The sequence below is a fragment of the Spirosoma fluviale genome (assembly GCF_900230225.1).
Taxonomy (GTDB): domain Bacteria; phylum Bacteroidota; class Bacteroidia; order Cytophagales; family Spirosomataceae; genus Spirosoma; species Spirosoma fluviale.
In genome coordinates this window covers 1,038,087-1,153,429 of sequence record NZ_OCNH01000001.1, presented here as the reverse complement: position 1 = coordinate 1,153,429, position 115,343 = coordinate 1,038,087, and the positions used below count along the sequence as shown (strand labels likewise).

Annotated in this window: 88 protein-coding genes (2 of these 88 cut by a window edge); 46 read left to right on the top strand and 42 right to left on the bottom strand. The window is 52.0% G+C overall.

All coding sequences use genetic code 11. The features are described 5' to 3' along the window. The 14 genes from CRO74_RS04775 to CRO74_RS04710 form a co-directional block, all read left to right on the top strand. A protein-coding gene (locus CRO74_RS04775) for a tagaturonate reductase (RefSeq protein ID WP_097124855.1) crosses the window boundary here: on the top strand, positions 1 to 794 show its 3' portion. Its footprint begins 754 nt before the window's first position; only the last 794 of its 1,548 coding nucleotides appear in the window; its start codon lies beyond the left edge, outside the window; the stop codon is at positions 792 to 794. 294 nt (positions 795 to 1,088) lie between these two features. Continuing rightward, a complete protein-coding gene (locus CRO74_RS04770) occupies positions 1,089 to 2,117 on the top strand; it encodes a sugar kinase (protein WP_097124854.1) in 1,029 nt (342 codons plus the stop codon). A gap of 6 nt (positions 2,118 to 2,123) precedes the next feature. Beyond that, positions 2,124 to 2,792, top strand: a complete 669-nt coding sequence (locus tag CRO74_RS04765) for a beta/alpha barrel domain-containing protein (protein ID WP_097124853.1) — start codon at positions 2,124 to 2,126, stop codon at positions 2,790 to 2,792. Then, a complete protein-coding gene (locus CRO74_RS04760) occupies positions 2,789 to 4,108 on the top strand; it encodes an MFS transporter (RefSeq protein ID WP_097124852.1) in 1,320 nt (439 codons plus the stop codon). The genes CRO74_RS04765 and CRO74_RS04760 overlap by 4 nt, the downstream gene beginning before the upstream one ends. 124 nt (positions 4,109 to 4,232) lie before the next feature. Further along, complete coding sequence (gene fbp / locus CRO74_RS04755; protein ID WP_097124851.1) at positions 4,233 to 5,234, top strand: class 1 fructose-bisphosphatase; 1,002 nt, start codon at positions 4,233 to 4,235, stop codon at positions 5,232 to 5,234. Between the two features lie 61 nt (positions 5,235 to 5,295). Then, positions 5,296 to 6,051 carry a rhamnogalacturonan acetylesterase gene (locus CRO74_RS04750; protein ID WP_097124850.1) on the top strand — a complete coding sequence of 252 codons (756 nt, stop codon included), beginning with the start codon at positions 5,296 to 5,298 and terminating at the stop codon, positions 6,049 to 6,051. Positions 6,052 to 6,161: 110 nt separating this feature from the next. Further along, on the top strand, positions 6,162 to 7,148 hold the full coding sequence (locus CRO74_RS04745) for an alpha/beta hydrolase (RefSeq protein ID WP_179830119.1): 987 nt from the start codon (positions 6,162 to 6,164) through the stop codon (positions 7,146 to 7,148). A gap of 177 nt (positions 7,149 to 7,325) precedes the next feature. Beyond that, positions 7,326 to 8,027 carry an NUDIX hydrolase gene (locus tag CRO74_RS04740; RefSeq protein ID WP_097126013.1) on the top strand — a complete coding sequence of 234 codons (702 nt, stop codon included), beginning with the start codon at positions 7,326 to 7,328 and terminating at the stop codon, positions 8,025 to 8,027. A 200-nt stretch (positions 8,028 to 8,227) separates the two neighbouring features. Beyond that, complete coding sequence (locus tag CRO74_RS04735; protein WP_097124849.1) at positions 8,228 to 9,862, top strand: ribulokinase; 1,635 nt, start codon at positions 8,228 to 8,230, stop codon at positions 9,860 to 9,862. 178 nt (positions 9,863 to 10,040) lie between these two features. Further along, positions 10,041 to 11,531, top strand: coding sequence for an L-arabinose isomerase (araA, locus tag CRO74_RS04730; RefSeq protein WP_097124848.1), 1,491 nt, complete (start codon positions 10,041 to 10,043; stop codon positions 11,529 to 11,531). A 210-nt stretch (positions 11,532 to 11,741) separates the two neighbouring features. Then, on the top strand, positions 11,742 to 13,283 hold the full coding sequence (locus CRO74_RS04725) for an alpha-N-arabinofuranosidase (RefSeq protein WP_097124847.1): 1,542 nt from the start codon (positions 11,742 to 11,744) through the stop codon (positions 13,281 to 13,283). Between the two features lie 89 nt (positions 13,284 to 13,372). After that, a complete protein-coding gene (locus tag CRO74_RS04720; RefSeq protein ID WP_097124846.1) occupies positions 13,373 to 14,071 on the top strand; it encodes an L-ribulose-5-phosphate 4-epimerase in 699 nt (232 codons plus the stop codon). A 145-nt stretch (positions 14,072 to 14,216) separates the two neighbouring features. Continuing rightward, the gene (locus CRO74_RS04715) at positions 14,217 to 15,380 is read left to right on the top strand and encodes an aldose epimerase family protein (protein ID WP_097124845.1); all 1,164 of its coding nucleotides are present in this window, start codon (positions 14,217 to 14,219) and stop codon (positions 15,378 to 15,380) included. A 139-nt stretch (positions 15,381 to 15,519) separates the two neighbouring features. Continuing rightward, positions 15,520 to 16,329, top strand: a complete 810-nt coding sequence (locus CRO74_RS04710; protein ID WP_097124844.1) for a methyltransferase domain-containing protein — start codon at positions 15,520 to 15,522, stop codon at positions 16,327 to 16,329. A 47-nt stretch (positions 16,330 to 16,376) separates the two neighbouring features. On the opposite strand, the gene CRO74_RS04705 is transcribed toward CRO74_RS04710, so the two are convergent. After that, entirely contained in the window at positions 16,377 to 17,492 is a 1,116-nt protein-coding gene (locus CRO74_RS04705; RefSeq protein WP_097124843.1) for a D-TA family PLP-dependent enzyme, read from the bottom strand. Then, the gene (locus CRO74_RS04700) at positions 17,492 to 17,968 is read right to left on the bottom strand and encodes a RidA family protein (protein ID WP_097126012.1); all 477 of its coding nucleotides are present in this window, start codon (positions 17,966 to 17,968) and stop codon (positions 17,492 to 17,494) included. The genes CRO74_RS04705 and CRO74_RS04700 overlap by 1 nt, the downstream gene beginning before the upstream one ends. Before the next feature lie 243 nt (positions 17,969 to 18,211). On the opposite strand from CRO74_RS04700, the gene CRO74_RS04695 reads away from it, so the two are divergent. Both CRO74_RS04695 and CRO74_RS04690 read left to right on the top strand, forming a co-directional pair. Continuing rightward, complete coding sequence (locus CRO74_RS04695) at positions 18,212 to 19,009, top strand: rhamnogalacturonan acetylesterase (protein ID WP_097124842.1); 798 nt, start codon at positions 18,212 to 18,214, stop codon at positions 19,007 to 19,009. Between the two features lie 125 nt (positions 19,010 to 19,134). Continuing rightward, the gene (locus tag CRO74_RS04690; protein WP_097124841.1) at positions 19,135 to 20,436 is read left to right on the top strand and encodes a sensor histidine kinase; all 1,302 of its coding nucleotides are present in this window, start codon (positions 19,135 to 19,137) and stop codon (positions 20,434 to 20,436) included. Here the strand turns inward: CRO74_RS04690 and CRO74_RS04685 are convergent. Next, positions 20,433 to 20,897, bottom strand: a complete 465-nt coding sequence (locus CRO74_RS04685) for a response regulator (protein WP_097124840.1) — start codon at positions 20,895 to 20,897, stop codon at positions 20,433 to 20,435. The two genes, CRO74_RS04690 and CRO74_RS04685, sit on opposite strands and share 4 nt — an antisense overlap. A gap of 428 nt (positions 20,898 to 21,325) precedes the next feature. Here CRO74_RS04685 and CRO74_RS04680 point away from each other — a divergent pair, with 428 nt between their 5' ends. The 8 genes from CRO74_RS04680 (at position 21,326) to CRO74_RS04645 (ending at position 37,058) form a co-directional block, all read left to right on the top strand. Next, positions 21,326 to 22,051, top strand: coding sequence for a hypothetical protein (locus CRO74_RS04680; protein WP_245877760.1), 726 nt, complete (start codon positions 21,326 to 21,328; stop codon positions 22,049 to 22,051). Positions 22,052 to 22,053: 2 nt separating this feature from the next. Further along, entirely contained in the window at positions 22,054 to 24,825 is a 2,772-nt protein-coding gene (locus CRO74_RS04675) for a TonB-dependent receptor (RefSeq protein ID WP_097124838.1), read from the top strand. 109 nt (positions 24,826 to 24,934) lie between these two features. Next, positions 24,935 to 26,050, top strand: coding sequence for a DUF4249 domain-containing protein (locus tag CRO74_RS04670; protein ID WP_097124837.1), 1,116 nt, complete (start codon positions 24,935 to 24,937; stop codon positions 26,048 to 26,050). Between the two features lie 26 nt (positions 26,051 to 26,076). After that, on the top strand, positions 26,077 to 28,479 hold the full coding sequence (locus tag CRO74_RS04665; protein ID WP_097124836.1) for a hypothetical protein: 2,403 nt from the start codon (positions 26,077 to 26,079) through the stop codon (positions 28,477 to 28,479). A gap of 46 nt (positions 28,480 to 28,525) precedes the next feature. Continuing rightward, positions 28,526 to 31,168, top strand: a complete 2,643-nt coding sequence (locus CRO74_RS04660) for a glycosyl hydrolase (protein ID WP_097124835.1) — start codon at positions 28,526 to 28,528, stop codon at positions 31,166 to 31,168. A 216-nt stretch (positions 31,169 to 31,384) separates the two neighbouring features. Beyond that, complete coding sequence (locus tag CRO74_RS04655; RefSeq protein WP_097124834.1) at positions 31,385 to 34,186, top strand: S8 family serine peptidase; 2,802 nt, start codon at positions 31,385 to 31,387, stop codon at positions 34,184 to 34,186. 37 nt (positions 34,187 to 34,223) lie between these two features. Next, the gene (locus CRO74_RS04650) at positions 34,224 to 35,927 is read left to right on the top strand and encodes an amidohydrolase family protein (RefSeq protein WP_097124833.1); all 1,704 of its coding nucleotides are present in this window, start codon (positions 34,224 to 34,226) and stop codon (positions 35,925 to 35,927) included. Between the two features lie 153 nt (positions 35,928 to 36,080). Beyond that, on the top strand, positions 36,081 to 37,058 hold the full coding sequence (locus CRO74_RS04645) for an SGNH/GDSL hydrolase family protein (protein WP_245877759.1): 978 nt from the start codon (positions 36,081 to 36,083) through the stop codon (positions 37,056 to 37,058). Positions 37,059 to 37,075: 17 nt separating this feature from the next. On the opposite strand, the gene CRO74_RS04640 is transcribed toward CRO74_RS04645, so the two are convergent. The 6 genes from CRO74_RS04640 to CRO74_RS04615 form a co-directional block, all read right to left on the bottom strand. After that, positions 37,076 to 38,845: a hypothetical protein gene (locus tag CRO74_RS04640; protein WP_097124832.1), complete on the bottom strand. Its 1,770-nt coding sequence runs from the start codon at positions 38,843 to 38,845 to the stop codon at positions 37,076 to 37,078. Between the two features lie 107 nt (positions 38,846 to 38,952). Beyond that, positions 38,953 to 40,572 (bottom strand): RagB/SusD family nutrient uptake outer membrane protein, encoded by a 1,620-nt coding sequence (locus tag CRO74_RS04635; protein WP_097124831.1) that lies wholly within the window; start codon positions 40,570 to 40,572, stop codon positions 38,953 to 38,955. Between the two features lie 20 nt (positions 40,573 to 40,592). Continuing rightward, positions 40,593 to 44,006 (bottom strand): SusC/RagA family TonB-linked outer membrane protein, encoded by a 3,414-nt coding sequence (locus tag CRO74_RS04630; protein WP_097124830.1) that lies wholly within the window; start codon positions 44,004 to 44,006, stop codon positions 40,593 to 40,595. A gap of 5 nt (positions 44,007 to 44,011) precedes the next feature. Beyond that, positions 44,012 to 45,013: a FecR family protein gene (locus CRO74_RS04625; RefSeq protein ID WP_097124829.1), complete on the bottom strand. Its 1,002-nt coding sequence runs from the start codon at positions 45,011 to 45,013 to the stop codon at positions 44,012 to 44,014. A gap of 46 nt (positions 45,014 to 45,059) precedes the next feature. Next, positions 45,060 to 45,743 carry an RNA polymerase sigma-70 factor gene (locus CRO74_RS04620; protein WP_097124828.1) on the bottom strand — a complete coding sequence of 228 codons (684 nt, stop codon included), beginning with the start codon at positions 45,741 to 45,743 and terminating at the stop codon, positions 45,060 to 45,062. Between the two features lie 179 nt (positions 45,744 to 45,922). Then, positions 45,923 to 46,759 carry a helix-turn-helix domain-containing protein gene (locus tag CRO74_RS04615; protein ID WP_097124827.1) on the bottom strand — a complete coding sequence of 279 codons (837 nt, stop codon included), beginning with the start codon at positions 46,757 to 46,759 and terminating at the stop codon, positions 45,923 to 45,925. Positions 46,760 to 46,878: 119 nt separating this feature from the next. Between CRO74_RS04615 and CRO74_RS04610 the strand changes: the two genes are divergently transcribed. Further along, positions 46,879 to 47,748 carry a 3-keto-disaccharide hydrolase gene (locus tag CRO74_RS04610; RefSeq protein ID WP_097124826.1) on the top strand — a complete coding sequence of 290 codons (870 nt, stop codon included), beginning with the start codon at positions 46,879 to 46,881 and terminating at the stop codon, positions 47,746 to 47,748. A 91-nt stretch (positions 47,749 to 47,839) separates the two neighbouring features. Here the strand turns inward: CRO74_RS04610 and CRO74_RS04605 are convergent, their stop codons facing one another. Next, positions 47,840 to 50,572 carry a malectin domain-containing carbohydrate-binding protein gene (locus tag CRO74_RS04605; protein WP_218840202.1) on the bottom strand — a complete coding sequence of 911 codons (2,733 nt, stop codon included), beginning with the start codon at positions 50,570 to 50,572 and terminating at the stop codon, positions 47,840 to 47,842. A 1,095-nt stretch (positions 50,573 to 51,667) separates the two neighbouring features. Here CRO74_RS04605 and CRO74_RS04600 point away from each other — a divergent pair. Further along, on the top strand, positions 51,668 to 52,564 hold the full coding sequence (locus CRO74_RS04600) for an NAD-dependent epimerase/dehydratase family protein (RefSeq protein WP_097124824.1): 897 nt from the start codon (positions 51,668 to 51,670) through the stop codon (positions 52,562 to 52,564). 146 nt (positions 52,565 to 52,710) lie between these two features. Next, a complete protein-coding gene (locus CRO74_RS04595; RefSeq protein WP_097124823.1) occupies positions 52,711 to 55,134 on the top strand; it encodes a hybrid sensor histidine kinase/response regulator in 2,424 nt (807 codons plus the stop codon). Positions 55,135 to 55,223: 89 nt separating this feature from the next. Here CRO74_RS04595 and CRO74_RS04590 read toward each other — a convergent pair whose 3' ends face one another. Beyond that, positions 55,224 to 55,571 carry a hypothetical protein gene (locus tag CRO74_RS04590; protein ID WP_097124822.1) on the bottom strand — a complete coding sequence of 116 codons (348 nt, stop codon included), beginning with the start codon at positions 55,569 to 55,571 and terminating at the stop codon, positions 55,224 to 55,226. A gap of 506 nt (positions 55,572 to 56,077) precedes the next feature. Here CRO74_RS04590 and CRO74_RS04585 point away from each other — a divergent pair. Together CRO74_RS04585 and CRO74_RS04580 are read left to right on the top strand one after the other, a co-directional pair. Continuing rightward, entirely contained in the window at positions 56,078 to 57,907 is a 1,830-nt protein-coding gene (locus CRO74_RS04585) for an AAA family ATPase (protein ID WP_179830118.1), read from the top strand. 3 nt (positions 57,908 to 57,910) lie between these two features. After that, positions 57,911 to 58,786 (top strand): HNH endonuclease, encoded by an 876-nt coding sequence (locus CRO74_RS04580; protein WP_097124820.1) that lies wholly within the window; start codon positions 57,911 to 57,913, stop codon positions 58,784 to 58,786. Between the two features lie 201 nt (positions 58,787 to 58,987). Here CRO74_RS04580 and CRO74_RS04575 read toward each other — a convergent pair whose 3' ends face one another. Then, positions 58,988 to 60,733 (bottom strand): alpha-L-fucosidase, encoded by a 1,746-nt coding sequence (locus tag CRO74_RS04575; protein ID WP_097124819.1) that lies wholly within the window; start codon positions 60,731 to 60,733, stop codon positions 58,988 to 58,990. Positions 60,734 to 60,965: 232 nt separating this feature from the next. On the opposite strand from CRO74_RS04575, the gene porU2 reads away from it, so the two are divergent. After that, positions 60,966 to 64,994 (top strand): putative type IX secretion system sortase PorU2, encoded by a 4,029-nt coding sequence (porU2, locus tag CRO74_RS04570; protein ID WP_097124818.1) that lies wholly within the window; start codon positions 60,966 to 60,968, stop codon positions 64,992 to 64,994. A 28-nt stretch (positions 64,995 to 65,022) separates the two neighbouring features. Here the strand turns inward: porU2 and CRO74_RS04565 are convergent, their stop codons facing one another. The 12 genes from CRO74_RS04565 to moaC form a co-directional block, all read right to left on the bottom strand. Continuing rightward, positions 65,023 to 65,925, bottom strand: a complete 903-nt coding sequence (locus tag CRO74_RS04565; protein WP_097124817.1) for a cation diffusion facilitator family transporter — start codon at positions 65,923 to 65,925, stop codon at positions 65,023 to 65,025. 104 nt (positions 65,926 to 66,029) lie between these two features. Next, on the bottom strand, positions 66,030 to 66,692 hold the full coding sequence (locus CRO74_RS04560) for a thiamine diphosphokinase (RefSeq protein ID WP_097124816.1): 663 nt from the start codon (positions 66,690 to 66,692) through the stop codon (positions 66,030 to 66,032). A 5-nt stretch (positions 66,693 to 66,697) separates the two neighbouring features. Next, positions 66,698 to 67,456, bottom strand: a complete 759-nt coding sequence (kdsB, locus tag CRO74_RS04555) for a 3-deoxy-manno-octulosonate cytidylyltransferase (protein ID WP_097124815.1) — start codon at positions 67,454 to 67,456, stop codon at positions 66,698 to 66,700. 71 nt (positions 67,457 to 67,527) lie between these two features. Then, positions 67,528 to 68,229, bottom strand: a complete 702-nt coding sequence (locus tag CRO74_RS04550; RefSeq protein ID WP_097124814.1) for a phosphatase — start codon at positions 68,227 to 68,229, stop codon at positions 67,528 to 67,530. A gap of 93 nt (positions 68,230 to 68,322) precedes the next feature. Next, positions 68,323 to 69,174 carry a 3-deoxy-8-phosphooctulonate synthase gene (gene kdsA, locus CRO74_RS04545; protein WP_097124813.1) on the bottom strand — a complete coding sequence of 284 codons (852 nt, stop codon included), beginning with the start codon at positions 69,172 to 69,174 and terminating at the stop codon, positions 68,323 to 68,325. A 131-nt stretch (positions 69,175 to 69,305) separates the two neighbouring features. Then, positions 69,306 to 70,403 carry an iron-containing alcohol dehydrogenase family protein gene (locus CRO74_RS04540; protein WP_097124812.1) on the bottom strand — a complete coding sequence of 366 codons (1,098 nt, stop codon included), beginning with the start codon at positions 70,401 to 70,403 and terminating at the stop codon, positions 69,306 to 69,308. 31 nt (positions 70,404 to 70,434) lie between these two features. Next, positions 70,435 to 71,640, bottom strand: coding sequence for a DegT/DnrJ/EryC1/StrS family aminotransferase (locus CRO74_RS04535; protein ID WP_245877758.1), 1,206 nt, complete (start codon positions 71,638 to 71,640; stop codon positions 70,435 to 70,437). 95 nt (positions 71,641 to 71,735) lie between these two features. Next, positions 71,736 to 72,212: a nucleoside deaminase gene (locus tag CRO74_RS04530; RefSeq protein ID WP_097124810.1), complete on the bottom strand. Its 477-nt coding sequence runs from the start codon at positions 72,210 to 72,212 to the stop codon at positions 71,736 to 71,738. 2 nt (positions 72,213 to 72,214) lie between these two features. Then, a complete protein-coding gene (locus CRO74_RS04525) occupies positions 72,215 to 73,006 on the bottom strand; it encodes a nucleotidyltransferase domain-containing protein (protein WP_097126010.1) in 792 nt (263 codons plus the stop codon). Positions 73,007 to 73,077: 71 nt separating this feature from the next. Further along, positions 73,078 to 73,674 carry a DUF6992 family protein gene (locus CRO74_RS04520; RefSeq protein ID WP_097124809.1) on the bottom strand — a complete coding sequence of 199 codons (597 nt, stop codon included), beginning with the start codon at positions 73,672 to 73,674 and terminating at the stop codon, positions 73,078 to 73,080. A 78-nt stretch (positions 73,675 to 73,752) separates the two neighbouring features. Further along, complete coding sequence (locus CRO74_RS04515; RefSeq protein ID WP_097124808.1) at positions 73,753 to 74,325, bottom strand: NTP transferase domain-containing protein; 573 nt, start codon at positions 74,323 to 74,325, stop codon at positions 73,753 to 73,755. Further along, positions 74,318 to 74,791 (bottom strand): cyclic pyranopterin monophosphate synthase MoaC, encoded by a 474-nt coding sequence (gene moaC, locus CRO74_RS04510; RefSeq protein ID WP_097124807.1) that lies wholly within the window; start codon positions 74,789 to 74,791, stop codon positions 74,318 to 74,320. The genes CRO74_RS04515 and moaC overlap by 8 nt, the downstream gene beginning before the upstream one ends. A 207-nt stretch (positions 74,792 to 74,998) precedes the next feature. Here moaC and CRO74_RS04505 point away from each other — a divergent pair, with 207 nt between their 5' ends. The 3 genes from CRO74_RS04505 to CRO74_RS04495 all read left to right on the top strand — a co-directional run bounded on the left by CRO74_RS04505 (position 74,999) and on the right by CRO74_RS04495 (position 78,079). Next, complete coding sequence (locus CRO74_RS04505) at positions 74,999 to 75,718, top strand: ferritin-like domain-containing protein (protein WP_097124806.1); 720 nt, start codon at positions 74,999 to 75,001, stop codon at positions 75,716 to 75,718. 15 nt (positions 75,719 to 75,733) lie between these two features. Next, positions 75,734 to 76,534 (top strand): ferritin-like domain-containing protein, encoded by an 801-nt coding sequence (locus tag CRO74_RS04500; protein WP_097124805.1) that lies wholly within the window; start codon positions 75,734 to 75,736, stop codon positions 76,532 to 76,534. A gap of 351 nt (positions 76,535 to 76,885) precedes the next feature. After that, complete coding sequence (locus CRO74_RS04495; RefSeq protein ID WP_097124804.1) at positions 76,886 to 78,079, top strand: molybdopterin molybdotransferase MoeA; 1,194 nt, start codon at positions 76,886 to 76,888, stop codon at positions 78,077 to 78,079. A gap of 281 nt (positions 78,080 to 78,360) precedes the next feature. On the opposite strand, the gene CRO74_RS04490 is transcribed toward CRO74_RS04495, so the two are convergent. The 3 genes from CRO74_RS04490 to CRO74_RS04480 are packed head-to-tail and all read right to left on the bottom strand — an operon-like array spanning position 78,361 to position 85,638. Beyond that, complete coding sequence (locus tag CRO74_RS04490) at positions 78,361 to 79,611, bottom strand: Pycsar system effector family protein (protein ID WP_097124803.1); 1,251 nt, start codon at positions 79,609 to 79,611, stop codon at positions 78,361 to 78,363. A 16-nt stretch (positions 79,612 to 79,627) separates the two neighbouring features. Continuing rightward, positions 79,628 to 83,302, bottom strand: coding sequence for a BamA/TamA family outer membrane protein (locus CRO74_RS04485; RefSeq protein WP_245877757.1), 3,675 nt, complete (start codon positions 83,300 to 83,302; stop codon positions 79,628 to 79,630). Beyond that, on the bottom strand, positions 83,299 to 85,638 hold the full coding sequence (locus CRO74_RS04480; protein ID WP_097124801.1) for a GAF domain-containing protein: 2,340 nt from the start codon (positions 85,636 to 85,638) through the stop codon (positions 83,299 to 83,301). Before CRO74_RS04480 ends, CRO74_RS04485 begins: the two co-directional genes overlap by 4 nt. 41 nt (positions 85,639 to 85,679) lie before the next feature. Here CRO74_RS04480 and CRO74_RS04475 point away from each other — a divergent pair, with 41 nt between their 5' ends. Next, positions 85,680 to 85,874, top strand: coding sequence for a hypothetical protein (locus CRO74_RS04475; protein WP_097124800.1), 195 nt, complete (start codon positions 85,680 to 85,682; stop codon positions 85,872 to 85,874). Positions 85,875 to 86,015: 141 nt separating this feature from the next. On the opposite strand, the gene CRO74_RS04470 is transcribed toward CRO74_RS04475, so the two are convergent. The 5 genes from CRO74_RS04470 to CRO74_RS04450 form a co-directional block, all read right to left on the bottom strand. Then, on the bottom strand, positions 86,016 to 86,276 hold the full coding sequence (locus CRO74_RS04470; RefSeq protein WP_097124799.1) for an acyl carrier protein: 261 nt from the start codon (positions 86,274 to 86,276) through the stop codon (positions 86,016 to 86,018). 85 nt (positions 86,277 to 86,361) lie between these two features. Beyond that, positions 86,362 to 89,511 carry an efflux RND transporter permease subunit gene (locus CRO74_RS04465; protein ID WP_097124798.1) on the bottom strand — a complete coding sequence of 1,050 codons (3,150 nt, stop codon included), beginning with the start codon at positions 89,509 to 89,511 and terminating at the stop codon, positions 86,362 to 86,364. 103 nt (positions 89,512 to 89,614) lie between these two features. Continuing rightward, positions 89,615 to 90,664: an efflux RND transporter periplasmic adaptor subunit gene (locus CRO74_RS04460; RefSeq protein WP_097124797.1), complete on the bottom strand. Its 1,050-nt coding sequence runs from the start codon at positions 90,662 to 90,664 to the stop codon at positions 89,615 to 89,617. A 30-nt stretch (positions 90,665 to 90,694) separates the two neighbouring features. Further along, a complete protein-coding gene (locus CRO74_RS04455) occupies positions 90,695 to 92,011 on the bottom strand; it encodes a TolC family protein (protein WP_097124796.1) in 1,317 nt (438 codons plus the stop codon). Between the two features lie 83 nt (positions 92,012 to 92,094). Next, entirely contained in the window at positions 92,095 to 92,718 is a 624-nt protein-coding gene (locus tag CRO74_RS04450) for a TetR/AcrR family transcriptional regulator (RefSeq protein ID WP_245877756.1), read from the bottom strand. Positions 92,719 to 92,961: 243 nt separating this feature from the next. Between CRO74_RS04450 and CRO74_RS04445 the strand changes: the two genes are divergently transcribed. From CRO74_RS04445 to CRO74_RS04425, 5 genes are all read left to right on the top strand, one after another. Then, a complete protein-coding gene (locus tag CRO74_RS04445) occupies positions 92,962 to 93,567 on the top strand; it encodes a DUF4254 domain-containing protein (RefSeq protein WP_097124794.1) in 606 nt (201 codons plus the stop codon). A gap of 178 nt (positions 93,568 to 93,745) precedes the next feature. Then, on the top strand, positions 93,746 to 94,822 hold the full coding sequence (locus tag CRO74_RS04440) for a glycosyltransferase family 9 protein (protein ID WP_097124793.1): 1,077 nt from the start codon (positions 93,746 to 93,748) through the stop codon (positions 94,820 to 94,822). Between the two features lie 27 nt (positions 94,823 to 94,849). Beyond that, on the top strand, positions 94,850 to 95,764 hold the full coding sequence (locus CRO74_RS04435) for a chromate resistance protein ChrB domain-containing protein (protein WP_097124792.1): 915 nt from the start codon (positions 94,850 to 94,852) through the stop codon (positions 95,762 to 95,764). 6 nt (positions 95,765 to 95,770) lie between these two features. Beyond that, positions 95,771 to 96,295 (top strand): hypothetical protein, encoded by a 525-nt coding sequence (locus CRO74_RS04430; RefSeq protein ID WP_097124791.1) that lies wholly within the window; start codon positions 95,771 to 95,773, stop codon positions 96,293 to 96,295. 24 nt (positions 96,296 to 96,319) lie between these two features. Further along, on the top strand, positions 96,320 to 97,468 hold the full coding sequence (locus CRO74_RS04425) for a chromate transporter (protein ID WP_097124790.1): 1,149 nt from the start codon (positions 96,320 to 96,322) through the stop codon (positions 97,466 to 97,468). Positions 97,469 to 97,497: 29 nt separating this feature from the next. On the opposite strand, the gene CRO74_RS04420 is transcribed toward CRO74_RS04425, so the two are convergent. The 5 genes from CRO74_RS04420 to CRO74_RS04400 all read right to left on the bottom strand — a co-directional run bounded on the left by CRO74_RS04420 (position 97,498) and on the right by CRO74_RS04400 (position 105,091). Next, entirely contained in the window at positions 97,498 to 98,496 is a 999-nt protein-coding gene (locus tag CRO74_RS04420; protein ID WP_097124789.1) for a glycosyltransferase family 9 protein, read from the bottom strand. A gap of 52 nt (positions 98,497 to 98,548) precedes the next feature. Further along, positions 98,549 to 99,643, bottom strand: a complete 1,095-nt coding sequence (locus tag CRO74_RS04415) for a DUF4249 domain-containing protein (RefSeq protein ID WP_097124788.1) — start codon at positions 99,641 to 99,643, stop codon at positions 98,549 to 98,551. Next, positions 99,643 to 100,710, bottom strand: coding sequence for a DUF4249 domain-containing protein (locus CRO74_RS04410; RefSeq protein WP_097124787.1), 1,068 nt, complete (start codon positions 100,708 to 100,710; stop codon positions 99,643 to 99,645). The genes CRO74_RS04415 and CRO74_RS04410 overlap by 1 nt, the downstream gene beginning before the upstream one ends. Before the next feature lie 94 nt (positions 100,711 to 100,804). Further along, complete coding sequence (locus CRO74_RS04405; RefSeq protein WP_097124786.1) at positions 100,805 to 103,216, bottom strand: TonB-dependent receptor; 2,412 nt, start codon at positions 103,214 to 103,216, stop codon at positions 100,805 to 100,807. 141 nt (positions 103,217 to 103,357) lie between these two features. Then, on the bottom strand, positions 103,358 to 105,091 hold the full coding sequence (locus CRO74_RS04400; protein ID WP_097124785.1) for a helix-hairpin-helix domain-containing protein: 1,734 nt from the start codon (positions 105,089 to 105,091) through the stop codon (positions 103,358 to 103,360). Positions 105,092 to 105,193: 102 nt separating this feature from the next. Between CRO74_RS04400 and CRO74_RS04395 the strand changes: the two genes are divergently transcribed. Both CRO74_RS04395 and CRO74_RS04390 read left to right on the top strand, forming a co-directional pair. Further along, the gene (locus CRO74_RS04395; RefSeq protein WP_097124784.1) at positions 105,194 to 105,709 is read left to right on the top strand and encodes a DUF2306 domain-containing protein; all 516 of its coding nucleotides are present in this window, start codon (positions 105,194 to 105,196) and stop codon (positions 105,707 to 105,709) included. A gap of 53 nt (positions 105,710 to 105,762) precedes the next feature. Then, positions 105,763 to 106,050, top strand: coding sequence for a 2TM domain-containing protein (locus tag CRO74_RS04390; protein ID WP_097124783.1), 288 nt, complete (start codon positions 105,763 to 105,765; stop codon positions 106,048 to 106,050). A gap of 80 nt (positions 106,051 to 106,130) precedes the next feature. On the opposite strand, the gene CRO74_RS04385 is transcribed toward CRO74_RS04390, so the two are convergent. The 4 genes from CRO74_RS04385 to CRO74_RS04375 form a co-directional block, all read right to left on the bottom strand. Continuing rightward, positions 106,131 to 106,925 carry a thymidylate synthase gene (locus tag CRO74_RS04385; protein ID WP_097124782.1) on the bottom strand — a complete coding sequence of 265 codons (795 nt, stop codon included), beginning with the start codon at positions 106,923 to 106,925 and terminating at the stop codon, positions 106,131 to 106,133. Positions 106,926 to 106,930: 5 nt separating this feature from the next. Then, on the bottom strand, positions 106,931 to 107,827 hold the full coding sequence (locus tag CRO74_RS04380; RefSeq protein WP_097124781.1) for a DUF3667 domain-containing protein: 897 nt from the start codon (positions 107,825 to 107,827) through the stop codon (positions 106,931 to 106,933). 149 nt (positions 107,828 to 107,976) lie between these two features. Continuing rightward, positions 107,977 to 108,150, bottom strand: coding sequence for a hypothetical protein (locus CRO74_RS31455; protein ID WP_179830117.1), 174 nt, complete (start codon positions 108,148 to 108,150; stop codon positions 107,977 to 107,979). Between the two features lie 114 nt (positions 108,151 to 108,264). Next, positions 108,265 to 108,726 carry an OsmC family protein gene (locus CRO74_RS04375; protein WP_097124780.1) on the bottom strand — a complete coding sequence of 154 codons (462 nt, stop codon included), beginning with the start codon at positions 108,724 to 108,726 and terminating at the stop codon, positions 108,265 to 108,267. Positions 108,727 to 108,787: 61 nt separating this feature from the next. Between CRO74_RS04375 and CRO74_RS04370 the strand changes: the two genes are divergently transcribed. From CRO74_RS04370 to CRO74_RS04350, 5 genes are all read left to right on the top strand, one after another. After that, positions 108,788 to 109,141, top strand: a complete 354-nt coding sequence (locus tag CRO74_RS04370) for a hypothetical protein (RefSeq protein WP_097126009.1) — start codon at positions 108,788 to 108,790, stop codon at positions 109,139 to 109,141. A gap of 172 nt (positions 109,142 to 109,313) precedes the next feature. After that, positions 109,314 to 110,738 carry a glycosyl hydrolase gene (locus CRO74_RS04365; protein ID WP_097124779.1) on the top strand — a complete coding sequence of 475 codons (1,425 nt, stop codon included), beginning with the start codon at positions 109,314 to 109,316 and terminating at the stop codon, positions 110,736 to 110,738. Further along, complete coding sequence (locus CRO74_RS04360; protein ID WP_097124778.1) at positions 110,735 to 112,180, top strand: oxidoreductase; 1,446 nt, start codon at positions 110,735 to 110,737, stop codon at positions 112,178 to 112,180. Before CRO74_RS04365 ends, CRO74_RS04360 begins: the two co-directional genes overlap by 4 nt. A gap of 2 nt (positions 112,181 to 112,182) precedes the next feature. Then, the gene (locus CRO74_RS04355; protein ID WP_097124777.1) at positions 112,183 to 112,959 is read left to right on the top strand and encodes a 3-ketoacyl-ACP reductase; all 777 of its coding nucleotides are present in this window, start codon (positions 112,183 to 112,185) and stop codon (positions 112,957 to 112,959) included. Between the two features lie 149 nt (positions 112,960 to 113,108). Beyond that, positions 113,109 to 114,413: a Gfo/Idh/MocA family protein gene (locus CRO74_RS04350; protein WP_097124776.1), complete on the top strand. Its 1,305-nt coding sequence runs from the start codon at positions 113,109 to 113,111 to the stop codon at positions 114,411 to 114,413. A gap of 66 nt (positions 114,414 to 114,479) precedes the next feature. On the opposite strand, the gene mtgA is transcribed toward CRO74_RS04350, so the two are convergent. Further along, positions 114,480 to 115,343 carry the 3' portion of a monofunctional biosynthetic peptidoglycan transglycosylase gene (gene mtgA / locus CRO74_RS04345; protein ID WP_097124775.1) on the bottom strand. Its footprint extends 3 nt past the window's final position, so only the last 864 of its 867 coding nucleotides appear in the window; the start codon falls outside the window, past its right edge — the gene reads right to left on this strand; it ends in the stop codon at positions 114,480 to 114,482.

The following is a 115,343-nucleotide window of genomic DNA, read 5'->3' as shown; positions in this document are numbered from 1 at the left end:
CGGTTTCGGAAGTGTACCATCTATGGGCCATTGAGGTCCCCGCCAATTCAGATGAGGAGCGCGTGAAAAACGTGCTTTCCTTTCACCAGGCCGATCCGTCGGTGTATATACGCCCCGATATCGACTTGTTCCGGGAGTTGAAACTACGGCTGCTCAACGGCACCCACACCCTGAGTTGCGGACTGGCGTTTTTGGGCGGCTTCACCACCGTTCGGGAGGGTATGGACGATGAACAGCTGTCGACCTTCATCAGCCGGGTAATGCTGACCGATGTTGTTCCGGGTATTCCTTACGCCGTTGACGAGGAAGCCGCCCGACACTTTGGAATGCAGGTGCTCGACCGGTTCCGCAACCCGTTCATTGAACACCGTTGGCTAGCGATTACCATGCAGTATTCGGCCAAAATGAAGATGCGGATCATTCCCGTACTGCTTCATACGTATGCGCAGCCTCAACCGGCAGTTCCCCATTACATCGCACTGGGTTTCGCGGCTTATCTGCTGTTTATGCGGGGAACGACGCAAAAAGACGGCGTCTGGCAGGGCGAACATAACGAGGAGATGTACCCGATCAACGATGCGCAGGCCACATACTTTGCCGATGTTTGGGCAAAGTCAACGCCCTCGGAGCTTGTCGACACCGTCCTGAAAAACACGACGCTCTGGGGTGCTGATTTACAGGTATTGCCCGGTTTTGCCGAGGCCGCCGACACGTATCTGGCGCAATTACTCGATCTGGGCGCAAGGGCTACGCTGGCGGCTCAGATGGAAACGTTCGGAGCCGTGGCGAATTAATCGATCTACGTTCGATACATCTTTCTCGTTGAGGTCTATTGACAGATGAGCGTTCGGAGTCGTAGCCAACTAGTCAATCTCAGACCCATACGTCCTTCCATGATCTGAATTACAGTAAAAAACAGACGATCCATTTATCTTTGGGCAACGCAAAATCGTACAACACATCACGCTCTGGCGGTTTTTAGGTAAATTTTCGGGTATAGAACGTCCGAAAAATGCTCTTTCCCCTATAAGCTTAGTAGGGCCAATTTGCGGGTATTTTCTAAGCGTACGCAGGATACTTTTTACTATATGACCAAAATCTGCTGCTTCGGCGAATTATTACTACGGTTTTCCCCCATTGCCAATGGCGAATGGATTCGACAGACGTCGATGCCCGTTTTTGTGGGGGGGGCCGAACTGAATGTGGCCACGGCCCTGGCCAAATGGGATGTTCCCGTTAAATACAGTACGGTACTGCCACAGAATTCCCTCGCCGACGATATTATACACCACATCGACGCGAAAGGCATCGACTCGTCGGGGATCGTTCGATTTGGTCAACGGGTTGGCACGTATTATCTACCGCAGGGCACCGACCTCAAAAACGCGGGCGTCATCTACGACCGGGCTCATTCAGCATTTTCGGAGCTGGCACCCGGCAAGGTAGACTGGAACGCTGTTTTGCAGGATACCGAGTGGTTGCACGTCAGCGCGATCAGCCCGGCGCTGAGTGCCGAGGTGGCCGAAACCTGCCGGGAACTGATGGCGGTGGCATCGGCCAAAGGCATTACCATTTCGATTGATCTGAATCACCGGGCGCGGCTTTGGCAGTACGGGGTCTCGCCAACCGACATCATGCCGGGCCTGGTTGACTATTGCGATGTGGTGATGGGCAACATCTGGGCGGCCAATGCGCTGCTGGGCATTCCCGTCGATGAACACATTCATGCCAAAGGCCAACCCGCTGACTACATAGCCCATGCACAAGCTACGTCGGAGGCCATACAGAAGCGCTTTCCCCGAGTTAAAGTTGTGGCTAACACGTTTCGGTTCGATACACCCCCAACGGGCCTTCGGTATTACACGACCTTATTTACCGAGGGGCAACAATATGTATCGCCCGAGTTACTGACCGACTCCGTCGTTGACCGGGTGGGTAGTGGCGACTGCTTCATGGCCGGGTTGATTTATGGTCTGTATAACCGGAATTCGCCCCAGGATGTGGTCAATTTTGCCGCTGCCGCTGCCTTTGGCAAACTACAGGAACTGGGCGATGCCACCAACCAGACCATTTCCGACATTACGAACCGATATTCTCCAATAACAGCCTTATCCTAACCTTTTATGTCTGCTTTTACGCCCGAACAAATTCTTGATCTGGTCACCAATCACCCGATTGTACCGGTATTTTATCATCCCGACAGTGCCCATGCGCAGTCGATCGTCAAGGCTTGCTACGATGGCGGTCTTCGGGTATTTGAGTTTACCAACCGGGGGGCCATGGCGTTGCCCGTCTTTACCGATCTGGTAAAGTACGTTCGTGCCAACTGCCCCGATATGGCCATGGGCATCGGTACCATCCTGACCCCCGCCGACACCGAACTGTTTCTGGATGCCGGGGCCGATTTTGTAGTGCAGCCCGTTACGACTGCCGCCGTGGGCGATGTTTGCCGCGAACGGGGTGTGTCCTGGGTTCCGGCGGGTTCAACGCTGAACGAACTGTATCAGGCAACCTTATTGGGTGCCAGTCTGGTGAAAGTATTTCCCGGCAACGTGGTGGGTCCGGGCTTCATTAAAGCCATTAAAGGGCCCATGCCCGGTCTGAAACTCATGGTAACGGGTGGCGTTGAACCCACGACCGACAGCCTGACAGCCTGGTTTCAGGCGGGCGTGACAGCGGTGGGCATTGGCTCGCAATTGTTTTCGGGGCAGAACTTAACCCCCGAAGCGCTACAGGAACGGGTTGCCGCTCTGGTTCAGCATGTTTCATCTTTTACAACTAAGGCTGCATGAACAAGCCACTGGGAAATTATCGCTGGACCATCGTCGCGCTCCTCTTTTTCGCGACGACCATCAACTACCTCGACCGGCAGGTAGTGGGCCTGTTGAAGCCCACGCTGGAAAAAGAATTCAACTGGTCGGAGCTGGACTACAGCCGAATTGTGCAGGTTTTTTCGGCGGCTTACGCCATTGGTCTGCTCGTTTTTGGCCGGTTCATTGACAGGATCGGGACAAAGACGGGCTATTCGCTCGCCATTATTTTCTGGAGTATCGCGGCAATGGCTCACGCTTTGGCAACGAGCACCATGGGCTTTATCTTCGCCCGAATTGGGCTTGGCCTGGGCGAGGCCGGTAACTTTCCGGCGGCTATCAAAACGGTGGCCGAGTGGTTTCCCAAGAAAGAACGGGCGCTGGCAACGGGTATTTTCAACTCCGGCGCCAACATCGGTGCGGTGGTAGCCCCTATTCTGGTTCCTTGGATATTAGGCATTTACGGCTGGCAGATGGCTTTTATCGTGACCGGAGCCGTTGGTTTTATCTGGCTCGTATTCTGGTATATCAGCTATGAAATACCCGCCAAACAGGCCAAACTCAGCAAAGAAGAATTCGACTACATCCACAGCGACAACGAAACCACCCCCGACGACATTGCCGACCACGGCAAGCCCGTCTCCTGGGGTAAGCTGCTGAGTGTCCGTCAGACGTGGGCGTTCGTATTTGGCAAGATGCTCACCGACCCCATCTGGTGGTTTTTTCTCTTCTGGCTACAGGATTATTTTTCCACAACCTTCAACCTCGACACCAAAAAACCAAACCTGTACCTGGCCGTACTTTACACACTGGTCAGTATCGGCAGTATTGGCGGGGGGTATCTGTCGTCGGCGCTGATTGGCCGGGGCTGGAGCGTCTGGAAAGCCCGCAAAACGTCCATGTTCATCTTTGCGCTGCTGGTCATTCCCGTTATCGCCGTCCGATTCGGGCCGGACATCTGGACAACCGTAGCCCTGATTGGTCTGGCCGGTGCCGCTCACCAGGCCTGGAGCGCCAATATTTTCACCACGGCTTCCGATATGTTCCCCAAACGGGCGGTCAGCTCAATCGTTGGTATCGGCAGTATGGCGGGGTCCGTTGGCGGGATCATTTTCCCCGAAATCGTTGGCCGTATTCTGGATAACTACAAACAGGCGGGTGATGTGCAGAGCGGCTACGGCATCATTTTCCTGATGTGTGGTTCGGCGTACATGCTCGCCTGGCTGGTGATGCACCTGCTCGCTCCCAAAATGGAACCCGTCCAACTAGGACAGGCCGAAACGGAGCCGGTGGCGTAACATCAACCCTATAAGGTCTTAAAGACCTTATAGGTTTTTTTGCAACACATTCTTTTATAAACCTTTAGATAACTTACTCATAAAATGTACTAATCAATCAATTATATCTCTAACTATATATAGTATGGAAATCACGGCTTCTCACCCATTGGCATTACCCGTTGGCGTAACCCTTGACCGGTACATCATGCACCGGCAAACAGCTTTCCCTTATGCCACCGGCGAACTATCGCAGTTGCTGCGCGATATTGCACTGGCCGGAAAAATCATTCACCGGGAAGTGAATCGGGCGGGTCTCATTGACCTGACGGGGGGCATGGGCGTTCAGAATGTGCAGGGAGAAAGCCAGCAGAAGCTGGATATGATTGCCAATATCCGCTTTAGCCGGGCGCTGAAAAACGGGGGCGAAGCCTGCGCCATTATTTCGGAGGAGGACGAGGATATTATTTTCACCGGCAACAACAACGGCAAGTACGTAGTTGCCATTGACCCGCTGGATGGTTCGTCGAACATTGATGTCAATGTATCGATTGGGACGATCTTTTCTATTTATCGGCGCATAACACCCATTGGTGCCGAGCCTTCCCTGGCCGATTTTTTACAGGGCGGTCGTCGGCAGGTGGCAGCGGGGTATATCCTGTACGGCTCATCGACCATCATGGTGTATACGACCGGGCACAGTGCCAACGGCTTTACCTACGACGCGTCGCTTGGGGAATTCATTCTGTCGCATCCCGACATTCATAGTCCCGCCAACGGGCAGATTTACTCCTGCAACGACGGCAATCTGGAGAGTTATGACGAGGGGATTCGGGACTATTTAAATGACTGCCGCCAAAAACAATACACCGCCCGCTATATCGGCTCGCTCGTCGCCGACTTCCACCGGAATCTGCTCAAAGGCGGAATTTATCTGTACCCGCCAACGAAGAAGTCGCCGGATGGGAAACTGCGTTTGCTGTACGAGGCTTTTCCGTTAGCGTTTCTGGCCGAGAAAGCGGGCTGTTTAGCTACATCAGGGCACCGGGCTATTTTGGATATCAAACCCACCAGTCTGCACCAGCGAACCCCCTTGTTCATAGGCGCCCCCCTGATGGTCGAGAACCTGATGGGACATCTGGACTAGCCAAACTACTCGAACTACGCTTATCATTAAGGCATTACCCTATGTCTTACACTAAAACCCTATGCCTTACCCTTCTAAGCTGATCGCGTTCCTGTTGGCTGCGGCCCTTTGTTCATTTACGCCCCCGCCCGAAAAAATTACCGTTTACCTGATTGGCGACTCAACCATGTCGACCAAACAGGTGAAGGCCTACCCCGAAACGGGTTGGGGAATGCCGTTTGCCCATTTCTTCGACGAGAGCGTTACCGTAGATAACCGCGCTCAGAATGGCCGCAGCACCCGGACGTTTATCGAGGAAAACCGCTGGCAGTCGGTGTTGGACAACCTGAACGAAGGTGACTATGTGTTCATTCAGTTCGGCCATAATGACGAGGTAAAGAGCAAGAAAAGTTACACGACCGAAGATGAATTCCGGAAAAATCTGAATCGGTTCATCAGCGAAAGCCGGGCTAAAAAAGCCATTCCCGTGCTGCTGACACCCGTTGCCCGTCGACAGTTCGATCCGGCCGGTAAGATTGAGGATACGCACGCCGTTTATGCCGAACTGACCCGCTCCGTTGCTCGTAGCGCCAACACGCTACTTATCGACATGAGCAGACAGAGCATGGACCTATTGCAAACGTTCGGCCCCGAAACCTCACGACTGCTGTTTCTTCAACTGGCACCGGGCGAACACCCGAATTACCCGGATGGCAAGGAAGACAACACCCATTTCAACGAACTCGGTGCCCGAAAAATGGCGGAACTGGTGCTGTCCAACATCAAATCCCTGCACCTCGACCTGGCCAATCGAACCGTGAAACCGCAGGCTAAGTAAGTTCTAAGTAGCGCGGTTGGGAAGCCGCGTAGCCGTCAGGCTAATATTGCCGAGTCTTATTTTAGCCTGACGGCTACGCGGCTTCCCAGCCGCGCTACTTAAAAATCTCTATGACAAAAACATACCTCTTCCTTCTGCTATTACTTCTCTCCGCAATTCCCCTACTCGCTCAGTCAGCCAATGGCCTGACGGGTGTTCGGGATACGTCGTTTGCCGTTTGGAGCACTTACCAGAAATTGAAAGGGCAATACCCGGCCATTCAGATCGTAAAACCGATACTGCCCCCCGGTGTAAAAGCCACCGAAAACATCGCCTATTGCCAGCGAAATGGCCGCTCGTTATACCTCGACGCCTTTTATCCGACCCAGACAGCCCGTAAAAAACGGCGTCCGGCGGTGCTGCTGATTCACGGTGGCGGCTGGCGCTCCGGCGACCGTTCGCAACAGGTCCCGATGGCGCAGCACCTGGCGGCCAATGGCTACGTAGCCGTAACGGCCGAGTACCGACTATCGACCGAAGCCCTTTATCCGGCGGCCGTCCACGACCTGAAAGCGGCCATCCGGTGGCTTCACGCCCACGCGCAGGAGTTCGCCATTGACACCACCCGACTGGCGGTGCTGGGGTGTTCGGCGGGAGGACAACTGGCAGCGCTGCTGGGTGCCACCAATGGCGTGTCTGCGCTGGAAGGCAGCGGTTGTGCAGATGGACATTCGAGTGCGGTACAAGCGGTAGTCGATGTGGATGGCGTGCTGGCTTTCGACCACCCGGAGTCGGCAGAGGGGAACGACAGTAAATCCATTTCGGCAGCTACGTACTGGTTTGGCGGGCCAAAAGCCCAAACGCTGGATTTGTGGCACGAAGCGTCGGCGCTGACGTATGCCCGTCAGCAAACCGTGCCTATTCTGTTTCTCAACAGCTCGGCCGAACGAATGCATGCCGGACGCGACGACCTGCGAAATCAACTCGACAGACGGGGAATTTACTCAGAAGTACACACCTTTGCCGATGCCCCTCACCCATTCTGGCTGTTCCATCCCTGGTTTGAGCCAACCATGACGTACACGCTCAGCTTTCTTAATAAAGTGTTCAAAAACTAGTTCCGGCCCGTGCATGTACATCCCCAGCTTCAGGAATGATCGCCTTCACCGACGGACAGATTCTAAAAAAGTTTTAAGTAGGTTTCTAAAAAAACCATGTTTATAGCTGTTAAGGGGCTATTAACGCTTTTCTTACAGGAACGTCAGTATCACGTCCTCTCTACCTGCTACAACCTGATGATTCATTACACACATCCAAACAGAATACTTGTTGCGTTAGACTGTATTATTTTCGGCTATGATGGCGAAGAACTTAAACTCCTGCTCATCAAACGAAACTTCGATCCGGAGCAGGGTAAGTGGTCGTTGATGGGTGGTTTTTTGAAGGAAGAAGAAGACCTTGAAGCAGCCGCCCAGCGCATTCTGTACGATCTGACAGGCCTTACGAACACCTATCTGGAGCAATTGCAGACTTTTGGTGCCGTAAATCGTGATCCCGTGGAGCGAACAATCTCGGTTGTTTACTATGCGCTGGTCAATATTCAGGATCAGGATGTGAATGCCATCCGGACCCACAATGCCTATTGGATTGGCCTGAATGAGAAACCGGCCTTGATTTTTGACCACAATGCAATGGTGGAACAGGCGCTGAACCGGCTCCGGTATAAAGCGGCTCTACACGCGATCGGCTTCGAGCTGATGCCGGAGAAATTCACGATACCCCAACTTCAGCGAGTATACGAAGCCATTTACACTAAACAACTCGACCGTCGGAACTTTAGCCGCAAGATCCTATCTACCGACCTGCTGATTGGCACGGGCGAAAAAGACACAACCTCCGTGACCAAGAAAGGGCAATTGTATCGGTTAAATGCCGAAAAATACCAGCAGTATCTCACAGACTACGTTAGCTTCTTCCCTGAATTAACGTTGGCTTAGTAGACTACCCGACTTTGCCACTTTGTCCTATTTGTAGGCACCACATTCCAATCGCTTTTGAAAAATAAGCAGGCTCCCTCATGAAATTAGCTAATATTGTAGTAGTATTGTGTCAAACATACACTATTCCTAAAATAGTCTTTTCCTCTGAAGGAGCTGTCCACCGATTTATTCCTTCGGCAGTTCGATAAACTTCTATTATGACGAATTCTTATGTTATTGGTGTTGACTTCGGTACTGACTCGGTCAGGGCGCTGGTTGTCAATGCTCAGACCGGCGAAACAGCCGGTACTCACGTCCACGAATACGCCCGCTGGAAACAGGGCCTTTACTGTAATCCCACCACATCGCAGTTCCGTCAGCACCCGCTCGATTACCTCGAAGGGCTGGAAGCAACCATAACCGGAGCACTGGCCGGCGTTTCGGAAGAGGTTCGGAAAGGGGTTGTTGGCATCTCCATCGACACCACCGGCTCTACCCCCGGCCCGGTCGATGAAACGGGGCTACCCCTGGCTCTGCGGCCCGATTTTGCCGAAAACCCCAATGGGATGTTCATCCTGTGGAAAGACCATACGGCCAATGCGGAAGCGGAAGAAATCAACGATCTGGCCCATCATTGGGATACCGATTACACGAAGTATGTTGGCGGCATTTACTCCTCCGAATGGTTCTGGGCCAAGATGCTCCGCACTCTGCGCGTCGATGAAGCCGTTCGGGAACACGCCTTCTCCTGGGTCGAACACTGCGACTGGATGTCGGCGGTGCTTACCGGAAATACCAATCCGCTAACCCTCCGCCGGTCGCGCTGTGCCGCCGGACACAAAGCCCTCTGGCACAGTGAGTTCGATGGCTTACCCTCTACTGAATTCCTGACGAAACTTGACCCGCTGCTTGGCGATATGCGCGAGCGGCTGTTCAGCGACACCTTCACCTCGGATCTGCCGATGGGCAATCTGTCGGCAGAGTGGGCGGACAAATTAGGGTTGTCAACGGATGTTGTCGTTGGCGTTGGTGCCTTCGATGCGCACATGGGCGCCATCGGGGCCGAAATTGAGCCGTATGCCTTCGTCCGGATCATCGGTACGTCGACCTGCGACATTCTGATGGCCCCGAATGAAGAGATTGGCCACCGACTGATTCGCGGCATTTGCGGACAGGTGGATGGGTCCGTAGCACCGGGAATGCTTGGTCTGGAAGCGGGCCAATCGGCATTCGGCGATGTTTATGCCTGGTTTTCGCGTCTGATCACCGGTCCCGTGCGTGAATTGCTGGGCAACGAAGCCGCCGACGCCCTGGCGAAGCAGTTGATTCCTCATCTGTCGACACAGGCCGCTAAACTACCCGTTACGGAAAACGACGTCGTAGCACTCGACTGGATCAACGGTCGGCGGACGCCCGATGCCAACCACACGCTTAAAGCCGCTATTTCGGGCTTAAACCTCGGTACCGATGCGCCGATGGTTTTCAAAGCGCTGGTTGAGGCAACCGCGTTCGGGTCGCGGAGTATCGTGGCGCGTTTTATCGAAGAAGGTGTTCCCATCAAGAAAGTGATTGCCATTGGTGGCGTTGCCAAAAAATCGCCCTTCGTCATGCAAACCCTCGCCGATGTGCTGAACAAGCCCATTCAGGTAGCCAGCGCCGACCAGGCCTGCGCGTTGGGTGCGGCCATGTGCGCGGCTGTGGCGGCCGGTGTTCATCCAACCATGGAAGCCGCTCAGAAAGCCATGGGTTCGGGCTTCGATGCCGAATACCACCCCCGCCCCGAACAGGTGGCTACGTACGAAACCCTGTATCGGAAGTATTTGAAACTGGGTGAATTTGTGGAGAATAAATAAGGGCCATTGCACGTGGTGTTGGGTGTTTGTGGTGTCGGGTCCTGGAGCGCCAGCCCGGTCAGACCCGACACGAATTGCTGACGCGAGTGTGTCGGGTCTGACCGGGCTGGCGCTCCAGGACCCGACACCACGAAAGCCCTTATTCCAGCGGCACGGTCCGTTCTAAAAAAATAAACTAATGATTGATCTGAAACAATTTGAAGTCTGGTTCGTAACAGGAAGCCAGCATTTATACGGCGAAGAAACGCTTCGTCAGGTAGCCGAACATTCGCAAATTATTGCCCAGTCGTTCAACCAGTCGCCAACCATTCCGGTGCGGGTGGTTTACAAGCCTGTGGTAAAAACGCCGGATGAAATTTATGCCATTTGTCAGGAGGCTAACGTAGCCCCTAACTGTGTCGGCATCATCACCTGGATGCACACGTTTTCGCCCGCTAAGATGTGGATTCGGGGATTGTCGGTGCTGAAAAAGCCCCTGCTCCATCTGCACACGCAGTTTAACCGCGACATTCCCTGGAATTCCATCGACATGGATTTCATGAACCTCAACCAGTCTGCCCACGGCGACCGGGAGTTCGGGTTCATTATGGCGAGAATGCGGCTGAACCGCAAAATCGTGGTAGGCTATTGGGAACAGGAAGACGTTCTGGCCAAAATTGCCGACTGGAGCCGGGTTTCGGTGGCGGCTTACGAGTTAAAAACGATGAAAGTCGTGCGCTTCGGTGATAACATGCGGCAGGTAGCCGTAACCGATGGCGACAAGGTAGCGGCCGAGATTACCTTCGGCATGTCCGTAAATTCACACGGCATTGGCGATCTGGTATCCGTTATCAACCAGATTTCCGACGCTGAGATCGACCGGTTAGTAAGTGAATACGCGGACAGCTACACGCTCATGGACTCGCTGCTGCGCGGGGGCGCTCAGCACAGTTCACTGCGGGATGCCGCTAAAATTGAACTGGGTTTGCGGGCCTTCCTGAAAGACGGCAACTTCACGGCCTTCACGGACACGTTCGAAGACCTGCACGGCATGGCCCAGCTACCGGGTATTGCGGCCCAACGCTTAATGGCCGATGGTTACGGCTTTGCGGGCGAAGGCGACTGGAAAACGGCTGCTATGGTGCGTACCCTGAAAGTGATGGCCTCGGGCCTGGCAGGCGGCAACTCGTTCATGGAAGATTACACCTACCATTTCGACCCGTCGAATCCGCTGGTACTGGGTTCCCACATGCTCGAAATCTGCCCGTCCATTGCTGCCGACAAACCAACCTGCGAGATTCACCCGCTGGGTATTGGCGGTAAAGCTGATCCTGTCCGTCTGGTGTTCAACGCGCCCGCCGGTCCGGCCATCAACGTATCATTGATCGACATGGGCAATCGTTTCCGGCTGCTCGTCAATGAAGTTGAAGCTATCGACGTACCGGAAGCACTCCCAAAACTTCCCGTTGCGCGTGCCATCTGGAAACCCATGCCCGACATGCAAACGGGTTGTGCCGCCTGGATTCTGGCGGGAGGAGCGCACCATACCGTGTACAGCCAAAACCTGACCACGGACCAGATCGAAGATTTCGCTGATATCTTCGGTGTTGAGCTGGTTGTCATTGACCGAAATACCAACCTCCGGCAGATGAAAAACGAGCTTCGGTGGAGTGACGTGTATTATAAATAAAGAGCGAAAGAGCGATTTTACTCCCTTTAGGCGTTCATCCCTTTTCGCTCTTGCACTCTTTACTATCCTCATTTTCGTGATGTCAGTTTCTTAAAACTGACAAGTGAGGTTTCTCAAAACCTCGTTCAATTACCAGAATATCCGATAGGTTTTAAGAACCTATCGGGTCAGTTTTAAGAAACTGACACCACGAAAACTAAAAAATGTCCTATGAAGAAACAAATCCTAACTCTTTCCTTTGCCTGCCTGACCTTCCTGGCATCGGCGCAGAATAAAGTGACTATTAACGCCGGAGACGGCAAAACGGTCATTAGCAAACATATTTATGGCCACTTCGCCGAACACCTGGGCCGAAGTATCTACGACGGCTTTTATGTTGGCGAAAGCAACACCAAAATCCCCAACAAAAACGGGGTTCGACTGGACGTTGTCAACGCGCTGAAGAAGATGAAGATCCCGAATCTGCGCTGGCCGGGTGGCTGCTTTGCGGATACCTACCACTGGAAGGACGGCATTGGCCCGAAAGCCAAACGCCCCAAAATCGTGAATACCTGGTGGGGTGGCGTTACGGAAGATAACAGCTTTGGTACGCACGACTTCCTGAATATGTGCGAACTGCTGGGCACCGAGCCTTATCTGGCCGGGAACGTAGGCAGTGGTACGGTGCAGGAATTGTCGGACTGGGTACAGTATGTCAACTTCGAGAAGAACAGTCCGATGGCTAACTTACGCCAGCAGAATGGTCGTCAGGCCCCCTGGAATGTGAAATATTGGGGTGTAGCTAACGAAGCCTGGGGCTGTGGCGGCAACATGAAGCCCGATTACTACGCCAACCTCTACCGGCAGTACAGCACCTTTATGAACAATAAGGTGGGCGACGGCAAGATTTTCCGGATTGCATCAGGTGCCAGTGACGACGACTACACCTGGACCGAAACGCTCATGAAAAACATCCCGTCCACGATGATGGAAGGACTGGCGATGCACCATTACTCGGTATTGTCGTGGGGCGAAGGAAAGAAAAGCTCAGCGACGCAGTTTACGGATGAGGAATACTTCAAAATCATGAAGCAGGCCCTGTTGATGGACGAGCTGATCGAGAAACATTCGGCCGTGATGGACAAGTACGACCCGGAGAAAAAAATTGCGCTCATCGTTGACGAATGGGGCGGCTGGTACAACGTAGAGCCGGGCACCAATCCTGGGTTCCTGTATCAGCAAAACACCATGCGCGATGGCGTACTGGCCGGAGCTACGCTTAACATCTTCCACAAACATGCCGAACGCGTACGCATGGCCAATCTGGCGCAGGCCATCAACGTACTGCAAGCGGTGATCCTGACCAAAGGCGACAAAATTCTGCTGACGCCCACGTATCACGTGCTGGAAATGTACAACGTACACCAGGACGCTACCCTGCTGCCGGTAAGCATAAAGTCCGACGATTTCACGTTTGGGAAAGACAAACTCCCTGCCGTGTCGGTGTCGGCCTCCCGCGACAAAGCCGGAAAGGTACACGTCTCGCTCGTCAACATAGACCCAACGAAGCCGCAGGAAATTACGGTCGATCTGAACGGAATCAAGTCGTCCGGACTAACGGGCCGCATCCTGACCTCGGCCAATGTGCGTGACCACAACACATTTGAGAATTTAACTAAAATAAAGCCGGTCGCCTTCAACGGAGCCAAACTCAACAGCGACAAGCTGACTGTAACCCTGCCGCCGGTTTCGGTGGTGGTGCTGGAACTGTAATTTCAATTTTGAATGAGTGAATGATCGAATGAGTGAATAGCTTCATTACTTATTCATTCATTCTCTCATTCACTCATTCAACATTAATCATGTACAAGACCCTCAAAGAAGAATGTTACGAGGCCAACATGCAGCTTCCCAAACTGGGGCTGGTGCTGTTTACATTCGGAAACGTCAGCGCGGTTGACCGGGAGCGGGCCGTGTTTGCCATAAAACCCAGCGGGGTTCCTTACGACACACTGACGGCCGACGACATCGTGATTTGTGATTATGATGGTCGTGTCGTAGATGGTCAGCTGCGGCCCTCGTCAGATACAAAAACCCATGCGCTGCTGTACAAAACCTGGGATACCATCGGTGGTATCGCGCACACGCACAGCACCCACGCTGTGGCCTGGGCGCAGGCGGGTATGGACATCCCGATCTTCGGGACCACGCACGCGGATCACACCCATCAGGATATACCCTGTGCCCCGGCCTTAACCGACGAGATGATTCAGGGGGATTACGAGCACGAAACGGGTCACCAGATCTTCAACTGCTTCGCCGAAAAGGGGCTGGTTAATACCGAAATGGAAATGGTTCTCCTGCAAAATCACGGGCCGTTTACCTGGGGAAAATCGGCCGAAAAAGCCGTTTATAACTCCGCTGTGCTGGAAGAACTCGCCCGCATGGCGTATCTCACGCTTCAAATAAACCCGAATACTCCCCGCATCAAAGACACGCTCAGACTGAAACACTACGAGCGTAAACACGGCAAAAACGCCTACTACGGACAGGGTTGTTAGCCCTGCCAAGGGTATGAGTATGCCCCGTCATTCTTTACAAATTGAGTTCACATTAATGCGATACAAACAAATCTTTGTGTATCTCTTTTTTCTCTGTGAATCTCTGTGACATAACATGACCAAACCCCTTAATTCTCAATAGTTCATGAAGTTTTTGCCCCAACTCTTATCGCTGGCTCTGTTAACAAGTTGCTTAACTATGACCTCCTGTTCATCGAAAAAAGAAAACGAATCCGACGACAAAAAGGCGGGTATCGACAAAACGGCCTACGGACAACTTCCCGATGGTCAAACAGCTGATCTGTATACGCTGCGTAATGCGGCCGGTATGACGGCCCAGATTACCAACTACGGCGGCATTATCGTGGGCCTCCAGGTACCCGACAAAGACGGTAAATTCGAAGACGTTACGCTGGGGCAGGACTCGCTGTCGAGTTACGTTAAGAACAACCCCTATTTTGGTGCGTTGATTGGGCGATACGGCAACCGGATTGCCAAAGGTAAGTTCACCCTCGATGGCAAAACCTACGACCTGTTCATCAACAACATGGGCAACCACCTGCACGGCGGTAAGGTTGGTTTCGACAAGGTGCTCTGGACAGCAACCCCGGTAGACGGCGATGAACCCGCGCTTAAGCTGGCATACACAGCCAAAGACGGTGAAGAAGGCTATCCCGGAAACCTATCCGTAGAAGTGACGTACACCTTGCAAAAGGATAACGCCCTCAAGATTGACTACAAAGCCACAACCGATAAGCCAACGGTGGTCAATCTGACCAACCACACGTATTTCAACCTGACGGGCGGTGCCAAGCGCGACATTCTGGACCACGTGGTAACGCTCAATGCGGATAAACTCATTGCCGTTGATCAAACCCTGATTCCGACCGGCGAATTGAAGCCTGTAGCGGGTACTGCATTCGATTTCCTCAAGCCATCGGTTGTCGGGTCACGCATTAATGATTCGACGGATACCCAGATTAAATACGGCGGTGGATACGACCACGGCTGGGTGCTGAACGGTTCCGGCGACTCACTGAAACTGGCCGCCACTGTTTACGAGCCTACATCGGGCCGGGTTATGGAAGTTCGGACTACAGAGCCTGCCATACAGTTTTATACTGGTAATTTCCTGGATGGCTCCGTCGTTGGGCGGGAAGGGTTTGCCTATAAAAAACGATACGCCCTCTGCCTGGAAACCGAACATTATCCCGATTCCCCGAACCATCCGGCTTTCCCAACCACAGTGTTGAAACCCGGCGAAACGTATAAAACGACGACCATCTACCAGTTCTCGACGAAGAAATAAACGTTACGGATTGAACACAGAGACGGTCCGCCGTTGCGGCACAAAGTACACAGAGGAATCAGCCACGAAACCTCTGTGTACTTTGTGCCGCAACGGCAGACCGTCTCTGTGTTCAATAAATCCTTTTTTTATAACACACATGACTGATCAATCCGGTACTGGTCGGGCAACGATGCCAGCCGGTCATAACCCTGTTTTGGAACGGCGAACCGTCGAAAACGCAAATCGTAATCTGCTAAAGTATTTAAAACCGGGCCTATCGGTTCTCGATGTAGGCTGTGGCACGGGGGCTATTACCCGCAGCATTGCCGAAAAAATTGGGCCTACCGGAAGTGTACTGGGTATTGACCCGAACCAAAATCTTATTGAACTGGCGAAACAACAGGCTGGAGACACACCCGGTCTTGACTTCCAGCAGGCCGATGTGTATGCGTTTGACACGCCCGAACGATTCGATCTGGTTACCTGCGCCCGAACTCTTCAATGGTTGGCTGAACCCGAACTCGCGCTACGTAACATGAAGCGTTTCGTGAAGCCCGGCGGACATTTAGCCATTCTGGACTTCAATCATGAGAAAATTTCCTGGACGCCCGAACCGCCCGGAGCGATGAAACTATTTTATGACGCTTTTCTCAACTGGCGGCAGGATGCCGGATTCGATAACGCCATTGCCGACAACCTGAAAACACTGATGCACTTCGTTGGCTTTGATGCCGTGCAGGTCGAAGAGCAGTTTGAGATAACCCGGAGGAACGACCCGGATTTCAGCATAGCCAGCCGGTTGTGGGCCGAAGTGGCCGAACTGCGTGGTCCCCAGCTGGTGCAGGATGGCTACATCACGGAAAACCAGCGGCTGGAAGCTATTCGGAATTATGATAACTGGATTGCCACCGTCGGCCAGTCGATGACCGTGTATTTACTGGCCGTTGAAAGTCAGCAACCCTTGTAAGTTTCGGTATGGTGTCGGTTTCTCAAAACCGACACCACACCGAAACACTAAATAGACATTATCCGGTCACGCGAGACGGTACGCCACTCGCCCGAAAGAGTGCCGTTTTCAATCGTATAGGCCCGTTCGTACAGGGCCACCGTTGGGCAAATATGATTGGGCAGGCCATAAAGCACATCCCCAACTTTGTAGGAATGCCCCTCACCCGCTTCGACAACCAGATGCTCCTCACTCTGCCCGATGGCTTTTAGCTCGGGGGCATTCAGGAACGTGATCCGCTGGCTTAGCTCGCCCTCGGCAGCAATTGATTTATGCCCCACATCCAGGCAAACTTTCGTGGCATCGGGCAGCGAAATAACGCGCGTTACGACTAACCCCGCCGGTAAAAACGGCTGCTCAGCCAGGGTAGACTGATACCCTTTGTCCCAATAGATAAACGTGCCGGGGCTGCACTCAACGTCGGGCCGTTTGGCGTGGATCGGAAACGTTGGGCTCCCTCCTACAACTAAAATGGGCTTACCCAGTCCACGAGCCGAAATGGTATCGCTTAGTAATTTGACGGGCCAGAAGGCCGCATCGCACTGGGCCGCCCGAACGGCCATATCCGGGTCGCGCAGATGCCCGTCATAAGCGTGCAGCCCCATTGGCTGGATACCGGGCAACGCCGACAATTCTGTGTAAAGGGTCAACACGGCCTCACCGGGTGCCATACCCGTGCGGTTCATACCAACGTTCAAATCCACGTAAACGGGCACGACCGCCCCGGCTGCTACTGCCAGTTCAGAAAGTTGACGGGCGGTGCCGAGGTTATCGACCAGACAGGAAAATGTCGTTTCGGGATACGCTTTTATGAGGCTTAGCAGCCGGTGCATTTTGGCTCCGTTAGGCTGGTAGGCCAGCAGCACATCGGGCGCACCAATGGACGCCAGCATTTCGGCCTCGGCAATGGTGGCACACTTAAACTTGCGAATACCGGCCTCCATCAGCAATTGCGAAGCCTCCCGCGACTTACTCGTTTTGACATGCGGGCGCAACCGCTTGACGCTGTCAATCGATCGGACCAGGAGGGCAATATTCTGTTTTACCCGTTCCGGATAAACCACCAACGCGGGTGTATCGAGTTGGGCAATGTCGGCAATCGAATACCAGGGCGTTTGCTCCATCAGACCAGTTCGAACAGGGCTTCTATTTCAACCGGAATGTTATCGGGAAGCGAGCCCATGCCCACCGCCGACCGAACGCCGATACCGTTTTCGGTGCCCCAAACGGTGGCAAACAGTTCGCTGCACCCATTGATCACGTATGGATGACGACCAAAATCGGACGGGCAATTGACCATTCCCAACACTTTAATGACGCGCTTCACCCTGTCAAGACTACCCAGGTTGGTGCGAATGGTTGATAAAATAGCCAATCCTACCTGCCGGGCGGCTAGTTTGCCCTGTTCAATATCCAGATCGTCTCCAACGCGACCAATGATCAGGCTTTTATCATCCTGAACCGGTCCATGTCCGGACACATACAGGTATTTACCGTCAATCAGATAGGGCTTATAAACGCCGAGTGGTTGTGGTGCCGGGGGTAAGGTGAGGCCGGTATCAGCAAAGTTTTTTTCGGGCGAAGGGATGTCAGCTTGCATCATTGAGTGAATTATTAATAAGAGCAACAAACTAAGTAGGCGTACAAACTTAATCGAATACCGGGTTATTTTACCAGAACCGACCAACAGTTGGGGTAGATTGTTATGATTTCTGTAATCTGTCTACTAACAATCTGACTTTTATTTAGATTAAACATTCACAGTAAATAAGGAGCCACAAGACGGACTTTGCGGCTTGTGTACCGACCTTCGCAAAAAATTAACACCAGTTTACACACGTTCATGAGACCAGTACATACATCCGCACTCCTGCTCGTTACCGCTTGCCTCTGGGCTGCGGCCCTCCTTCCCCAGCGCCCAACGTTGTACCTGATTGGTGATTCGACCGTAAAAAACTCAACCGATAAAGGCGAAGGTGGGATGTGGGGTTGGGGTCACTTTATCGACGCTTATTTCGATACAACCCGTATCAAGATCGAGAATCACGCCATTGGAGGCCGGAGCAGCCGTACGTTCCTGACCGAAGGGCGTTGGGAGAAAATCCGGACAGCCCTCAAACCCGGCGATTTTGTGATGATGCAGTTCGGTCATAACGATGCGGGTGCCATAAATGACACGCTGCGAGCGAGGGGAACGATAAAAGGTATTGGCGACGAAACGGCGGAAATTGACAACCTGATCACTAAAAAACACGAGGTAGTGCATAGTTACGGCTGGTATCTGCGCAAATATGTGGCCGAAACGAAAGCCCGTGGCGCTACCCCCATTGTTCTGTCGCTGGTACCGCGTAATGGCTGGAGAGACGGTAAAGTGATGCGGGGAGCCGATAATTACGGTAAGTGGGCATCTGAAGTAGCGAAGGCCGACGCCGACGGCAAGCTAAAAACGTACTTCATCGACCTCAACGAACTTGTTGCCCGCAAATACGACGTTGTCGGCGATTCAGCCCTGTTGCAGGCCACCTATTTTGTCAAAGACAATGTCCATACGAATGCCGCCGGAGCAAAGCTAAACGCAGCAGCTGTGGTAGAAGGGCTCAAACAGCTAAAAGCCTGTCCGCTCAATCAGTACGTAAAGTAACGAGCTCATCGGTGGCTGTACATTTATTGGTTAACCGTTCGGAGTACGTTAAGAGCGTACGAATTCGGCTATTCTGAAACAATGCGACCGCATGAAAGTTGGAGATTTACTACTTATACACCAGTATGCCTACACTAGCTTCCGATAACCCAGAACCCCTGGCCGAGTTAGTCTCGTACTTTTTTACTCGCCGGGAAGCAATTCTGAACAATTGGCGTACCGCCTGCGAACAGGACACTTTTTTAGGGAATGTATCTACCTTGAGCCGTGATGAATTCAACAACCTGCTTCCCATTGTTTTAGGCATTCTTGAAAAACGGTTACTCAGTAAACCAGAAGATATTGACCCAACCATTGCGGCAACGTCCCATGGGTTACACCGCTGGCAAAAATCGCACGCGTTGCTGGAAACGATTCGGGAGTTGAATCTCTTCACTGAGACACTTTACAATGAGCTGGAAGCTTTTCATGCTTTTTTCCCAAAAACGAACGCTGGCTTTCTAGTCCGGGTACACCGCCTTATTGCTCAGTTTATGAGTGAAACCATCAACGGTAGTGTAGAGAAATATGATGAATTGCAACGACTGGAAGCCGCCAATCGGGCCTCTTCCCTGCAAAAGGCAATTGACCAGATGACTGAACTATCCCGTTTGCGAAGTACCATGCTGCGTACCACCTCGCACGACTTACGGGGTAGCTTTGGTATAATTAATAGTGCCGCCTACCTCCTAAAAATGGATGACCTGAGTCAGGAAGAGCGCACCCAGTACCTGGATATGCTGAATCGAAACCTGACGAATGTGCAATCTATGCTTGGTAATCTAACGGATTTGTCGCGATTGGAAGCCGGAGAGGACACGTTGCAGATTCAGGCGATCGACGTTGTTCAATTACTGAACAAACTGGTTGAGGTTGTACAGCCGATGGCAAAGGAGCGCGGCCTGATTCTGTCGGCCGACGGACCCAAATCAATACCAGCGCAAACAGATCCGGACAAGCTTCGGCAAATTGCGTATCACCTTCTTCAAAATGCCCTTCAGTACACACCATCCGGCTTCATATCCGTATCCTGGACGAAGGAGAATGATTTTCGCTGGATTTTTAGCGTTCAGGATTCTGGACCGGGTATAACCGGTAAATTGACCGCCCTGTTAACCAAACAGCTCAAACCAAATGTGGAAACGGTTAGCGTAATGTCGCCGGAGCAGAGTGATCCGGTGTCGGTTATTCCAACCAATGAGCACGACATACCGGAAGGACCCGTTCTGGCACAGACGGTCGTTAATTCAACTCATCGGGAAGGCGTAAGTTTGCAGATTGTGAAGCGCTTGTGCGAACTGCTGGATGCCAATATAGAAATAGAAACTGAGGAAGGACGAGGTACGTTATTTCGTGTCCGTTTGCCCCTTCAGTACGACAATAACTAAAGTGGAAGGCTTACCGTTTGCCACCAGTATTGCCGTAAAGCCTGGAAGTAAGCAAGCCAACGCTTAAAATCGCCGGGCTTAACGATATAGGAAGTAGCGCCCAAATCGTAGGATGTCTGTATGTCTTCGGCCAGGCTGGAATGACTTAGAACCGTTACGGGAATGAGTCGGTATGGAGAATCGTTTGCTTTCAGAACTTGTAACACTTGCAGGCCATCGTTCCGAAGGGGAAAATACAAATCCAGTAAGATTAAACGAGGTAAACTTTCCTTGGCTTCCTGACAGTTTTTGAGTTGAGTTATGGCCTCCTCCCGCGTATAGGCAGTCAGTAAATGAGCATCGGGCATACACTCCTGTAGTACGGTTTCGATCAATACACAGTGGTCAAGGCTGTCATCGATTAACAAAATTTTATTTCCTCTGTGCGGACGCCCCATTTGGGCCTTTGTTCCTTCATTCATTCTGACGGATACTGGGAGATGGGCTTTATGAATAGCTAATAAGCTGGCTGTTACTTAAAGCAGGTAGTTACCTGAAGTGTTTTCTTGTCAACGAGTATTCGGGCTTAAATCTGGCAAAACTACCTTAACATACCAAATATTGACAGGTATATATTGCCTTAATAATATCGGCTGATTACAACGAATGTAAATACAATGGTGTATTTTTAGCCAGGCTGTGACATACAACCACAGAACGAACTACCACCTCCCTTACTAATCAGGTTCCCATTGTTACGTATAGATATACCGTATTAACTGGTACGATTAATAAAGTAAGGTTGATTATTCGACGGTATCTAAGTAGAAAAAAGCCACGGGTGTATTCATAATAAGATTATGTCAACATGTTAATGAGTTATAAGCTGCCCTTTGCCCTCACCCAACCGATGAATTATTATTTTCTTCTGTTTCTGATTGGTTGTCTAACCAGCCGGGCTACAGGACAAACCCTCAAGCCCGATAGCTCTTTTCAGCAACTGGCCCGCAACCAGGCCGTACGTGCTTACGAACAGGACCTGCGTGAACAGGCACATGTGTACGAGGGCAATGAGTACATTGCGCACGACCACCGCATCAAAATTCACCCATTCTTTGGCGTCGATAGCCTGCTATCCTGTACGATTGTCTATCGGGGGGCGCAGTATTCGGACATAAAAATGCTTTACGATGTTGTTCGTGACCAGCTGGCGATTCAGCCGCCGGGCGGTGGGTTTCGGCTCAGGCCGCGCAACGACTACGTAGCGTCCTTTATCATGGGTCAGCATCAGTTTATCCGAATCGTAGGCGACAGCGCAGCCGGCGTACCAACGGGTTTTTACGAAATCCTGCACAACGGCCGTATAAAGGCGCTCGCCCGTCGGGTTAAAGTCATTCACGAAGATATTTCGAGTGGAAAATTTCAGGCCGACTACCTGGTAAAAGACCGCTTTTTTGTTGTGAAAGATGGCGTCTATTATGAAGTAAAATCAAAACGCTCGCTGCTTCAGGTTTTTCCGGAACAGGCCAAAGTACTCCGCAAGTTCATGCGTTCGAATAGCCTCAAATTTAATGATGAGAAACGCGAGGAAGCCATTTCACAGGTAACAAACCGGTATGAAGACCTACTGAAGTAACTATGATTCAACTTTACCGGACTACGTTCCTCTACATCGGATTGCTTTGCTTCCTGACAACGGCCTTTGCCCAGACTCCCACCGACAAACCCATTAGTGGCGACTTCTCGAATACCCCCTTTACGCAGTTTGTTCATCAAATTGAAGCGCAGTCGCCCTATCGGTTCTTTTATGACCCCATCGATGCCGATAGTATCCGCCTGGATATGCGCGTTGACAAGCAGCCGCTTCGGTTGGTGCTTCAGCAACTCTTCAACGGCACCAAATACGGGTTTTCCATCGATAACCAGCAACGGGTTTACATTACCACAACCCGGCCCATCCGAACCGAACTGCCCATTGGTTTCTTCGTACGCGGTCGGTCGGATACCGGGGCAGATTCAACTCTGGCGGGCTACTTGACCGAAACTCAGAAAAAGCGGGTGGAACCGGAAACAAAGGTCTACGAAATTGGCAAACGGACAACGCCCATCCGGCCAGGACGGTCTACCCTGGCAGGGTACGTCCGTAATGTATCGTCGGGAGAGCCCATCGTGGGCGCGGCTGTTTACCTTGAAAATCCGCGTATTGGCACCATATCCGACCAGTTCGGCTACTATTCCATCACCCTGCCGCGCGGCAAACATGACCTGAAACTGCGGAGCATTGGCCTGAAAGATACCCGACGCCGGATTATTCTATACGCCGATGGGAAGTTCGACATCGAGATGGAAGACGATGTCATTGCGCTGAAAGAGGTGGTGATCGAGGCCGAAAAAGACAAGAATATTTCTGGTCTTCAGATGGGTCAGGAGCGGGTCGATATTAAAAGCATCAAGCAAGTGCCTACGGCATTGGGTGAGGCTGATCTGCTGCGGGTTATTCAGACCTTGCCGGGGGTCAAAACCGTTGGCGAAAGCTCCACCGGACTCAATGTTCGCGGGGGCGCTACGGACCAGAACCTGATTCTGTACAACGACGCCACCATTTATAACTCGTCGCACCTGTTCGGTTTTTTCTCGGCCTTTAACCCCGATATGATCAAGAGCGCTGAACTCTACAAAAGTGCTATCCCATCGCGCTTTGGCGGTCGGCTATCATCGGTACTGGATGTGCAGACGCGGGATGGCAACAAAAAGAAATTTGTTGGCTCGGGCGGGATTGGTCTGCTAACGGGTCGGCTAACGCTGGAAGGACCGATCCTTAAAGACAAGACCTCGTTCATTGCGGGCGTTCGCTCGTCGTATTCCGACTGGCTGCTGCGGCAGCTTCAGAATGCCTCGTTCCAGAAAAGTCAGGCGCAGTTTTACGACATCAACCTGCACATCACCCACGAAGCCAACGAAAAAAACGCGTTCTACCTAACCGGCTACCTGAGTCGGGACCAGTTTAAGCTCAACAGCGATACGTCGTACCGGTATCAGAACCAGACGGCAACGCTGAAATGGAAGCACGTGTTCAATAACAAACTGTACAGCGTTTTCACGGGTAATTACAGCGGCTACAAGTACGATGTAGCGAGCGAAAAAAATCCGGTCAATGCCTACCAGCTCGACTTTTCGATTAAACAATCGCAGTTGAAAGCTGATTTCAACTACTACCCAACCAACCAGCACGCGGTTGATTTTGGTATCAGCAGTACCCACTACAGAATATCGCCCGGCAGTTTCCAGCCCAAAGGCCGTGAGTCGCTGATCGTGCCCGATGTTGTGCCCACGGAACAGGCGCTGGAAAGTGCGGTGTACATTGGCGACCGCTTCGACATCAGCCCCCGGCTGTCGATCAGTGGCGGGCTACGGTATTCGGTTTATACCTATCTGGGCCCGAATTCAGTCTATCAGTACGCACCGGGTCTGCCGAAATCCGTGAATACCATCATCGACACGCTTACCTATGGCACCAATAAATCCATTGCTACCTATCAGGGACCGGAATACCGGCTGGCCATTCGGTACGCGCTCTCCAGCACCGCTTCGGTAAAAGCGAGTTTCAACCGCACCCGGCAGTACATTCAGATGCTTTCCAACACGACGGTCATCTCCCCCACCGACATCTGGAAACTCAGCGACCCGAACATCAAACCACAAGTGGGCGATCAATACGCCGTGGGTATCTACAAAAACAACCGCACCAACACCATCGAGTTATCCGCAGAGGCCTATTACAAGACCATGCAGAACCTGCTCGATTACCGGGGCGGGGCTTCATTGATTCTCAACCACCATATCGAAACCGATGTCGTGCGGGCTGAAGGCATGGCCTACGGTGTTGAATTTCTGGTCAAAAAAATGACGGGCAAACTGAACGGCTGGCTGAGTTATACCTACGCCCGAACCCTCCTGCGAACCAACGGGCTGAACAGCAGCGAAACCATCAACCAGGGCAATTTTTACCCGAGTAGCTACGATAAACCGCATGACTTCACGATGATCAGCAACTACAAGATCAACCGCCGGTTTAGTCTATCGTTGAATTTCACGTATAGCACGGGGCGGCCCATTACGCTGCCAGTGGGTAAATACACCCTCGACAATGCCGCCAGACTGCTGTATTCGGAGCGTAACCAGTACCGAATTCCGGACTATTACCGCGCCGATTTTGCGATGAATATTGAAGGTAATCACAAGGTGAAGAAGCTGGCGCACAGTTCCTGGACGGTCTCGGTTTATAATCTTCTGGGGCGGCACAATGCGTACTCTGTGTATTTTAAATCGGAGAATGGCCGAATCAACGGGTATCAGTTATCCATTTTCGGAAATCCAATTCCGTCAGTTACGTATAATTTTAGATTTTAAAGGTGGGCCACAGAGATGCACCAAGACGCACGGAGATACACAGAGAAAAGTTTTTCTTATAATAATCTCTGTGTATCTCCGTGCATCTCTGTGACTCAACCCTTCTACCATGAAAAACACCCCTATAAACATACTCGCCTGGTTGTTGATCCTGCTCGTTGGCGGGTGCGTTGACCCGTACCGCCCACCCGAAGTGGCGTCGCCCAACAGTTATCTGGTTGTGAATGGCTTCTTCGACAGCGCACCGGGTGCGCCCACGACCATTCGCCTGTCGAGAACGCAGAATCTGGCCGACACCAAAGCGCCCACCGTCGAAACCAAAGCGGTGGTAACGATTGAGAGCCAGAACAAAGCCATTTACACCCTCGCCGAAGGTGCTGCGGGTACGTATACGCTGGCGGGCGTTACGCCCAGAACGGGTGAGAACTACCGGTTGCATATCCGAACGACTAAAGGAGTTGAGTATTTCTCGGCCTATGTGCCGGTTATTCAGACGCCCCCCATCGACAGTGTCAGCTGGCGGAAGGAAGATAACGGCGTACAGATCAACGTAAACGCCCACGATGCTACAAACAACACCCGGTATTACCGCTGGGAGTTCGATGAGACCTGGGAGTATTACTCGGCTTTCACATCCAGCTATGAGCTGATTAACAACCAGCTTGTCGACCGCGCCGTACGGGTCGATCAGTGCTGGAGCAACGCCAGTTCAACCAATATCATGACCACCTCAACTGCCCGTTTGAGCCAGGATGTGGTAAGTCAGTTTCCGCTAACGTTTATTCCCGGCAGTTCCATAAAACTCGGCGTTAAATACAGCATACTGGTTCGGCAGATCGCCCTGAGCCAGACGGGCTTCGACTACTACGACCAGCTTGCCAAAATAACCCAGAACATCGGCTCCATTTTTGACCCGCAACCCTCGCAGATCACCGGAAACCTGTATTGCGCCAACAACAGCAATGAACTGGTGCTGGGCTTTTTCAGGGTGGGCTCGGTGGCAACCAAACGACTCTTTATCAGTCGGTCGCAAATCCCGGACTTCCGGGCAATTACGAGTTACGAAAGCTGTACGACGGATACCCTGACACTGGCTGAAATCCGCAAGGATCAACCGGCGGTTGTCACCCTGTATGACATGACGCGCTATCTGACCACCTCCACCTATTGTGTAGATTGCCGCCTGCGGGGTGGTGTTATCAAAAGACCTGACTTCTGGCAGTAAGCACCAGCGACCAAACGACCTCCCTTATGCCTGTTTCTATACCACGCGTACTTTTCACCCTGCTTTTCTTCGTTCCGGTGCTGTCCTGGGGGCAATCTCTGCCATCGGGCAGTGGGCCTGTACAGTCGTTTGAGCGATACCGCCAGCAAGCACTTCAGGAAAAGCTGTTCGTTCATACCGATCAGGCGTTTTACCTCACCGGCGAAACTATGTGGTTTAAAATCTATTACGTCGATGGCTCCCGTCACCAGCCGCTCGATGTGAGCAAAGTCACTTATGTCGAATTGCTGGACAAAGAGAAAAAATCGGTGCTGCAAACTAAAGTCGCCCTCAACCCCGACGGCGGGAACGGCAACCTGTTTCTACCCTCGTCACTCAGTTCGGGCAATTACCTGCTGCGGGCTTACACAAGCTGGATGAAGAACTTCAATGCGGATTTCTTCTTTGAGAAGACGCTCACGGTTGTCAATCCTTTTAAACCGCTGGGTTTGCCGCTGTTGCGGGAAACGACCGATTATGACGTTCAGCTTTTTCCCGAGGGCGGCAATCTGGTGCAGGGGCTTCCTGGAAAGGTGGCGTTTAAAGTAGCCGATGCATCGGGGCGCGGGGTGGCCGTTCAGGGCTGGCTGGTTTCGGGTCAAAACGACACCCTGACGCGGTTCAACTCCCACAAGTTCGGGATCGGCACGTTTACCCTGACGCCGGACGAAAAGATGTACCGGGTCGTTTTCAGGGACAGACAAGGGCGCACTGTAACGCGGCCGCTTCCTACCGTGTATCCCCAGGGCTACACCATGCGGCTGGACGAGAGCAGCGCCGATCAGTTGACGCTTACCGTTCGCACCAATGTGCCGGGGGCTTCGTCCGTTTTGCTGTTCGCGCACACCCGAAACGACATAAAAGTGGCCGAAGCACGGCCTATTCAACGCGAAACAACCTTTTCGATTGACAAAAAAAAATTAGGTGAAGGCATCTCCCACCTGACCATCTTTAACGCCGACGGTAAGCCCGTTTGCGAGCGATTGTACTTCAAACGGCCCACGCAGCCGCTTGACATTAGCCTGAAACCAAACCAGCCTTCGTATGCCTCCCGGACGAAAGTAACGCTGGACGCATCGGTGGCTACTGCGGCTCAGGGCCGTCAGGCGGGTTTGTCGATGGCGGTGTACCGGGTCGACTCGCTGGCCGAAACCAGTTCGGGAAACCTACTCAGTTATTTGTGGATGACCTCCGATTTGCAAGGCCGGATCGAATCGCCCGACTATTATCTACAACCCGGTAATGAAGGCGTAGCTCAGGCAACCGACAACCTGATGCTCACATATGGCTGGCGTCGGTTTCGGTGGGAGGATGTACTCAACAGCCCCTCTCCGGGGAAAAAGCAACTTAAACGCCTATTCACTCCCGAACACAACGGACTACTCATTCAGGGCACCGTAACCGATAGCCTGACTGGAAAGCCAGTACCCAATATTATTACGTATTTATCATCGGTCGGAAAGCCCATTCGGCTGTATGTGTCGCGGAGTGACTCGTCGGGCAGAATTCGCTTTGAAATGCAGGATTTTTACGGTGCCCGAAACATCGTCGTCCAGACCAATCCCAAGGACAGTATTTATAAAATAGCGATAACCAATCCATTTTCCGGCACGTTCTCAAGCACGCGCCTGCCCGCGCTGTCCGTTGCCGAGTCGCAGACCGATCAACTCCTCAATCGAAGTGTGGCTATGCAGGTACAGGCAACGTACTGGGGCGACCGGGTTATCAACTATCAGTACCCGCCGGTCGATAGCTCGGCGTTTTACGGAAAGCCCGGTGAATCGTACCTGCTGGATGTATACACCCGTTTCCCGCGCATGGAAGAGGTTCTTCGGGAATATATTCTGGGAGTGATGCCCCGAAAAAAGCAGGGGCGTTTCCGGCTTTACGTACCCAATGAGCCTTACCGGGCTATTTTCGAAGACCCATCGCTGGCTCTGCTGGATGGCGTGCCGGTGTTTGACATGGACAAAATCATCGAGTTCAGTCCGCTGAAAGTGAAGCAGATCGACGTGATTACCAATCAGTTTTTCATTGGTCCGTCTCTTTTCCCCGGTGTTATCAGTTTTATGACCTATAAAGGGGATCTGGCGGGTTTTCCGCTCGATGCCCGCTTGCTGAAGCTGGATTACGACGGACTACAACTGCAACGGGAGTTCTATTCCCCCCGCTACGACACGCCCCGACAGCTAAGCAGCCGACAACCCGATGGCCGGACGCTCCTGTACTGGAATCCCAACCTGAAAACCGACGCTCAGGGGAAGGGCCGTGCCGAGTTTTACACTTCCGACCAGACCGGCACCTACGTTGTGGAAGTGAATGGGCTAACAACCGATGGTCAGGCTGGTAGCCAGCGGACGCTTTTCGAGGTAAAAAATAGCCCGAAGTAGGTGAGTACAGTACGGCCATACACCGTAGGTTCTATTTATTTATCCGATGAAACATACACAATGGGCGAGCTTACTACTCATTTTCTGGCTGTGTCTTCCCGGCCCCGTCAGTGGCCAGCCGGTACCGGCAAAAACGATACAGCAGGCCAAAGGTAACACCGCCCGTCCCTGGACCTACTGGTGGTGGATGGGAAATGCCGTCAATGCGTCAGACATTACCCACCAGCTCGAACAGTTTGCCAAAGCCGGACTCGGTGGCGTTCACATCATCCCGATTTATGGCGTTAAAGGCTACGAAACTGAATTTGTTCCGTACCTGTCGGATAAATGGCTGGCTGTTTTCGGGCACACCGTTCGGGAAGGCAGGCGACTCGGGCTTGGCGTCGACCTGACGACGGGCACCGGCTGGCCCTTTGGCGGGCCGGGCGTCTCGACGGCCATAGCGGCTAAAGAATGGAAACTCATAGACGGCAAACTGACGGCCGTTCCAACCAAGCAACAGGTCAAACGCCCGGCTCCGGGTGCTCAGGGTTCCGTTATTGATTATTTCAGCAAACAGGCCGTGGAGCAGTACCTGCTTCGGTTCGATTCAACCCTGGCGCATTCGCCCCAGCAGCCCCGCGCCGTTTATAACGACTCCTACGAGGTATACGGCGCCAACTGGACGGATACTTTCCTGACGGAATTTAAAGCCCGGCGGGGCTATGACCTCAACAGCCAGCTAACTGCTTTTCTGGATACAAATCAGACCGAAACCAGCATTCTCGTTCATCAGGACTATCACCAAACGTTGTCTGAACTGCTGCTCGACGGCTTTGCAAAACCCTGGGACAACTGGGCGCACAAGGCGGGCTACCGAACCCGCAACCAGGCGCATGGCTCGCCGGGCAACCTGATCGACCTCTACTCAGCCACCGATATTCCCGAAACAGAGTCTTTCGGTTCCAGCCGGTTTCCGATTCCGGGCCTGCGCGTGGATGCCAACTACGAAGTAGACCGCTTTGGAACGCCCAACCCGCTGGCCATGAAATTTGCTTCGTCGGCGGCTCACCTGATGGGCAAGCCGCTGGTCAGTTCCGAAACCGGAACCTGGCTGGCAAATCACTTTCAGGTGTCGCTGTCCCAGATAAAACCGCAGGTCGATGAGTTGCTGGTGTCGGGGATCAACCACATTTTTTACCACGGCATCCCCTACTCGCCCCCCGCCGAAAACTGGCCGGGCTGGTCGTTTTATGCCTCCACGAACTACGGTCCCAACTCGCATTTCTGGCCGCATCTGCCGTTGCTCAACCAGTACATCGAACGCTGTCAGGCGCGGTTGCAGCGCAGCAAACCCGACAACGACGTACTGGTGTATTTTCCGATTCATGATCTCTGGACAACCCGAGCCAAATCGGCGGGTGGGATTCATCAACTGGAAGTTCACCATGTGGAGCGATGGCTGCTACCCCAGCCGTTCGGGCGTTTGTGCGAGCAGTTGGCAGAGCGCGGCTATGCATTCGATTACATCTCCGACGAACTGCTCAAGAGCCTGACCGTGACCAAACAGGGCATTCGGACGATCAGCGGAGCCACCTATCAGGTCATTGTGGTACCGAAAACCACCTACATTCCTGCCACTACCCTTGGGCTATTGGACAAACTGGCTCAGCAGGGTGCGCGGATTATTTTTGATGGACAGCTACCCCAGCAGGCGGCTGGTTTTCACGACCATACGGCCCAAACAGCAACCGTGCAGCAGCTCGGCCAAACCCTTCGAAAACGCCCGGTCGTGACGGTCAGTACCAATTTATTTCAAACCCTGAACAAACTTGGCATTCGTGAGGAAACCTGGGCGGCTCAGGGCTTGTCATTCATCCGCAAACGCCAGGGTATGGGCCTAAAGCAATCCGGTCTTTCGGCAGATACCACCCAGTATTTTATCACGAATCTGAATAATCGCTTTCATCAGGGCTGGGTTACGCTCTCGGCAACGGGCCGGGTAAACCGCTATGACCCGCTGACCAATTCGACCTCGGCATTACCAGCCCGGAAAGGGAAAGACGGTAAAGTAGAGGTTTATCTGTCGCTTGAGCCGGGGCAATCGTGCTTTCTCAATGTGAGTTCGGGAACGCCGGTATTTATCAATACAGCCGCCCAAAAACGGGTTACCCGTCCTTCTGGAGCAAGCATTGCGCTGAAAAATCCGTGGCGTATTCAGTTTGTCAGACCAAATCCGGAACAGGGGCAAGCCGCCTTCAAGCTGTCGGCTACGTTACCAACCCTCGCCGACTGGACGACGCTGTCTGAGTCGGCGGGTTATTTCTCCGGCACCGCCCGTTACAGCACAACCGTCAACATACCCGCTGGCGCTGTGGCCTCAGCTTACCTCCTCGACCTCGGCGATGTTCGGGAAGTAGCCGACGTGCGACTAAACGGACAGCCCCTGGGAACAGCCTGGTGCATTCCGTTTCGGCTAACGATACCCGCCAACCGACTAAAAGCCGGAGACAACAAACTCGAAATCGACGTGACTAATTTGTCAGCCAACTACATGCGGCTTTACGACCGGCAAAACCCCGGCTGGAAGAAGTTCTACGACATAAACATTGTCGATATTCGGTACAAGCCTTTTGACGCCACACGCTGGGACGCTGTACCTTCCGGTTTACTAGGTCCCGTAACACTGACCCCGACATCGGCGAGATAATCATCAGAGATTTCCGGTTAAACGATAATACGATCTGGCATACGCACTATAGAGCGTACACCAGATCGTATTATCGTTTAACACTACCGTTTCCGCTCGTTAATCGGGTAAGCAATTTCACGAAAGTACGTACCCTAAAAGGGGTGTTTTTACGGGCTTTACTATCAACTGGTTTGCTGAAATTAGACGCGCTTTTACGACTCATCTTTCCACGTCATGACACCGTCTCTTCCCCTGGACCCCACAACGCTTTATCTAGCCGACAAGGCTGCGACTAATTATGCCGCTCATGCAGATGAAATAGATAAAATAACCCGGCGAATCACCGAAAATCGCTCCGGTATACGCTCTCTAACCGACATTACGGATGACAAATCCCGCCTGTTCAAACGGGCAGCGCGCGAAGGCGGGCAATTTGAACAGGCACTGGAGCGAATCAACGGTATTCCTGATTTTCAGGACATGGCTATCCTGCGAAAGATTGTGCGGGCATCGACCAGTGTCTGCCGAATCATTTTGCAAGGTCCCTCCGGCATTACCGGCTATGGAACCGGTTGCCTGATCGCCCCTAATGTACTGATCACCAACAACCATGTCTTCCCGAATGCCGGTACGGCCAGTCGCGCCATCGCTCAGTTTAACTACGAACTCGGCGACAATGGGCAGGTGCTAACACCCGTTTCGTTCCGCTTGCGGCCCGACTTGTTTTTCCTGACATCGCCTTACACTGAACAGGCCGACGTGCCCTTTAGTGGTCGGGATTTTACCCTGGTGGCCGTTGAACCAACCAGCACCGATGGGGGGAGCCTCAGTCAGTTTGGGTTTATCAGGCTGGACGCATCGCTGGGCAAAATCATTGAAGGCGAGAATTGCGTTGTTATTCAGCACCCCAAAGGAGATTATAAAAAAGTTGTTCTGAAAGATATCCGGCTGATCACCTTTACTGACAACTTTCTGATTTACGAAGCCGATACGCAACCCGGCTCATCAGGGAGTCTGGTACTTGGGCTGGGTACGGCCGATGCCGTTGCGTTGCACCATAGTGCAGTGCCCAGGAAAGACGCCAACGGGAACTGGCTTCGAAAGGACGGTAGACCCCGTCAGCCGGGTGACACCGACGATGCCATTGACTGGATCGGCAATGAAGGCGTACGGGTAAGCTGCATCGTTGAAGCCTTCAACAAATTAGCCATACCTGAGGCCATGCAGCCCTATCGGGCAAAAATTGTCGAGGCTCAAACGCCCCCACTTGTTGTCAATAGCCCTTCTATTATTAGTATGTCTCCCCCAACATTAGTATCCGGCAACGCCCCTCGTGCTGAAGCCAGCCCGACAACCTCCGCCGTTTCGGCCGCACCGCTACCCGCATCGACATCCGGTAAGCTACTTTATTTTGAAGTCCTGCTCACAGATCAATCCAGCCTGCAAGCTGACTGGGCTAAACGGGCTAACGAACTGGTGCCCGGCCTGATCGACCAAACGGCTTTGTTTCCAATGTCGCAGGAGCCAGTTGCCCGACGTATGGTGTACGTGACGGTAAGATCCAGCGAAAATCCGTGGGCACTAGCGGCCACTATTGAAGGCCTGCCACATGTTGAAGCTTGTCGGCCCGATCTGCAGAGCCTGACCGACATTGGTCGGAACAGCGCAGCAACCGAGGCAACTATACGCATTACAGAATCTGAGTTTGTTATCAATAATGGCACCGCAGAACCCAACGAGGAGAAGTTCCTGGAAAATTGGGGCAAATCCATTCAGGTACAGGCAGCACTAAGCAACGGTGCCGGTCGACAACGCTGGTGGCATTGGTCGGCGATTAACTGGACGAACCTAAACCAAGGGGTACCTGATCTGACCGAAGACGAGTTCAGGCAATTGCGCGAACGGCTGGCCCAGATGCGGTTGATCCAATTGGATACCGGCTATTCAGATCATTCCAAAGTGGCAGATGGCTACAACACCGATCTTGATTTCGACTTTATTGACGACGATAACGACGCTCAGGATGAGCGGGCTAGCGTTGGCATCAAGTTTCCTTACCACGGCACCCGAACGGCCAGTCTTGTGGTGGGCGGCTCGCTGGCCGATGCAACCAGCAAACTGGATGGAAATAACGGTTTGCTGGTTGAACAGGGGAAGTGCTTAACCCGACTGATTCCGTATCGAATCGCGCAGTCGGTTATTCTGATCGGGCGGGGCAAGCAGGTGGTTGACGGCGTCAATTATGCCATTCGAAGCGGGGCTGATGTGTTGTTTATGTGCATGGGCAGCTACCCACGGCCCATGCTCGAAGCCATTGCCAGAGAGGCCTACGAAAAGGGGGTTATCTGGGTATGCGCTGCCGGTAATGAAGTGGGGCTGGTTGTAGCACCGGCTTTATATCCGGGAACGATTGCCGTAGCCGCTACCAACCCTGAGGATAAGCCCTGGTCGGGCAGTAGCCACGGGCCAACCGTCGACATTGCCGCGCCGGGAGAAGATGTGTACGTACCGTTTCTGGATAAGAAAGGTCAGGAAATTATGGTGTACGGCAGTGGAACCAGTTATGCCACCCCTCAGGTAGCCTCCGCAGCCATGCTGTGGAAAGCCCGACACTCTGAGGAGTTAAGTGATTATTTGCCCTGGCAGGTTGTCGAAGCATTCCGGGAAACACTAAAGGCATCAGCGCGCAAGCCTACGGGGTGGCCGCAAGGATACGGAAAAGGGATTATCGACATCACCGAATTGCTAAACATTAAATTGCCCCCAAAGAATACGCTGACGCACGCTTACAAAAACCAGAAAGACGCCAACCCGCATAGCGTTGGTATTGCCGAAGCCGTTCATTTCATCTGGAATGTATTCAGCAAAAAGGTGTCGCCGGGTGCTACCGAAAGCACATTGGGATCAGTGCCCCTTACGCAACGTGGACAACAGGCGCTTGCTGCTTTTTCCAGTTCTTCGTCCTCGGGTGGCCGGGAGAGTAGCTCGACTATGACGGATTCTGACGCGCTTCTCCGCTATTATTTTAATCAGTAGTACCCTTTTATCCACCTTTCCCTGAGCAACTGCGACTATGGCCAGCCCTGTCTTTTTCGATTTTCACCTCCACCCGGTCTTTAAAAAATTTATCTGTAAATACGAGGAAAGCTACCCCTCCACCCGATCGCTGGATGAGCTGACGGGCCAGTTTGACCTGACCAGCCCCCTTGTGAAGCTGCTCGACGAGGAGTTGCTGCACATACTGGGGAGTCAATCCTGCATCGACCAGCTAAACGAGGGGAAATTAACGGTGGGTGTTGCCGCTATTGCCCCCATCGAACGGCTGTTCACCAATAAGGCCGATGGAGGTATGTTTGGTAAAATCCTCAACTCCGGCCTGACAAAACCGCTGGACCTGACGTACATGAACAATGTCCGCGACGGTAACGTATCGTACTATCAGCTGTTTATTCGGGAGGTAAATATTTATAAACGACTGCACGAAGCCGGAAAGATACACATGCTTACCCGGCAGGCCCCACAGGTATTGAACAGCCCTGCACCGATACCCCATTTAGCGCTCGGTCTTGAAGGTGGGCATGGCCTGTGCCGCACGTTAATTGGTCAGCCAGGAAAGCAGGATACGTCGTTGACGGTCCCGCCGGGCGCTGAAGATTCACTATCCAAAGATTTCACCACGGCTTTTACCAGCAATCCGGCTAAAAGTCTGCAACAAGTACAACAGGCACTCTGGGAACAGGAACTGGATTTATGTTATCTCGTGCTTACGCACCTCTCGCACATTGATGAACAGTTGCTGGCAACCCATGCCTATGGCATGAAGATGATCAAGGATGTAAGCAGTTACCCCATGGGCAACGGTATTACGCTGAAAGGCCGACAGGTCATTGATGCGGCTTATACGCTGGAAGTGACCCTAAATGGTACGAAAACCCCGGCACCCGTGTTGATCGACATCAAACACATGAGCCTTAAATCGCGGCTCGATCTATACGCTTACCGGAAAGAGAAAAAATATAACTTACCTCTGATTGCCAGCCACATTGGGGTAACGGGCTATTCGGTCAATGCCTGGAAAGAAGCTCTCAACGAAGCCAGTACCATGCGATTATCATCTGGCGAACCCGTGGTGACCATCAACGTCGACCGTAAGACGGCGGGTTTCTGGGGCTTTATCAACAAAGAATTCACGTATAATGCCTGGTCCATTAACTTAATGGACGAAGACATTGAAGCCGTGCTGGTCAGTAACGGGCTGATTGGCATAAGCCTGGATGTTCGGATTTTAGGCTGGCAGGACCTCCTGAGCAAAGGCGATAAAGATGAGTTTATGTCGGCCGAGGAGTTCCGTTTCTTTTTCCCGGAACGTGCCCGTCAGTTGGTTCCCCCCGCCGTTGAGTCGCAGCTTAAGCCAACACGCGAAGAACGCCATCCACTGGCACTGTGCTTCAATATACTCCACGTGGTGTCTGTAGGACTTATTCGCACAGATCAAAAACCCTGGAAACAAATCTGTATTGGCAGTGATTACGATGGCCTGATCAATCCGGTCATTAACTGCCGGGATGTGAGCCAACTGTCGGTGCTGGAAGAGAATCTGATTCGGTGGTTACCCGTTGCCGAACGGGCTTATCGCAAAGAAAATGGTGGCGGGCCTTTACTTGACCGCCAACCAAATGGCGAAGTAGAGCCAGCCTATTTAAAAGGTCTTGTTCGGGATATACTGTACACCAACGGCGAACAATTTATGAAACGCTGGCTAACTAACTTTCAATAACGCTATCGCTACAGAAAAGCGAACCTTCAATTTCTCTTTGCGGTCTTCGTCCCCCAGTCCTTGCTGGCTCACGACTAGTCGATGAGCCAGCAATTTTCATAGAGAATGGGTAAAAATCAGGAAACAAATCCCTCTATTGGAAAAACCCATTTCATGAAAATACGAACAGCTTACGGGACAAAGCCCGTTGTACCGTTTCTGATTATCTGTCTTTTAGGTGTCCTGCAACTAAACCAGATTTGCCACGCTCAAACGCTTTTCCCGGCCAATGTGCATCGGGTGTTATTTCTGGGCAACAGCATTACGTATGCGGGTACCTACGTCACGAATATCGAGGCTTATTACCGGCTGCAATATCCCAACCAATCCATTGAATTTATCAACGTTGGCCTTCCCAGCGAAACCGTTTCGGGCTTATCGGAAGACGGTCATGCCGACGGTAAATTCCCCCGCCCCGACCTGCACGAGCGCCTGGAACGGGTGCTGAAACTCACCAAACCGGATTTCGTTTTTGCCTGTTACGGCATGAACGATGGTATTTACCTGCCGCTGGATGAGACCAGGTTTCAAAAATTTAAAGATGGCATGAACTGGCTTCATGCCGAAGTCGTCAAACTTGGTGTGCCCATCGTTCACCTGACACCGCCCATTTACGACGAGCAGCGCGGCAACAGCAAAGGCTACGCGGCCGTCCTCGACCGCTATTCGGATTGGCTATTGGAGCAGAAAACAGTTGCCAAATGGTCAGTCATCGACCTGCATTATCCAATGAAAACGTATCTGGAAGCCCACCGGAAAGTCGACGCGGCTTTTGGCATAAATGGGTTCGCGCTGGCTACCGATGGGGTGCATCCGGGCGAAGTCGGCCATTGGATCATGGCTAAAAGTATCCTGCTGGGCATGGGCGACAAAGCCGTAGCCAGCGCCCCGGATCTTGCGGCATCGGTAGAGTCGATTCCGAATGCCGCTCAGGTAATAAAGCTGGTAGCGGCTCGGCAAAGCCTGATGAAAGATGCGTGGTTAACGGCCACCGGACACAAACGCCCCGGCATGAACGTGGGCCTGCCGCTTGCTGAAGCTCAAACAAACGCTGCCGAACTGGACGCCCAGATCAGGAAATTGCTGCCTTGACTCTGTGTTCAAATACTTTAGCCAATTCGAAACGTATGCTCAAACGGCGTGACGGCGGTCAGGTACACATGAATGCCGTCGGTTTTCAGGCTACCGAAATGGGAAGAGTATACTTCGCCTTCGAGGCCGGTTATTTTTGTGTGTTTAAATAACCCCGGCCCAAATTGAATGGTGTCTTTGCCGAAAGTATACCGGCCCGACTCGCCATTTAGGAAATAGCTATCGGCAGTACCGTCTATTTTTTTCAGCCCGCTCACCTGGCCGCCCACGTTGAAGCATAGTTCAATCGTAACCTGTACGCCAGCCGCCCCTTTGACCGAAAACCGCAGTTCGTTTGCGCCGTCCTTCTCGCGGACACCAATGCGGGTTTCGATGGTTTTGATGTTGCTCTGGGGCCGGTGCCCAAAATCCATCTTGTTCCAGAAACGCCCATCGGTGCTGGGGGTGTGCGCATAATTGCCCGATGCGAGTTTGTATTTGTCTGGCAGTGGCTGGTAATAGGGGGCGTCAATTTTCTGATGCAACACATATTCGCCCTGCGCGTAGGTAATGCCCTGACTGTGAAAATAACCGGTACTGAAGAAGCTGGTAGACAGCCGCATGTAGTTTAGAATAGCCTCCCCTTTCCGAAACGCAAAGAAATTGGGGCTTGTCGACCGACCCGACGCCACGATAAACGGAAAATCGACGCCCCCGAAAAGAGTCGTCGTCGTGTCGTTCCGTCTGATTCGGACGAGGTTCGTTTCCCGGAAGAACTTTTCGAAGTTCACCGGTGGTGCCTTCGGTGTTGGCAAGGGTTGTTTATAGAGGGGCGTTTCCAGAAAGTAAGCCAGCAGGTCATTATTGATGCGCTCGTCAAAGCCTTTTACCGTTTCGATATACCGGGCAATAGCCGCAAACTCCGGATTGGCATCCTGAATGGCCATAAAACGGTAATCGTGGTAATAGGGCAGGCAATTGACGGTCATGAACTGGTCCTGCCGTCGCGAGTCGTTCGTGACCAGATCGCCGTTGGGTTCCAGGTAAAAGTAGGTCATTTGCAGATTCCGGCGAACCGGTTCGAGCAGCTTCGGGCGTTTGAGCAGGTGCGCCATCGTAATCAGGCAACGGTCGATCACTTCCGAATAAATCATGCTCCGTTCGAGGTAATGGCCCTCTTTATCAATAAAAATCCCTTCGGAAAGCCATTCATCAATCCGCCTGACGTAGCCCGGATTGGGAAACAAAGCGTTTATCTTAGCCAGAGCCGCCGATATGACCCAGCGATGGTTTGGTGTATGGACGCCACCGGTTCGAAGGGCTTCTCCCGCTTTCAGAATAAATTGTTTTAACAGCGTCTTTACATCTGTCAGCGAAGGTAGATCGGCCGTTTTCAGGATGGTAGCCGTCGTACAGAGCGGCTCCAGAATAAAGGCCGTGTCGGGCGGAGAAGCCAGATTGCCGAAGTCGAGGGTTCCGTCCGCTTGCTGTTTCGTAACCAGAAAGCGAATAATTTTTTCCATGACTGGAATCAACTCTGCTTTCCGGTAATACGGCGAGCCCGGTTCGCAAAAAGCGGCCGACAGGTTCGCCAGATCAAACCCCAGCCGACGCCGTATATCGGCAATATCCGTTGCAAAGGTTTGACGCAATTTATCGACTTCTTTGGTATTCGCCTGAATCACTTTCTGATAAAAGCCATCGTCGGCCTGTTCGTCGGTTTTCCAGGCGATGAGCGGATATACAGCAACGGCGGCACTCAAGCCGGTCAGTTGGTGAAGGAAAGTTTGTCTTGTAATATCTTTCATGATTGAGTTTGTAACACCGACCGTCCCGGTCGGGCGGGCTTGACCAGTAGTTAGTTAGTCAGGCTCGCCCGACCGGGACGGTCGGTGTTACATTAGCTAATACTACATTAATATCCCGGATTCTGTACCAGGGATGGGTTGACAGTAAAGGCACCCGTTGGAATGGGAAATATCCGCCTATTGACGTTGGCATCCGTCTTGAAGCCCCATTTGCCTTCATACTTGCCAAATCGAATCATGTCGTTCCGGTGCCAGGTTTCCCAGACAAACTCACGGCATCGTTCGCCATAAATATCTTCCAGCGTCACGTTGGCTAAAGCGGGCGATGTAGTCCTGTTGGCGCGCAACTGGTTCACCAGCGAAAGGGCCGTTTGTCCCTGCGTAGGCGACCCTCCGCGAAGAATGGACTCCGCTTTCATCAGGATAATATCGGAGTACCGGAAAAGGGGTACGTCGTTGTTCTGATTACGCGACGTCGACGAAGCATCGGGGAAGAACTTAACATTTCGATAGCCCATATTCCAGGCAATTTCATCGTTTCCGCAATCGTAGGTGGCCACATCCTGCCGGAGCGTAACCTCAGGCGTCAGATTCACCTGATACGTGTAGGGTGCAGCCCCATCAGAGCCCGTATAGAACTGGTCGTAGCCTTTTTTCGTAGTCGTCACCGTCAGGGGTGTAACTCCATCGGCAAGAAACTGGGGACCCGTAAGCCACTGGTTGTTTCGGATGTCGTTCGGATCTTTGAAATTCACGTAAAACTCGGGCAGCGTACTTCTTGGCGCACTCGGCGTAAATGGCAGGCTAAATCGCTTGGTATGCGAGCGGGGTACGTCGTACCGGGCGTGGTACATGTTGCTGTTCGTACCCGGCAAGGCACCCGCTGCCGGGTCGTAGGGAATAGCGAAGATGAATTCCTTCATCTGTGGGCCATTGTTCGGATAGAACATTTGCAGGTACGTTGACCGGGGTTCGATGGCATACAGGCCCGAATTGATCACGCTATCGCAGGCGACAATGGCCTCGTTATACCGCTGGGTACCGGTATAATACTCCGAGTTCAGGTACATTTTGGCCAGCAGGGCAAAACCCGTGAATTTGTTGGCCCGGCCATACATCGCCTGACCCGATGCCCGGCTCAGATTCGGCATGGCAGCCTTTACTTCCCGTTCAATGAATGAGAATACCTGCGCTCTTGGGGTATTCGGGCGTGGGGCAAAATCGCCATAGGTCGTGTCGATGGGTACGTTACCGTACAAGTCCATCATCATAAAATACGACAGGGCGCGGACCATCCGCAGTTCGGCCAGATTCATTGCTTTCCCGGGCGTCGATGCCGGTATGGTCGAGTTCAGAATCGACATGGCCTGGTTGGTGGTACCAATTACCAGCGACAGCCAGTTCCAGGTGCTGTTTGTCGTACCATGATCTTTGGTCCAGTCGTGGTAATGGAGCATCCGGTAGCCCTGGTTGTCATACCAGTTACCCCCCCTGGCGGGCAGGATAGCCTCATCACTGCTCAACGATTGCATGAACCAGTAATCGAGCGAGAAGTTACCGCGCAAAGCCGCATAAGGCGGTCCCGATGCCTGAATGAACTGCGAGGTATTCTGCGGAAAAATATCGGGGGTTAATGAGGTCGTAATAGGTACGTTAACATCGTGACAGGCCGAAACAAGGTACATCAACAGTACCAGTAACGTGCCGAAGGAGAGATGCTTTTTCATTGGTTTTCCTGACTAATAAGTTAAAATGACACGTTCACACCCAAAAGGAATGTACGGGTTTTAGGATAAAAATTGTAGGCTTCGATACCCGGAGCCAATCCGCCCTGATTGATTTCCGGATCAATTCCGGTGTATTTGGTGATCACAAACGCATTGTTGACCGACGTGTAAATGCGCACATTGCGGATGTACTGGCCCAGGGTTTTGATGGTGTAGCCCAGCGTGGCGTTGTCGAGCCGAACGTAGCTGCCATCTTCAATGTAGCGGCTTGAGTACTTGAACGAGTTCACGTCAGTTGCTTTTTCATCGGCGGCATCGACCAGAATATTGGTAAACTGGGCCGTACTTGGCCGGAACAGATCGGCGCGGGTGGCGTTGAAAATTTTGTTGCCGAACACGCCCCGAAAAAAGACGTTCAGATCGACGTTGCCGTACCGCAGCGTGTTTGTCCAGCCAGCCAGTAGTTTGGGTTGTGGGCTACCCAGGTATTTGTAGTCCGTTCCAATGACGGGCGTGGTAGTAAGGGCACCGCTACGGCTCACGTACTGCGATACGCCTTTATCGTTTTTACCCGCATATTCAAGCGAAAAGAACTGGCCCAGCGGCCTGCCTGCTTTCAGGATTTGCAGGGTGCTGCCCGTTTGCCCGGCCCCTTCGGGCTGCGTGGTCCTGACGGAGTCACCTCCCACGAAGAGTGGGTTTGTCAAGCTATTAATCCGGTTACTGTTGTGCGCCAGATTCAGGCCGGTTGTCCAGCTGAATTTACCCGTTTGCACTGGTGTCGCGTTCAGGCTAACTTCAATGCCTTTGTTGCTCATGCTGCCCCCGTTGGCGATAATGCTACCGGCCGGCACCAGCACCGGATTGACCCGGTAGGCATAAATCATGCCGGTGGTTTCTTTGTTATACACTTCAACGGTACCGCTTAACTTCCCTTTCAGCACCGTGAAATCGAGACCGATGTTTGCGGTTGCCGTTTTTTCCCAGCGCAAATCGGGGTTGGCAGCTTGTGTTGGCCCATAGGCGGCTGTTTGAATACCGTTGTAATAATAGGTACCCAGACTACCCGAAATAAACTGCGCCGTGTAGGCATTGAAGCCCGACGAGTTACCCGTTACCCCATAGCTGGCCCGAAATTTCAGGTCATTGAACAGGTTCTGGTTTTGCATAAACGACTCCTGGTCAATGCGCCAGGCGACACCCGCTGCCGGGAAATAGCCCCATTGGTGGTTATCCCCAAATACCGAGCTACCGTCGCGCCGGATCGAGCCCTGCACCAGGTATTTGTTTTTGTAGTTGTAGTTCAACCGGGCGAAATCAGAGATCAGACGGGTTTCCTGGTAGATGCCATCGGGGCCGAAGTTGATCCGGTACGACGAAACGGCGTAGGGGTTACTCAGCGCAAAGTTGTTATAGCCGATGTTGTCGACGGGAAAGTTGGTTGTCGAGGTCTGGAAACCATCGCCCGAGACATTACCCTGCCACGAATAACCCAAAACCGCGTTAACGGAGTGATCGCCAAACTCCTTGTTCCAGGTAAAGAAGGTTTCCAGCACCTTGCGGGTCGTCTGGTAGGTGTTCCGCAGTGCCGACCCGTTGGTACCAAAATTGAGCAGACTGTGTACGAGTGGCGGATCGGGGTAGTTATAGAAGTTGGCGCTGTTATACTGGGTGTAATAACTGGCGTACGACTCCCCGTGTAGCGACGTATTGCTCTGGTACGACAGGTTGAGGTCATACGAAAGGCCAAACGGCAGCTTCACCTGTGCAAACAGGGAACCAACCAGGTTGTTGTACTTCGTATTGTCTTTGGCGTAGTTGATCATCGCCACCGGGTTGAAGTAGCCCGTATTCTGGAAATTCTCGAAGTAGGTACCGTCCGGGTTGGTAACTGGCGAAACCGGCAGGTGATTCACCATCTGGTTCAGGACGTTGTTTCGGAGGGGCGTGTTGTTGGCGTTGCTGTTGGAGTTTGTAACGTTCAGCCCAAATTTCAGTTTGTCATTAAACGCCATTTGCTCAACGGCCAGACGGGCAATAACCCGGTTCAGCGAACTGCTCTGCAAAATTCCCTGCTTGTCGAGGTAGTTGATACTGGCACTGTAGGTACTGTGTTCGGTACCTCCGCTGATGGAGATATTGTGGTTGTGCGAAACGGCGGTGTTGCGCTGAACGGCGGCCTGCCAATCGGTATTGGCATTGAAGTCGTCTCTGGGTGAGAACGATTGCCCGTTGGCGGTCAGAAACGCCCGTAGCTGGGTAGCGTCCATCATGTTGAGTTTGCTCGACACTTTTTCGATACCGGCATAGCCACTGTAGGTGATCTGCATCTGGCCTTTTTTACCCCGCTTCGTCGTCACCATGATAACGCCGTTTGCCGCCCGGTTGCCGTAAATAGCCGTGGCAGCGGCATCTTTCAATACGTCAATCGACGCAATATCGTCGGGCGCAATAATGGAAATATCCGCACCGGGCACGCCATCAATCACATAAAACGGCCCCTGCGAGCTATTAATCGTAGAGGCTCCGCGCAGAATAACGGCGGCTGGGGCGTTTGGGTCACCATTGGCCGATATGTTCAGGCCCGGTACTTTACCCTGCAACAACTGCCCGACATCGCTGATGGCTCCCCGGTTCAGTTCGTCGGGCTTAATGGTGCTCACCGCGCTGGTCAGGTTTTTGCGCGACTGCGTACCGTACCCAACCACCACCACTTCATTCAGGGATTTGTTGTCGGGCTGTAGCTGAATGTCCAGGCTTGTGCGGTTGCCTACCAGGGCTTCCTGCGTGGTATAGCCCACGAAGCTGAACACCAGGGTCGTGTTGGCATCGGGGACGTTCAATTGAAAGCGTCCGTCGGCGTCGGTGTTGGTTCCCCGGATGGCACCTTTGATCACGACATTGACACCCGGCAGCCCTTCGCCTTTCTCGCCGGTCACGCGGCCGCTCACCCGAATATCGACCGTTGCTTTTTCGGTCAATGACAGCGCCAGTGGCTGCAGCGACGACACGCTATTCTCCGTAGCGGGCACCAGGCCATTTTCGGACTGGATCATTCTAACCGACGTAGCGTTTTCTTTAGCCGGGGTTTTGATGATGTAATAAGCCTGCTTCCCCATTTTCTGGGCCGTCAGTCCGTACGGCTGCAGCAGCGCCTGAAATTGTTTTTCGAGTTTTCCGGTACCAATTCGCACATCGGCCGGAACAGAAATACCTTTCACGGTAGCTTCTTCGAACAAAATACTGACCTGATACTGCCGACTCAGGTCGGTGAGCACCTCCTTGAGCTTCTGGCTCTCGGCGGGGGGTGTCTGCGTTAAGCGGTTGACTTTCCGCTGTTGACGGGCAAAAACGACAGCCTGTGCCGTGGCTAGCTGCTGACATAGCAAACCAAGCAGGACAAGACTTATTTTAGGTAGACGTAGAAGAGGCATTGACACTAGGCTTGTTTAATAGTTCGTAATTCAATATGGTTGCGGTTTTTCACAACGGTTAGCTTGAGTAATTCGGCTAATATTTCCAGCAGGTCATCGGCTTTTTCGGCCTTAAAATTCCCGGCAATTCGTTTCTGGGCAAGTTCCGTTTCGGGAATGACTACGCTGACACCGAATCGCTCCTGAATTTGAATGGCAATTTCGGACACGGGCGTATTGTCGAAGTAAAACCAGTGCTCCTTCCAGGCCACAAACGGGCGGGCGGGCGCTAACTGACGAAGCTGGTAGCGGCCCGAATTAGCCACCGTCACCACGTTGCCGGGCTTCATGTATAGCTGCTGCCCCTGGGCCAGTTCGAGTTTTACCTTGCCTTTGGTAAGGAATACGCGTTTTCCCCGCTTGCGGGCATAAACGACAAATTCAGTACCGAGCACTTCCACCTGAAATTTATCGGCGGTGCGCACCACGAAGCGCTGGTTGTTTTCCGTATGCGTCACGGCAAATTCCCCCTCCCCTTCCAGAAACACCTCGCGGGTGTCGGTGCCAAACCCGAACCGGGGCACCCGCAGGAGCGAGTTGGCGTTGAGCGTGACGGTTGTGCCATCCGATAGTTGGTAGACAGCCGTTTGACCGTAAGCCGTCCGGTAGGTTTTGTACTGGATCTGAACCCGGAACAAATAAGCTCCCAACATACTCACCACCAGTACCGACGCGGCAATACTCCAGCCCAGCCGGTTGTTTGTCCAAAAAGCGGGGTTGCTTTTGACCACAACCGGTTGCGGAGGGCGTGGCTGGGTTTCCTGCAAGATCTGCTGAAACGCCCCGAAAGCCTGTTCGGAATCAACCGCGAACTGGGGCCGCTGGCTTTCCCACTCATCCAGATACTGGTAATAAAGCTCCTGGTTCACTTCATCACCTATCCAGGCTTCAATGTATTTTCGCTGGATAGCCGTAGCTTTTCCATCAAAAAAGTCAAAGATTATATGTTTCGTAAGCGACGGCTTCATGGCTGATTCATGGTTTTTCTGGAAGACAGATTGAGTACACGTTTGCTCACCCCAGCACACAGACGGAATCGACTCCAATCGATACGATCAGAGCAATAAACCAGTCTGCTTTTAAGTCCTGCCGAAGCTTGCTGATAGCCCGGATGAGTAATTTTTCGACAGCGCTGTTGGTAATTTTCATATCCTGCGCTATCTCCGCGTACTTCTTGCCTTCAATGCGGCTCAGTAAAAAAGCGCGCTGGCATTGGGGAGGAAGGTTCTGAATAATCGACTCGATTTTCTGGTGTAGTTCGCTGTAATGAAGCACCTGATCGGGTTGCAGAGAGGCCGGGATCGACTGTTTATCAGCCGATTCAAGTGAGTCGGACTCGCGCAGCTCCCAGCGCAGGTAATTGTAGGCCCGGTGTCGAACGGCTTTGTAGAGATAGGCCCGGTACGAGGTAGTTATCTGCTCGAAGGTGCGATCCTGCCAGAACACCGTGAAGACTTCGGCAACCAGGTCCTCGGCCACTTCCTTTGAATAAACAAACCGAACCGCGTGATTGACCAGATTTGTATAGTAACGCCGGAACAACAGGGCGCACCCATTCATGGCATTCTCAACAAACAACTGACGAAGTATTAATTCATCATCTGTTACGTTGACTAAAGGCTCGGGTTGCTGATTATCCAGAGACAACGTTGGGCCATCGGCTCTGGGTTGCTTAAAGGGCAACGGTAATAGCTGCATACAAACGTCCGTTAATCGGGTAGTACTTCTGGTAGACAAGTTTGGGCCTCATTACCTCACATCGATTATCACTATTTTTTCAGAATAAAATCAAAAAATGCGCCTATTAAGCCTATTGATAGATTTTAACAGGAAGAATAACGTACAGGCAATGGTGAGACTTTCAGGAATGTCGTTTATTAAGCCCGCTTTCGGAAAGCGCTGGGCGTACTCCCTGTATATTTCCGGAACTGCTTACACAGGTGACTTTCATCCGTGTAACCAAACTCATCTGCAATCTGGGCCAGCGTCAGCGGACTGTAAAGCAAGCGGGCTTCAATGAGTTTAATTCTGTGCTTGATGATGTACTGCTTCAGCGATTCGCCCGTTTGCTTCTTGAAAAAGAGGCTAATATACGCCGGGGCGTAATGGAATACGTCAGCTAAGTGGTCAATAGTGAGCCTGCCGGGCTGATAGATGTGCTGCCGAATGTACATCAGGATCGCTTCGACCGAATCGTTTGTCTGCGGACTGGCCGGGGTCTGGCTAAACAGATTGCGGGCCAGAATCATGAGCATACTGCGTAACAGGCTGTCGCGGATGATGGCAAAATACGGCGACTGCTCCCGTTTGTATTCTTCTTCGAGCACCGTTAGCAGATGGTGCAGTTTCTGTTTCTCCTGTTTATCGGCAACAAGGGTGCCCCGGCTCTGGGAAGCGGTTGTCAGCAACGTTTTTATGATCGGCTGCCAGGGGGTATCTTTTTCCTCTGCCGGGTGCTTCTGAATCGATTCATTGAAGCGGATAAAACAGAACTCGGTTACCTCCTGAATGGCGAAATCATGGTAATCTTCCGGCCCCAGCAGAAACACATCCCCCTCGCTATAGATGAAGGTATTGCCGTTGATGTTATGAATGCCGTGGCCCTTCAGGATAAAAATAATTTCGAAGTAAGTATGCTTATGGACCGCGTGCATCCAGGTCGTTGCTTCGAAGTGGTAGATGTTGAAGGGGGTATGTAAAATGTAGCGTTTCATAAGCCTGTGCCGGAGTAATAAAGCTACCAATAAAGAATGGATTTTTACAATTTATTGGTATCAAGACGATCGTAGTTTTGCCACTGTGCAATCCGTCATTCTACTAATATAAAATCCAAATGATACACCCATTCTTGTTAATCGTCAGCCTGTTAGCGACAAGCTTACTCCCACCCCGGCAAAAGCCCGATGAATGGGTCTCCCTTTTAGACAAAGACCTGAGCCAATGGGAAACCTACCTCAGCTATGCACACAAGCTCGACTATAATGGAAATATACCGAAAGATGCATCGGGCGCACCCATTCCGCCAATTGGATACAACAAAGATGAGACGCACGTATTTTCCATATTGACGGAACCGGGTGGCCCTGTTTTGCGGATAAGCGGAGAGAAATATGGTTGCCTGTTCACCCGGCAGGAATATGAGAACTACCACCTTAAGCTGCAAGTCAAATGGGGAACCCAGAAGTATGAACCCCGAAAAACCAAATTGCGCGATTCGGGCATACTTTATCATTCCATTGGCGAAGCCGGGGCCGAATACTGGCATTCGTGGATGCTTTCGCAGGAGTTTCAGATCATGGAAGGACACATGGGCGACTTCTGGTGCCAGGCCAACTCCGCTATCGATATCCGTTCGTTTCAGTCGGAGGGTGTTATGAACCGGGTGGCCGACGAAAAGCAACCCTTCGGTACCTTTAAAAAAGGGAGTGATTCCTATTGCATGCGGTCAGCCAATTACGAAAGTCCAGCGGAGGAATGGACAACGCTGGAATTGATTTGCTTTGAAGGGAAAAGCCTGCATATCGTCAATGGGCATGTGGTCATGGTCCTGAAAGACTCTCGCTACACAAAAGCCGATGGGCAGGACGTACCCATGAGACGGGGCAAGATTCAGTTACAAAGCGAAGCGGCCGAAGTATTTTACCGGGACATCCGTATCAAGCCCCTGGCGACCATGCCCAAAGCCTACGCTGGTTTATTTTGATCTTAGCTTTCCATGTGCTCGTACAAAAAACCGGTTGAAGGGGCCTATTGCATAGGCCCCTTCAACCGGTTTTCACTCAAGTCTGAATCGTTTACCGCTTGACAATAATTTTTTTCGTGTAACTCTTACTTCCCTGCTGAACCCGCATGATATACAAGCCTTCGGTTAAATCAGGCAATGTGACCTGAACCGTGTGGGAGGAAGTTGCCACATGCTTTAGCGGATAGTCTCTTAACCCACTGGTGATAGAAATAGCCAGGTCAGCACGTTGACTGTCTACCCCATCAATCGTTACACTTTCCGACACCGGATTAGGATAGGTACTGATTGCGACTTCGTTATCAGACAGCAACGCGTCAACATTACCCGGTCTGGCGCCGGCAGTGGTGGGCGTAACAGGCATTACCTCAAGCCCGGAAACCTTGGGCCACTCTACACTTCCTTTTACAAAATTCACGGTAAGCATGTTATCAGTCACCGTTACGGTGAAGGTCTTTTGTAGGGCGGTTAGTTCTTTACCTGCTTCGGCAGTTATATCGAACTCCGAAAGCTTCCGTTGCCCTTCAATATCCACGTTAAATCTCCGTCTGCCGATTCCGTTTGTGAATATCTCCGCGAAGTGTAATATGACCTTGTATTCGCCATTAGTGCTTACGGGGAAGTTGTACGAAAAATTGCCGTAACGTTCGCTGTGGTAAATATTATCACTGAGCGTTTTATCAATATCTGATGGATTATTCTGAACGTACACGTTTCCACCACTACTGAATGCATCGGCAGAAAAAGCGGTACCATCGGGCATCGTGTAACTACCTCCTCCGGCGTTGATCCGGTAAACAGACTGTTGACCCGTTTCGGTCTGCGATTCCGTTCTGACCAGGACTACCCAATCCTGCGTAGCTGAATTAGGCGGATTTCCAATCGACTTTGTGCCATTACCGGAGACTTTAGTGACCGATCCGTTTTGCAGGTCGCCACCATTCCGGGGATCGTACCATTGCACACTGTAATTACCTCCGGTATTGATCGTAAGGTTTGTACTGCCTCCGTTCTTCAAATAAATGACGTATAACTTCCCATCTTTTCCTAATAACCAACCGTTGCTTACCTGGTTAAGCGGGCTTAAGTCGGGAAGGGGAACTGAGACATATTTTTCGAAAAAATCAAGCGCGTATCGACTGTATCGCCACATGGTAGCCCGCGACCGGAAGTCTTGAGCCGACAGATCGGTCTCACCGGTTGCATAACCGAAATAGTATTCAACACCGGCGCCCGAAGCCATCAGGTTTCCCCAAAGCACATCTTTCCGTATATCGTTTTGATTATCAGCCACCGTTCCTCTGTTTCCGGAATAGCCTGCATCAGCGGCAACTCCAACCTCAGAACCACCCTGTTCATCGTTGGCTACCACCCATTTTTTTCCAGCCTGTGCTGACTTTTCCACCCATTTTCTGGTATCCTCATAAACCCGATTCCACACGGTCTGAATGGAGGCACCTGAGTAATTCGAACTTCCGCCTAACAAAGGGGTATATACCTCATCGTGATCCTTTACGGATGGGTAAGTATGAATAACAATATGATGCTGATACGGATCATGACTGTACAGGTACGCTGCGCACTCCTTCCGTTGCGCTGTGGTCTGAAGGTTTTCTTCGCCTACATTCCAGTTTAACGCAAGGTGATGGCTGAAGCGTGCGATCAACTCACGGTAGTACAGTTTACGGAGTACGCCGAGATTCCCTCCATCGAGCAGTCTGTCGTTTTCAGTCTCCTGCATCTTGACGTGTACATACATCCCCATGCGATCGGCATGTTCAAAAACGGTTTCCCATTGGTCGAGCTTTGAACAATCGAATCGGGCGAAATCACTGGTTGATACGTACGGATAAACGTTCTGATCGTCCCCCTGAATATTCATTGTAAGGAACGAAAACACATTCAACCCCTGCCCCGACAAATAATTGATCGCACCGATAATTCCTTTTCCCTTGTCGCCTTTCCAGGTAGGGTCACCGGGGCGCCAATCCTGCACATGCGGCCCCCAGCTTTTTCGGCGGTTGCCTATGTTGGGGGTGTTATCGAAATCAGCATAGGCTAGAAAGTTCTCAGGAGAATCGACACCTGCTTTCAAAAAATAATCGCCTTTTTCAGCAAACTGCAAATAGCGTTCGCCCACATACCTTAACCGGCCTTTTCCCCGCAAATCAACCCCCGATTTATCCGTAGCAGACACGACAAACGTTCCCGTCTTGCCATCAACCAACTCCACCGGAACGCCAGCCGACGGATCATCGCTTATGGCAACATTGGCACCGGCCCGCATGGAAATACGGTATGTCCAGGTCCCGGCTTCATCTGGCGCGAAATGAACTTTCCAGGTACTCCCCGCGTCGGCGCTTGTCTCACCAGCGTTGCCATCCGCCGAAAAGTAACCCGGCACCTGGTAATTGATGGCTCCATTGGTAAAGGTCACATTCAGCCGATAATTAAGGAATGGGTTGTTGGGCGCTCCTTCCGAACTAGCTGGCCCATTAACAGTTAACGTGACTTTATGCCATTTTTTCAATTCTCCCTGCACCACAACCGCACCGGTGCCATCGTCGGGATCGCCACCGTCAACTGGCGGGCTGGCAACAACGTCAAAAGTAATGGTCAATGGGGTACCCACTTGCCCCTGCGAATTGTAGGGAGTGGCCGTTAATGTATGGGTTCCTACCGATGGGGTCCAGTCGTTATAATCACCATCCGTATCGCCAGCCAATGAGTACGGTGCGACGATTTCAGTACGATAGTCAGACTTCCCGTCCAGTGAAAACACCACTCTGCCCGTAACTACCGGAAAGGTATTTGCTCGTATATTAAGCTTAAATCCTGTCTGGCTCAAATTTATTACGTCTCCGTTAACAATTGGTTTTATATCTGAGTCCGACGCTGAATTCATCAGGGTAAAGCCAGTAACATTATTGGCATAAGATGACCCGCAAATCGTGAGTGAAGCAATAAAGCAGAGAAAAAAACACAATAAACCCGTTGACTTTTGTAGTTGCTTGTCCATAATAGATTTAATCCATAGAAATAGTTCTAAATAAGGCTGCATACCGCCTTTTACCTTCTGTATTACAATAAAAAAGAGGCCTGAGAGAAACGCTTTTACTAACTAAATACCGAACCCGACGAATCCATCGCCAGCACAATCTTTGTTCATCTTTGTGGACTTATTCATCTTCTGCGGCAACAAACACCATCTTCACTGGCAGCCTGACGCCCAGATACTTGACTGCTGGCCCGGGAAAAGCTAGGAGTAAAGTGATTAAGCTATTGAACCATGTTTCGATCAATGGAAGTGACGGCAACATGAACTCCTAATCTCGCTAGCAGGGCCTCCAAGAGGTTGTGGACTATTCTTACAAAAGAACTCAAATAATCAGGCTTTGATAACGAGCCGGATTCTGACCTCAAGACGACTTACATTACCGTTCACTAATAATGTCTTGATAATCAAATAGATACCCTTATTAAAAAGCAGACAGCAGGTCAAATTTCTTTATTAAACGGTCTTTTTTAGTTTTTTTCAACATATGTATAAGTACTCTGCCAACACATTAAGGTTCGCCTACACCCGATTAACACCGACATACTGATTAACAAAAAAAGCTGTAAGCACCTGACGGACAGCTTACAGCCTTTTTTGTACATAAATGGAGTTCGAGTTCAAACTCCAGACTGGACTACCTGAGAAATAGGCTCCATCAATCAGTTCAATTAACAAGTCGGCAATGTATATACATACCTTTGGTAAAACACCCATCAGCTTTGGTAAAGGCCGGTAAGTAAGCAAAGCCCCACGATGATGGATAAGTAGATAGTTGATCCCGACAATTTTTAATAACTCTCAACCACAATTAGTAGCCTACGCATGACTCAGAAGCGAATATTTTTTACAGGGGGATCGGGAAAAGCAGGAAAGCACGTAATTCCCTATCTGCTCGACCAGGGACATAACGTATTGAATGTAGACCTGACGCCCTTGAACCACCCGGGGGTCGATAATCTGATAGCGGACATTACGGATTCCGGACAGATGTTTAATGCCATGAGTTCGTATACCGGCCTGGATGAGCTGGAGCCAGGGCATGGTGTGCCTAAATTTGATGCGGTTGTCCATTTTGCTGCCGTGCCCCGGATCCTGATTAAACCGGATAATGAAACATTTCGGGTCAACACCATTGGTACCTATAATGTGATCGAAGCAGCGGTTAAACTTGGCATCAAAAAGATCATTATTGCTTCCTCAGAGACCACCTATGGTATCTGTTTCTCCGATGGCCAGACCAACCCTAACGTGTTGCCTCTGGAAGAGGATTATGATGTTGACCCTATGGATAGCTACGGCTTATCGAAGGTGGTCAATGAAAAAACGGCCCGCAGCTTCCAGCGACGGTCGGGCGTTGATATATATGCCCTTCGCATCGGCAATGTGATCGAACCGCACGAATACGCGAACCTGTTCCCCTATTATTTTGAGCATCCTGAAGTGCGACGCCGGAATGCCTTCTGTTATATCGACGCGCGTGACCTGGGCCAGATCGTGGATCTATGTTTGCAAAAAGACAACCTCGGTTATCAGGTCTTCAATGCCGGAAACGACCAGAACGGTGCCATTATCCCCAGCCGAGAACTGGCGTCAACATTTTTTCCTGATGTACCGATTACCCGCGAATTGGGAGAGCATGAAGCCCTGTTTTCCAATCGGAAAATCCGTGAAGTACTAGGATTTAAAGAGCAACATAACTGGCAGAAATACGTGAAATAAAGATACCCCAGTACCTCACTTTTTTCCTGTCCTGGTTAATTAGCAAACAAACGTATTTAGAATCGGTTGACGAGTAACAACCGCTTTTTGCGCTATGATGGTAAAACCCTGGTCCATCCTGTCACGCATTTTTGCTGAGTGACAGGATGAAACGAACAGTACAGGAAACCCGACAACAGGCCGTTCAACAGCGGCTCATTCTGGAAGCAGCCAAAGATTATGCTATTTACACCACTGACCTGGAGCACCGGATCACCAGTTGGAACGCCGGGGCCGAAGCGATGCTGGGCTACACAGAAGCAGAAATCCTGGGGCAGTTAGCCGATGTGCTCTATGTGGCCGGGGATCGCCAGCGAGGTATACCCCAGTCCGAAGCCCAAAAGGCACTAAGCGAAGGCCGGGCCGAGAATGAACGCTGGCACAGCCGCCGGGATGGTTCGCAGTTCTACGGCTCGGGTGTTCTAACACCCCTGCTGGGGGAAGCCGGTCAGGTAATCGGCCTGGTTAAGATAATGCGTGATTTGACCGCCCAGAAGCGGACCGAAGTAGCAATGAGTACATCAGAACGACGCCTTCGGCTAGCCATCGAAGCGACAGAACTAGCCACATGGGACTGGAACCTGCTGACTGATGAAGTACACTGGAACGAGCAGCACTTCCGGCTCTTTGGTATGGAGTCCCGGCCAAATACGGTCGGGCCGGATGATTTTCTCAGCCACGTTCACCCCGACGACCAGGACCGGTTGATCCAGTTGCTGCGAGAGGCCATTACCAAGCGTAGTGTGTACGATACCGAGTTTTGTGCTGTACTGGAAGACGGCTCGCAGCGCTGGATGAGTGGCTACGGGCGGGTCACCGAAGAAGTGAATGACCAGCCAGTTCGCATGAATGGCGTCATGTTCGACATCAGCCAGCGACGAAGAGCTGAGGAATCCCTTCGCCAGCTTGAAAAACGAAACTCGTTTCTACTTCAGCTAAGTGATGCACTGCGGCCGCTGGCAGATCCCATTTCGATTCAGGAAACGGTGACGCAAACCACCAGAAATTTTTTTGGGGCTGACCGATGCTACTACAGCCTGGTGGAAGAAGGCAATGCCATCATCAAACGGGAGGCTTCCCGGCCCAACATACCCTCAGTGGTCGGAGTGTATCCCCTAAACCAATTTCCGTTTTTTCAGGCCCTGGTCGATGTTGGTCATCCCTTTGTGGTTGACAGCGTTCATTCTACGACGCTCATTGATGCGGAGTTGATCCGGCAGTGTATTCACTTACAGGTCATTTCGTTTATCGCCGTACCGGTCATCAAAAACAATAAGCCGGTTGGCATTCTGTTTATGTCCCAATGCGAGCCCCGGCATTGGAGCGAACTGGAAGTGAAACTGGCTCAGGAAACTGCCGAACGGACCTGGTCGGCCGTTGAACGGGCCAATGCCAACGAAGCTCTGTCGCAGACCGCACGTCGCAAGGATGAATTCATTGCCATGCTGGGCCACGAGTTGCGCAATCCTCTGGCGGTGCTGACGAACACGCTGTTCTATCTGCAAATTACCGAAGGTCAGGATGAGAGCCTATCCTACCCGGCAGGCATCAGCCGCATGAGCCGACAAGTGCAGCATTTAAGTCGAATGGTCGATGATCTACTGGACGTGAGCCGAATTCGACAAGGTAAGATCAAGCTGCAACGCCAGCGGATCGACCTGACACAGGTTGTGGCCCAAACCATCGAAGCGGTCCGGCCGCTGTTCAAGGAGCAAAATCGCTCGGTAGCCGTATACCTCCCTTCGGAGCCATTGTTTGTGAATGGAGACGCAACCCGGTTAGCTCAGGTGTTGATGAATCTGCTGGTCAATGGCGCTAAATACACCAACGAAGGAGGTCATGTTTGGGTAAGTTTAACACAGGAACCAGACCATGTACTTTTGCAGGTGGAGGACGACGGCATGGGGATTCCGGCTGATGAATTGAGGGCAATATTTGATGTCTTTGTGCAGGGGAATACGTCGCTGGATCGTCCCCATGGGGGGCTGGGCCTGGGCTTGGCCGTGGTTAAACAACTGGTGGAAAGCCATCAGGGCCGTATTGAGGCCCTGAGCGCAGGCCCCGGTCAGGGCAGCCAGTTTATCGTGTGGCTTCCCCAACTGACGGCAACCCCTTTCGTATTACCGCCGGAGACGAATAAAAACAAGACAACAATGAATTACGGACGAGTACTGTTAGTAGACGATAATAAAGAGCTGACCGAATTGACGACTAAAATCATGCAAACGCTTGGTTATGAAGTCCATGCATGCTTTAGTGGTCAGGAAGGAATTGAGGCCGCAGAAACCTGGCAACCCGATGTAATGCTCCTGGATATCGGCTTGCCGCATCTGGATGGGTACGCGGTCTGTGCGTACATTCGCCAGCAACCGTGGGGCCAGTCTTTACCCATTATCGCCCTGACAGGCTACGGTCAGGAAGCCGACAAACAGCGCAGTTGGTCGGCTGGGTTTGATGCGCATCTGCTCAAGCCTATCGATTACACAGCACTGCCCGGACTCATCAGCCAGACAATAGCCGCTAAGAAATAAGTCCTCATTGTAACGTGCTGCATCGTTAACTCAATGAAGCGCCCTCTGGTCCTTAATGGGCAACGAATCAAACCAGTCAAAGGCAATCCCTATCTACCAACAGTTACTTGCTGACGTATGGGTATGCCAATTCGAATACCCGCATTGGTTTTCTCGGAAAACGTTTTTGCTCGGTTTTGCTTACCGTTGGTAACGTTTTCACTCAGTAGATTTGAGAGTGCAATAAAGGGTTGAATGGTAAAAACGGCTTTGTCTTTGTCAGGTGACAGAATGTTCAACACGCCCCCAAATTCGAGCCGTAGTTTTCGGTCGGTATCGCTACCAAAAATTGCATTTTTCGCATAAGCAACCCTGACAGAATAGCCTGGGACGAAATTTCTGCGGGGCAGTCGGTAAAACTCGGCATAATAATTCGTATAGAGTTTATTTCTTCGCATTGCCCCTATTCGCTATAAGTTGCTGCCTGATTCTTGTATAGGTTGTACGTAGTGGTAAACAAATCGGCAAGTCACGAAACTATTCGGTTGAGCCTGAGCTAAAAACCGTCTTTTTCCCCTTTTTTTGCCCGTTTTTCCATCTGAAACAGCACCAAAAATCCACCCTGACCGCTACCTTAGCCTGTTCAATACCCACGAAAAAGCCTTCACTCAATAGCCTCAACCAATTAATCCAGATAACTTGAAGCGGGTCATTGTTTCAATTCTACCAATCGAGGAGCGGATTAGCTTAGTCCAGAATCTTAATGCTCTTGAAGATGTATAAGCGGCTACTAGTAGCCTAAAGGAATATTGCCAAACCCTCATAAAGGCCTTCATCAATCAAATTTTCGCGGTCTGACCTGTGGGTATTGGAATGAGCGGTGAAAACGACATTTTCGACCGTATACGATGATCAACTTGCTATTTATCAGGGCGAAACAGAACTTTATAACAAACGAACGGGCATGGAAAAACTTACAGTAAAGAAGCTTAGCGATCTGTTGTTTGCAGAGCTTACCCGCGTTCATTTTAACCAGCGGGGGGCGGTAGAGAATTTCTTTTTCATGCTTAATGAAGACCTCCGGCAGGTTGAGGAATCGAAGATTCCGTTTCTGGTTAATTATGAACAGGAATACATTAGCATAAGCTTCTGGAATGGCCTCAACTCCGTTAACCGGCAATACAACATTAGCCTTGATATTTATACATCAGGCCAGATGAAGGTGATCATTCGAAAAGACCACGGTATTGAAGCAGACGATTTGCCCGAATTAAACAAGGCTATCAGATCGAAAGCCATTACGGGGTCTAACAACATTCCCTATGAACTTAAAATTGATAACATCGACGTTTCTGACTTTGACTCGGTAGCAATCGGCCAAGCTCTTCTTGACGTATCGCTTAAACCAATTGCTTACAAATCAGAATCGACCATTACCACCTGGGTGATAGCTAGTTGGATAGTCAAAACGAATATCGACAAATGGGTGCTTCGTTATGGCACCTCGGGTCGAAGTGTGGAATCGCTTGCGCCATCCGAATATTTCAGAAGTGAAACGTTCTACGCATCGCCCATCCGGGCGGGGCATTTTGATGAAATGCTCCAGAATGTCCAGCGGGTGCTCAAAGCCAGTCAGGAGCGCCAGGAGCCGGTTTACTCACTGCCTAACACGCCCGAAATGCTGGTCATGCCCGTGCGGCTGGTCTGTGTTGAAATTCGGAACTACAAAGGTATAAAGCACACAAAAGTTGACCAGATTGCGCCCAACATCCGCTGGATTTTCCTGACTGGCGAAAACGGATTTGGCAAAAGCTCGGTGTTGCAGGCCCTGACCATTGGGCTATGGGGCGCTACCGACGAACGTAGTTTACTCAGCGAAACCGACGACCCCATCATTACCGTCGATTATTACCAGCAGAACGTGTTTGGTCATACCAGTTTCAGCCGCAACACCACACAACCCAGCCTGCCCAACGCCGAGCCCATACCGATGGCGGCTTATGGTGCCGGGCGACTCCTTAGTGGGGGTACTATTCCATCCGAGCGGAGTAACCGCCGGGCGGGGGCTGTCACCTCTTTATTTTACTCACAGAGCCAGTTGTTTAACGTCGAGTTTGAGCTCATTAAAAGTTTTGCCTACAACCGCCCTTATTTTAATTTGCTCACAAAGACCTTCTGCCAGCTTATTCCTGATCTAGCCGACATTAAAATAAATACAACCAAACCTGATCCATCCGTAGAATACTATGAAAAAGACCATGATGGTAAGTCATACACACCCGTAAAACTGTCTGACCTGGCGGCTGGTTTCCGCAATCTACTGGCCTTCGTTGGCGATATGGTCTTACGGCTCAGCGCCAACCAAGATCAGTTCGACAATTGGCAATCCTTGAGCGGCATCGTTATCATCGATGAACTGGAGTTATACCTTCATCCTAAATACCAGCGTGCGTTGCCCGGCAAACTGTCGGAACTATTTCCTAATGTCCAGTTTATAGCGTCAACCCACAGCCCTATTCCGCTGTTAGGGGCGCCTAAAGAAACGCTGGTTCTAACCGTTGATCGAAATGAGGAAATGGGCGTCGTGGTGAATCAAACTGGGGTCGATTTCAGTAAACTAACGCCCAACGCTATCCTGACCTCGCCCATATTCGGATTTGAGCACATTATTCCGGAAGCTGCCGGTGGGAACTCAGCCGAGGTCGCCACCGAAGACCGCTATGAAAATGCGGTGCTGATGCAGAAATTAAAAGCCGACTACGGAATTAAATCGACTACCAGCCAACTGCTCTGAGCCATGCGTAAGGTCCACAAGAAATTCGACGCCGTGCCCAACTGCCTTCAAACCCCCGGTTGTGAAGAAAAGCGACTCGATGCCCTGCGAAACAAAAACAAAGACGCCTTTAAGGGGCCTTACGGCGACAAAGAAGTGAAAGATGCCCTAGAGGTTATCTACCTGAAAAAGTGTGCTTATTGCGAGAGTGATGGAAAAGAAGCGGCTCCGTTTCAGGTCGATCATTATCGGCCCAAGAAAGGCGTTAAAGACGACCCGGCCCATCCGGGCTATTACTGGCTGGCCTACGAATGGAGCAACCTGATCCTGTCCTGCGCCAACTGCAACCGGCCAAAGAGTACCCAGTTTCCTGTGGCAGGCGTTCGGGTGAGTAGCCATCCCATGCTCAACAACAATCCCGAAGAATTGAACCGGGAGCATTGCCTGATCGTATCGGCCGAGCTAACAGCCGAACAGCCCTACATTGTTAATCCTGAAACCGATGATAACCCGGCGGCTCACTTCTCGTTTGCAACTGACGGCCGAATTGGCCACAAAACGACTGCGGGTGCATACACAATCAGAGTCTGTGACCTAATGCGCGACGAACTGGTGCTTAAGCGAAAAGAAATTTTCGATGAAGTCTTACTGGAACTACTTGTCCAGTGCAAAGCCTACGACATTGGTGAAATTGACGAGCGTCAGTTGTGGTGGGGGCTTCTGACGGTGGTACGACGCTTTGCACGACGGGTCAAAGACGATACAAAGCCCTACACCGCCTGTGCCCGCACACTCTGGAATAACTTTAGGCAGTTGTTTTTTATTCCACAGCCCGATCACCAGGCGCGGCTAAATGGGGTGTACGAACAGGTGAATCAGGAAACTAACGTACTCATCTAGGAGCAGGGCTATTCGAAGACTCCACAGTATACCAGACTACCAGACGGCTACCTGTATCGCTCAGCCAAGAACCCGAACCGGCAGGTGGGCAAGTAACTCTGCCAAAACAGCCCTGACCGGTTGGTTCGTAATGAGGAGCTTTTGAAAAAAGCGTATGGCTACATTAACGAGTACCATTGACCATTTACATGGACAAACTTCCTACTCCCCTGCCGGGTATAACTGAAACTCGCTGATGCCGATACTACCCCGGGAATCCAGGATGACGAGTCGGAATCGCTGAGCGGTTACGGGCGAGATTTTTTGTCGCCATTGACCGTCAAGCTGTTCGCCCGATGCCAGCGTGACCCATTGACTGCCTTTTTGATACTGCACGTCAAACCGGGTGACGGACGGGCTGGGCTTGCCGTTGTCTTTGCGGACAAACTCACTGACCAGCACTTCGCCAACCGGCCTGGACTGCCCCAGGTCTACTTCCAGCCAACCCCGTTTCTCAAATAGGGCTTTCAGCTCACCCGAGTTGTGTGATAACGTTTTTCCGTAGTATCCGGCAAAATCCACGTCTTTCCGCCGACCTAATTTCCAGTACGTGTTCGGGTTATCGTCGACGGTAGCTGCGGCATTGTGCAGAAAATTGCCCAACTGGCTGGAGGCTACCGCCTTTTTTGCATAGGCCAGCGAATGCGACCGACTGAAAGGCGGAATCAATACCGATGCCGCAACGGGTTGATTGAGCGTTAATTCAACAATTGTTGCCACCGAATCCTGCTGACTGACCGGGACGCTTATGGTTACCTGCCCGGCAGACTGCGTAAACGCTATGGCTGGCCCGTTGAGCAGTGCAGCGGATTTGATGATCGACGGCAGGGGCGGCAAAACGACTTTTTCGCCCGTTTTGCTCAGCAAATACAGAAAAACACGGTTTCCTTTCTGGCTGCAAACGTAGTCGGTAGCCGGAAGATACGGGCCACCGCGAGTACCGTAAATGGCTCTGGCGCGGGGATTGAGCCAGCCACCAATATCGTTAAGCCGGGTAACGAATAAGGGTGGAATCTGTCCCAGGCTATCGGGGCCAACGTTAAGCAGCAGATTACCATTTCCCCCGATGCAGCGCAATAGTGTATGCACCGACTCCGTCACGCTGCGGGGTGTATCGTCGAATCTCCACGCCCACTGATGCCCCAGATTGGTGCAGGTCTCCCAGGGAACGCTGCCAAAGCCAGCCACGAACCCCTCGGGCGTGGCGTAATCGCCGAGTTTACCGGGCTGGCAATGCGACTCGTCGGGGCTGAAGGCTTCCAGCCGATTGTTCAGGATAATGCCGGGTTGCAGCCGATGCGCCAAATCATACACTTTTTGGGGTTCGGTTGGGCAGGGCGACCCTTCGTAGTCGATCCAGAGCAGACTGATCTTACCGTAATTGGACAGCAGTTCGTTGAGTTGATCCATCATCCGGCCAACAAACACATCATTGGTGGCGGGGTTTCGGCAATCGGGGTCTTTCCAGTCGGCAACGGAAAAATACCAGCCCAGCTTAAGCCCTTCGGCATGAACGGCATCGGCCAGTTCTTTACACACATCCCGCCCAAACGGCGACGACATGATGTTGTAACCGGTCGTCTTGGTCGAAAACAGGCAGAATCCGTCGTGGTGTTTGGCCGTGAGCACTACGTACTTCAGTCCATTCGCTTTTGCCAGTTTCACCCACTCCCTAGCATTAAATTTGGTGGGATTGAACCGACGGTACAGCGAATCGTAGCGGCTTTTCCCGTATCCCTCCCGCGACCAGCTTATTTCTTTTCCGGTAGCCGTTACAGGTCCCCAGTGAATAAACATCCCAAAGCGGGCATCACGCCACCACTGCAACCGCTGATCCTGCGGCAGTGCCTTTTGGGCAATGGCCTGTGTGGTGATACACAGAAATAGACCTATAATTCTCGTTTTCATACAAAAGGGCTGCATAAAATGGGTTGGGTTCGTCGCCGATCAATTGCCGTTTAGCTAGTAGAAGCGCGCGTTCCCTAAAACCTCCTGTAAACGGGCTGTTGTTCAGAACAATGGAAACCGTTGCCCGTTGCCTGACAACCGATAACGGCAGGATGATTAGCTACTTTCACGGCTCTTTGTACGTCTAAGACTGTGTCGTTATACGCTAGCCATCCACCCTTGCCCGAGCCCTATGTCGTGTTCGTTTGTCCACACCTTCCTGCTTCTGCTAATCGGCAATCCGCTGATCATAAAAGCGCAATCCGGTGCCAATAGCCCCACCCGCTGGATCAACTACGCTCAGCCGTACATTAAGATACCCATTACCGAAAACGGCCTGTACCGTATCACCCCGGTTGAGTTACGCCTTGCTGGTGTGCCAACTGATCGAGTAAATCCAAAAACGGTTCAGCTCTTCCATAGGGGTGTCGAACAGGCCATCTTTATTGAGGGGGAAGCCGATGGGCATTTCGATGCCAGCGACTTTCTGGAGTTTTACGGTCGGCGGAATGACGGCGTGGCGGATTCACTTCTATACAGCCCCTTTTCGGCACAGCCTCACCCCTATTATAGCCTTTTCAGCGATACAACAGCTTATTTTTTAACCTGGAGCGCAGGTAATATCGGGAAACGTATGACCGGGTATGCCGATTCGTCGGGTGCCGGTCTGACCCCGGAGCCGTTTCACTGGGCTGAAGATTTGCGAGTTTTTACCGATAACTATCCCGGCTGGCCGAACGGGATAACGCCTAAAACAGAGTATAGTTTTTACGAAGCAGGCGAAGGGTATACGGGCGTTATTCAGCGAAAAGACAGTCCTTTTTCGCTGACTTTTGCGCTGAATAATGCAGTCCGTAACGGCCCCGATCCACAGGTATCGGTACTGCTCGCAGGTCGGGACTACACCAACCACCGGGTCGACTGCCTGCTCGGGCCAATGCCCGATAACCTACGGCTGGCCGATTCAATCCGTTTCTCAACCTACGATAATGCCCGTATACAACCGTCCCTAAATTGGACTGACGTTAGCTCCGATGGGCGGCTGATTGTCTCGACCGTTTCGCGGGGCGAAAACACCTCTGTCGATAACTATTCGATCTCCTACATCCGCGTTCGTTATCCGCAGACCTTTGCGATGAACAAACAGCTGGATCAGTTTTTCCGACTGGCGGCTAGTCCGGTTGGACGGTCGTTGATTTCCATTACGAACCTGACGCCCAATGCCCGTTTCTGGGATGTTACGGACCCGACAAATCCAATTCAGATTAGCCAGCCCATTCGTTCTGATTCGGCTGAGCTGATTGTTCGTCACACAGAAACCGCCCGAACACTCTTTAGCACCAGTCAACCAAAAAAGGTATCAAAAATCATCCCTGTACGCTTCACTGACTTGTCCGGTCGCAGGCCTACGTATGTCATTATTACGCACGAAGCCCTGATGACGCCCCTGACTGACTCATCGACCGGTCGAATTACAAATGCGGTTCAAGCTTATGCCGCTTATCGGGCCTCGGCCGCTGGCGGTGCCCACGACACGCTAACGGTTACCATGCCACAACTCATTGACCAGTATAATTACGGCGAACGAAGCCCGCTGGCTATCCATCAGTTTATGAACCAGATGCGGCAGCAAAGCCGCGAAAACCTACACTACTTACTGCTCATTGGCCAGGCTCGCAGCACACCTGGCGTTCGCAACAACCCGAACCAGTCTACTCTCGACATGGTTATGACGGCCGGTTATCCCGGTTCCGACGGCCTGTTTACGGCCGTGCCGGATGGTGTACCGACCATTCCCACGGGCCGCATCAATGCCGGAACACCCCAGGAGGTACTGCATTACCTCAACAAAGTGAAAGACTATGAGAGCCAGACCGATGACGCTGGCTGGCGGAAGAACCTGCTCCACCTCAGCGGAGGGCTGTCGCCGGGCGAGCGGGATTTATTGCGTCGGCTGGTGGACAGCTACCGGCTAACGGCAACGGCGGGATCGTTGGGCGCAAACGTATCGACGGTTTCCAAACAAACGGATAACCCGGTCGAATCCATCAGCGTGTCGAAACAGGTTAACGAAGGTGTTGGACTAATGACATTTTTCGGCCATTCGGGTTTGGACGTGACAGATCTGACGATTGGATTCTGCTCCAACGATGCCCTCGGCTACCGGAACAAGGGCCGTTACCCGCTGCTGTTCGTCAATGGCTGTGCCATCGGAGATTTCTTCTTTGGCCGTCCAACGCTCGCCACCGATTGGGTGCTCACGCCAAACAGGGGGGCCATTGCCGCGCTGGCAACCAGTCACCTTGGCCAGACGGATGTGATGCACCGCTACACAACGGCATTTTATAGTCTGCTGGCCGACAGCGCTCAACTAAACAAATCCATTGGGCAACTTCAGCAGGAAACCATTCGTCGCGTTTTGGCCACCTCGACCGACGGGCGCGATTTGGCGAACTGCCAGCAAATGGTTTTACAGGGTGACCCCGCCATCCGGCTCTTTCCATTCAGCACGCCCGACTATATAGTAACGTCCGGTGGGCTAACAATCCAGGGCAAAACCGAACCTAAAAATAGGCAGCCGTTGTCAACCCTGAGTGATTCGGTCCAGATTCAGGCCGTTGTTCAGAACGCCGGGCTATACCGGAATAAGCCGCTTCCGGTTCGGGTTCGTCGTTGGGTGGAGGGGCGGGAACTGGGCGTAGTCAATACAACTTTCCCCCGTTCTGTTGCCTTTCGGGATACGCTGATGATTTCATTTCCGAATGAACGCGATGCAGCGGGCGAAACCGAATTTGAAGTAACCATCAATCCGGCCGACTCTCCTCTGGTGCAGACTGAACAAAATCAAACGAATAACCAGGCTCGTTTTCGCCTGACAATTCCCGGCCAAAACCCCGTTCTGATTTATCCACCCATGAAAGGCATCGTTCAGTCCCCCGCTATTCGACTTATGGCTTACTACCCATCCAATAAGCCTTATGGTGTTATTATTGAACTTGATACGACCATCAGCTTTAACAGTTCCGTCAAACAGACCTGGCGCATAACCGCCACGAATACCATCAGCGTTCCGGCAATGTTGCCCGCTCATCCAGACATTACCTATTACTGGCGCGTCCGATTGGCGAACAGCACGACATCTGGTCAGACTAGTGAATGGTCGACCGGTTCGTTCGTGTATTCACCCGTGAGTACGGCGGTGGGACTGCCCGAGGGCCAACTGTGGCTGGCCAGTCCTGTTCCAACGGATGTTCAACAGGGCGACCTTGTTGCGGTTCAGGCAAAGTTCGCTAACCTGAGTCCGGTTGCATATACGGATTCTCTGGTTGTTCAACAGACAATTTATGCCGCAGGACTGACGAATCCCCAACAACTGCGGTGGACAGTTTCCCCGCCAGTACGTGGTGATACGATTCGAATAAATGCCCGGATCGACACCAGGAAACTCCCCGGCCTGAACCGGGTTCTGTTAACGGTCAACCCGCGCCTGCAACCCGAATATTCGTTCATCAACAACACCCTCGATTTTCTTCTGCCGGTTCAGCCCGACCGGATAGGCCCCTTACTGGAAGTTGCGGTGGATGGTTCCCGAATTACGGATGGTGCCGTGATTTCAGCTCGCCCGGTTATTGACCTGTTGGTTGTCGATGAAAACCGTTCGCTAATCCGGCAGGATACATCGGGCATAGACTTGTATCTGCAGGGACCGGGCCGAACGGGCGGTTTTGACCGGCTGAACTGGCACAGCTCCATTGTTCAGCCAGCCACTACTGCCAATGCCTTCCGAATACGGTACACCTCGCCCCGACTGGCCGAAGGAAACTATCGGTTGCTGGCTACCGCCCGGGATGTTGTGGGGAATCCGGCGGTACCTTATCAGGTGAACTTTCGGGTGGTCAACGAACGTAAACTCACCAACCTGAGCGTTTACCCCAATCCTTTCCGCGAAAAAACTTTGTTTTCAATTCAACTGACGGGCGAACAGGCACCGGCTAACCTGACCATCCAGCTATTCAATCCGGCCGGTCAACCCGTTCGACAGCTAAACCTGTCGCCCAGAATTGGCCTTACTGAGTTTGTGTGGGATGGGCGCGACGATGCGGGAAATCTACTTCCGGCGGGTGTGTATCTCTATACCCTCACGCTGCAGGACACCCTCAACTGGCCCATTCCCGAGAGCCTGAGCCCTAAGCTAAGCGGCCGGGTTATCCTGCTTCGCTGATGAAGACGAATTCTTGTAATGCTCTGGATTAATCCAGCCTAACCGGTTCAATATAAACCTGCCGAATGGTGGGTTCGGCTGCCTGAATCGTTTGCCGAATTCGGTTGATTCCGTCAACGATCGCGTCGGTTTTAAGCTCTGGCTGGAAAGCAACGCGCTGAATCAGAACTACTTCTTCCGGCCCCATTTGAAACGTGAACGCATTGACCGTTTTCAGCACGTCGGCATCAGCCTCAGTTAGGGTTATCGTTTGTTGCACAATGGCGGGGGCCGCTGCTTCGCCCATCAGCAAACTGCGGCTTTCGCGGGCCAGCAGAACGGCGACCGCCATTAACAGAATACCGATCAGAATGGAAGCGGCACCGTCCAGATACGGATTGTTGAGCTGATGCCCCAGAAAAACGCCCAGGAACGCGATGATCAGTCCCAACACATCGGAGACATCTTCGAAGAGAACCACAAACGTAGCGGGGTCTTTGCTTTCTTTCACCGCCGACCAGAACGGTTGATCGCCCCGCTGGGCATTGAACGCCCGAAAAGCCGTTACCATAGATACGCCATCCAGCACGATAGCGATACCCAACACGATGTAGTTCCAGAGTGGGTTTTCGATGGGATTGGGGTGTTGCAGGTGTGTTATTCCTTCATAGAACGAAACGCCACCTCCTACGGCAAAGATGAGCAGCGACACCACAAACGACCAGAAATACAACTCCCGCCCATACCCAAAGGGCCGTTTGGCATCGGCCGGTTTCTGACTTCGTTTCATGCCCAGAAGCAACAGTACCTCATTGAGCGTGTCGACCAGGGAGTGAATCCCCTCGGAAAGCATGGCGGAACTCCCCGTAACGCCAGCGGCTATAAATTTGGTGATGGCTATTGCCAGATTAGCCCCCAGTGCCGTGTAAATCGCGGTTTTCGTTGATGCCATGCCGATTCAACCACCGGTTGCCGCTTTATGTTTACCAACCGGTGCGTAAAGCAGACAACGAAAAACCAGCTTATTGACTGAATCAGCTAAGCGAAGGCGCATACTTAATCCCAGCACTCCATAATGAGCAAATCGCCGGATTGGGCTTCAACGCGAACGAACCCGTCCTGCGCGGCTTCGTTGCTGCTGCTGGTGTTGTAGCCGAGTTTGAGGGTGGCATCCTGAAGATCATATTTGAGCCCCTCCGAGGTGTAGCCCGTCACGGTGCCAACGGGAATCAGGGAGAGGGGCGTACCGGCTTCGTACCATTTCTCGAACCGGCCAACCAGCGGAAATATCTTCGAGTGGTCGTCGATCATGACGATACGAATCTGGTCTTTATACCGGACAATGTTGGTCATATTTGTCAGGCTATGGTCTGCCCGCCGACCGGTGGCCCACACGATATTCACCGCCGGATACCCGCGCTCGATCAGGTATTCGATGCCTTTATCGAGGTCGGTTTTATCCTGATCGGGCGTGTGGACAATTTCCAGCGGGTACTGCTGCTCCCGAATGGCGTCAAGATCCAGATCGCGGTCGAAGTCACCCAGCAGCACATCTACTTTGATACCCAGATCAAGCACCCGCCAGATAGCACTATCGAGCACCACCACCGTGGGGCTCCATTCCAGCAGTTGCCCCAGCAACTCGGCACTACAGGCTTCGCCATTGGCAATGAGCAGAGCCGGTTCCTGTTTCTCGCGTACAATGTGGTGTGATGACATACGCGCTAAATCAACCCACTCTGTAAAATCTTCTCGATATCTTCCGGACTATCCACGCTGGGAGTCTGGAAATTAGTTGCCACGAGTTTGATTCGATAGCCCGCTTCCAGCCAGCGCAACTGCTCCAGCGACTCGGCCCGTTCGAGGGGCGACGGGGGCAACTGCGTCAATTTTTCCAGGACATCCACCCGGTAAGCGTACAATCCGACATGACGATGGTAGGCATGTTGAGCATGCCATTGATCCGGTTCGACACCCCACAAATAGGGAACCGCCGACCGACTAAAATACAAGGCTTCGTTCTGGTCGTTGATGACGATCTTGGCCTCTTTCGGATCATGCAGCATCGTGGCCGAATCGACCGTTGCCATCTGGGTCGCCAGTTCCACGGAGCCGTCCAAAATAGCCGCCAACTCGTCAATCTGCGCCGGGTCCAGGAAGGGTTCGTCGCCCTGAATATTCAGGACATAATCCAACGAATTGCCGGTAATGATGCCATCCGTTACCAACCGGTCGTAGGCTTCATAACATCGGTCAGTACCGCTGGGGTGGTCAGTCCGGGTCATAACGGCCTCGTAACCAAGACGGCGAACGGCCTCGGCAATGCGGTCATCATCCGTTGCCACGACCACTTTCGATAGTGATGTTGCTTTACTGGCCTGTTCGAGCACCCGTTGAATCATGGTCTTCCCGCCAATATCGGCCAGGGGTTTGCCGGGGAAACGAGATGACCCGTAGCGGGCGGGGATTATTCCGATAATCATGATTTAAAAAATTATGTCACAGAGCGGCACGGAGGTAACACAGAGATTCACAGAGAGTTTATTGGCAGTGATTACTTAGGTTCCGGGCCGTTGGGTCCTACTGTCCAATAGCTCGGCTCGACGGCCTGCCGTTGCTGGTAATACTGGTCGTAAACGGGTTTGTAACGAAGACGTTCGGCCATGACGGTGTCAAACTGGCCGAGGAGACCTATGATCAATTCACAACCTTCGCGAACGGCAAACTGGCCGCTCTGACTGCCGGTGATGTAGTCGACTAGGCCGTTGGTTGTTACGTAATTCGTAAATAACGGGTTGGCCTGTCGGCGAATCATGATCCGTACACCCACGACTTCAGCCACGGAAAGGTCCAGGGCATCATCGAAGAAAAAGGCAACCTCCTTTGGTTCCAGTTGGTGCTTTTTCAGCAGATGGGCCAGCACATCCACTTTATGTTTGGCCTGCGAATAACAGGCGTGGAAATGCTCGCGACCAACGAGGGTATCGGCCAGGGTATTGGTTACGCCCGTAATGACAGCCGCCACGGGTAACTGTCCGTCATGCTGTAGCCAAAGTCCGAACCGGAGCAGGTTTGTCCCCATAGAATCGACTTCACTGAACGAGCTGCTGCCCGCTTCGGTCTTGACCCCGTCGTTGAAAACACCGTCCCAGTCGAACACAATGGCTTTCACCAACCGAAGCTTTTCGGTCAGTGCATCAGCGGGCGTAACAAATTGACCGCCGAGCGCGGTGAAGGTTTTTTCGATGTCAACCATTGAAAGGAAGTGAAGAATGAAGAGTGAAAAGTGTAGAATAAAATCCTGTCTGAAGCCATATTCTTCACTATTCACTCTTAACTCTTCATTCAATTAAGCTAGTTCGGGTAGCGTGTTGCGGTATTTTACCTCAACAGCATGAAGTTCGATGAGGGGTTTCATGAACTCTTCCAGGTACCGGATATCCAGTTGGCTGGCGGCATCGCAAAGGGCTTCGGAGGGGCAGGTGTGCGTTTCCACAAACAAGCCATCGACACCGGCAGCCACACCGGCCCGAGCCAGTACGGGCAGGTATTCCCGAGCGCCACCTTTCGCATCGGCCGATGGAATACCGTATTTCCGGATGGCGTGGGTTACGTCGAACACAACGGGGTAGTTGGTACGGGCCATGTGGTAGAAAGCACGTGGATCAACAACCAGGTCGTTGTAGCCAAAAGTGAACCCACGCTCGGTCAGGATGATTTGTTCGTTGCCCGAATCCTCGATCTTTTTGACCGGGTGCTTCATGTTCTCCGGCGCCAGAAACTGTCCGTGCTTAACGTTGACAACCTTGCCCGTTTGGGCGGCTGCCACCACGAGCATGGTTTGCATACACAGATAAGCCGGAATCTGGAGCACGTCGACCACTTCGGCAGCGGGAGCACACTGGTCCGGGTAATGAACATCGGTCAGCAGCGGGAAACCAAACTGCTCTTTTACTTTGGCCAGAATCTTGAGGCCTTTCTCCAGGCCGGGACCGTTGTAGTAGTTCAGACTGGAGCGGTTATCCTTCTGAAACGACGACTTGTAGATGATCTTGATGCCGAGCCGTTCCTGAATTTCGCGGAGCTGCTCAGCCACCGTCATCATAATTTTTTCATCTTCAATAACGCAGGGACCGCTGATGAGGAACAACTCATCCGACCCGCATTCAATGTCGCCAACGCGAACGATTTTTTGAGACATGATTGTGAAGGGTTATGCCACAGAGATTCGCAGAGACTCACGGAGATACACAGAGAAAATAAAAAGAAAAAACTCTGTGTATCTCCGTGAGTCTCTGCGCATCTCTGTGTCACAACCTTTTAGTTAAAAATTTATAACCTCCGGAACAAGTCCTTCAGTACATCGATGGTGATCGTCTCCTGCCAGTTGTCGCCGATGGCGTGCAGCCACATGTGCGGCAGGTTGTACGACACATGCGCCATTTGGGTGATGGTATCGTCGCTCCAGTCTTTCGACAGGCCCTGCGGCAGGTCGATCTGGTGATAGGCGACCATCTCTTTGAACTCGGCAACGCCCTGCGGATAGTAGTCCTCAAGGTGATTCATGATCAAACAATTGGCATAACAATGCCGGGTTCCCAGAATCTTCGACAGGCCGTAGCTCAGTGCGTGGCAAACGCCCACTTCGGAATACGTCAGGCTTAAGCCGCCCATCATCGACGCCACCATCAGCTTGTCGTCGTTCTCCGGCGTCTGCCCTGAATTTTCGCCCAGGTAGATCTCCCGGCAAAGCTTCATGGACTGTTCGGCAAAGGCGTGCGAGTAGGCATTATTCAACCGGCCATTCTCCGATTCGATGCAGTGGATATAGGTATCCATGCCGGTATAGAACCACCAGTTGCGGGGTACGCTGGCAATGAGTTCAGGGTCGAGCACGATCTGGTTAAATACCGTCCACTCGCACTTCAGGCCCAGCTTTTTAACCGGACCCGTCAATACCGCCGTCATCGACACCTCGGCACCGGTACCCGAAATGGTGGGTACGCCGACGTGGTAAATGCCCGGTTTCTTGATGAGATTCAATCCCTGATACAGGGTCGAAGAACCCTCGTTGGTAAGCATAAGCGACAGAGCTTTGGCAATGTCCATGATGCTGCCGCCACCAATGCCGACTACGCCCGACGGAAGCCCTTTCTTCGCCAGAATTTCGTCGCGAAGCTGGTCGATCTGGTCGGTGGTGGGTTCGTGTTCTTCAACGCTGATGTAATACGTCAGATCTTCGGCATGCGCCGGAACCTGCCCTTCGAGCGGTTTCCCTTTGAAATAATTGTCGACCAGAAACACGAAATAGCCTTCGTTTTCGGTTCGGATGGGGGCGATGATCTCATCGAGTTGCGAGAAGCTCCCCCGACCAAAAACGGTCTTCTCGACCCCTTTGAAATTTTTATGCGTGGTTTGTGTAGCTACCATTGTATCGTTAAGCCGTAGTGGCTGAAAAAATTTACGCTTCGACCAGTGTTGCTTTCCGGATGGCAGCTTCGATGTTCGACGCCAGAGTAGCCACTTCTTCAGACGTCCAGGTGGCCCGGATACCGAACGAAATCAATCGGCCGATGGTCGCCTGTGCATTGGGGATATCGAGGTTTTTATAGTCCTGTGGCGCACCGAATTTTTCGATGGGCAGCGTCGACGCCGTCCGCATTTCTTTGATATGATCCCACTGGTTGATGAAGTGGTACATATTCGTAAACCAGTAGTTGAACCCGCCAATACCGGCTGCATTCATTTCGGCGACAACCCGCTGGGCTGTTTCGGTATCGGGCAGGAGCATGTTCAGGAACGTAGCTGAATCACCATCCGTGTCGGGAATCCGGGCGAACTCCACACCGGGAATCTGACCCAGAGCGGCCATAAGCTGGCTTTTGTGGGCGTTATTGCTTTTAATGATCTCGGGAACCCGGCGCGTTTGCACCAGACCAACAGCCGCGTGAAGCTCACTGATGCGGTAGTTGAACCCCAGGATTGGGTGTTGCTCCATGCCCCGGTTGCTGCCAATATGGTCGTGGCCGTGGTCAGAATAGGAGTCGGCATGTTTGTAGGCAACTTCATCGTTGGTCACCATGATGCCGCCTTCGCCCGCCGTCGCGATCTTGAAAAAGTCGAACGAATAGGCCCCCGTTTTTCCCCACAAACCGGTCGAAACGCCTTTGTAGCTGGCACCCATGGCCTGCCCGGCATCTTCAACCAGCACCAGATTATGTTCGTTGATGACGGCCATGATGGCATCCATATCGGCCATTTGTCCGCACATGTGTACCAGACAAACGCCTTTGGTGTGGGGTGTAATCGCCTTGCGAATGCCTTCGGCACTCAGACAAAGTGTCTCGTTGATATCGGCGAAAACGGGCAGCGCACCGATCATCAAGACGGCTTCGATGGTAGCGATATAGGTAAAGGGCGGCACGATGACTTCATCACCGGCACCGATACCGGCCGCAGCCATGGCACATAAAGCCGCCGTTGACCCGCTCGACACCGCATGGGCGTATTTTGCGCCAACTAATTTGGCTACTTCAGCCTCAAACTCGCGGGCTTTGTAAATATTATTTCGTTGTGCTTCGTGATTATACCGAAACAGGATGCCGGTCTCGAGCACATCGTTGATTTCTGTGCGCTCAGCGGCTCCGAAAAATTCCATTCCTGGCATGACGTAATCCGTTTAGAGGGTCGCCTGGAAACGTACACTTGCCCGGCGACCGTTGATACCGCAAAAGTACGGTTTTTCGAAGGAGTTTTGTGACTTCAATACGGGATTCGCTTTTCCAGCGCCACCCACTCCTGAAAAACAGTCTCGGCTTCGTCGCGCAGGAGTTGGTGCATGGGAATGTGCCGGTGTTCGTGCGGCTTCTCGATTTCTTCGTATATAAACTGATCATCGAAACCAACTTTGGCCGCGTCGGCATGTTGGGAAGCGTAGACAACCCGGCTCGGACGCGCCCAGTAAATGGCCCCCAGACACATCGGGCAGGGTTCGCAGGAAGCGTACAGCGTGCATCCATCCAGCTGAAACGTGCCCAGGTTCCGGCAGGCATCGCGAATGGCGACCACTTCGGCATGGGCCGTGGGATCGTTGGTAGAGGTGACCATGTTGAAGCCCTTCCCCACAACCTCGCCATCGCGAACAATGACGGAGCCGAACGGACCGCCCTGATCGGTCGTCATCCCTTCACGAGCCAGTTGAATGGCCTGGCGTAAAAAAATCTCATCCTGATTTGTCATGATTATTGCTGAATAGTGGTCAGATACTGTACAACGGCTGCCTGTGCCTTTCTATTTTTCAGTAACGCAACCGGAGCCAGTTCGTCCCGTAATTCTTCGTACAGGTTCATGGCTTCGGTCAGGCTCAGGATTAAACTTTTCCGATCCGGTGCGGCAACGGTTTTCAGTAACCGGCCTAAGTCGATTGGGTTGAATGTCGTTTCGGCCCGCCGAACCCCTCTTGGCAGTCCTTTGTGTTTACCATGCAACAACGGTCCCAGCACCATGTTGCGAACAAACGATAGAAAATCCATCGCTTCAAAACATTCACCACGACCAATTTTAAGCGCGGCATAATGCATCCAGACCCAGAAACGATCTTCCGTCCATTGAAAATCGAACGGGGGATAAACTGCCTCCGACTTGTCAATAATTGACGTTAGCTGTTGATCGCGCTCCCATAAAATTACCGGATTCTCGACGCGCTGGTAAAACTCATTGGGCGTCAGAAACTTGATATCAACATGCAGCAGGGGCGATTCATACAAGGCGATCAGCAGGCGCGGCTCACCCACGTGGTCGCCCCGGAACGACGCCAGAAGAGGGCCAAATTTGGACGCATAGGCCTGCATCTGTTCGGTGTCGGGGGCCAGCTTCCTACTGAGCACCAGCACCAGATCCAGGTCGGAGTAGGCGTCCAGTTCACCCGATGCCCAGGAACCGCCCGCTGCCAGACCAACCGCTTCGGGGTCCTGCTGACATACGTTAATGGCAACGTCGATAAACGATTGAAAAGGAGACAAATGGGGAAACATAGGCAGGGGCGTCAGTTGCGATTCGTAAATTATCGGAGAACAGACCCGCATTTTCTTTAGTTCAGCCACCGCTATCGAATGGGAAGCACCAGACCGACACCGTCGGGAGTAGCCGAGAGGAGCAAGCGTTCCTGCTTGTCGCCCCGGTTTTTAAAAATGAAGTAGTTGACCAGATCAAATGCGAACAGGAACCCACCCTGCAACATGATCGATTTTCCGTAACCCCGTAGTTGGTCGGCTTTGTCGGGCTGATTCGTCCCCCGCTCGCGGAGGTAGGCACCACCTACTACATAAGCGACGTCGAGGCCGGTGTTGAGCAACAGAATTTTCTTCATGTTTTCGTGCTGTTTCACCGCGTCGGCCAAGGATTCGGTATCCGTATTTTTCTTCTGCGAGCTTACTAAACCGGCTCCGGCAATACCGAGGTTGACCAGATTCCAGTACACGTTCATTTTGTGAAAATACTTCGTTTCGGCCGAGGTCTGTCCGGCGGCAACGGCTCCAACGGCAATGTTTGCCAAGGCGTAGCTACCGAGGGTAAGACCCAGGGTTTTCTGGTGCCGGATGCGTTGGTCGGTGAAGTTTTGCAATTCGGGCGATGGTGATACACGCTGCGCTGAGGCTCCTCTGCTTAGAAAAAAAGCTCCGGTTGCCAGAAATATTTTCATGATTTGTGCCACAGAGATACACAGAGGAGAACAGAGATTCACAGAGATTTTCTTTAGTCAACGTATATAAGCCAGAAGTTAACCGCGTTGTTTCAGGGCTGCCCTGGCTTCGGGATCATTGACGTTCGTTAGTTCGCGACGATCCGGGATGGTTATAATTTGTACATCGTTCTGCATGAGGAGCTGCCGGGGCGAAACGGCCCCCTCAGTAAACGCCTGGTGGAGAATTAGACCAAAGGCTGGCTCGTAAATGCCCAGTAACGGCTCGGGAGAGTGCCCATCGGAATCATAAAAAACCGTCGCCATTTTGTTCGGGGCACGATTCGCCAGCAGGGCGTCGAGGGACAACCTTGTTACCAAAGGCATGTCGCAGGCCACTACCAGCCAGGCCGCCCATGGGTCAGTCTGAAAGGCCGACAGTATGCCATTCAATGGACTTGTCAGGTCGTAGAGATCGACAATGAGCGGTTGCTGTGTGTCATGGATTTCACGCGCCTGTTCGGCGTTGACCGACCAGTAAACCGTTTTACAATAGGGAATGAGCAACTCGGTGAGGTGTTCGCGCTGGGGTTTGCCGTGATAATCCAGCAGCGACTTATCCTGCCCCATCCGGGTACTTCTGCCCCCGGTAAGGATGAGTCCATTAATCACGACGAAAGTCCCGTTTACCGCCCGTTTTCTCCATCAGCTTGGTCTCTTTGATGATGATGTCGTGCGAAAAGGCTTTGCACATATCATAAATCGTCAGGGCCGCTACCGATGCCCCCACCAGCGCTTCCATCTCGACCCCCGTTTTTCCTTCTGTCGATACCAGACAACTCACAATAACATCGTCGCCATCGGTCGTAATGGTAATCTGGCAATTATCCAGACCGAGCGAATGGCAAAGCGGAATCAGGTCGTCGGTGCGTTTGGCGGCCATGGTCCCGGCAATGATGGCCGTTTGAAACACCGGGCCTTTTTTGGTGGCAATATCGGTCCCGGTAAGGTGCTGCATAATGTCGGGGCCCAAGGTCACAATCGACTCGGCGCGGGCCGTCCGGCGGGTAACCGTCTTGGCTCCCACATCGACCATGGCCGGGTTGCCTTCCGCGTTGAGGTGCGTAAATGAGTTCATAGTTTTTCAAAAACAGATACACAAAGGTAAACGCTCCTGTTCAGGTTTGCTCCGTTGCTGCCGGATAGCCTGCTAAATAGTTCGTTTGTCAGCTGCTGACATTACGCTCGTTATCCGGCCTTTCCCTCACTAGTTTATAACCTACAGTCGGGCTTCTGGTATTACAGGATAATAAAGCCACAGTACAATTATTACATCCTTTACTCAATGAAAAACAGTTTCATGAACAACCTCAAAACACCTTCGGAGTTCAATACTCCCAGGCGTGCATTTCTACGCACAGCCACCGCTGCGGCCGTCACGGGTGGGCTACTGACCGCCTGTTCGACGGCTACCCCCGACATTAGCCCAAATGGCGGACGGCTACCGGGCGATGTGATCACGCTGCCCGGCGGTGACCTCGGCATTCTCAATTATGCCTTCGTACTGGAGCAGATCGAATCCCGTTTCTACGAACTGGTGCTGGCAAATCCCTATTCGGGCATGACCGCTATGGAGATGCAGTTATTTCAGGATCTTCGCAACCACGAAGTAACGCACCGGGCGTTTTACCGGGCCGCTTTAGGCAGCGCCGGTATTCCGGACCTGACCCTGAATTTCAGCGACATCAATTTCCGGGAGCGTACGGATGTACTGGAGGCCTCGCGGAAATTTGCCGAAATCGGAACGGCGGCCTACAACGGGGGCGGCAAGTACCTGACCGACCCCGAAAATCTGGCAGTAGCGGGTAAGATCGTTTCGGTAGAAGCCCGGCACGTGTCCATTATCAGGGAAATCGAGTACATGAATCAATCCGCTTTTTCGGGTGATAACATCGTCATCGAGGGTTTGTTCATTAAACTCGAACCGGCTGAGGTGGTTCCGATCGCTCAGAAATACGTCCTTGAAATTATTGATGCTCACAACCTGCCGTCAGTCGCAGCCTAACCTGTTTCACCGATTATGAATCTACAATCAATTTTTACTGAACTCGAACAGGTTGACGGCGAATTTTTCGACCGGCTGGAGCACGTATCCCGGCGGGGTCTGTTCAGCAGCCTAACCCGTAAAACAGTGGCCGTGGCCGCTCCGGCCATTATGGCATCGGCCTTAACAAAAGCGTACGGACAAAGCAGCCAGTTACCGCAAAACGTGGTGGATGTGTTAAACTTTGCCCTTTTGCTTGAATACCTTGAATCGGAATTTTACGAAATTGGCACCAACACCCCCGGTCTGATTCCCGAACCATATAAACTGGCGTTCGAATACATCCGGCGGCATGAGGAATTACATGTCAAGCTGCTTAAAAAAGTATTAGGCGATAAGGCAATTCCAAAACCAGGCTTCGATTATTCAGCCAAGGGTAATTTCCCCGATACATTTTCTAATTTCCAGACCTTTGCGGCCGTTTCGCAGGCGTTTGAAGATACGGGCGTCCGGGCGTATAAAGGACAGGCTCCAAATCTGATGAACGACAAGCCAATTCTGGAAACCGCCTTGCAGATTCACGCTACGGAAGCTACGCACGCGGCCCGTATCCGCTACCTGCGCGGGCAGAAAGGCTGGATACCGCTAGCCAGTCCGTCAGGATTGCCGCAGGCAGCCGCAGCCGTTTACGCGGGCGATGACAATGTGGTTCAGAAAGGAATTAACCTCGCCAGTTTGCTGGATGGGCAGGTACCGCTGGAAGGCATCACCGAAGCGTTCGATGAGCCGCTCACCCGCGAACAGGTGACCGCTATTGTAGCGCCGTTCCTGGCGTAAAATGCGCCTTAACATATAGTTCTAAATGAAGCCGTCGGTCATTTAAACGATGTACCGGCGGCTTCATTCGTTGTATACTCGTCAGGTTAAAATTATGGCGCGATCAGCCCCCTTTGGGCATAGTCTTTGACTATGTCCCGGCGTTTTCCGGTCTCCGACCGGCGTTTCAGTCTTGGCGAGCCGACCGGTCAGAGACCGGATAACACTCGGACATAGTCAAAGACTATGCCCAACGTTCCCACCTAGAATTCGGAATGACTCATAATTATTGCGTACCATCCCTGTGCGGAGCGTTTGTAGGATGGCGTGTTTTGGGCGTAACTTGTCGTGACATTTTCGCCTTTACCGCTTATGATTTCCGTTGCCGACGCCTTTGCCATCACTCAACAACATCTGTTAACGCTCCCTGTTGAAACAGTACCTTTACCACTCGCCAACGGCCGGGTGCTCCGCGAGGCCGTCCGGGCCGACCGCGATTTCCCGCCGTTCGACCGGGTAGCGATGGATGGTATTGCCATTCGATTTGCCGATTATTCGGCAGGGCAACGCACGTTTACGGTGGCAGGTATCCAACGCGCCGGTCAGCCGCAGCTAACGCTGACCGAGGCCAATTGCTGTCTGGAAATCATGACCGGAGCCATGCTGTCTTTGGGTGCCGACACCGTTGTTCGCTACGAAGACGTGACCATTGCGGATGGCCAGGCGACGATCACGATTGATGATGTACAGCCAGGTCAGCATGTTCATCCCCAGGCAACGGACCGGCGGGCGGGCGACGAACTGCTCTCAGTGGGTATGCGGCTTGGGCCACCTGAACTGGCGGTGGCGGCATCCGTCGGGCAAATAACGGTACGCGTAACGGCCCTGCCCCGGGTGGCGCTCATCTCTACCGGCGATGAACTGGTCGACATTGCCGATACGCCCCTGCCCTACCAAATTCGCCGGTCGAATACCTACATGCTCCGGGCGGCTCTCGCTTCGCTGGGCATCGACGCTTCGCTGCACCACATTATTGATGACGAAACTATTCTGGCCGACCAAATCGCCGGTCTTCTGGCGGCTAATGACGTGCTGATCTTAAGCGGGGGCGTCTCCGCCGGAAAGGCTGACTTTGTACCGGCGGTTCTGGCACAACTGGGCGTTCAGAAGCACTTTCACAAGATTGAGCAACGGCCGGGAAAACCGCTCTGGTTTGGCTCGACCCCGACGAAAACCATCTTTGCGCTGCCCGGCAACCCGGTGTCGACGGTGTTGTGTGCGTATCGGTATGTGCTGCCATACCTGCGAACATCCCTTGGATTACCGGCGCAGGCAACCCGCTATGCTCAACTGGCCGAACGGGTTGTGTTTAAACCGAGCATCACCTACTTCCTACCCGTTCGACTGACGTCCGAGCCCGACGGACGCACGCTGGCCCATCCCCTGCCCGGCTCCGGCTCGGCCGATTTTGCCAACCTGCTGGCCGCCGACGCCTTCATGGAACTCCCTGCCGACCGCTCTGAATTTGGCGCAGGGGAAGCGTTTCAACTTTGGTCAACGCGGTAATTTATTGGACACAGAGATGGTCCGCCATTGCGGCACGGAGAACACAGAGAATAAATGGAACCTGTTTAAACTTTCCTAGAAAATAGAAAGGTGACTTAGAGGCTGTAATACCGACCGTCCCGGTCGGGCGTAATCTAATCGCTTCTCACCCGACCGGGACGGTCGGTATTACAGCCTCGAAGCCACCATTTTTGATAAAATAAAAAGTTTAAACAGATTCATGATTAAAAAATCAATCCATTAATCTCTGTGCTCTCCGTGCCTCTGTGTTCATTCTAATTTTACTTGCTGAAGAACAGGAATACGCTCAGAAAAGCCAGGATAGACGTGACAAAGCCGAACATGAAAACGGTGTAAGCAACGCGCAGGAGTTTATATTTTTTCGCAAGCACGAGCCCTAAATAGTAAATGTCACGGGTCATGGTGCCGTAAAGGTACTGGCTATCCTGCATGAGCTCCTGGATTCCCCATTCGTATTCGCCAAGGTTCATGCGGTGGAAATTACCGAAAAACAACAGGTTACCTTTCTTCTGCAAAATATCTTCGTGGCTGAAGGTGCCCTGCGTGACGTTGGGGCGGGTGGCCAGAATGGCGAAAACGATTGTCAGGACAGATGTAGTCAGGAACAGGGCCGTCGGCATCATCAGGTTAGGATTTTCCTCGATCCGGCGCGGGAGAATAGACACCAGAATGGACACCATGATCGAGTTCACCGAAATCATGATGTTGGCTTTGCTGTCCGCAATTTCGCTCAGCCGTAAATGATTGGACGACGTTGTCCGAAACATCGTTTCAACGCCCCGGTCGGATTTACCGTCTTTGTTCTTTTTCTTCTCCGTTTGTTGAGCTGGCTCTACGGACGCTGGGGCTGAACTTACGGCTGGTTCGGGGGCCGCACTTGCTACGGCGGCTGTTTCCGGCTTGCTGTCGCTGTTCTTTTCAGCCTGCTTTTCCTTTAACCGGCGCAGATTATTCGCCCGCCCTTCTTCCAGATGGTTTCGGGCGTATTTGGTGAAATATTGATGCGTTTCGAGCAGCGCAATGTTCTTTTGCCGCCAGTCGCTTCCCGAAATAGCCACGCCCGTCAGGTTTTCTTTTTCCTTCCGAAGCAATTTCTGTTTGTCTTTGTAATCGTCGCTGGCCAGGTGGTACATGTCGGCATCGCAAAGGATTTCTTCGAGCCGATTTCGTGGCGATTGCGGCAGTTTGGTGGCAAGTATACAGCCTTTCACCTGCTCGATGACGCCGATGGATACGCCCAGTTCCGTCAGAAAGTCGCTTGCAAGCGATGCGCTTCGTTCCTCATGATCCTCGGGCGGGCCGCTCAGGTACCCGATATCGTGAAACCAGGCAGCCGCCAGAACGACCAGTTCCTGGGTTTCATCCAGTTTATAATGGTTGGCCAGTTGTTCCGCTGCGTGAACAACGCCCTGGGTGTGGGCAAGGGTATGATACGTCAGATCGGGCCGGGAGTGATCACTGAACTCAGTCACAACGTGGGCCTCAATCTGGGGTATTAGTTTAGCAGTCATAATCGAACGGTTACTATTAGAATCGGAAACCCAGCGACACATAGGGCAATGCCCCCTCTTTCGAAAACCCAACGGAGGCTGTTACCAGCAACAGGCTGGCGGGTGTTACGTACAAGCCCCCTCCATAGCCATTGTGCCACTTGGTAGACGTTTCGCCCGTGAGCCATACCCGTCCAATATCGTTAAACGCCAGTAAACCTACACTGCCCGGAAACAAAAACGACTGAAAATCGAACAGTTTCAACCGGGCTTCGAGGTTGTAATAAAACAGATTATTACCAGCAAACCGATACGTTCGAAAACCCCGCAGATTATCCTGTCCGCCCAGGTAAAGTAACTGATAAAACGCGGGATCACCGTACGTCAGCCCACCGCCAACCCGGTTGACAAGGACGAAATTAGCAGACTGACTGAAACTGGTATAGACCGCCAGTTCCGATCGCAGTTGGGTAAAGTGATTTGCCTCTTCACTAAATCCCTGCATACCCAGCCAGGTCGTGTTCCAGTAAAACCCTCTGGATGGCTGAACGGGTCTGTTTCGATTGTCGATCTGTAACCCGGCCTGTAAGCCTCCGTAACTTTCCCGACGCAGAAACCTTTCTGATTCAGGCAGTTGCTTAACATAGGTTTCAATAAAGCGACCTTTGTTCTCATCCGTATCTAAACTAAACTGCTGAAAAACCGGCCCCACCGACACCTGCGTGTGGGCACCAATATCCCGTTTCAGCAACAGAGCCAGATTGATGAGGTTGTAGCGAGTCCGGTAGTAGCGAATTCGGCGTTCTTTCTCGAAAACGGTTTCATTGCCGGGGCCAAAAAAGTTGGTCACGTTATCGGGCGCTTTGATCGACGCATTGATCCACAGGTCATTCTTACCAATGGCATCGGTAAAGATCCCGTCGTACTTAATCGAAACCGCTTCGGTAGCCAGCGCCCGGCTGATCATCAGGCGGTTCATCGACGCGTAGGGCGTTTTCCGAAAACCCTGTTTTATCCATTGACCGCCCACGCCCAGCAACAATCCATCATCCAAATTATAGCCGATGGTTGCCAGAGGCAACAGCCGGTCGTATTTGAACACGTGGGGATCATAGGCGTTGACCGCTTTATCGGTCGATAGATGCAAATGGGCCAGATGGGGAGCCGGAAGTATGTTCGCTTCCGTACTCAGATCATAAATAAGTGGCTTGCCCGGATGCCCGGTCACCACAAACGTATCCTCCCCTTTTCCGCCAATGAGCCGCACCGTAATGTCGGCTGGTTCGGGGCCGCTCACCTCAAACCGGTCGTCGCCTTTTTGTCCGTACAGGCGAATCTCGCGAGTAATGGATGCATCGAACGCACGGCTGTACATCCGTGGCCCTACCGAACCGTCTTTGGTTAGCTTGAACACCGATACTACCAACTGATCGTCGTTGATGTGCTGCACCCGAAACAGCTCTTTCTTGTCCGAACCGGGAATATCGACCGCTTTGGCCAGAAACCGGTAATACTCCAGCGCCTTTTCGAGCAGCCATCCCCGCCGGACTTTAAGCGTTTCCAGAATTCGATTTCCGGATTCATGTCGAATGGTATCGGGAAGCTGGTTGATGGCCCGCTGCAATACATCGTCCGTCAGCGAATCGCGCAGATCAGTTATTTCGGCAATCCAGTCCTGGGCACTAAGTTCGTGCATGAAGAGCCGGTCGAAGAACCGTCCGTTGTTCATAAACCCGTTTACATTGCCCAGTTTGGTCGTGAATCCCTGAAATTTAGGTTGTATCCACGGCACCGAGGCAATGGCCGGGAATAGCCCACCCGCCCGAAAAAACACCTGATCGCGGTCGCGGGGAATCGGGTAATAGACTTTACCACCGGCGGTTTTCCGGCTCCCCCAGCGCCACTGGTCCTCATGCCGATCCCAGTCGCCAATGAACAGATCGAGCATTCGGGCGCGCAGGACAGCACGCTGGTCGACGCGGTCGTCATTATCTTTTTCGAGCGCTTCGAGGAGTTTTATCGTGCTGATGGATTTGCCATCGCCGGGGTTTCGTTCTTCGAACAGGCAAACGGTCTTCCCAAAATCGGCCTGGTAGATGCCCAGCGCCGGATCATCGGGCACATATACGAGTATCGGATTGGCATGGGGTATGCCGGTGGCTTTCGCCAGCGTGGGCACAACGAGTGGCGCAAACGGGTTACCGGCCGAAATCTCATCCTGCAACACGTCTTTGGCAATGGTTTCGCGCAGGGCAGCGGGCAGCGCTCCCGCCGGGTCTTTCTGGATACTCCGCAACACCCATTCTTTGCCACTGGCATCCTCGAGTCGCAGGGATTTTGTCTGCTGTCCGCCACCACGCTGCAAAATTTTGAAGCCGCCGTTGGTATGGGTCAGGTCAAAAACGGGCAATTTGACGGTGGTGGCCCATTCTTTTCGGTAATTGGTACCAAATAGTAATCGATGAATTGCCCCCACGCTATCGTAGGCCGGAGCAATGGCGACTTGTACGCTATCCGGCCAGGTTGGCGCTTTTGCCTTTACCGCTACGGAGTCGCCCGAGGGTGGTACGGTGAACAGTGTAGCGGCATGAACTTCGGTAGCCTTGGCGGCTTCATCGACGGTATAAAACGTAGCTTTCAGCGTCCCGTTGGTTAGTTCGTCGAGTACGACATAGCCCCATTCGCCACTCACGAACCGGGCCAGTGCTCCGTTTTTCACCCGCTCGCGGTTGATGCCCGAACCACTCACAATGTAGTTGCGGGAACCGTCCACAATATGCTGGATAGCGTGGTCATGGCCGGAGACAAACACCACATTGGGCGCTGGTGCCATGGCTTTTTCCATCACCTGAACCATGTGCTTGTAGGTCGGATTCGGCAAATCCTGAATGTTGCCGAACACCCCGCGCACCAGCGGGTAAATAGAGCCAATAACCGGTAGCGGGATGTACAGCTTTGACGAAAACTCCGTCAGCGGAAAAATATGCTGCTTGAGGGTATAGTAACCGCCGTGAATCCCGTAGCTCCGAAAAGGATGGTGGGTCGCCACGATAATGGCCTTGCCCTTGTTCCGATACGCTATATCCGACAGCCGGGCAATGACTTCATCCTGATTTTTGCAGCTACAATCTGAGTCGGCACCCGGCTTTGCGTACGGATGGAGCCACCACTGCGTATCCATAATGACCAGCACAAGGCTGGCGTTCAGTTGAATCTCTTCCGGGCCGGGGCACCCATCGGCCGGAAGCAATTGAATATTTGGTGCCTTTAGACTGTCGATCCACTTCCCCTGCCGGACAATCCGCTCCCAGCCATCGGAACGACCTTTGCCCCAGTCATGATTGCCGGGAATCAGCAGAACCCTCGACGTATTGGACTGACCAGCTTTCCCCGGCAGGCCGGGGCTCACCTGATACCGCAGAATGGCGGCCAGTGAATCGTGATCGGGGCTGCTTTCGTCGGATAGCCCATGCGGATAAACGTTATCGCCGAGGTAGAGCAGCGTTGTGCGCGAATTGCGGAAGTCATACCGTGCCCGTACCGCATCGACAACCGGGTTTTTACCGTTTCGCAGGCGACCGGCATCCCCAATAAGAATGACCCGGTGCCGAATGGAATCCGCCGGAACCGACTGCCCCAAAACCGTTGTCAGGCTGCCGATAAAACTAACTAATCCAATGAGCCAATACCGTACCGTTCCCGTGTGTTTCATGATTGGGCGGAGTTGGTGTAGTTGATACGAACACGCAAGGCCTTAAGGTGAACAACGCCCTGTAGTGGTTCGAGGTCAAGGTATTCCAGATCGGGCAGCAGTGCGCCACTGGCCTGCATATCCGCAATAAATGGCAGATAATCCGTCACTTCCGATAGATGACTGTACACTATGGCAATCGTATTAGGTTGGGTAAGTCGCTCCTGCGTCCCTTCGATATACGCTTTGTCAATCCGTTTTTTCAGCACCTCATACCGGATACTGTACGACCCTTCCACGTCGAATCGGCGCTCATCCTGCCGGAAACTAATGTCGACGGGCTGGGCATAGGCCAGGATCAACTGGGTCGTTTGCAGGGGAAGCGGCAAGCCGGAGAGGAGCCGGTGCGTGAGGTGGGCCACCTCCACCATAGACGATAACTGCCACTGCAACAGGCGCAGCCGGATACCGGGCGTAAACGGATTGTCGGGGGCGATGGACTGCCCGAGGTAGATCGAGTATTCGGTGCCATCTGTCCGATAACGCTCAAAGTAATGCGGATAAATCGTCTGGAGTTTCTTCTCTTCCTCGTCGATGTATTCGTTTATGGCGGCATTGAGCCAGTCCATGCTTCGTTCGTAGCGTTTCAGCGACTGGCTAAATAGTCCCGTAACGGGGTCTGTCTGGGCAAAATACGCTTGAATTTGCCCTTCCAGCAGAGGCTGGTACGGGAGCAGATACCGAAAATAAGGATTCACCTCGTCGGTCAGGAAAAGGGCTACCTCCTGTTCATCTTCCGGCAGCAGGCCAGCCATGAGTTTGTATCGGCATTCGAAGTTTTCGTCCCTGAGTTTTTCGGGACGTGATCCGTTCGACGGAAACTCGGGGAGCGAAAAAATAGCTTCTACGGCGGATACCTGCCGGGCCAGATCCTGCTGAACCGCCGTGTGCCGCTCCACCGATGAGTTGCGAATATCGACCGCCCCATAGAGCGGATACACGGCCGGGAACCGTACCGGAATGGGCTCACCCAAACCGCTTCCCCGCTGATCCTGATTGAGATGCGACCAGGCCGCTTCGTAAAATTTCCACTCGACGGCGGGTTGCAGGGACGTAAATTTTTTTCGTATAAGTTGCTCCAGATTAGTACTAAACTGATTGAGTTGATAGCGCAGTAACTCCTGAATCAGGGGGAGAATACGCTCGATTTTTGTTAGCATATCCTCATTCAGGGCAAAGGGCCGCGGGCTTCCCATCTCCAGAATGCCCAGCACTTCATTGGCCGTCCCGATTGGGTACAGCATAAAACTTCGGATGCCTTTCCCAGCCAGAGCCTCCTGTACCGGCTCCGGCAATCCCCCCAGATCGGGAAACAGGTAAGGCACCGAACTTCCAGTTAGTTTCCGGACCATGGCCTGCGCCATCGGATTTTTGTAATCCATGCCCGATGCACCGGCGTATTGCAGAAAAATACTGCGGTTTTTGCTGTTGGGCGGGTACACGAAATGGCCATTTACCTGCGGCATGGGGATAATACCGATCTGAAGGTCGGGCTGGCCGCAAAGATTCCGGAGGGCCGACTCAAACCGATGATAGATCATGGGTTCGGTGTCGGAATGCAGGTGAACAAATACATCCTGCAACTGCTTGATGGTTTCGGTCTCGGTTACATCTTCCAGTTGAAAAAAAGAGAAACCTTCAAACGTAAACTGCTCCAGCGGTAATGCGGCTTCGCCGGTGGGCAACTCGCCCAGGCCTTTTGCAAAGTCAACCCAACCCAGTTGAAGGGAGGGTAGCACTTGCCCTGGCTTTGGCTGAACAAAGGAGTTATTGATATCGAGCCGGTAAAACTTCGTTACACCGTTCAACTTTTTCTGAAATTGAAACGAAGGCCCGATGATGTGGTCGAATGGAACAGCATAACATTTTTCCAGTATCATCTGGTAAGCCAGCCGCTGCCGATTCAATAGCTGAATCTGATCCGGCAAGTCCAGTAGAAAATCAGGGTGTTGGCAGATAAGCTCCTCAAACGCCGATGAATAATGAAATAACGTTAACGGAACCGGGATACCAAACGCATAGAAAACCTCCCGTCTGGTATGGTTCAAGGGCAACACGGCCAGCGTTGCCAATTGAAAAAGTTCTTTCAGGCGGTTTTCGTCAATAGGCTCTTTTTGGTCTTCTGACCGAACAATCGTGGCGGTAAACTGATCAATCAGATAGGTGTATAACTGACGAAGGCCATCCGTGGTGGCGAGGGTACGCTGGTCTTCCAGAAAGCGAACAAAGGGTTTGAACGATAACTGAAAGCGTAAGATTAACCCATCTAATCGAGGAAGAGTAAAGAGTGTTTCCATAAAAAATCAATCGTTTGGGGAGAGGGCCGTATGTTACCCGCATGACGGATAGAGTGCCCGTTGCCCGGCAAGCCTGTAACGTTGTGCACTTGATCCATACCGAAACCGAACGGCTTATCTTCATGAATCGGTTTGAAGGAACCGGGGCAAACGCATCGGGTTACAGGCAGAAAGCGCATGAGGCCGGTGAGGTAGATTTGTTTTTCCAACAACAACAAGCGCGGGCAAGTTCGTGAAAATTGACCAAGAATACCTACTTGGCAGACTTTGAGGAGAGTGGTTTTAAGCCAGTAAGTAGCGCGGCTTTCTAACCGCGCTACTTACTGGCTTAAAACGATAAAGTGTATACGTCCTGACGGGCATGACGCATTCATTTGTCAAGCCAATCGGCTTCCATCAAGGAATATTTCATCAGCGATGTATTCTTTTAATTGCCCAACGGTTTCCAGTTTCCAGAAGTCTTCGTCCGGTATGCGAATGCTGAAAAATGTTTCTACCTGAATCAACAGGTCGGTAATATCCAGTGAATCGAGACCCAGATCGCGGGTAAAGTGGGCTCCGTCAGTCAAGGCGGTCGGGCTGATACCTATATCTGTCAGAACTTTATACAGGCGATCGGTTAATTGAGCGTATGTCATGGTTTACGATTTTGAGGTTACAGGAGTTGCCAGTAGTCGATTGATTTGCCCCCGCCACGGGTAAATCGGTGGCGGGGGGCATTTCCTAATGAACCGGTTCAACCGTTGACATAGCCTTGACCGGTTGCTTTTTTGAGCGAAAAGCAGCCCACTTCTCCCCGATCCTGTCCACGACATAATACATCATGGGAACGAGATAAATGGTCAGTACCATCGAACTGCTCAGCCCGCCAATCAACACCCAGGCCAGCGAGTTTTTCCACTCAGCCCCGGCCCCCGATGCGGTGGCAATAGGAATCATACCAATCACCATCGCAATGGTCGTCATCAGAATCGGGCGCAGTCGTTCTTCACCCGCGTGCAGGATCGCCTGCCGGAACGGGACACCCTGCTCTTTCTGCTGGTTGGCAAAATCGACAATCAGGATGGCGTTTTTCACGACCAGACCAATGAGCATCAACATGCCAAGCATGGCAAAAATACCGATGTTCGAGGAAGTCAGGGCCAGGGCCAGTAAAGCACCGATGATGGCGACCGGCACCGAGAAGAGCACCACAAAGGGGTACACAAAACTGTCGTAGAGCAGCACCATGATGAAGTACACGAGCATTAGACCGGCCAGCATGGCAATACCCAGCGACCCGAAGCCTTCACTCTGGTTTTTGGCGTCGCCACCCCAGCTAACCGTAACCCCGGCAGGCAGCGGATTTTTGGCCAGATCGGCCTGAATCACGCTGGTCAGCGTACCCGAACCGGTTCCCAGCGTATTGGCGGTTACTGTCACCGACGAACGACGATTTTTGCGCTCCAGCAACGAAGGCCCGTTACTCAGGGTTACGTTGGCAAATTCGGCCAGCCGCACCGGACGGTTGGTTGCCGGGCTGAAGAAATTAATGCTCTTCACATCGTCGGGATTTTTCCGGTCGAAGGCATCGAGCATCACCCTAATGTCGTAATCTTCGCCCCCTTCGCGGAACTTGGAGTCGTCGTTACCAGCAAAGGCGTTTTGCAGCGTACCGCCAACGGCCTGGATGGTCAGCCCTAGTTTCGCCATTTTCTCACGATCAATATCGACCCGCACTTCGGGGTTACCCGACTCAACGGAAACGTTTACGTCGTTGGCACCGGGTGTTCTCCGGATTCGATTGGCCAGTTCTTCGGCAGCGGCCAAGTTTTGGCTTACATCATTTCCACTCAGGAAAATTTCTATCGGTGCCGAACCGGAATTGACTATACCTACTACCGATGAGTTGAATTCAACGGCTGGAAAACGGGCCGTCAGTTCCTGCCGAACATCAATCATGTACTGCTCGGTGAGCTTATTGCCGGGCCGCTCACTGGCATCGGCGAGTTGGATGGTTAACTCCGTTCGGTTGGTTTCGCCCTGACCGGTGCTGTTCATCCCCGTACTGGCCCCACCCACGTTGGCGAAGATCGTTTCCACTTCCGGTTTCTTGCGGAGGTAGTTTTCGATATTGCGGGCCATCAGGTTGTTTTGCTGAAGAGAGGCACTCTTGTCGAGTTTCAAGGTGAGCAGGAATTTACCCTGATCTCCCTGCGCCACGAACTCCGAGCCGATTATACCCAGACTCATAACCCAGCCGGTGAACACAAAAATAGCCACCAGTATGCCCGTAAAGGCCAGTTTATGGCTCAGCACCCAGCCCAGACTGCGGTGGTAGCCACTGGTCAGGGCCGTCAGTCCTTTTTCGAACCAGATCAAAAATGCCTGGAATGGATTTTTCGGATTCAGATGCTCCAGCCGGGCCATCATGGACGTCAGCCAGGGCGTCAGCGTAAAACTGACCACTAAACTCACCATTGTGGCAAAGGCCACCGTGAGCGAGAACTGCCGAAGTAAGTCGGCAATGACCGAGTTTACGAACGTGATCGGCACGAAAACCACCACGATCACCAGCGTAATGGCAACGGCGGCAAAGCCGATTTCACTCACGCCGTCGAGGGTGGCCCGCCAGCGGTCTTTGCCCATTTCGAGGTGTCGCTGGATGTTTTCGAGCACCACAATGGAGTCATCGACCAGAATACCAATCACCAGCGAGAGTGCCAGCAGGGTCATGAGGTTGAGCGAATAGCCCATGACATACATGAACAGGAAGGCCGAAATGAGCGAAGCCGGTACCGAGATCATAACAATGAACGCATTCCGGAAGCTGTGTAGAAACAGCAACATCACAATGGCCACCAGACCAACGGCCAGCAGCAAATCGTGGGTTACGGCTTCCACAGAGGCCAGCGTAAACACACTGCTATCATACGCAATGGCGAAGTGAACCTTGTCTTTGGCGTTTTCTTTTTCAATCTGCGCCAGTTTTTCCTGTACGATCTGGCTTATTTCCACCGCGTTCGCATCCGACTGTTTCTTGATAAACAACCCGATACCGTCCTGCCCGTTAAAACGGCTGATACTGGTGGCTTCGGTCAGGCCATCGGTCACGTTGGCGACGTCGCTTATGCGAATGGGGCTGCCATTCGCCGGGGTAACAATGACCAGTTTCCGGATGTCGTCCAGCGAACTGAATTTGCCCGCCAGCCGGAGTGTCATGTTCTCGCTGGTACTTTTTACTTTACCGGTCGGAAAATCGAGGTTGGCCTGGTTGATGGCCTGCGATACCTGAAGCAGCGACAAGCCATAATAATTCAGTTTATCATCATCGACGTTGATACGGATTTCGCGTTTGTCGCCCCCCACCATCGCAATATCGGCGACACCTTTGATCTGCTGAAGAACAGGCAGGTACTTATCTTCGACCTGCTGATAGAACACTTCATTGGGCAGCGTAGACGTTGCCAGCAACTGCATAATGGGTTGATCGCTTGGCGATATTTTCGAGAGCGAGGGCTGTTCGGCATCGTCGGGCAAATCACTCACCATTTTATCGATTTCGCGCTGTGCGTCCTGCAGGGCCAGATCAATATCGGTGCCTGCCTTGAACTGAACCACCAGTACCGACGCGTTTTCGAACGAGTTGGACTTCACGTCGTCGAGGTTATCGAGGCCCGATACGGCATCTTCAATCTTTCGGCTGATCTCCGTTTCCACTTCGGAGGGAGCCGCACCCGGATAAATAGTGGTTATCGTGATTACGGGCGTTGAGAATTCCGGCAGCAACTCATAGCTCAGCAGCCGGTAGGAAAACAGGCCACCGATGGTCAGAATCGCGAACAACACGATAATGAGCGAGGGGCGTTTTATGATAGTTTCGACAAATTTCATAGTCTTGTTGATTGGATAGAACGCTGATTCTTATGATTGTTAAGATGGATTATGATTTTTTAGTCAATCATGACGAATCTTAATAATCATAAAAATCTGTGTTCTATTGAGCCGTTACCGGTGTACCATTTTGCAGATTGATCTGACCGCTGGTGACGACCTGATCACCGGCTTTCAGTCCTTTCGTAATCTCGTAATACTCGTTCGTGGTGGTTCCGATACCGACTGATTTCAGGACGGCTTTCCCCTGTTCGATCACGTACACCTGCGGCTGTTTTTCCGACCCGACAATGGCCTGACGAGGCACGGCCAGCGTTTGTCCTTTTAGCTTGTTCGTGTTGGCAATGGAGCCGTACATTCCTGCCCGCAGTTGATTTTTAGCCGAGTTCGGCACCGTAATTTCAATGGGGTAATTGTGGGCCGCATCACCCTGGGCCGCAATCATCGACACGCGGCCAATAAAGCGAGCATCGGGGTAAACCTCTGTTGTAATGGGCAGCGACTGACCCACCCGGAACTGGTTGATAGCTTTTTCAGGGACTTGTACCACCAGTTTCAGCGTCGAAATGTCCGTTATTTTCGCAATGGGCGACCCTACCGATACCACCGATCCTTTCTCCACCATTTTGTCGGTAACGATACCTGAGAATGGCGTGGTGACGGTTGTGTTGGCCAGTTGTTTTTGAAGCTGTTTGATCTGCGCCTGGGTCGAACGGATGCTTAACTGCGTGCGCTCCAGGTTGATAGCCGGTGTGGCATCGCCTTTTACCAGCACTTCATAGCGTTTGAGGTCGTTCTGGTAGCCTTCGAGCGTAACCATCAGCCCTTCAATCTGGTAGCGCAATTGTTCATCGTCCAGCTTGGCAATTAAGCGCCCCGCTCCTACTATTTGTCCTTCCTCAATAGGCAGCGACACGATTTGTCCACCGGCCTGTGGTCGGATTTCGATTTCCCGATTTGGTGAGAACGAGCCCAGAAACTCGGTTTCCTGCGACAGGTTCTGTAGGGAAGCTACCGCCGTCCGGACGCCCACTTTCTGATCGGGGTTGGGCTTGTATACTTTTTCGTCTACTTCTTTTTTGTTGTTGACCAACGTCCAGGCCGTTAAACCCAGCGTGGCCATAACGGCTAATATTGTGATAATCCGTTTCATGGTTTTTTTAAGATTCTGGTTGTGAGTAAGTTATTGATTGATTAAGCTGCCGGTTGCTTTCTTCCAGTCCAGTTCGGCGGTGCGAAGACTGACCAGCGTATTGAGGAAATTATTTTGTGCTTCGCGGAGGGAGTTCTCGGCCTGCACCACGTCGGTAATGTCTACCGTACCTTCTTTAAATTGAAGCTGGGTTTGGGTGTACACCTTTTCGGCGAGGGCCACCTGCCCGCGGTTAGTTGCCAGATTCCGCTGCTGTACCAGAAACTGGTTCCGGGAATTGGCAATATCCATGGAAATCGACTCGCGGGTCTGACGGAGCTGCACGTCTAACTTCTGGTCGTCGATACGTTTCTGACCCAGTTTAGCCTTGCGGGCCATGCCGTCGAACACATTCCAGTTCAGTTGCAGACCGAGCCAGTAGCCGGGCACGTTTTTAATGAAGGAGTTGTCGCCACCGGTTGCGAACACCGTGCTGTTTGCCACGCCATAGGCCGAAACAGTCGGGACAAAACCCGCTTTAATGTTGCGCTGTTCGAGCCCGTTCAGGTCTTTCTGACGGTCGAGAAGTTGTAGATCGGTTCGGTTGATGGTGTATTCATTGGCGGGCATTACGGGAACCGTTTCGTCAATAACTGTTCGAACGGAGAGCGAATCGGTTTGGGGAATACCGGTCAGCAGTTTCAACGTATTCAGCAACTGATTATAGGTTGCCTGAAGGGATTCGATTTGTGTTTGGGAAGAGGTTTTGCTCAATTGCAGCCGGTCGACATCAATACCTTTGGCCAGTTTGTTCTGCCGAAGCAGGTCGGTAATCTGAATCAGCCGCTCGGTCGACGCGAGGTTTTTCTGAAGGAAAGCAATTTGCTGCGCCGTTGTTTGTAGGTTGTAATAGGTAGCGGATACGTTATAGGCGACCTCTTCTTTAGTCTTCTGCGTTTGCAGGGCGGACAAATCCCGGCTGGTTTTCGCCACTTTCGTCGCGATCATCAGCGACTGGTTGTATAAAGCCTGCGAAGCCTGCACGCTGGTGGAGAGGTTATAGGGCAAGCCAAACGCCAGTACCGAATAAGACCCCTCTGGTCCGCCAAATGCCGAAGCGGGAACCACCTGGCCGGGTATTTTCAGGTAACGTTTATAATCGCCGGAGAGATTGACCTGTGGGCGGGCTCCGGCTTTTACCTCCGCTATCTGGGCATCGGTTTTCAATTCGTCCAGACGAGCCGCCTGCACACTATAGTTGCCTGTCAGGGCTTTGCTGACCAATTGTTCCAGGGTTACATCCTGCGCATTCACGACAGAACTTCCCAACAAAAGGGCGGTAGACACATACCATCGAAAGATTTTCATAGCACGATTAATTACGTTGTTTTAAATAATATTATTAATTCTTCATTTTAAATAATTGTTTAATTTGAGGGCAAAAAAAAGGATTACTCCTTTTTAAAGTCAAACAAATAAGATGTGACCATCTCAATAACGATCTGCTTGTGTTCATTGATAAATTCATTAAATCCAGCTTCATCCATATGCCACATCTTCATGTGCATCTGTTTTCCAATGAAGAGGAATTGAATATTGGCAAATGCCATGGGCATTACGTGCAAGGCTTTTATGGGCCGAACGTTACCCAGCTTTATCTCCTGCTGAAGCTGCTGCTCGAACATGGAGTGGTGAATTTCTTTCATCACCCCAATACAACTAGCCATCCGGTCCGGATTTCGGTGAACTTCATTCATAATGAAATTCGACAGATTGGGGTTGCTCTTTAGTAATTGAAAATCATGCTCGATCAACTCCGCAATTTTATCCCGCAAACTGATCGGTTTATTCATGATCTCGACCATCCCGGTGAAGAACAATTGAACCAGATCCTCGAAGATCTGCATGAATAACTTTTCCTTACTTCGGAAGTAGTAATTCGTCAGCGCAATATTGATACCGGCTGCTTCGGCAATGTCCCGCGACGTAGCCCCATCGAATCCTTTCTCAAGAAAGACCCGCTCAGCGGCTTCCCTGATTCGTAATTCGGTTGACTTTGACGTTAGACAATCCATTGGTTTTTTCATTTACCTGTCAAAAGTATGTTGTCTGTAAGTAACAAACAAAGTATTCAAATGGTTTTTTTAAACATCTGTTTAAATGCTAAAAAACAGGCAAAACTAACTAAAAATAATTATAAATTTCAATTAAAAAAGGAAAGTACAGCCGGGAAACAGGGGGCTCGACCTGACTGTTGAGGGCTGGTTCTTCGGACATTACCAGTTAAAACTGCTATCTTTGCGGTTGATTAATCGCTTATGAACGCCACTTTCGCCAACAATCTGTTCCGCCAGAGTATTCAGGACTACCACCTGACCGACAACGTCGATACCCCCATTCACAATCCCTATTCGCCGGATACCGTTGCCTTTTTGCTGTACCAGAAAAACTGGATTGATACGGTTCAATGGCATCTGGAAGATATTATTAGAAGCCCAACCATACGCCCTGATGAACTGGTAGCGGTAAAGCGCCGTATCGACCAGTCGAATCAGGACAGGACGGATACCGTCGAGCAAATGGATGGCTGGTTTTTCGAGCAGTTTCAGAGCGTCATCCCAAAGCCGGGTGCGCGGCTAAACTCCGAAACGCCCGCCTGGCTCCTGGACCGGATGTCAATCTTACAACTCAAAATCTACCATTTCCGCGAACAGGCCGACCGGCCTTCTGCCTCGGATGAACACCGCCGGAAAGCGCAGCAGAAACTGACCGTACTCCTGGAGCAGGAAGGCGATCTGGCCCAGTGCTTCGATGAACTACTGGACGATATTCGCAACGGCGACCGGTATATGAAGGTGTACCGGCAGATGAAAATGTACAACGACCCCACGCTAAACCCGGTTCTATATACTGGTCAGGTATAGTCAAAAATGGTCAGGTATGGTCAAGTGTGGTTGAGACTAGTCAGGTGTAGTCAAAAATGGTCAAGTATGGTTGAACGAACCGTGACCACACTTAACTAGTCTTGACAATTTCTGACCATACCTGACAATTTTTGACCCCACCTGACCATTTTTTGACCAAGAATCACCTGACCACCTTATGAAGCATTTGCTTCTTTTGCGCTTCTCGGCCATGGGCGATGTGGCCCTGCTGGCCCCCGTTGTTCAGGCCTTTACCCAGCGTTTTCCCGATGCCACGATTACGTTGGTGACACGGGCAAAATTTGCCGTTTTTTTCGAGCAGTTTCCCAACGTTCGTGTGATTGGAGCCGACTTTGACGGGCGTCATGACGGGCTCAATGGCTTAATCAGGCTGTTTAACGAACTACGGCAATTAGCCTCCTTCGACCTGATCATCGACGCGCATCAGAACGTACGTTCGGCCGTTCTAAAAACGCTGTTCCGGCTGATTGGCGTGCCTTCATTTACGATCGATAAGGGCCGCGCCGAAAAGAAAGCCCTGACCCGAAAAACCAACAAAATCCGCAGGCCGTTAACCCATAGTATAGAGCGGTACGCCCAGGTGTTCGACGCGGCAGGTTTGGCCATTAACCCAGCAAAACCCTTTCAGTTTCCATCAATCACAAGCAGTCAGGAAGAACTTTCGGGCTTTTTGAGCAAGCAGACGGCTATTTCGGCCGATGGGCCCTGGCTGGGTATTGCCCCCTTTGCGCAGCATAGCCAGAAAATGTGGCCCTTCGAACGCTTTGCTCCGTTATTGACACAACTGTATAAAAATCAACCAGTTACTATCTTTTTATTTGGGGGCGGTGCCGATGAGATTGCCCGGCTAAAGACGCTGCAAGAACAGTTTCCACAGGCCATTCTGGTAGCCGGTCAGCTATCACTGGCAGCCGAGTTGTCTCTGATTAGTCGGTTGACCGGCATGATTTGCATGGACTCCGGGAATATGCATCTGGCCGCGTTGAGTGGCATACCGGTGGTATCCATTTGGGGGTCTACCCATCCTGATGCGGGTTTTGGTCCGTGGGGACAGGGTGAAGAAGCCATCGTGCAAATTTCTCCTGTTGAACTTCCCTGCCGTCCCTGTTCCGTTTTCGGTAATAAACCCTGCTTTCGGGGCGATTTGGCGTGTCTGAACTGGATTACCGTCGATATGGTAGCGGGTAAGGTTCAACAACTGCTGGAGCGTTCGAGCTCGACCAGCGCAAATTGATACCTTTGTCTCTACATTCAACAACGCATGATCTGGATAACCCGCGAACGGCCGAAGATAGATCGACTAGCCTGCCCCTGGCTTATTCGGCGGTTTATTGACCTGACGGCCGACATTCGCTTTGTTCCCGAGTCGCAGGTCCAGGCTCAGGCAACGGCATTGGAGGCCACCCCGTTCGACATACCGGGGGTGGAATACAGCCATTACGAAGACCGCTGCACCTTTGATTATTTCCTGCAAAAGCACAAACTGGATGATCCGGCCTTACAACGTATTGCCGCCATTGTGCGGGGAGCCGACACCGACGATCATACGTTAGCCCCCGAAGCGGCTGGTTTGTGGGCCATTTCGGCAGGGCTGGCGTTCAACATTAGTGATGACCAGCAGTTACTCGATCAGGGACTGCTCATTTACGACGCACTCTACAGCTGGGCCAAACATTTACAGACGGTCAAGCACACCCAAAGTCCAACGGAGCGGCTTCTGTTGGGGGTTCTGCACACCTATCAGGCGTCTCCGGGTAAACGAAAGACGCCGGGCTGGGTAACGGAACTCAAAGAACTAATTCAGGATCAGATCGATACCAATCTGACGCTTAGCCTGAACGAGCTTTCCGAAAGCCTGGCGGTTAACCCAACCTACGTATCGCGGGCTTTTTCGCGCTACTTCGACGACCTATCGTTCGGCGAATACATCCGTAAGCTCCGAATAGAAAAAGCCCTTCTTCTTCTCGAAACCACGGGCTACAGCCTTTCCGAAATTGCGTACCTGACGGGCTTCTCCGATCAAAGCCACTTTACGCGGATATTCAAGAAACTGGTTGGCGAAAATCCGTCTGATTACCGAAAAAACAGACGAAAAGGTAAACCAGATACAAAAGGGTTAAATCCATTCTATTTTTGGCTTTTCGAACGGCTTAATCTTGCGGCATCACGTTTTTGAACCCTCATGAAGCCCGTTTATTATTCATTGATCAGCCTGACAGTCTTCCTCTCCCTCCGCTTTCCGTTAACTACCCACGCCCAGACAGTTACGCCCCCCGCCTACCCGCGTATGGCAGGCTACCTGGGCGTACTGCACCCCATTATTACCTTCAATGAACACGGGAGCGAAACTAATTTCAACACCTACTATGTCGTTGGCTTTCCCATTGGGCTGAACCTTTGGAAGACCAAACAGATTGGCTTTTCGGTCGAAGTGGTACCCCTGATCCGGGCCGAAAACGGCACCAGCCGGGTCACGAATGTGCTCTTTCATCCGGGTATACTGGTGAACCTGGGCCACGACTTCACCCTGGCCAGCCGACTTGCCTTTGAAACATCAGGCCGATACGGATTTACCCCCGTGCTTAATAAAATTGTAAAAAGAGGGCCAACAATCAGTTACTTTGTGGCGGTTCCCATTCCCGTTCGCTTTGGCAACGACCGCCCCACCTCACTGACGGCGGCTTTCCAGTTTGGCATTGTTTTTTAACCGGCAATCAATCAGCAACAGAGTATGGAATCAACGAGGCTACCGTACACAAAAATCGACCTGATCCGGTACTTTCTTTACCTGGGTACAACCGGATTTGGCGGTCCTCCCGCCTTGGTCAGCGCCATGAATCGGGACCTAGTAACCGAACGGAAGTGGATCAGTGAAGAAGACTACCGCGAAGGGTTGGCGCTGGCTCAACTGGCACCCGGTCCACTGGCGGCTCAACTGGCCATTTATCTTGGCTACGTTCATTACAGTGTTATCGGCGCTACGCTGGCGGGACTTGCTTTTGTGCTGCCTTCGTTCATTATGGTGGTTCTTCTGGGCTGGACGTACCGGCAATTTAACGGTCTCCCCTGGATGCAGGCGGTTTTTTACGGCATCGGGGCCGCCGTTATCGGTATTATTGCCATAGGTACGCACAAACTCACGGCCAAAACGATTGGTAAAGACCTGTTGGGGTGGTGTGTATTTGGGGTTTCGGCCGTAGCGACCATCATTACCGAATCGGAACTTATCTGGCTGGTTCTGCTTTCGGGCGGAATTTACTGGTTCGTCAAATCACCTTCTATCCGCGCTGGCTCAGGTATGGGAATGAGTTTCGCGCCGTTTTTTACACAGGTGCTCGCCTTTCCTACCGATTCTGTCCTCTGGAAACTGGCGCTCTTTTTCGCCAAAGCGGGGGCCTTTGTTTTCGGGAGCGGGCTGGCTATTGTGCCATTTCTCTACGGGGGCGTTGTGAAAGAATACGGCTGGCTCAATGAACAGCAGTTTTTGGATGCTGTTGCAGTAGCCATGATTACGCCCGGCCCCTTGGTGATCACGGTTGCGTTTATTGGTTATCTGGTGGCTGGTTTTCCCGGTGCGTGTGTTGCTGCGCTGGCTACATTTTTACCCTGCTACCTCTTTACTATCCTGCCCGCCCCTTACTTCAAACGGTGGGGCAAACACCCGGGCGTCAAAGCCTTTGTAGACGGGGTGACCGTGGCTGCCATCGGGGCCATTGCCGGTGCCGTGGTGGTTCTGGCACGGCGGCAGTTGATTGATGTACCCTCCGTGGTCATCGCGCTGGCAACGGCAGCACTTCTGTACCGCTTCAAAAAACTGCCGGAATTAAGTGTGATAGGCGGAGCCGCCGTGGTGGGTTTACTCCTTCGCTACAGCAGTTGAGTTGATGCCTCGGTATACGCCGTGTGCCTTTACTCGAAATTCTTCTTCTTCATCCGCAGCTCCTTCACATCAAAATCAAAGGGCAGGGTATTCATGCACTTGAAGTGTTTCATGGGGCATTCGTCGGAACCCGTGGCGGAACAGGGGCGGCAACCCAGCCCGGTGGCTTCGAGCCTCACATGCGGAGTTTTGTACGGGTAAAAGCCAAGTTGAGGGGTCGAGCTTCCCCAGAATGAGTACACTTTTTTGCGGAAAGCTGCGGCAATATGCATCAATCCAGTATCGTGCGTAAACACCAGCCGGGCACGCTGGATGATGGATGCCGATTGATTCAGGTTAAACTGACCGCAGGAATTATAAATCTGCCTTGCTCCCAGCACCTTCACAATTTCCTCGCCCACCTTCCGGTCGTTCTTATCACCGAGGAGTACGATCGGATAATTTATCTTGCGACACAGCTCAATCATTCGGGACAAAGGCAATCGTCGGGTTGTGTGCTGCCCCCCAATGGCGAACGCCACGTAATCATGCTGGTGGGTAGCGGGTAACCAGTCGAACTCAACCTCATCCTTGTAAGGAATAAAGTAATCCAGTCCCCGCCCATCGTTCTCTATGCCCAGCGGCTGTACCATTGCCAGGTACCGATCAACCATATGCTGCTCGGCGAGTGCATTTATTTTAAGGCGTACGTAAAGCCAGTTCCGAAACGATTGTTTATCAACGCTGTACGATGGCGCACCCAATGCGGTTTTAATTAACCGGCTAATAAACGTATTCTGTAAGTCAATGACGTAGTCGAACTTTTGAGCTCGTAACTGCCGAATCAGCTCAATTACGTTTCCATCCAGATAATGCCTTTCGGAAATGTAAGGATTATGAAGAATAATGGGCTGATAATCTGGTCTTGTGCAGTAATGAATGACCGCATTGGGAAGCTGCTGCTTCAGGCAACGTACAACTGGCGATGTTAAAACAACGTTGCCTATGGATGCAAATTGAAGAATCAGGATGTTTACCGGGGAAGTCATGGTGTAATCATTTCCACAAATCTATTTTATTTACCGCACCTCACCAAACCGGTTAATAAGTCCAAAAACGGGGCTTGATGGGCGTTCGGTACAGGCTGTTTTCGCAAACAACACAAGACGGATTCGTTGGGTAGGGAATATTAGTCGGGAAATCCAGATCGGGTCCCCCCTGCCCTTCGGTTCGGTCTACATACAAATAACTCACAGAAACACCCGCAGCGCCAAAATACCCATAAACGGGTTCTCCCGGCGTAGTAATACATTTGATATTTCCCTGCACCGACGATGGCGCCACGTCAAATAATCCGCCCGTATTACCGGTCAACTGTTGTACACTTTTCCAGAACAGGTAAGCGTTTTTGCTTAGGGCCTGTTGCTCCACTTCCAGGTAATACCGACTTAGTGAGGTAAAAGGGACATCGGCAATGGGTTGCCGACTGATCGCTTTCCCGTTGATGTTTACATCCGAATTAATATTGACGCAGGTGTAACACCGGGTGATGTCCCAGCAGTCAGTACAACAGGAGATACCGGTGTAATAGCTTCTGGCAGCAACGAACGTTTTCCGGCAGGCAGTCGGCATTTCATAATGAGTCCAGCTCCATTTGTAGTAGTTACCCAATGTATCAGGGTCTTTAGTATCGATGTATACCGACCAGGTCTGTTTTTGGTTGGTCGTTGCCGTGGCAGGCGTATAGTTCGATTCTGCATATACGTTCTTAATGGGCGGAACGGCAGGCATCACTTCGGATTCGGACTCGTACCGTTTCCCGGCTTTTGTCAGAATGGTCAGCTTATAGCGTCTGCCTGGCACACCCCGGAGACCGTTGGCGCTGCTCTGGTAGGACCCGCCCGGTGCTTGCTCTTTGAGCGTCTCCTGATTACCCAGGTTATCAGAAATGGTTACCGTTGCTCCCGTTTCGAGCAAATTGACGCTTTTAATTGAATAATCGGAGGTGCGCGTCAACCTAACCGTATAGGGGCCGGGTTGGTCCGTAACCTGACCATCGACAATCAACATGGGCTCCACACTAACGGAACTGGGTTGAAAAGGGGTGATGCAGGCTAGTAAACAGGCAGTTAGCCCCAACAGGGCAACACCCTGTTTTACGACTCGGCGCGTATTCGTTATGTTTTTAGTAGTCATCAAAACTGCCACCAGCGCGGCTTATTGGGTGTTCGATAGAGGTTATTTTCGCAGGCGACACAAGTCGAAGGCACAGGTACTATCACAGGAGGATCTACATCCGGAACGCCCTGTCCATCAATCCGGTCGACATTGATGTATTGTTCCGAAACGCCGGTAGCGCCGAAGTAGCCATATACCATTTCGGCCGGATCACTGACACAGTGAATATTCCCCCGTACAATCGAGGGAGCCGCATCGAACAGGCCACCCGTATTGCCGGTCAACTGCCGAACGCTTTTCCAGAAGTTGTACGCTCCTTTACTGATTGCCTGCTGCTGTACCTCCAGGTAGTACTTACTTTTGGATTTATAGGGTACGCGGCTAATAAACTGACGGCTGATGGCCTGCCCGTTGATATTCACATCAGAACTGATACTGATGCAGTTGTAGCAGCGGGTTATATCCCAGCAATTCGAGCAGCAACCCAGCCCGGTTAATGAACCGTTGGCCAATTCCCGCTTAAAGCAAACGGAGGTGAACTCAAAGTGCGTCCATGTCCAGCGGTAGTAATTACCCGTTACTTCCGGGTCTTTCGTATCCAGATACACATCCCAGCCCTGACTTTTTGTCAAATTTGCTTCACCAGCTTCTTTGGTGTATTCATAATATAACTTGAGAATGGGTGGCGCAGCCGGTAGTACCTCCGTATCGGACTCATACCGTTTTCCGGCTTTGGTTTGTATTGCAAGCTTGTAACTACGTCCCACAACACCCCGAAGGCTAGCCGTCTCGTACGTTCCTCCCGTTAATGTTTCTTTCAGGGTTTCCTTATTTCCCAGATTATCCGAAATAGTCACGATGGCACCCGTTTCCAGCAGATTCAGGCTTTTGAACGAGTAGTTGGCCGTGCGGGTAAGTTTAATGCTGTACGGACCTGCCTGATCGGTTACCTGCCCTTCAACAATCAACGAAGGCGGTATGCTGACGGCTTCCGGCTGAAATTCCGTTACGCAGGAAACCGCAAGCAGCATAAGCAGCAGCCCCATATATTTACCCAGTCTGAGTATGTCTTTTCCTGTTTTCATAAAAGCAGGGGATTATCATTGTTGGAAGCAGGCAGCGCAATCTAAAAAAACGCCTGGCAAACGCCGACCCGTTAAATCTGTTGCCTGCCTTTTCTCAGAATTTGAAGTTGTAGGTCAACGATGGGAAAGCCGTTCCAAAAATAGACAACTTATACGCATCAGATAACGATGCCGGACTCAACTTATAAAAGATCGAGTACGCATTTTTATGAGCATACACGTTATAAATCGAGAAGACCCAACTACTCTGGTTCTTCTTTTTCTTGAGCGGATTCTGCTCAAACGTCATCGAAAAATCGAGCCGGTGATAATCAGGTACACGTTGCTGATTCCGGTCGAGGTATATAGGTATCAGTACTCCGGCTACACGGGCAAGGGCCGATGGCTGGGTAGTAGGACGACCGGTACTGTAGGTAAAATTCAGTGACATGCTAAACCAGGTCGTTGGCCGGTGCGTCGCCAGAATGTTCAGTGTATGGGGCTTGTCGTAGTTGGCCGGATACGGATTGCCGTTATTTACCTGTTCCGTAACATACGGGCTGTTCATTGTCAGAAAGGTGCGGGCATAAGTATAACTCATGAAGCCGGTCCAGCGGCCTTTATTTTTCCGCAGTAACCCTTCAAATCCGTAAGCTTTTCCACTCCCCTGAACAATTTGGGTTTCAACGGCCGGTGCCAGTTGTAGTTCGGCTCCGTCGCGATAATCAATGGCATTGGTAAGGGTCTTGTAATACACCTCGCCCGATGCTTCGATGGCATTGTCGGCGGTGTTCATGAAGTACCCCAGCGACCACTGGTCGGCAATAACGGGTTTCGTATACATATCGCTCAGGTGCCAGCGCGAGGTTGGCAGAGCCGCCGTTGTGTTGGTTACCTGCTGAATGTATTGGCGCAGTCGGCTATACCCGGCTTTAATGGCCCGTCCATCTCCCACCGTCCAGCGAACTGCCAGCCGGGGTTCCAATCCTCCGGCGGAATGGTATACGGTACCTGCTTCATAGGTTTTTGTCGACGTAACCGCTTCATCTTCCTTAGGCCCATTCTCCTGATACGTACGCACGGCGGCTGGCCCACGATTCAACAAGGCCGAATAACGAAGCCCGGCAATAATGGCCACATTGGTGTTCAATTTCCACTCGTCCTGAATGTAAGCCGCCAGCTCATACGCGCGTTCGCGGGCCAGATCGACAGGCAGCACGTTGGAGTACGGCCCAGGTATTCGCGTGTTCGGCTGTACGAGGTAGTCTATGGCACTCAACCCCACCTGCCATTGGTGAACCTCATTTGGCGTAAACGTCAGATCTGACTTAACCTGACGATGCCAGATACCCGACTTCAGTTGAAACGCGTTAGACGAATCGGACGACGATAGATCGGCCTGATACCGACTCAAAATAACGGACGAGGCCAGATTGAGCTGCTTGCTCATGAAGTAGTTCCAGCGAAGGACCGTGTTCATGGTCTGGTAGTTGAACTTAGTCGAGGACGCGTTAATCTCCTGACCGGACAGCGAATCGGATGCCAGCTTGAAGACGTCGGTGCTCAGGTAGCCTGTCAGCGTTATTGTGTTCTTTTCGTTGGGCTGGTATTTGAGTTTCGACGTCAGGTCATAAAAATTTGCCTGTGTTCCTTTCAAATTCGGTGGGGCCAGTTTGAAAATAAAGTCGTTAAACGACGCCCTTGCAGCCAACAAAAAAGACAGTTTATTCTTAATAATGGGGCCCTCAATACCCAGTCGGCTCGAAATAATCCCGATACCCCCATTGATTCCCCATTTCTGGGCATCGGGCTCCTTAATTTTCACATCCAGCACCGACGATGCCCGTCCACCAAAAGCAGCGGCTACCCCACCCCGGTTCAGGGTTACATCGCGGACCACATCGGGATTGAAGACGGAGAAAAAGCCCATCAGGTGGCTCGAATTGAATACCGGTGCTTCGTCGAACAGGATCAGATTTTGGTCGGCACCGCCCCCCCGCACGTTGAAGCCGGGTGCACCTTCGCCCACGGTTGTCACCCCCGGCAGGAGCAGCAACGAACGCAGCACATCCACCTCTCCCATGAGGGGCGGAATTCGGCGAATGCTGCGAATAGTTAATTGCGAAACACCTATTTCGACTTTACGAACATTTCGATCGGGCGATTCACTGGTAACAACCACCTCTTCGAGGTCTTTGGAATCGTCTTCCATCGTTACCTCACGAAACAGCGTTTTTTGAAGCGAAATTGTATCCTGCTTTGGTCGATAGCCTACGTGCGAAAATCGAAGTATGTAGTCACCAGGGGGTAATTGTATGGTATAGAAACCATCTTTTGCCGTTACGTATCCTTTCGATACGTTCAGCACAACAATATTTACGCTCTGAATCGGCTTACCGGTTTTTCCATCTCGCACATAACCCGTTGCCGAAAAGGTTGCCGGGCTGGCACTGGAATTTGTTCGTTGTTGGGCAAAGGCCCCGTTGAGCAGACAGCATGAAAACAACAGTAAAAGTGAAAAACGCATAAAGCCGGGTTTAGGAAGTGCGGAATTGGGCAGTTATGGAATCTGAAAGGTAATGATTTAAGGGGATAAGGTTATGTATTTACCCTATTACCTATCTTCATTAACCAATAATTAATCTTTTTTCAGCCCAATTCTTTCCTATCACCTACGGATCTCTGCCCGCCGTCTCTCTAGATACTCCGTCATTTCGGCTAATGTCAAGGCGTTGAAGGTCATGGCTTTGGTTAAACCGCCTTTCCGACCGATGGCAACGCCGTAATGCATATCCAGCAAACCGGCGAAATCGTGCGCGTCGGGGTTTATACTGAGCATGACGCCTTGCTGCATGGCGTACTCAATCCAGTGCCAGTCGATGTCGAGCCGGTAGGGGCTGGCGTTGATTTCTATGATGACATTGTGTTCCGCACAGGCGTCGATAATGGCCCGGTGGTCGATAGGGTAGCCTTCACGGGCGAGGAGTAACCGGCCCGTTGGGTGCCCCAGAATAGTCGTGTATGGATTCTCAATGGCTCGTAGCAATCGGTTGGTAGCTTTCTCCTCCGACATGGTCAGCGTCTGGTGAACCGATGCCACCACGTAATCAAAGGAAGCCAAAGTTTCATCGTCATAGTCCAGCGACCCATCGCCCAGTATATCCGATTCGATGCCTTTGAAAATACGAAAGCCGGACCCGAAACCCTTGTTTAACTCGTTAATTTCAAGCTGTTGCTGACGGACCCGTTCGGCATCCAACCCGCCCGCATATGAAGCGGTTTTGGAATGGTCGGCAATACCGAAATAAGTCAGGCCTAACTTCTGGCAATAGGCCGCCATATCTGCCACCGACTGCTTGCCATCCGACCAGGTACTGTGGTTATGCAGCGTCCCCTTCAGATCTTCCCAGGTAACAAGCTCCTCGTTTTTGTAGCGGCTGGCCCAGCGAAAGGCAAAGTCATCTTCGCGCATTTCGGGTACGATATACGGCAAACCGGCTTTCTCATAAATGGCCGCTTCGACTTCCGCAACATCGGTTGTATTGACGGAATCGGGCAGGGCGCTGGCATAGGCTACCTGCAACAGCGGCATGCCCCCCGTACCAGCCTGTTTCAAATGCGCTTCGGTAGCCGTTTGAATAAACAACTGCCGACTGAGTTGTTCCGCAGGGTAAAACAGTAACTCCACCAGCACGTCGAAACCGGTCCGGTGTCCGCGCCAGACAAACGGCGACGACTCGCGCACATCCTGCTCCAGATTTTCGAATCCGTTTAGCGTCAGCATGGCCGAAACAGGATCGCTGGTTTGAATAAGCAGTTGAATAACATCGCTTTCCTGCGCTTTCCGGCGCACCTGTCCGCTAATCTCCACCCGTTCGAAATGGGGAGTTAGCTGCTCCACAAGGAGGTTGGCAATCATGGCGGCTTTATCCATACGAACCTTGCCCTGCTGCTCCTGCAAAAACTCCAGTGCCGCCAGAATTTTCTCCTGCGTACTGGCACCAAAGCCTTTGATCTTCGCAATCTGGCCATTTTCGCCCGCCAGTTGAAGATCACGCAGGTTCGTTATACCCAGTTCATGCCAGAGCGTGCGCACTTTTTTCACACCCAATCCTTTGATGCGAAACATATCCAGCACACCCTGGGGCGTTTGGGCCAGTAACTCATCAAGCTCCGTCAGGCGACCGGTTTCGGCGATCTCGCGAATTTTCTGGGCAATGGATTTACCAACGCCCTGTAGTTTTACCAACTCCTCAACGGGCAGGTTAGCAAGATCGGCAGTGGATTTGTCGAGGTTAAATGCGGCAGAGGTAAATGTGCGCGTACGGAAAGCATCCTGTTCGTGGAGTTCCATCAACCGGCCGGTCAGTTCGAGCAGGTCAACAATGTCAGAATTGGTCATCAGCAAAACGAGGTTTACTCTGCAAATTAGGCAATTGGTCGGATTTGGCGGGCGGCAAAAGTCAGTTGTCTTTTACTTTAAACCATAAACCCAACTAATCGTATGATTATCAGCTTTCTTCACTCCACAACTGGAACCACCCATCTGATTTCTGCCCTGGCAGCTATGCTACTGGGCGCGTTTGTCGTTCTGCTGGCAAAGGGAACTCGTATTCATAAACGTATTGGCTATGGGTATGTAGGGGCCATGATTCTGGTGAACGTAACCGCGTTCATGCTCTACCACCTCTTCGGCACCTTTGGCCCATTTCATATTGCAGCCATTATAAGCAGTACAGGCATCGTAGGCGGCATGGTACCAGTATTGGCCAGACACCGTTTTCCCAACTGGAAGAGCTATCACTACTATTTCATGAACTGGTCGGTGGTGGGGCTTTATGCAGCATTCTGGGCTGAATCGCTGGTACGACTATTCCCGATGAATCGATTTTGGCCCGTGGTCGCTTTAGCAACAGGCTTGACAACAGGTCTGGGCAGCTACCTCATCAACCGAAACAAATCAAAGTTTTTCGGGTCGGCCGTTGAAGAATCGGTGCCGGACCCGTCATCGCTCAACTAGCCGTTACCGGAAAACATCAGTACATACCCCTTAATAACCAAACATCTAAACCTATGAAAACCCAACGCGACCCTTATCTGTGGAAACAAGCGAAAGCCCGTGTCGGTTTTCGGATTCACCTACAGGCCTATCTGGTTATCAACGGCGGGCTTTGGCTCATCTGGGCATTCAGTAATTTTGTTATCAATGCCACAATGATTTACTCGAACACCCTGTTTCCCTGGCCCATTTTTCCAATGCTGGGCTGGGGCATCGGGCTGGCAACCCACTATTTCACCACCTTCCGAACCAACGAACGGGACATGATTGAACGGGAATACCAGAAGCTGGTAAGGATGTAGGATATATATGATGTAGGATATATGATATATGCCAGACGTTATATCATATATCCTACATCATATATATCCTATATCAATCTTCACACGGCTACCGGTGCTTTGATGGCGGGGTGGGGATTGTAATTTTCGAGAGTGAAGTCGGCGTAGGTGAAGTCGAATACAGAACGAATATCGGGGTTTAGGCGCATGGTTGGCAGCGGCCGGAAGTCACGGGCGAGTTGGGTTTCTACCTGTTCCAGATGGTTCAGATACAGGTGGGTATCGCCCCCCGTCCAGATGAACTCGTGCGCTTCCAGGCCGCACTCCTGCGCGATCATCATCGTGAGCAGTGCATAGCTGGCAATATTAAAAGGAACCCCTAAAAATACATCGGCGCTCCGCTGGTAAAGTTGACAGGAGAGCTTGTTATCGGCCACATAAAACTGCATCAACAGGTGACAGGGCGGCAAGGCCATGCTCGGCACATCGGCGGGATTCCAGGCCGAAATAATGATCCGACGCGAATCGGGTGTGTTTTTGATCTGACGTAAAACACCCTGCAACTGGTCGATCACCTGCCCCTGAGGCCCCGCCCAACTGCGCCATTGTTTGCCATATACCGGCCCCAGATCGCCGTTTTCGTCGGCCCATTCATCCCAGATCGAAACACCATTGTCTTTCAGGTACTTGATGTTGGTATCGCCTTTAATGAACCACAGCAGTTCGTGGATGATTGACTTCGTATGGACTTTCTTGGTAGTCAGCAATGGGAACCCATCCTGTAGGTTAAAGCGCATCTGGTAGCCAAACACGCTGATGGTGCCCGTTCCGGTTCGGTCAGTTTTGCGTGTTCCGTTAGCCAGAATGTGGCGAAGCAGGTCGTGATATTGTTGCATAGATATTAAGAGTGGGCATGCTGACTCACTGCTGGCTTAGTTTTTTTGGGCAGTGCTTTGTTTTGTTCAGTGCTGACAGCAAAAATGAAGGCATACACAAATAAGATAAACGACATAACGAGTATAAGGCTCACATAGCCCAGCAAATAAGCGCTTACAGAACGCAGCACAATACTCAATGGTCTTAGTTTACCTTTAAAGAGTTGTGTATGGGCGAAGGCATTATAGGCTAACGGTATTAGCATACTAACGCTCATAATGCTTGTCAATATGGTAGCCGAGTCGCCCAGTACCCAAAAAGCAAGAAGCATGACCAGGGAGAAAAACAGGCCAAAATTGGCCATAAACGTTTGAGCAACCAACATTTCGGGGTAGTTATATCCGCTGCGCTGAAACAGCCGCCTGCACCAGAAGGCGATGAATGGCACCATTACCAGGTCACCAAACTGTTGATTCTCGTCGAGAACCTGAAAGTATTTAGTTAGAATTTCATTTACCTGAGCTGGCGAATCAGCTTTAGGCTTGGGATAACTGTATACCTCCTGGCTTGCTTTTAAAAGGTCGACGTGCAGTACTTGCGACACAAACACATAAATAGCGCCCAGTAGCAGCAGTAAGGCCAAGGGCCGGTAATGATTGATCCGCTTACCTGCCAGAAACTCGCGGATAGTATAACCCGGCCGAACGAAGAGTTCGCGTAGAGTAAAGAGGATTCCCCGGTCTATGCCCCAAAGGCTCTGCGAAATCTCATGCCAGAGGTAGTACCAGTTGATTCGATGCGTATCAGCCTGTTGGCCGCACTGTTTACAATACTGCCCAGTGACTGGGTGTTCACAATTTAGACACGTTGTCAGCTCATCGCTTGGGTGTGCGTTCGAATCAGCAATAGGGCTAGAAGTCATCAGTATGTCCGGGTTTTTTCAAAAATAATCATGATGTGAACACGAAACGGCGCTAATTCAAAAAAATGCGATTCAGCTTCGTAAAAAAGACCTCGCGCTAATCGTTTATCAGATTAGCGCGAGGTCTTTGGCAGAGTAGTCAAGCGGTTTTACGCCTGCGCTTTTTTCATGCAGCAGGCGTGCGTCGTGCCTTTGTCACAGGAGGTTTTCTCGCAGTTTTCCGTTTTAGCTTTTTTCGCTTTCTTCTCTTTGCGGATTTCACCGGCAAATGATACTGTAGCAAGGGTAGTCAGCAGGGCAAGACCCAGAATGGCTTTTTTCATGGCACGTGCAGTGATTAAGGTTCTTGACGCATTAATGCGCTTCGACCGAATCTATGCAAAAACTTTGCCACTTATGAAACAAACCTATAAGGTTTCGAAACCTTATAGGTTTACTTACGCCTGTATCTCAAACGAATAAGTAATATCAGCTGATGGGCGAAACTGGGCCGTTGCCGAGCAATATTTATCCATCGACAGGTCAATCGCGCGCTTTACTTTATCGGGATTCAACTGCCCTTTGAGCAGGTACGTGATGTGAATCTTTTTGAAAGGAGCTGGCACCGCATCTTTCTCCCGTAGACCATCCACCTTCAGCCGAAAATCTTCGATGACCTGTTTCTGCTTTTTAAGGATCAGGATCACGTCGATCGCCGAGCAACCGGCCAGACCCATCAATAACATTTCCATGGGACGAGCCCCTGCATTATGCCCACCAATATCAGTGGCAGCATCAATGTGCTGGGCTACGCCCGATTTACCAATTGCTTCAAAATGAAACCCATCGTCGACGCGTACCAGTTCGACCTGCATGGTATTAAATTCCTGAGTGGTCTCAACCGGTTGTGTATCAAGCATTGTCTTTTTTGCGTTTAAAGTAAAGAATTCGTATTTTCACCTGCCCAAATGGCAGAAAACCATGTCCGAGAAATTCACAGACGACCTTTTCGACCTTAAAAACGACCGGCGGTTAAGCATCTACCTGTATCGGGCAGGATTTGCAGCCTGGCTGCTGTACATCGTATCCGGGGCAACGTTCATGCAGTCTGTGCGTATGTACCGAACAGATTTCGGGGTGTTCTCGTTCTTTTTAATGGTCATGGGCTTATCAGCTTCCATGATTTATGATTATTACCATCACCCGGTGGAGTTTGCCCAAAAGAAAAAATGGCTGGCATTCAGCTATGTAGTATTGGCCGGACTGGTTTACTTTCTTATTCTGCATAACAAGCCCGTCTCTGTGCCGGCTTTCTTCGGACAGGGTCTGTTCTAATTCCTCTTAATATTTCTTCTGTCAGCAGATGCTTACAGGCCTGTCCCTATTTGTCTGAATAAACATTTTCGGGCACGCTGTACAGTAGCGTTTTTGTTTCTCGCTCTTTCTGGTTTTAAGATTATTCTTCGATAAGCTAGTACCAATCGAAAAACGGAAAAGCCCCCATTCAATGCTGATTAATGACGCCTTACAACCTGCCGACCTTTCCGCTAAACTTGACCGCTTCTGGACACTCTCCGGCCAGAAAATACAACTTATTGACAACGAGTACGATGTAAGTAAAGGGTCTCCCGTTTTTACCGTACAGGGGAAATACACCACGCGGGGCTGGACCGAATGGACGCAGGGTTTTCAGTTCGGGTCGGCGATTTTGCAGTTCGACGCCACCAACGAAATAGAATTTCTGGAAGCAGGACGCCAGAAGACGCTGGCTGTCATGGCCCCTCACATCAGCCATATCGGCGTACACGATCACGGATTCAACAATGTCAGCACCTACGGCAACCTGCTCCGATTGATGCGGGAGGGACGAATCGAGTTCAATGAGTGGGAAAAGAATCTATACGAACTCGCCCTCAAAATTTCCGGTGCCGTACAGGCCAGCCGCTGGACATCCATCAAAAGCGACCCGGATGGCGCAGCAGGCTTCATTAGCTCGTTCAACGGCCCTCATTCGCTTTTTGTCGACACCATTCGTTCGTGCAGGGCGCTGGTCCTGAGCCATTCGCTGGGCCATGTTTTTCAGGGCGAAGGTGATGTAAAAATCAACCTGCTCGACCGGGCACTTCAGCACATTAAAGCCACCGCCGACTACGCCGTTTTTTATGGTGAAGGGCGTGATTCGTACGACATCTGGGGCCGCACGGCGCACGAAAGCGTGTTTAACGTGCGAGACGGCAACTTCCGCTGCCCCAATTCACAGCAGGGTTATTCGGGATTTACCACCTGGACACGCGGCCTGGCCTGGGCCATGTGCGGCTTCCCCGAACAACTGGAATGGCTCGAAACCCGCGACGATGCCGAACTGGATGCCTTTGGCGGACGGACTCGCATTGAAGCCTACATGCTGAAAGCGGCCACCGCTACCTGCGACTTCTACATCGACCATACGCCAACCGATGGCATCCCCTATTGGGACACCGGAGCACCCAACTTACACCGCCTGGGCGACTACCTCAACCGCCCCGCCGACCCGTATAATGACTTCGAACCGGTAGACAGCTCGGCCGCTGCCATTGGCGCACAAGGGCTGTTAAGATTGGGGAAATACCTGACCAGCAAAGGAAATACAGCCGGCCAGCGATACTATCAGGCGGGCCTGACGGTGCTCAATACCCTGTTTGACGAACCGTATCTGAGTACCGATCCCACACATCAGGGCTTACTACTTCATTCGATTTACCATCAGCCAAACGGCTGGGATTATGTGCCCGTTGGCAGTAAAATTGCCAATGGCGAGTCGAGCATGTGGGGCGATTACCACGCCCGCGAAGTAGCCCTGTACCTGCAACGCATTATCCGTAATGAACCGTACTACACATTCTTCAATGGGATCGCCGAATTGAAGAATACAGAACTGTCTCTACCGCAATGAGTGAGAAATACAAACCCGCCTATCCCCGCATGGCGCAGTTAAAGACGACTGCTGACCTGCGAAACTACCTGACAAAAAACGACATCGACCTGCCGTTCGACGATACCTTACTACCCCCAGCCGAAAGCCCGTTCAACCGTACGATTCCACTTAAATCGGGCAAGACCATCGGCAATAGCCTGTGTATTTTACCCATGGAAGGTTGGGATGGTACGCTGGATGGTCGACCGACCGATTTCACCCGAAACCGCTGGAAGAAATTCGCCATCAGTGGCGCTAAATTATTGTTTGGCTGTGAGGCAGTAGCCGTCTGCCATTCGGGCAAGGCCAACCCGAACCAGTTGGTCATGAACGACGAAACGTTCCCCGACTTTGTCGAACTGCGGCAACTGCTTCTTACTGAACATACCGCAGCGTTCGGACAAACGGACGATTTGGTGATTGGTCTTCAGCTAACACATTCGGGACGTTTTTGCAAACCGAAGAGTCATAAGGCGTTTGAATCCAAAATCCTCTACAGCCACCCGTTTCTGAATGGCAAGTTTGGCATGGCAGCCGATTACCCGACACTCACGGATGAGGAAATAGACCGGATTATTGAGCAATACGTCGAAGCGGCTGTATTGGCGCAAAAAGCCGGATACGACTTTGTCGATATAAAACACTGCCACGGCTACCTGGGCCACGAATTCCTCAGCGCGGTTAGTCGCGAGGGGCGTTATGGGGGGTCTTTTGAGAACCGTACGCGTTATTTGCGGAATATCGTTGCGGGTATTCATGAAGCCGCTCCGGGGCTGGGCATTGGCATTCGCCTGAGTGCTTTTGACATGTTGCCGTTCAAAAAAGGACCGGCGGGGGCGGGTATTCCTGAATCCAGTGAGCAGTACCCATTTGCCTTTGGCGGGAAAGAGAATGGTGTAGAGCTTGACCTGACGGAGACCAAAGCGTTTCTCTCGCTGGCCGAATCGCTCGGTATTCAACTGGTGTGCATTACGGGGGGCAGTCCCTATTACAACCCCCACCTGATGCGTCCGGCCCTGTTTCCGCCTTCGGACGGTTACCTGCCACCGGAAGACCCCCTGCTGGGTGTAAAGCGGCAAATCGACGTAACAAGCGAACTAAAACAGGCATTTCCCGACCTGGTATTTATTGGCTCGGGCTATTCGTATTTGCAGGAGTGGCTGCCTAATGTCGCGCAGCGGGTGTTGCAAGATGGCATGGCTGATAGCGTTGGCTTCGGGCGTATGGTCCTCTCCTACCCGACCATGCCCGCCGATATGTTAGCGGGCCGGTCACTGGTGCGTAACTTCATCTGCCGCACCTTCTCGGACTGTACCACGGCTCCCCGCAATGGTCTGATTTCGGGTTGCTATCCGCTGGACACGCTGTACAAGAAAAGTCCCGAAGCCGAGCAACTGAAAGCCATCAAAGAAAGCCTGTAACGATGAAACGTCGCCCGGTAGCATGTATTACAGGTGGTAGCCGAGGAATTGGCTACGGCATCGCCGAGCAGTTGGCCGATGCCGGATTCGACCTGGCCATCAACGGCGTTCGGCCGGAAGACGCCGTACAGGAGGCTTTGGACGCATTACGAAGCCGGGGCAGTGATGTACTTTATTGTCCCGGTGATATTGCCTCTCGCGAGGCCCGCGCAGACATGATGGCCTCGATCAATGCTCATTTTGGCCGACTGAACGTGCTCGTCAACAATGCGGGCGTAGCGCCCAAAGAACGGCGGGATATTCTGGAAGCAACCGAAGAAAGTTTTCAGTACGTGCTGTCAACGAACTTGCAGGGGGCTTACTTCCTGACGCAGGCAGCCGCCAACTGGATGATTGCCCAGCGTGCCGAACAGGCTGATTTCTGGGGATGTATCATCAACGTGTCGTCCGTTTCGGCCACGGTGGCGTCGGTGAATCGGGGCGAATATTGCGTGGCCAAAGCGGGACTGAGCATGGCAACCCAGCTCTTTGCCGCCCGCCTTGGCGAGTATGACATTCCGGTTTATGAAGTCCGGCCGGGTGTTATCAAAACAGATATGACAGCTGGGGTAACCGCAAAATACGACGCGCTGATCGACAGCGGATTGACCGTGCAAAAACGCTGGGGATTGCCCAACGATGTAGGTCGCGCCGTTGCGTCCCTCGCCAAAGGTGATTTTCCGTACTCGACCGGTCAGGTTATTCTGGTCGATGGGGGTCTGACGATACCAAGACTATAACTTGTTTGTATGCATAGGCTAGCGACAAATTAGTGATGAGGTTACTAGCTGGAAGTCTCAAAAAGATCTCCGTGAACCTCTCCTTAGTCCCTGAATCCGCTTCGGCGGCCCGGTCTGTGAAATAACCTTTCCTAAACCTGTTAAAAATCATGAATGAAAAACAAGTTTCCCGGCGGTTCGTCCTCAAGGCAGGGGCGGTCAGTTCGCTGGCGGCAATTGGTATGCCTACGTTTGTTCCGGCGAGAGCTTTCGGAGCCAATGACCGCGTCCGTGTAGGCGTCATTGGCATCAATGGACGTGGTAAAGACCATATTCAGGGTTTTTCGCGCCTGAAAGATGTAGAAGTTGCTACACTTTGTGATGTCGATAGCACCGTACTCCAGAACGGCGCGGCTGACTTCGAAAAGAAGTACAACAGAAAAGTGAAGACCATGGCCGACCTCCGCCAGGTCTATGACGACAAGGACATTGATGTCGTGAGCATTGCCACCCCCAACCACTGGCACGCGCTGGCGGCTATCTGGGCGTGTCAGGCCGGTAAGGATGTGTACGTCGAGAAACCCGGTGCGCACAACCTTCGCGAGGGGCGCAAACTAGTCGAAGCGGCCCATCATTATAACCGAATCGTGCAGCATGGCGTGCAACTTCGGAGCTCTGTGGCCATTCAGGAAGCCATCAAACACCTGCGCGACGGCCTTATTGGGAATGTATATATGGCTCGCGGGCTCGTATTCAAGTGGCGTCCGGACATCGGCAATCAGGGACCGTCGGCCGCTCCTGCCGAGCTAAACTGGAACATGTGGCAAGGCCCGGCACAGGCAAAGGAGTTCAGCAAAAACTACGTCCACTACAACTGGCACTGGTTCTGGGATTATGGCAATGGCGACATTGGCAACCAGGGTATCCACGAAACCGATCTGTGCATGTGGGGTCTGGACGTAGGTCTTCCCGAAGAGATTACCTCATCGGGCGGTAAATTCCTTTGGAAAGACTGCAAGGAAACGCCCGAAACCCTTACTTCGGTGTACAAATACCCATCGTCGGGCAAGGTTATTCAATTTGAAGTTCGCCCGTGGATGACTAATAAAGAAGACGGTGTCGAAATCGGCAACATCTTCTACGGTGACAAGGGATACATGGTTATCAATGGCTATTCGGACTACAAAACGTATCTTGGGAAAGAGCGGGCACCCGGCCCGGCCCGCAACGAAGGGGGCGACCACTACCTGAACTTCATTGAAGCCGTTCGGGCGCGGGACACAAAAAAGCAGAACGGACCGGTAGAAACGGCGCACCTTGCCTCAGGCATTGCGCACCTCGGCAACATCGCTTACCGTCTGGGCCGTACCCTGCATTTCGACCCAAAAACCGAAGTGTTTGTGGGCGACAAGGAAGCCAACCAAATGCTAACCCGCAAATACCGCGCGCCGTTTGTGGTACCCGAGAAGGTATAACACCGACTGGGGTGTGTGTTGCGGAAGGTTCGCGATACACACCCCAGTGAAGTAAACGTTTAGCCTTTACAGATTCCGAATGTACTTCTGCCCGCCCAGATACCGCATTTGCCGGGCAATCTGTCGCGTCCGGCGCTGAATGTAATTGGATGGCTTTCTGATGGAGAATAACCGGGGATTAGGCAATACGGCCGCAATTCGGGCAGCTTCATCACGAGAAAGCGATGCCGCCGAATGTCCGTAATACCGTTGCGACGCAGCTTCGACACCAAAGGTCATTGGTCCGGTTTCGGCTACGTTCAGATAGACCTCAAGAATTCGTTTCTTACCCCAAATCAGCTCAATCAACGCGGTGAAATAGACTTCCAGTCCTTTTCGGATGTAGCTGCGCCCATTCCAGAGAAATACGTTCTTGGCTACCTGCTGCGAGATAGTGCTGGCCCCGCGTGGCCGCTTGCGGGTTTGGTTTTCCTTGATCGCATCCTGAATCTCGTCGAAGTCAAACCCCCAGTGCGTCGGAAAATTCTGGTCTTCTGACGACACGACGGCCAGAGCAGCCTCCTTACTGATCTTATCATAAGACCGCCATTTCTTATACACATGACTGCTCTCATCGGTACCGAACGTGTCGACCCAGCGGGTTACGATTAACGGCGTTATCCAGACGGGTACATACTTCAAAGCAATTACATAGGCGAATGAGCCAAAGAAAAGCCAGAGAAACGTCTTTAGAAGAGTCCAGTAAACCCGCTCCAGCAATGGCCGTTCGCGAATGAACCGGCGAACTTTTGCCAACTTTCCCGAAGCACTTTTCTCTGCCGATGAAGCACGCCCGGATGACGCAGGACGCTGAGCAGACGCATTTCCCGTTTTCGGGCGAGGCCCTTGCTGGGGAGGTGTACGGAAGGTATTGGCAGGACGTTGCGGATT

Coding starts and splice junctions, on each gene's coding strand:
- CRO74_RS04765 (WP_097124853.1), top strand. CDS start 2,124: ATGTCTGCTTTTACGCCCGAACAAATTCTTGATCTGGTCACCAATCAC.
- CRO74_RS04645 (WP_245877759.1), top strand. CDS start 36,081: ATGAAAATACGAACAGCTTACGGGACAAAGCCCGTTGTACCGTTTCTG.
- kdsA (WP_097124813.1), bottom strand. CDS start 69,174: ATGTCTCAAAAAATCGTTCGCGTTGGCGACATTGAATGCGGGTCGGAT.
- porU2 (WP_097124818.1), top strand. CDS start 60,966: ATGTCGTGTTCGTTTGTCCACACCTTCCTGCTTCTGCTAATCGGCAAT.
- CRO74_RS04760 (WP_097124852.1), top strand. CDS start 2,789: ATGAACAAGCCACTGGGAAATTATCGCTGGACCATCGTCGCGCTCCTC.
- CRO74_RS04450 (WP_245877756.1), bottom strand. CDS start 92,718: ATGGATTGTCTAACGTCAAAGTCAACCGAATTACGAATCAGGGAAGCC.
- CRO74_RS04435 (WP_097124792.1), top strand. CDS start 94,850: ATGATCTGGATAACCCGCGAACGGCCGAAGATAGATCGACTAGCCTGC.
- CRO74_RS04675 (WP_097124838.1), top strand. CDS start 22,054: ATGATTCAACTTTACCGGACTACGTTCCTCTACATCGGATTGCTTTGC.
- CRO74_RS04355 (WP_097124777.1), top strand. CDS start 112,183: ATGAAACGTCGCCCGGTAGCATGTATTACAGGTGGTAGCCGAGGAATT.
- CRO74_RS04680 (WP_245877760.1), top strand. CDS start 21,326: ATGAATTATTATTTTCTTCTGTTTCTGATTGGTTGTCTAACCAGCCGG.
- CRO74_RS04490 (WP_097124803.1), bottom strand. CDS start 79,611: ATGACTGCTAAACTAATACCCCAGATTGAGGCCCACGTTGTGACTGAG.
- CRO74_RS04660 (WP_097124835.1), top strand. CDS start 28,526: ATGAAACATACACAATGGGCGAGCTTACTACTCATTTTCTGGCTGTGT.
- CRO74_RS04360 (WP_097124778.1), top strand. CDS start 110,735: ATGAGTGAGAAATACAAACCCGCCTATCCCCGCATGGCGCAGTTAAAG.
- CRO74_RS04390 (WP_097124783.1), top strand. CDS start 105,763: ATGAAAACCCAACGCGACCCTTATCTGTGGAAACAAGCGAAAGCCCGT.
- CRO74_RS04650 (WP_097124833.1), top strand. CDS start 34,224: ATGGCCAGCCCTGTCTTTTTCGATTTTCACCTCCACCCGGTCTTTAAA.
- CRO74_RS04500 (WP_097124805.1), top strand. CDS start 75,734: ATGAATCTACAATCAATTTTTACTGAACTCGAACAGGTTGACGGCGAA.
- CRO74_RS04590 (WP_097124822.1), bottom strand. CDS start 55,571: ATGCGAAGAAATAAACTCTATACGAATTATTATGCCGAGTTTTACCGA.
- CRO74_RS04690 (WP_097124841.1), top strand. CDS start 19,135: ATGCCTACACTAGCTTCCGATAACCCAGAACCCCTGGCCGAGTTAGTC.
- CRO74_RS04475 (WP_097124800.1), top strand. CDS start 85,680: ATGACGGATAGAGTGCCCGTTGCCCGGCAAGCCTGTAACGTTGTGCAC.
- CRO74_RS04535 (WP_245877758.1), bottom strand. CDS start 71,640: ATGCCAGGAATGGAATTTTTCGGAGCCGCTGAGCGCACAGAAATCAAC.
- CRO74_RS04600 (WP_097124824.1), top strand. CDS start 51,668: ATGACTCAGAAGCGAATATTTTTTACAGGGGGATCGGGAAAAGCAGGA.
- CRO74_RS04430 (WP_097124791.1), top strand. CDS start 95,771: ATGAAGCCCGTTTATTATTCATTGATCAGCCTGACAGTCTTCCTCTCC.
- CRO74_RS04540 (WP_097124812.1), bottom strand. CDS start 70,403: ATGGTAGCTACACAAACCACGCATAAAAATTTCAAAGGGGTCGAGAAG.
- CRO74_RS04705 (WP_097124843.1), bottom strand. CDS start 17,492: ATGGAGCAAACGCCCTGGTATTCGATTGCCGACATTGCCCAACTCGAT.
- CRO74_RS04595 (WP_097124823.1), top strand. CDS start 52,711: ATGAAACGAACAGTACAGGAAACCCGACAACAGGCCGTTCAACAGCGG.
- CRO74_RS04685 (WP_097124840.1), bottom strand. CDS start 20,897: ATGAATGAAGGAACAAAGGCCCAAATGGGGCGTCCGCACAGAGGAAAT.
- CRO74_RS04695 (WP_097124842.1), top strand. CDS start 18,212: ATGAGACCAGTACATACATCCGCACTCCTGCTCGTTACCGCTTGCCTC.
- CRO74_RS04565 (WP_097124817.1), bottom strand. CDS start 65,925: ATGGCATCAACGAAAACCGCGATTTACACGGCACTGGGGGCTAATCTG.
- CRO74_RS04720 (WP_097124846.1), top strand. CDS start 13,373: ATGTACAAGACCCTCAAAGAAGAATGTTACGAGGCCAACATGCAGCTT.
- CRO74_RS04495 (WP_097124804.1), top strand. CDS start 76,886: ATGATTTCCGTTGCCGACGCCTTTGCCATCACTCAACAACATCTGTTA.
- CRO74_RS04445 (WP_097124794.1), top strand. CDS start 92,962: ATGAACGCCACTTTCGCCAACAATCTGTTCCGCCAGAGTATTCAGGAC.
- CRO74_RS04550 (WP_097124814.1), bottom strand. CDS start 68,229: ATGGTTGACATCGAAAAAACCTTCACCGCGCTCGGCGGTCAATTTGTT.
- CRO74_RS04530 (WP_097124810.1), bottom strand. CDS start 72,212: ATGACAAATCAGGATGAGATTTTTTTACGCCAGGCCATTCAACTGGCT.
- CRO74_RS04640 (WP_097124832.1), bottom strand. CDS start 38,845: ATGAAAGATATTACAAGACAAACTTTCCTTCACCAACTGACCGGCTTG.
- CRO74_RS04470 (WP_097124799.1), bottom strand. CDS start 86,276: ATGACATACGCTCAATTAACCGATCGCCTGTATAAAGTTCTGACAGAT.
- CRO74_RS04610 (WP_097124826.1), top strand. CDS start 46,879: ATGATACACCCATTCTTGTTAATCGTCAGCCTGTTAGCGACAAGCTTA.
- CRO74_RS04700 (WP_097126012.1), bottom strand. CDS start 17,968: ATGCAAGCTGACATCCCTTCGCCCGAAAAAAACTTTGCTGATACCGGC.
- CRO74_RS04770 (WP_097124854.1), top strand. CDS start 1,089: ATGACCAAAATCTGCTGCTTCGGCGAATTATTACTACGGTTTTCCCCC.
- CRO74_RS04635 (WP_097124831.1), bottom strand. CDS start 40,572: ATGAAAAAGCATCTCTCCTTCGGCACGTTACTGGTACTGTTGATGTAC.
- CRO74_RS04425 (WP_097124790.1), top strand. CDS start 96,320: ATGGAATCAACGAGGCTACCGTACACAAAAATCGACCTGATCCGGTAC.
- CRO74_RS04420 (WP_097124789.1), bottom strand. CDS start 98,496: ATGACTTCCCCGGTAAACATCCTGATTCTTCAATTTGCATCCATAGGC.
- CRO74_RS04385 (WP_097124782.1), bottom strand. CDS start 106,925: ATGCAACAATATCACGACCTGCTTCGCCACATTCTGGCTAACGGAACA.
- CRO74_RS04710 (WP_097124844.1), top strand. CDS start 15,520: ATGACTGATCAATCCGGTACTGGTCGGGCAACGATGCCAGCCGGTCAT.
- CRO74_RS04560 (WP_097124816.1), bottom strand. CDS start 66,692: ATGTCATCACACCACATTGTACGCGAGAAACAGGAACCGGCTCTGCTC.
- CRO74_RS04665 (WP_097124836.1), top strand. CDS start 26,077: ATGCCTGTTTCTATACCACGCGTACTTTTCACCCTGCTTTTCTTCGTT.
- CRO74_RS04365 (WP_097124779.1), top strand. CDS start 109,314: ATGCTGATTAATGACGCCTTACAACCTGCCGACCTTTCCGCTAAACTT.
- moaC (WP_097124807.1), bottom strand. CDS start 74,791: ATGAACTCATTTACGCACCTCAACGCGGAAGGCAACCCGGCCATGGTC.
- fbp (WP_097124851.1), top strand. CDS start 4,233: ATGGAAATCACGGCTTCTCACCCATTGGCATTACCCGTTGGCGTAACC.
- CRO74_RS04735 (WP_097124849.1), top strand. CDS start 8,228: ATGACGAATTCTTATGTTATTGGTGTTGACTTCGGTACTGACTCGGTC.
- araA (WP_097124848.1), top strand. CDS start 10,041: ATGATTGATCTGAAACAATTTGAAGTCTGGTTCGTAACAGGAAGCCAG.
- CRO74_RS04615 (WP_097124827.1), bottom strand. CDS start 46,759: ATGAAACGCTACATTTTACATACCCCCTTCAACATCTACCACTTCGAA.
- CRO74_RS04485 (WP_245877757.1), bottom strand. CDS start 83,302: ATGAAACACACGGGAACGGTACGGTATTGGCTCATTGGATTAGTTAGT.
- CRO74_RS04465 (WP_097124798.1), bottom strand. CDS start 89,511: ATGAAATTTGTCGAAACTATCATAAAACGCCCCTCGCTCATTATCGTG.
- CRO74_RS31455 (WP_179830117.1), bottom strand. CDS start 108,150: ATGAAAAAAGCCATTCTGGGTCTTGCCCTGCTGACTACCCTTGCTACA.
- CRO74_RS04670 (WP_097124837.1), top strand. CDS start 24,935: ATGAAAAACACCCCTATAAACATACTCGCCTGGTTGTTGATCCTGCTC.
- CRO74_RS04440 (WP_097124793.1), top strand. CDS start 93,746: ATGAAGCATTTGCTTCTTTTGCGCTTCTCGGCCATGGGCGATGTGGCC.
- CRO74_RS04585 (WP_179830118.1), top strand. CDS start 56,078: ATGGAAAAACTTACAGTAAAGAAGCTTAGCGATCTGTTGTTTGCAGAG.
- CRO74_RS04630 (WP_097124830.1), bottom strand. CDS start 44,006: ATGCCTCTTCTACGTCTACCTAAAATAAGTCTTGTCCTGCTTGGTTTG.
- CRO74_RS04525 (WP_097126010.1), bottom strand. CDS start 73,006: ATGTTTCCCCATTTGTCTCCTTTTCAATCGTTTATCGACGTTGCCATT.
- CRO74_RS04655 (WP_097124834.1), top strand. CDS start 31,385: ATGACACCGTCTCTTCCCCTGGACCCCACAACGCTTTATCTAGCCGAC.
- CRO74_RS04375 (WP_097124780.1), bottom strand. CDS start 108,726: ATGCTTGATACACAACCGGTTGAGACCACTCAGGAATTTAATACCATG.
- CRO74_RS04745 (WP_179830119.1), top strand. CDS start 6,162: ATGACAAAAACATACCTCTTCCTTCTGCTATTACTTCTCTCCGCAATT.
- CRO74_RS04740 (WP_097126013.1), top strand. CDS start 7,326: ATGATTCATTACACACATCCAAACAGAATACTTGTTGCGTTAGACTGT.
- CRO74_RS04625 (WP_097124829.1), bottom strand. CDS start 45,013: ATGAAGCCGTCGCTTACGAAACATATAATCTTTGACTTTTTTGATGGA.
- CRO74_RS04370 (WP_097126009.1), top strand. CDS start 108,788: ATGTCCGAGAAATTCACAGACGACCTTTTCGACCTTAAAAACGACCGG.
- CRO74_RS04415 (WP_097124788.1), bottom strand. CDS start 99,643: ATGACTACTAAAAACATAACGAATACGCGCCGAGTCGTAAAACAGGGT.
- CRO74_RS04380 (WP_097124781.1), bottom strand. CDS start 107,827: ATGACTTCTAGCCCTATTGCTGATTCGAACGCACACCCAAGCGATGAG.
- CRO74_RS04405 (WP_097124786.1), bottom strand. CDS start 103,216: ATGCGTTTTTCACTTTTACTGTTGTTTTCATGCTGTCTGCTCAACGGG.
- CRO74_RS04480 (WP_097124801.1), bottom strand. CDS start 85,638: ATGGAAACACTCTTTACTCTTCCTCGATTAGATGGGTTAATCTTACGC.
- kdsB (WP_097124815.1), bottom strand. CDS start 67,456: ATGATTATCGGAATAATCCCCGCCCGCTACGGGTCATCTCGTTTCCCC.
- CRO74_RS04725 (WP_097124847.1), top strand. CDS start 11,742: ATGAAGAAACAAATCCTAACTCTTTCCTTTGCCTGCCTGACCTTCCTG.
- CRO74_RS04580 (WP_097124820.1), top strand. CDS start 57,911: ATGCGTAAGGTCCACAAGAAATTCGACGCCGTGCCCAACTGCCTTCAA.
- CRO74_RS04455 (WP_097124796.1), bottom strand. CDS start 92,011: ATGAAAATCTTTCGATGGTATGTGTCTACCGCCCTTTTGTTGGGAAGT.
- CRO74_RS04520 (WP_097124809.1), bottom strand. CDS start 73,674: ATGAAAATATTTCTGGCAACCGGAGCTTTTTTTCTAAGCAGAGGAGCC.
- CRO74_RS04575 (WP_097124819.1), bottom strand. CDS start 60,733: ATGAAAACGAGAATTATAGGTCTATTTCTGTGTATCACCACACAGGCC.
- CRO74_RS04620 (WP_097124828.1), bottom strand. CDS start 45,743: ATGCAGCTATTACCGTTGCCCTTTAAGCAACCCAGAGCCGATGGCCCA.
- CRO74_RS04505 (WP_097124806.1), top strand. CDS start 74,999: ATGAAAAACAGTTTCATGAACAACCTCAAAACACCTTCGGAGTTCAAT.
- CRO74_RS04460 (WP_097124797.1), bottom strand. CDS start 90,664: ATGAAACGGATTATCACAATATTAGCCGTTATGGCCACGCTGGGTTTA.
- CRO74_RS04410 (WP_097124787.1), bottom strand. CDS start 100,710: ATGAAAACAGGAAAAGACATACTCAGACTGGGTAAATATATGGGGCTG.
- CRO74_RS04715 (WP_097124845.1), top strand. CDS start 14,217: ATGAAGTTTTTGCCCCAACTCTTATCGCTGGCTCTGTTAACAAGTTGC.
- CRO74_RS04350 (WP_097124776.1), top strand. CDS start 113,109: ATGAATGAAAAACAAGTTTCCCGGCGGTTCGTCCTCAAGGCAGGGGCG.
- CRO74_RS04395 (WP_097124784.1), top strand. CDS start 105,194: ATGATTATCAGCTTTCTTCACTCCACAACTGGAACCACCCATCTGATT.
- CRO74_RS04750 (WP_097124850.1), top strand. CDS start 5,296: ATGCCTTACCCTTCTAAGCTGATCGCGTTCCTGTTGGCTGCGGCCCTT.
- CRO74_RS04400 (WP_097124785.1), bottom strand. CDS start 105,091: ATGACCAATTCTGACATTGTTGACCTGCTCGAACTGACCGGCCGGTTG.